Source organism: Pseudomonas sp. Pseusp9, assembly GCF_059491265.1.
This window is the reverse complement of sequence record NZ_CP168500.1, coordinates 6,277,016-6,390,726: the sequence shown is the minus strand read 5'-3', so window position 1 is coordinate 6,390,726 and position 113,711 is coordinate 6,277,016. Positions and strand designations below refer to the sequence as shown.

Genomic DNA, 113,711 nt, shown 5'->3' with positions numbered 1-113,711 from the left:
TCTAGCAGGTCGTGGGTACCACCGGCTCAAGGGAATTTCCAAGTGATAACAAAGATCCTGATCGCCAACCGTGGTGAGATTGCCGTACGAATCGTGCGTGCCTGCGCCGAAATGGGCATTCGCTCGGTCGCGATCTATTCCGACGCCGACCGTCATGCCTTGCATGTGAAGCGTGCGGACGAGGCCCACAGCATTGGTGCCGAGCCGCTGGCCGGCTATCTGAACCCGCGCAAGCTGGTGAACCTGGCCGTGGAAACCGGCTGCGATGCGCTGCACCCAGGCTACGGCTTCCTTTCGGAAAACGCCGAACTGGCGGAGATCTGCGCCGAGCGCGGAATCAAATTCATTGGTCCATCGGCTGAAGTCATTCGCCGCATGGGTGACAAGACCGAAGCACGCCGCAGCATGATCAAGGCTGGCGTGCCGGTGACTCCAGGCACCGAAGGCAACGTGTCGGGCATCGAAGAGGCCCTGACCGAAGGCGATCGCATCGGCTACCCGGTGATGCTCAAGGCTACTTCCGGTGGCGGCGGCCGCGGCATTCGTCGCTGCAACAGCCGCGAAGAACTCGAGCAGGCTTTCCCGCGGGTCATATCCGAAGCCACCAAGGCATTTGGTTCGGCGGAAGTGTTCCTGGAAAAATGCATCGTCAATCCGAAACACATCGAAGCGCAGATTCTCGGCGACAGCTTCGGCAACGTGGTGCACCTGTTCGAGCGTGACTGCTCGATCCAGCGTCGCAACCAGAAGCTGATCGAGATCGCCCCGAGCCCGCAACTGACCCCGGAACAGCGTGCCTACATCGGCGACCTGTCGGTGCGTGCGGCCAAGGCTGTGGGTTACGAGAACGCCGGCACCGTGGAGTTCCTGCTCGCCGAAGGCGAGGTGTACTTCATGGAGATGAACACCCGGGTGCAGGTGGAACACACCATCACCGAAGAAATCACCGGCATCGACATTGTCCGTGAGCAGATCCGCATCGCCTCCGGCCTGCCGCTTTCGGTGAAGCAGGAAGATATTCAGCACCGCGGTTTCGCGCTGCAATTCCGGATCAACGCCGAAGACCCGAAAAACAACTTCCTGCCGAGCTTCGGCAAGATCACCCGTTATTACGCGCCCGGCGGTCCTGGCGTGCGTACCGACACGGCGATCTACACCGGTTACACCATTCCACCGTTCTACGATTCCATGTGCCTGAAACTGGTGGTGTGGGCGCTGACCTGGGAAGAAGCGATGGACCGTGGTTTGCGCGCCCTCGACGACATGCGTCTGCAAGGGGTCAAGACCACCGCCGCGTACTACCAGGAAATCCTGCGCAATCCGGAATTCCGTAGCGGCCAGTTCAACACCAGCTTCGTTGAAAGCCACCCTGAACTGACCAACTACTCGATCAAGCGCAAACCCGAAGAGCTGGCCCTGGCCATCGCCGCCGCCATCGCCGCCCACGCAGGCCTGTGAGGAATAGAACAATGAGCAAGCAAATCCACGTTACCGACACGATCCTGCGCGACGCCCACCAATCGCTGCTCGCGACCCGCATGCGCACCGAAGACATGCTGCCGATCTGCGACAAGCTCGACAAAGTCGGCTACTGGTCGCTGGAGTGCTGGGGCGGCGCGACATTCGACGCCTGTGTACGTTTCCTGAAAGAAGACCCGTGGGAGCGTCTGCGCCAATTGCGCGCCGCGCTGCCTAACACCCGTCTGCAAATGCTCCTGCGTGGCCAGAACCTGCTGGGCTACCGCCATTACAGCGACGACGTGGTCAAGGCCTTCGTTGCCAAGGCTGCAGTCAACGGTATCGACGTGTTCCGCATTTTCGACGCCATGAACGACGTGCGTAACCTGCGCGTGGCCATCGAAGCGGTGAAAGCCGCTGGCAAGCACGCCCAGGGCACCATCGCCTACACCACCAGCCCGGTGCACACCATCGAGGCCTTCGTGAACCAGGCCAAGCAAATGGAAGCCATGGGTTGCGACTCGGTGGCAATCAAGGACATGGCCGGCCTGCTGACTCCGTACGCCACAGGCGAACTGGTCAAGGCACTGAAAGCCGAGCAGTCGCTGCCCGTGTTCATTCACTCGCACGACACCGCCGGCCTGGCTGCGATGTGCCAGATGAAGGCTATCGAAAACGGCGCCGACCATATCGACACCGCGATCTCCAGCTTCGCTTGGGGCACCAGCCACCCGGGCACCGAGTCGATGGTCGCCGCACTTAAAGGCAGCGAGTTCGACACCGGCCTGAACCTGGAGCTGCTGCAAGAGATCGGCCTGTACTTCTACGCCGTACGCAAGAAGTACCACCAGTTTGAAAGCGAATTCACCGCCGTCGACACCCGTGTTCAAGTCAACCAGGTGCCAGGCGGCATGATTTCCAACCTGGCTAACCAGTTGAAAGAGCAGGGCGCACTGAACCGCATGAGTGAAGTGCTGGCCGAAATCCCGCGTGTGCGCGAAGACCTTGGCTTTCCGCCGCTGGTGACCCCGACTTCGCAGATTGTCGGCACCCAGGCGTTCTTCAACGTGCTGGCCGGCGAGCGCTACAAGACCATCACCAACGAAGTGAAGCTCTACCTGCAGGGCGGCTACGGCAAGGCGCCAGGCACCGTGAATGAACAACTGCGTCGTCAGGCCATCGGCAGCGAAGAAGTGATCGACGTTCGCCCGGCTGACCTGCTCAAGCCGGAAATGGCCAAGCTGCGCGCCGATATCGGTGCACTGGCCAAGTCTGAAGAAGACGTGCTGACCTACGCCATGTTCCCGGACATCGGGCGCAAGTTCCTCGAAGAGCGTGCGGCTGGAACCCTGACCCCTGAAGTGCTGTTGCCGATTCCGGAAGCCGGCAAGGTGGCTTCGGCAGGTGGCGAAGGCGTGCCGACCGAGTTCGTGATCGACGTTCACGGCGAAACCTACCGCGTCGACATCACCGGTGTTGGCGTCAAGGCCGAAGGCAAGCGTCACTTCTACCTGTCCATCGACGGCATGCCGGAAGAAGTGGTGTTCGAACCGCTCAACGAGTTCGTCGGCGGCGGTAGCAGCAAGCGCAAGCAGGCCAGCGCACCGGGCCATGTCAGCACCACCATGCCGGGCAACATCGTCGATGTGCTGGTCAAGGAAGGCGACACCGTCAAGGCCGGCCAGGCCGTGCTGATCACCGAAGCGATGAAGATGGAAACCGAAGTCCAGGCCGCCATCGCCGGCAAAGTCACTGCCATTCACGTGGCCAAGGGCGACCGGGTGAATCCGGGCGAAATCCTGATCGAGATCGAAGGCTGAGTTAACAGCCTCGATTCAACGCTTTAAACCTCGGGGGGGCATGTGCTCCCCTTTTTTTATGCCTGCAAATCCTTTCCTGGAAGCGCGCATTTTTCTGAAGTCTTCCCGACAGCACCTGGGTGCCCCTATTAAAACTGCATTATTTTGCAGTTTTCGGCAAGGGACTACCTTTCGTATGCATTTTATTGCGTATGCCAATGCTGTTGATTTTTATCGGATGCATTATATTGCGTTTATACTGGGTGAAGCTCTTCAAGAAATGCATTTAAATGCAGGTGGAAAAGCATGTACAACCTGACATTGCAGATTTTTACGGCGGGTGAATGGTCCGACGCTATGGTCTTGAGCTTTGATAACCCTGAAAAGGGTTTCGAAAGCCGGTGCAATTTTGGTTACGAAACGGGTTATCTCGTCGATAACCATGAAGCCATCGGATCCCCGTTCTCCAAGGCTGTGAGTGCAAGATTCCCATTGGATTGGGAAGGTCGGCGATCCAACGCGCCAGCATTCGTGCATGACATTGCACCTGCCGGAGATGCAAAACGATTTCTTCTCGCACGCATAGGGCAAGACAAACCCGCTGATATCAGTGTCGACCTTTACCTGTTGGGCAGGAGTACTCCGGCACCTATCGGCAACATGCGAATCAAAGAATCTGCCGAGGCGGTTGATGAGCGTGAGCCTATTGGGTTTGAGCGTCAGGATGTCGTCAGTCGAGACAACCGTTTTCTCGAATACGCCTATGAGCTGGGCGCTGCGATTGGCGGTGCGACAGGCGCCGGAGGTGAGGCGCCGAAGCTTTTGTTGGCCGAAAACAAGACTGGCCTCTTGTATCCGGACGCAGTGCTGGAAGACCGGGATGTCACCCAACATTGGTTTGTGAAGTTTGCCCGCAATAAAGGTAACCAGACTGATCAAGATATCCTGCGAAGCGAATACCACTACTACAAAGCTCTCCAGGCGCTGGGTATCGAAACAGTCGCCGAGGAAGGATTGGCGTTAGAGGAAGCGACCAAACCCAGCTTGTGGATGCAGCGTTTTGATCGTCAGGTAACAGTCCAGGGTATAGAGCGTTTGGCGGTAGAGTCGATTTATTCGCTGGCGAATGTCACCAAGCCTGGAAGTGCGATGAACCACATGGAGGTTATCCGCATGCTTGCCGGGCTCTGGCGCGAAGTGGGGCAGGCGGATCGGATTCCGGATCTTGTTGCCGATTACCTGCGTCGGGATCTGCTCAACAAAATCCTCGGTAACTCGGATAACCATGGCCGCAACACCGCAATTATTCGGGATATGGACTCGTTTCGTTTGGCGCCGATTTATGATTTGGCGCCAATGGTGATGGATGACGAAGGTGTGACCCGCACGACCAAGTGGCCAAAAGAGTTGGAGAGGGCAGGCGATGTCGATTGGCGCGGAGTCTGTCGAGTATTGGCGGATATCGCTGATCCGGAAGATCCATTGGCAGCGTTGGCTGACGCGCCAGACTCTTTCGAGCGCTTGCGGGAGGATGCACAACGTTTGGTGGCACTTCCCGATATTTTGACCGCCAGTGGATTGCCCGCCACGACGATGAATCACCCGCGTATTGCATTGAAAAATCTGGAGCAACGTTTGAAAGAGTGGGATCTGAAATGAGCATGACCGTTGCCGAGCGCACGGTGCTCATAGAAAACATTCAAGAAGGACTCACCCAAGGCTCGATTGAAATAGGTGAAGCCGTCCGGCGCCTGCGAGTGGAAGTGACCGGCCTGCATCAGACTCAATTTGCCAAGATGTGCAAAATCTCGGTTCGCACCTTGGTGCATATCGAGCATGGGGAAGGAAATCAGACGCTGAAGTCACTTAATGCAGTATTCCGCCCGTTTGGATTGAAGATGGGAGTGGTACGCGTTCGACGTGATATCAGCTGAATCAGCACCGATCATTTGTAGGCGCCGGCCTGCCGGCACCTAAAGAGATCAGACGTTGCTGATCCTCAATTGATTAGCCGCGGCACTCTGAAAGCGTTTTTACCTGTCCCGAATCACTCTGGTTCTCATCGCTCAACCAGCGCTCAAACCCCGCACCAATCGTCGGCCATTCCGAGTCCAGGATCGAATACCAAGCCGTATCCCGATTCTGCCCCTTGACCACCATGTGCTGACGGAACACGCCCTCGAAACTGAAACCCAATCGTTCGGCTGCGTATTTGGAGCGGGCGTTGCCGTTGTTGCACTTCCATTCCAGGCGACGGTAGCCGAGGGCGAAGGATTCCCTTGCCAGCAGATATATCGCTTCGGTACTTCTTGGTGAACGCTGCATCGGCGCGCCGAAGGTGACGTGGCCGATTTCGATGCGGCCCTGGGACGGGACAATCGACATCAGGCTGAGGATGCCTTGCACTTCACCGCTGGTACGGTCGATCACGCTGAAGAAGTAGGGGTCGCTATTGGCCGCATGGTTATTCAGCCAATCATTGAACGCGCTACGCTCCGGAAACGGCCCGTAGGGCAAGTAGTCCCAAAGCTTCGGATCGGCGCCAGGACCTTGCAGGGCTTTGAACAAATCATCGCCATGGCGCGTCGGGTCGAGTTTTTCCAGGCGGATGAAACGCCCTTCGATGGTTTGCACCGTTGGGGCCGGGACGCCTTTCCAGTCAGCGAGTGAAGTCGACATGCTGTTCTCCTTGAACCTTAAATGGCTTTACGAAACTGGATGAAACCGGGACGTTCGGCGATGCGCTCGTAGAGCTGGATCGCGGTGGCGTTGGTTTCGTGGGTCAGCCAATGCACCTTGCAGCAACCATCGGCCTTGGCGGTGGTGTAGACGAACTCGATCAACTGGCGGCCGACGCCGGTGCCACGGGTTTCAGGTGCTACCAGCAAGTCTTGCAGGTAGCAGGAATTTTCGATGCTCCAGTTCGAACGATGGTAGATGAAGTGCACCATGCCCACCGCCTTGCCGTCGGCCCAGGCGAGTGCTGCATGAGTCGTCTCGCTCGGGTCGAGCATACGCTGCCAGGTACTTTGGGTGACCGCTTCAGGCAGTTCCGTGTTGTAGAAGTGCAGATAGGTCTGCCATAGCGGCAGCCATGCGGCGTAGTCGTCGGCGCTGACCTGGCGGATTTCGATCTGACTCATGTTCGTTCCTTATCGCATCAAGTGGGCGAGGGCCTGATCGTGCGCGTCAGGGCTGGCGGCCAGTCCTTCGCGCACACCGGCGATATCGGCGGGGTCACGGTTCTGGCTGAGCTTGCGCTTGCCTTCAAGGCGTTCGATCGGCACGGCAAAGCCGACGATGGCCTTGAGCATGCCGTCGATGTAGTCGGCGGGGGCGTCAGCGACTTTCCATGGCTGGGCGCGGCCGGCCTCATGGCGATCGGTGAGTGTGCTAACGATGTCGAGCAGCCGCCCGCCATCGCTGAAAGTTTCGGCGCGGCCATAGGCGTGGACGGCGACGTAGTTCCAGGTCGGCACGACTTTGCCGTGCTCGGCCTTGCTCGGATAAAAGCCAGGGCTGACGTAGGCATCGGCACCGGAGAAAATCAGCAGGGCTTCAGCACCGTCGCGCAGGTCTTTCCACTGCGGATTGGCCTTGGCCAGATGCCCGTATAGCGTGCCGTTCGGACCTTGTTCGCGATGGAGCAGCACCGGTACATGGCTGGCTTGCAAACCGTGCTCGCCGTGAGTCACCAATATGGCGAGGCGAGTGGCGAGGATCAATTCGTGTAATTGGGACAAGTCATCGATGGCAAAGGCGCGCGGCGTGTACATGGAGAAATTTTCCTTGGCGAATGCCTGCATCCTAGGCAGGCTATTGGTCTGTTGTAAGAGCCATTAATGGCCAATTTCATAGGTCCATTGCCATGTCGGATTCTCAGTCGCTGTCCTTGTCGTTCAATCCAGCAGGCATTGAACTCGATCGCCGTCAGGGGCTGAGCCGCCAGCTCTATCAGGCGCTGCGCATCCGCGTGCTCGACGGTCGGCTCGCCAGTGGCACGCGCCTGCCGGCCAGTCGTGACCTGGCGGCGGCATTGGCGATTTCCCGCAATAGTGTGGTCCGAGCCTACGATCAGCTGTATGCGGAAGGCTTCATCGAGGGACGGGTGGGTGACGGGACTTATGTCGCCCAATTGCCGCAAAGTGCATTGCCGGAAAAAAAACTATCCACAAAAGTATCCACAGGGTTGTCTACAGGCTTACCCACAGCCTTATCCACAAATTGGCTGGATTTACCTGTGGATTCATCCAGCAAAGTTATCCACAGCGGTGCGTTGGGGCGAGTTGAAAAGAACCATTTGGCACTGCCGCCGAGTGGTCCGCCCCGGGCATTTCGGGTCGGGGTCCCGGCCTTCGACCTGTTTCCGTTCGAGGTCTGGGCCAAGCTGAATGCGGCTTTCTGGCGCAAACCGGCTCTGCAGCAGCTGTGCTACGGCGATCCGGCGGGCGATGCGCGCCTGCGCGGGATGATCGCCGCGTATTTGCGCAGTTCACGGGGTATGCAATGCACGGCTGAGCAAATTGTGATCACCAGTGGCGCACAGCAAGGAATCAGCCTTTGTGCACAGTTGTTGGTGGAGCCTGGAGACGGGGTGGCGATTGAAAACCCGGGTTACCGCGCAGCGGGTCATGCATTCGCCGTGGCGGGGGCACGGCTGCACGGGGTGACGGTGGACAGCGAGGGCATCAATTGCAGCGAACTGTCAGCGCTCGATGATTGTCGGCTGACCTACGTCACGCCGTCACACCAGTATCCCACCGGCGTGGTCATGAGCCTGGCGCGACGCCTGGAGCTACTGGCCTGGGCCGAGCGCACCCAAGGCTGGATCGTCGAGGATGATTACGATGGCGAGTACCGCTACAGCGGCGCGCCATTGGCGCCTTTGGCAGCACTCGATCGTCACGGGCGAGTGTTGTATGTCGGCACGTTCGGCAAGGTCGCGTTTCCGGCGTTGCGTCTCGGTTATCTGGTGCTGCCGCCGGAGCTGGTGCAGGCCTTTGCACAGCGACGTGCGGTAGACGTGCGGCATTCCGAAGTCAGCACCCAGGCGGTGATGGCCGAGTTCATGGCGGCCGGGCATTTCCAGCGTCACATCCGGCGCATGCGGCGTGCGGCGCTGAGCCGGCGCAATGTCTTGCTCAATGGTTGGCTGCAGGATATTCCAGGCATCGGCAAGCTGCCCGCCGTCGCCGCGGGACTGCACATGACGGTGCCGGTCGACAGCGTGGCCCGTGAACACGAACTGATCGAGTTGGCGAGCAGTGTCAATGTCGAGGTCAATGGCTTGAGCAGTTATTGGCTGCCGGAGTCCGCAACCCCGATGGATCAACGCGCCGGTCTGGTGCTGGGTTTTGCCGCCGTGCCCGAAAAGGCGATCGAGGTGGCGCTGCAACGGTTGCGGACGGTGTGGCCTGCTGGCTGAAGCGTGGGCAAAAAAAAGACCTGCGCAAACGCAGGTCTCGATGACGACGGGAACGGGGCGGTTGTCAGGTTCCGGACTTGATCTTGGTCCAGGCCCGGGTCCGCGCGCGTTCAGCATCGCGCGGCAGCGGTTGCAGGGTGTAGAGCGTGCTCATTGCCGCTTCGGTCGGGTACAGGTTCGGGTTGGTGCGGATCGCCGGGTCGACCAGTTCCGTGGCGTCTTTGTTCGGGTTCGGGTAGCCGACGAAGTCACTGACCGGCGCAATCACCTGAGGTTGCAGCAAGTAGTTGATGAAGGTGTAGGCGTCTTCCGGGTTCTTCGCGCCCTTTGGTATGGAGAGCATGTCGAACCAGATCGGCGCCCCTTCCTTGGGCAGGCGCATGTCGACGACCACGCCGTTCTTGGCTTCCTTGGCGCGGTTGGCGGCCTGGGAGAAGCTGCCGGAGTAACCGACCGCCACGCAGATGTCACCGTTGGCGATGTCGGCCATGTACTTGGATGAGTGGAAGTAGGTGACGTACGGACGGATCTTCATCAACAGCGCTTCAGCCTTGTCATAGTCCGCAGGCTTTTTGCTGTTGGGGTCCAGGCCCAGGTGTTGCAGGGCCAGCGGCAGGATCTCCGACGGCGAGTCGAGCAGGGCGACGCCGCATTGCTTGAGCTTGCTGATGTTCTCTTCCTTGAAGATCAAGTCCCAGCTGTCCACCGGTGCATTGTCGCCGAGCACCGCCTTGATCTTGGCCGGGTTGAAGCCGATCAGGATGGTGCCGTACATGTAGGGCACGGCGAACTTGTTGCCCGGGTCGTTGGCCTCGATCAGCTTCATCAGTTTGGGATCGAGATGGTTCCAGTTCGGCAACTTGCTGCGATCCAGTGGCTGGAACACGCCGGCTTCGATCTGCTTGGCGAGGAACACGTTGGACGGCACCACCACGTCGTAACCGGAGTTGCCGGTGAGCAGCTTGGCTTCGAGGGCTTCGTTGGTGTCGAAGATGTCGTAGACCAGTTTGGTCTGGGCGTTCTGCGCCTTGAAATCTTCCAGGGCCTTGGGGGTGATGTAGTCGAACCAGTTGTAGACGCGTAGCGTGCGCTCTTCAGCGTGCACGGCACCACCGAGCAGCGTGGCGCACAGCGCGGGAGCGATAAAGCGCTTGAGTCTGTTCATTGTTGTTTTCCTCACTGAGCGCTTTCAAAGCCTTCAAGTACGTTCACGGCGTTGATGCCGATTTCTTCCACCGCATAACCGCCTTCCATCACGAACAGCGTCGGTTTACCGAGGGCCGCGATACGCTTGCCCATGGCCAGGTAGTCCGGGCTGTCGAGTTTGAATTGCGAGATCGGATCGTCCTTGAAGGTGTCGACGCCCAGGGACACGACGATGATGTCGGCACCGTAGTTGTCAATCTCTTTGCAGGCCTGCTCCAGCGCCGCACTCCAGGTGTCCCAGCCCGAGCCTGCGGCCAGCGGATAGTTGAAGTTGAAGCCTTCGCCGGCACCTTCGCCCAGCTCGTCTTCATAGCCGAGGAAGAACGGAAACTCGGCTTCCGGGTGACCGTGGATCGAGGTGAACAGCACATCGCTGCGCTCGTAGAAAATCGACTGGGTGCCGTTGCCGTGGTGATAGTCGACGTCGAGGATCGCGACCTTTTTGTGGCCCTGATCGAGGAACGCTTGTGCTGCGATGGCGGCGTTGTTGAGGTAGCAATAACCGCCCATCAAATCGCTGGCAGCGTGGTGTCCCGGCGGGCGGCACAGGGCGAAGGCACTGCGGGCGCCGCGCTGGATTTCCGCCTGGGCGGTCAGCGCCACCTGCGCTGCGCTGTAAGCCGCCTGCCAGGTACCAGCGGTGATCGGCGCGCCGCCATCGAAGCTGTAGTAACCGAGTTCGCCATGCAGACTGGTGGGCTTGACGCGGCGCAGGGTGCGGGCTGGCCAGGTGTAGGGCAGCAGGTCGCCGTCGGTGTTGAATTCGGTCCAGCGGGCCCAGGCACCCTTGAAGAACTCGAGGTAGTCGCGACCATGGATGCGCGCAATGGGCTCCAGGCCGAAATCCTTCGGTGCTTCGACGGGGCCCAGCTCCTGGTTCTTTACCCGTTGCAGGACGTGGTCGGCACGCGATGGCATCTCGAAGCAGGGCTTGAGTTGACCATCGATCAATTCACAACGGCCGTGGTGCAGGTGGTGATCATCCGAGTAGATCGTCAGCATTTCTTGTTCTCCGCAGGCTGATTCGGTTGAACACAGTCTTGCGGTGCGCAGGGTTTAGGAGAACGGCAGGAAAGGCCAAAAGGGGATCGATGTGGCCAAAACATTTGACCGAAATTCGCCCCTTATTGGCGCAAGGAGTGTCAATGCGGCCTGAACTGACTCGGTGCCACACCGCTCCAGCGCACAAAGGCATGGCGAAAACTGGCGGTCTCGCTGAAGCCCAGGGCCTCGGCGATTTGATAGATCGGCAGTTGATCTTCACACAGCATTTGCTTGGCCTGCTCAAAGCGCAGTTCGTCGAGCAGCTCCTGATAGCTGCAACCCATGTCCTTGAGATGCCGGCGCAAGGTCCGTGCCGAGCAATTCATCTGCTCGGCCAGGCCCTCCAGCCCCGGCGCCGCATTCAATTGCGCGCTGAGCAATTGGCGAATCCGCCCGAGCCAGGCCTGGCGCCCGGTGAACTCGATGTTCTGTTTGCGGCAGCGTTCGGCCATGGCCTGATGGGTGATCACATCGGCCAGCGGCAACGGCTGGTCGAGCCAGCGCTTGTCAAAGGCGAAGGCATTGTTGCGCGCGCCGAAGTGCAAAGGGCAATCGAAGTGTTCGGCGTAGCTCGTTTCGTAGTCGGGCGCGGCATGTTCGAAGCGTGCGCCGAGCAAGGGCAATGGATGGCCCAGCAAGTCGTCGCAGGTGACTTTCAGCGACACCAGGCAGAACTCGGCGTTGAACACCGCCATGGCCGGGCTCTCGCGGTAATCGGCGGCGGCGAACCAGACACGCTCGCCATCGTCCTCCAGGCTCAGCTCGAACAGTGTTCCCAGTAGCGCCGGATAACGCATCGCCAGACGCAAAGCGTCACCGAAGGTGGCACTGGTGAGCAGGGCGTAACCGAGTATGCCGTAGCAGGAAACGTGCATCCGCCGGCCCAGTTCCAGGCCGATGTCACGCTTGAGGGCGACGGCATTGGCACAGACCTGCATTTCCTGATTGGTGGTGATGCGCGTGTCTGCGCGGTTCAGATCCGCCGCACTGATGCCGCTTCCGGCCAGCAAGGCTTCGCTGGACAGACCTTTGTCCTTGAATGCGTTGAGCACCAGTGAAACGGCATTGAGCGTGGTGAGGTGGGAATGGAGCATGGCGGCTTCCAGCCTTGGGATAGCTGGAACATAGCAAGTTATATGCCGAGCGCTGGAAACTGTAGGAGCGAGCTTGCTCGCGAAAAACCTGAGAGCTCCGCGGGGTGCCAGGCTTCCAGCGTTATCGTTAACGCCCATCGCGAGCGGGCTCGCTCCTACAGGGATTTGTACTGTGTCAGCTCAATTCGCCGCAGAGGTCGAGTTCAACGAGACGGCGAACTTCAGCCGTTTCAAGACCCGCACCGAGCAAGCCATGCAACTTGCCAAACGCTGCCTCACGGGTCATGCCGCCACCGGATAGCACGCCAACGCCACGCAACCGGCTGCCGGCTTCATACACATCCAGCTCCACGCCGCCTTCATGGCATTGAGTAACGGCAACCACCACCACGCCGTTGTCCCGTGCACGGCCAAGGCTGGCGAGAAACCCGGGGTTGTCGCTCGGGCCGGTGCCGCTGCCGTAGCACTCCAGCACCAGACCCTGAATACCGCTGTCGAGCAAACCATCCAGCACCTCGGCGCCAATGCCGGGAAACAGCGGCAGCACCGCGACATTCGCCAATTGTCTGGGTTGGTTGTAATTCAACTGTGTCGGTAGCAAAGGCACTTTCACGCCACCGCCCTGACGTTCCAGTCGCTTGAACGGATGACGGCCAAAACTGCGTACCTTGGCGCAACGGGTCGGGTCCAGCAGTTCGCCATGGAAGTACAGGTGCACGCCCGGCGCGAGGCCCTGACCCAGTGCAACCAGCGCGCCGCCGAGGTTTTCCCAGGCGTCGCTATCGGTGACACCGGCCGGCAGCATGGAGCCGGTGAAGCACACACGGGCATGCAGGCCGAGCAACTGGAACCTCATGGCGGCTGCACTGTAGGCCAGCGTGTCGGTGCCATGCAGGATCAGTACGCTGTCGCAGCCCTGAGCATCCACTGCATCGACCACCGCTTCTCGCAACTGCTGCCAATACGTCGGGGTCATGTTGGCGCTGTCGATCAGCGGCGACATTTCGCGAAAGCGCCACTGTGGCACCACCAGATCGGGTTGGCTGTGCAGATACTCTCGCATCCGCGCTTCGAAACCGGATGCAGGGGCCAGGCCATGGGCGCTGGCCTGCATGCCGATGGTGCCGCCGGTATAGAGCACCATGACGTGCTGGGCAGCAGGGTAAGTCGAGGAATTCATGGAGACTCTCCGGGAGCGATGACGTCCCTTGTGGAAGCGAGCAGGCTCGCTCCCACAAGGAGTTTTGCGCACTTTAACCGATCAGCGTTGCGCTGCGGGTACACCTTGCGGCTCAGCTTCAGCCTTGGTGGCGACGGCTGGCGGGTTCGCCGGCCAGGCTTTCAGGTCCAGATCCAGATCCGGGAATTTGCTCGAATCGAATACCGGCGTGGTGATGCCCGCAGCGCGCTGGTCATCGTAGTCGCGCAGGATGCGCATGCCGACCTTGAACAGCAGGAACAGCGCGATCAGGTTGACGAACGCGAGCATGGTCATGGTGATGTCGGCGAAGGCGAACACCGTGCCGAGGTTTTCGATGGCACCCCAGAAAATCAGGACCAGTACCAGTGCGCGATAGCCCATCAGCGCCTTGCGGTTTTCACCGATCAAAAAGCGCAGGTTGCTCTCGCCCAGGTAGTAGTTGTAGAGGATCGAGGTGAACACGAACAACGCCAGGGCCACGGAGATGAACATCCGGCCCCAGTCACCGACCACGGCGGCCAGCGAGTTCTGGGTCAGGGCAATACCATCGCCTTCGAAGCCCGGGGTGTAGAAACCCGAGAGCAGGATCAGCAGCGCGGTACAGGTGCAGATCACGAAGGTGTCGAGGAACACGCTGAACGCCTGCACCACACCTTGTGCCACCGGGTGCTCGACCGACGCAACCGCCGCCACGTTCGGCGCGCTGCCAAGGCCTGCTTCGTTGGCGAACACGCCACGTTTCACGCCCATGATGATCGCGCTGCCGATCAGCCCGCCGAAGGCCTGGTCGAGGCCGAAGGCACTTTTGACGATGGTCATCAGCATGCCCGGCACCTGATCGAACTGCAGCACGATCACATAGATGGTTACGCCGATATAAACCAGGGTCTTCACGGGTACCAGCAGGTCAGCGACCTTGGCAATGCGCTTGATCCCGCCGATGAACACCAGGCCCAGCAGTACGGCTAGGCCGATGCCGGTGTAGGTCGTGTCCAGGCCGAACGCGTTGTTCAGCGAGTGCGTTACGGCATGGGATTGCAGGCCGTTGAACGCGAAGCCGAAGGTGATCAGCAGCAGGAACGCCATGATCATCCCCAACCAGCGTTTTTGCAGGCCGTGCTGGATGTAGTAGGACGGGCCGCCACGGAACGTGCCGTCCGAATCGGTGCGTTTGTAAAGCTGGCCGAGGGAACATTCGAAGAAGCTGCTGGACATGCCGACCAGCGCAGTCACCCACATCCAGAACACCGCCCCAGGCCCACCAAGGGTCACGGCGATACCGACACCGGCAATGTTGCCTGCACCAACACGACCGGCGAGGCTGAGCATCAGGGCCTGGAACGAACTGAGTTGTCCGGCGCTGCTTTTGAGGCTGTCACGGAATACCGCGAACATGTGGAAGAAGTGACGCAGTTGAACGAAACGCGAGCGGATCGTGAAGTAGCTACCGAGCCCGACAATGAGCACGATCAGTACTTTCCCTGAGAGGAAGTCGTTAATGACTTCGAGCATGGATTATTCCTCGCTGTTTTTTGTGTAGGCAAATGCTGACCAGGTAGAAACATCGAGTTACACCCCTTGGCGCGCGGCACTAAGGGCGGTTCGAAGTTCGTCCCGGTTTCATATCGCGGGTTTGTTATTAGTTCGGGTTTCGCATGGGTTGTGGTCTCGCTACCGACGACCGCTCACGCGAAGAGGGGCGGCACTATACCGATGCTTGTCTGTGGGAGCGAGCCTGCTCGCGAAAGCGGTGTAAATGACAGCATCGATGTTGGATGTGCTGGCCCCTTCGCGAGCAGGCTCGCTCCCACAGGTTTTGTTGTTGCGGATAAAAAAAAGGGCCTGGAGAGTGATCTCCAAGCCCTCAAAAGGTGAGAGGTGTCTAGTCCCTCGACCTGGTGAGCGGTGCTACAGGTAACGCGCCGGGGATTAAGCCTTCAGAGGCACCAGACGCGGAGCAATCATGTTTTCCGGGCGCAGGATGTCGGCGAGCATGGCTTCGTCGAGCAGACCTTCTTCGCGCACCAGTTCCAGCACGCCGCGACCGCTTTCAAGGGCGATACGGGCGATGCGGGTGGCGTTTTTGTAGCCGATGTACGGGTTCAGGGCGGTGACCAGGCCGATCGAGTGTTCGACCAGTTCACGGCAGCGTGCTTCGTTGGCGGTGATGCCGACGATGCAGTGCTCGCGCAGCATGTCCATGGCGCGTTGCAGCAGGCGGATCGAGTCGAGGATCTTGAAAGCGATCAGCGGCTCCATCACGTTCAGTTGCAGTTGGCCGCCTTCGGCTGCCATGGTCAGCGCCAGATCGTTACCGATGACCTGGAACGCAACCTGGTTCACGGCTTCCGGGATCACCGGGTTGACCTTGCCTGGCATGATCGAGCTGCCTGGCTGACGCGCTGGCAGATTGATTTCGTTGATGCCGGTGCGTGGGCCGCTGGACAGCAGGCGCAGGTCGTTGCAGATCTTCGACAGCTTGACCGCGGTGCGCTTGAGCATGCCGGAGAACAGCACGAAGGCGCCCATGTCGGAGGTGGCCTCGATCAGGTCGGCGGCTGGAACCAGCGGTTGACCGCTGATCAGGGCCAGACGTTGTACGGCCAGGGCCTGATAGCGCGGGTCGGCGTTGATGCCGGTGCCGATCGCGGTGCCGCCCAGGTTCACTTCGGTCAGCAGTTCCGGAGCCAGCGTCTTCAGACGGGCCAGGTCTTCGCCCATTGTGGTGGCGAAAGCGCGGAACTCTTGACCCAGGGTCATCGGCACGGCGTCTTGCAGCTGGGTACGACCCATTTTCAGGACGTGGTTGAACTCTTCACCCTTGGCCGCGAATGCCTGAATCAGGCTGTCGAGGCTGGCGAGCAGGGCGTCGTGACCCAGCAACAGACCCAGACGGATCGCCGTCGGGTAGGCGTCGTTGGTCGACTGCGCCATGTTCACGTCGTCGTTCGGGTGCAGGTACTGGTATTCGCCTTTCTGGTGACCCATGGCCTCCAGCGCGATGTTGGCGATCACTTCGTTGGCATTCATGTTGGTCGAAGTGCCAGCGCCGCCTTGAATCATGTCCACCACGAACTCTTCGTGGAAGTCGCCGCGGATCAGACGTGCACAGGCTTCGCTGATAGCAGCGTGCTTGGCTTCGCTCAGGTGACCCAGTTCGCGGTTAGCGTCAGCGGCGGCCTGTTTAACCATGGCCAGACCGACAACCAGTTTCGGGTAGTGCGAAATCGGAACGCCCGAAAGGCGGAAGTTATTCACCGCTCGCAGGGTCTGGATACCGTAATACGCTTGAGCCGGTACTTCGAGAGCGCCAAGCAGGTCATTTTCTGTGCGGAATGATGCAGCGGAGGACATGATAGAAATCATCTCAATATGAACCCGGTCTGTGCCGGAACGCTGTGAATGCTAGGCTTGTGCAAAATTTTGGGCCAATGCTGTTAAACACTAGCCTATGCACATTCGGCATAATGCCCGTGTGACGCCGTGTTGACGGCAAGCGTGTGACCTAAATTGGTGCGTGTCCGGGAGGGCGTGATGAATCTGGAAAGCAAATGGCTGGAGGACTTTAGTGCCCTGGCGGCCACCCGCAGTTTCTCCCAGGCAGCCGAGCGGCGTTTCGTGACGCAGCCAGCGTTCAGTCGGCGGATCCGCAGTCTTGAAGCCGCGCTGGGGCTGACCCTGGTCAACCGATCCCGCACGCCGATCGAGTTGACTGCGGCAGGGCAATTGTTTCTGGTCACTGCGCGAACCGTGGTCGAGCAATTGGGAGAAGTGCTGCGTCACCTGCATCACCTGGAAGGCGGGCAGGGCGAAGTCATGCAGGTGGCTGCCGCGCACTCCCTGGCGCTCGGTTTCTTTCCGCGCTGGATCGCGCAGTTGCGCAATGAAGGCTTGAACATCGCCACACGGTTGGTGGCGACCAACGTCGGCGACGCGGTGCATGCGTTGCGCGAAGGCGGCTGCGATCTGATGCTGGCGTTCTATGATCCGGACGCGGCGATGCAGATGGACCCGGAAATCTTCCCTTCACTGCACCTGGGGCACACCGAAATGCTGCCGGTGTGTGCGGCAGATGCCGATGGCAAGCCGTTGTTCGATCTGGAGGGCGAAGCCAGCGTGCCGCTGTTGGCCTACAGCGCCGGTGCATTCCTCGGTCGTTCGGTGAACATGCTGCTGCGCCAACGGGCGCTGCGATTCACCACCATTTACGAAACCGCCATGGCCGACAGCCTGAAAAGCATGGCATTGGAAGGTTTGGGCATTGCCTGGGTGCCGCAACTGAGCGTACGTGCCGAGTTGGCGCGCGGTGAGTTGGTGGTGTGCGGCGGTCCGCAATGGCACGTGCCGCTGGAGATTCGTTTGTACCGCTGTGCATTGGTGCGCAAGGCAAATGTGCGGTTGTTGTGGCGCAAGCTTGAAGGCGGGGCGGCGGGCTCGACGATTTGACGGACTGCAAAGAGTGAACGCCATTTCTGCTTTCAGTCTTTGCAGTCGCCTGGTTCAACGCGTTTCAACTGTGCTCCTCGAAACTTCATTCAGAGTCAGTCGTACTGCTTGAGGTAATTGCGAATGTTTTCCTCGTTTTTGTCGCTGAAGCGATGCGCTATGGTTCCATGTGAATACGGGGCCATCGTCGACTTGGCGGGGCCGAAGTAAGTGTCGACATTGCCTTCACTGTCCTCATGGCTCGCGTTGAACATATGCCCAATTTCGTGGGCAGCAACGAGAGCCATCCGGGTCGAGGCGATTCCCAGCATGCCGGGGGCGTAAGCAACTCCTAAGGTTTCGTCGTTGATATTGTCGCGTGTCAATAGCAGGAATTTGTGGATGCTGTTGTCGTAACTAGCATTTTGTGAGCTTTGCAAGTGAAGACTAAGTTGGTCACTTAGGTCAGCTAATAGCTTGCCTAAATCATTGGATTTATAGTTGAAGCTGCTCAAAAGTGGCGCATCTGCGGGGGCTACAAGGTTGGCAGTCGTGGTGCTGCCTGAAATTTTTGTAAGGGTGTCTACTATCCATTCAAAATGCCGGAGATAAAGATTATCTTCATTGTAACCCACCAGGTCTTCATGTATTAAAATTGTCAGTGTGATCGGGAGTTTAGACATAAATGTTCCTTTTTGGCATTTGGTTTGGCGTCGGCAGGATGTATCAGTACAAACTGTCGACATAGCCCTTGAGGCGGTTTCTGTTTTCGTCACTGAATACCAGGCAACTGGACCGGAGTGCCAATGGCGGAAACATGAAGGTTTCGCACCACCATCCGTCGCGGTAAAGAACTTCGCCTTGTTCGTGGTCAGCGTTGAAGGGGGGGCGCCAATAGTTAGACAGGCGAAAGCTTAGGCGTTTCATTTGACGTTTGTAGGGACAACGAAGTCAGATCATCAAGGTTTGCTAGCTAGATATTGTTTTATATTTTCTCGGTTGGCAGGGCTAAAGCTATAACAAATTGATCTGAGCGGGTTCCTTTGAGGGGTCATGTATGTTTCACATACCCAGCCGTTGAACTGGATTTCCGAGTCCTCATGCTTGGCACCCAGTAAGTGACCAATCTCATGGCCGACGGCCATGTAGCTGGTTAGTGGTGCGATTGCAACTTTTCCTGTTAAGGGTGGACGAAGAAGTGCAGCCCCTCCGGTTTTTTCATTCATATCATCTTTTGTGACTAAAATTACAAGGGTCAGCCCGCTCAAGTCGAAACCTTCCTTTTTTGCTTTATCCAAGTAGTTGAAGCTTAAATCCTCCCATTTTACAAGAGTGTTCAATACATCATCTCCTTTGTAGTTAAAGTTGCTATAGGGTGTGCCTCTACCCAAAACAACGTAAAATTTTCGTTCGGTGAAGCTTTCCAGTTCAGCAATAAAAGACTGAAAGTAATCGGCGTGAATCGTACTGTGTAGTGATGGCGGAACATCATCGTGAATAATGGCAAAAATAGTGACGGATTTTTTCTGTGGTTGTTCGTTGGTGGTTGTCATCCTTGACTCCTTTTTAACTATGTTTCTTTGGTCTAAAGATACTGGGTGGCACGAGTGATTTGTTTTGAAGGTGAAAAATCAAGTGGGTAAACTATATGCGATTAATTGATGTGGCGAGTGAGCCTATGTTGCCTTCTGTTGCATAGCGCAGTTAATCAAAATCGTGACAAATTTGAAGTGTATAAAATCGTTGGGTCGTGTTTTCGTTAGTCCGAGCGATCCTTCAGGTGGATGCGCGTTGACTGACTTTAAAGTCAGAAAGCTTTCCTTTTAGTCCAAGATGACAGATGGTCGCAGCGGGGGCTGTTTATCTGCCTCATTGAGGTATACTGCGCGGCCTTCGGCCGGTTACGACCGGCCATAATTCGTACATTCAAGCCACGCTTTTTGCGTGGCTTGTTGTTTTTTGACGCGCCTGCGGGCGCCCAGAGAGAAGAGGCACGACGATGAGTGCACTGGTTGGCGTGATCATGGGCTCCAAGTCCGATTGGTCCACCCTTAGCCACACCGCCGATATGCTGGAAAAGCTCGGCATCCCTTACGAGGTGAAAGTGGTCTCTGCCCACCGCACCCCGGACCTGCTGTTCCAGTACGCTGCAGAAGCCGAGGCGCGTGGCATCGAGGTGATCATTGCCGGTGCCGGTGGCGCGGCCCACTTGCCTGGCATGTGTGCGGCCAAGACCCACCTGCCGGTGCTGGGCGTGCCGGTGCAATCGTCGATGCTCTCGGGCGTCGACTCGCTGCTCTCCATCGTGCAGATGCCCGCAGGCATTCCGGTCGCCACCCTGGCCATCGGCAAGGCTGGCGCGATCAACGCAGCGCTGCTGTCGGCGAGTATCCTTGGGGCCAAGCACCCGCAGTTCCACGCGGTGTTGAAAACTTTCCGTGCTGAGCAGACAGAAAGCGTCCTGGAAAATTCAGACCCACGCATCGCCTGAGGTTGTTGACGATGAAGATCGGTGTAATCGGTGGCGGCCAGTTGGGTCGCATGTTGGCGCTGGCGGGCACTCCGCTGGGCATGAACTTCGCTTTTCTGGACCCTGCGCCGGATGCTTGCGCAGCCGCGTTGGGCGAACACCTGCGAGCCGATTACGGCGATCAGGATCACCTGCGTCAGCTGGCCGATGAAGTCGATCTGGTGACATTCGAGTTCGAAAGCGTCCCGGCGGAAACCGTCGCGTTCCTCTCGCAATTCGTCCCGGTCTACCCGAGCGCCGAAGCCCTGCGCATCGCCCGCGATCGCTGGTTCGAGAAGAGTATGTTCAAGGACCTGGGGATTCCAACCCCGGCGTTCGCCGACATCCAGTCCCAAGCCGACCTGGACGCTGCCGTGGCTTCCATCGGTCTGCCGGCGGTGCTCAAAACCCGTACCCTGGGTTACGACGGCAAGGGCCAGAAAGTCCTGCGCACTGCAGAAGATGTGGTCGGCACCTTCGCCGAGCTGGGCAGCGTAGCTTGCCTGCTGGAAGGCTTCGTGCCGTTCACCGGTGAAGTCTCGCTGATAGCCGTACGTGCCCGCGACGGTGAAACCCGCTTCTACCCGCTGGTACACAACACCCACGACAGCGGCATCCTCAAGCTGTCCGTAGCCAGCACCGATCACCCGCTGCAAGCCCTGGCCGAAGACTACTCCAGCCGAGTGCTCAAGCAGCTGGATTACGTCGGCGTGATGGCGTTCGAATTCTTTGAAGTCGACGGTGGCCTCAAGGCCAACGAAATTGCCCCGCGCGTGCACAACTCCGGGCATTGGACCACCGAAGGCGCCGAGTGCAGCCAGTTCGAAAACCACCTGCGGGCCGTTGCCGGTCTGCCGCTGGGTTCGACTGCCAAGGTCGGCGAAAGTGCGATGGTCAACTTCATCGGTAAAGTGCCTGAGACCGAAAGAGTCCTGGCTATCGCCGATTGCCATCTGCATCACTACGGCAAGGCATTCAAGGTCGGTCGCAAGGTCGGTCACGCCAACCTGCGTTGCGCAGATCGCGAGACGCTGGCCGCGCAGATCCTCAAGGTCGAGGCGCTGATCGCCGAATAGTTTCATGTGGCAGCGGTGGAACCATTGCGATTGCACCGTTCTCTCATGGCAGGATGCCAAAGTCTGACTAGGCTTTGGCATAACCACTCCATATTGAGGGAAATGCCATGGGAATTATCGGAACCATCTTTATCGGCTTGATCGTCGGTCTGCTGGCACGGTTTCTGAAACCGGGCGATGACAGCATGGGCTGGATCATGACGATCCTGCTCGGTATTGGCGGTTCGCTGGCGGCCACATACGGCGGCCAGGCTTTGGGCATCTACCAGGCTGGTCAAGGCGCAGGCTTCATCGGCGCGTTGGTAGGTGCGGTGGTGCTACTGGTGATCTACGGCCTCGTCAAAAAGAGCTGACTGAAGCGACAAAACCCTCTCTGCGTGGCGTGCGGAGAGGGCTAGAATGCTCGGCGTTTCCTGTTCCTTCCTTTACCGAGCACCTTCATGCGCCGTCTTTTGCTGACTCTTGTTTTATTGGGTTCGGGCCTTGCCCATGCCGGCGAATTGCCGGAAACCGACTGGCTCGAATTGATGCCAAAATCGGACCAGAAGGCCCTCGAGGCCATGCCTGAAATCGACCACAACTCCCCAGAAGCCAATGGCACTTTCACCGACAAGGGTGGAATGAAACAGGCCAAAGGCTTGCCGGCGGTGATGTACTCGACCAAGACCGTTGCGTCGATGAACGACAAGAACATCCGCATTGGCGGTTATCCAGTGCCACTGGAGTCTGATGCCAAGGGGCGCAGCACGTTGTTCTTCCTGGTGCCATACCCGGGCGCCTGCATCCATGTGCCACCGCCGCCGCCCAACCAACTGGTGCTGGTGCGTTATCCAAAGGGTCTGAAGCTGAATGACATCTACACGCCGTTGTGGGTGACCGGCACGCTGAGGGTCGAGAAGGTCAGCAATGACCTGGCCGATGCAGCGTATGCGCTGGATGCGGAGAAGGTCAGAGTGGTGAAAGAGTCGGATCTGTAGAAAATCAAAACTGTGGGAGCGAGCCTGCTCGCGAAGAGGTCACAACATCCAACATCAATGTTGACTGTTATGCCGCCTTCGCGAGCAGGCTCGCTCCCACATTGGTTTTAGGTGTTGCTTAGAGCGGGGCGCTGGCGATGCTCACACCCAAGGTGTGGCTCGCCCCTGGTTTCAGGTTCACCACATCACCCATCACGTTCGCCGTCTCGATGCACAGCATGCGCTGCCAGCCGTCGTCGGCCATGTCGCTGAACGCAGCGGCGCGGTCGACCCACGGGTTCCAGATCACCGCCGTACGCGATCCACTGCTGGTCAGTACGATGCGTCGCTCCCAGGTCGGATCGACGATGCTCAACTGCGGCGGGACGTCGAGGTAGATGCGGTCGGTCTCGCCGGCAAATCGCAGGTCGCCGGTCTGGGTAACGGTTTTCCAGTTGTCCAGGGTCTCGATGTAGTTGAGGCCGTCCACACCTTCGACATGCACATTGCGCACATCGCTGACGGCAAAGTAACTATGCAGCGCCTGGCTGATGCTGACGGTTTCAGCCCCTTGGTTGCGGCTGGTCAGATGGATGTGCAATTGCTCGTCGAGGCGAATGCTCAGCGTCAAGTCCACCTGGTGAGGCCAGCCGGGAAAGCCGCCTTCGGGGTAGGGCAGGAGGAACTCGACCTTCAGGCTTTCGCCTTCGGCTTCGATGCCGCCCAGTTCCCAATCCATCGCCCGCACGAAGCCGTGAGCCGTCGGTGCTTCCTTGCTGACACGCATCGCCTGAACGTTTTGCGGATTGCGGTCAAAGACGCCAAACCACGGCCAGCACACCGGCACGCCGGCACGGATGCTCTTGCCGGTCTTGAACACGGCCTCGTCGTTGAGCCAGATCAGCGGCGGCTGGCCAGCCAGTTGATAGCTGAGGATGTGCGCGCCTTGCTGGGCTACCAGTAATTCGGCTTGACCGTGGCGGATGCGCCAGCAGTTCAGTTCATCCAGCTTTACGGCTTCAACATTGGGCGTGCTCATGGGACAGCTCTCGATCAGTAACGTGGACGACTATCGACCGCAAAACGGCGACCAGGTTTAAAAGCGCTTATCGAGCCCTGGGCGGAACCGAACGGGTGCGACCGCTGCCGTCGATGGCAACGAACACAAACACCGCTTCGGTTACTTTACGCCACTCACTGGACAGTGGGTCGTCGCTCCAGACCTCGACCATCATCTTGATCGAGCTGCGGCCGATTTCCAGGGCCTGGGTATAGAAGGAAAGCTGCGCGCCCACCGCCACCGGAACCAGAAACGCCATGCGGTCGATCGCAACGGTGGCAACGCGCCCACCGGCGACCTTGCTGGCCATCGCGGTGCCTGCCAAATCCATCTGCGCCACCAGCCAGCCGCCGAAAATATCGCCAAAGCCGTTGGTTTCGCGAGGGAGCGCGGTGATTTGCAGGGCCAGGTCGCCTTGCGGGATCGGATCTTCTTGTTCGAGCTCTATCATGCCGGGGGTGCCTCTGACCCGTGACTCTTCGTTGGTATTGCTGGTGGTAGCCGTCTTCGGGAAAAACGATTCAGCACCGAACATACTACGTTCGTCACGTTTTCCATAAGGCGCCTAAAGGGAAACTCTGCGAAATCGCCTATGAACCTGACAGGCGTTTTCGCACAGCAACCCCTCAAAAACCGGAGTATGGCTGCGAGTATATCGGTCGGTAGACTCCACGACGACCGTCCGGTTCTCATTTTGACCGTCAAAAACGCACCTCTATGTGCTTTTTCGAACAATTTGCTATCGTGCCGGACCTGCCCAAACCTCCGCCAGCGTTGTCGAGGTTGCAGATCCGACTATAAGAGAAGCCCTTGCCATGACCACAGCGCCCTCGAGCATCGCGCAGCCAGACCAACCCGCACGTCCGCTGACCCGCAGCGACTACAAGACTCTATCGCTGTCTGCCCTGGGCGGTGCGCTGGAGTTCTACGACTTCATCATCTTCGTGTTCTTCGCCACGGTGGTGGGCAAGCTGTTCTTCCCGGCGGACATGCCCGAGTGGCTACGCCTGATGCAGACCTTCGGTATCTTCGCCGCCGGCTACCTTGCACGGCCGCTTGGCGGCATCGTGATGGCGCACTTCGGCGACCTGCTGGGCCGTAAGAAGATGTTCACCCTGAGCATTTTCATGATGGCCGTGCCGACGCTGATCATGGGCCTGCTGCCGACCTATGCGCAGATAGGCATGTGGGCACCGATCCTGTTGCTGTTGATGCGGGTGATTCAGGGCGCCGCCATTGGCGGCGAAGTGCCGGGGGCGTGGGTCTTCGTTTCCGAACACGTCCCGCAGCGGTATGTCGGCTACGCCTGTGGCACCCTGACCAGCGGTCTGACGGCGGGCATTTTGCTCGGCTCGCTGGTCGCCACGGCGATCAACAACCTCTATACCCCGGTGGAAGTGTCGGATTACGCCTGGCGGATTCCGTTCCTGCTTGGCGGCGTCTTCGGCCTGTTCTCGGTGTACCTGCGTCGCTGGCTGCACGAAACCCCGGTGTTCGCCGAGCTGCAATTGCGCAAAGCCCTGGCCGAAGAGGTGCCGTTGCGGGCGGTGCTGCGTGATCATCGTGGTGCCATCGCCATTTCGATGCTGCTGACCTGGCTGCTGTCTGCCGCCATCGTGGTGCTGATCCTGATGACCCCGACCGTGTTGCAAACGGTCTACCATTTCTCGGCTACCACCGCCCTGCAGGCCAATAGCGTGGCGATCGTGTTCCTGAGCTTTGGCTGCATCATCGCCGGCGCACTGGCGGATCGCTTCGGTGCGGGACGGATCTTTGTGTTCGGCTGTACCGCATTGCTGGCCAGCTCCTGGACCTTCTATCACAGCCTCGCCGATCATCCCGACTGGCTGTTCCCGATGTATGCCGTGACCGGTCTGCTGGTCGGCACCATCGGCGCGGTGCCGTATGTGATGGTCAAGGCGTTCCCGCCAGTGGTGCGTTTCAGTGGTCTGTCGTTCTCCTACAACGTCGCCTACGCGATTTTCGGCGGCCTGACGCCGATGATCGTCAGCCTGTTGCTCAAGGAGAGTGCAATGGGGCCTGCTTATTATGTGGCGGTGTTGTGCGGGGTCGGGATTCTGGTAGGTGCATATCTCTGGAAGAAGGGCCGCTGATAGCGAGCGATCACAGCACTTCTCACATCTACAGTTACAACTGAAAGGCCAGCCTTCCTGGTGGAGTGCTGGCCTTTCATCCAATTGTCATATTTCAGCCATAGAGTGTTCACACGGCCTGCTGATACTTGGCCCCGACTTAACACACCCTATCTGCTAGGAGTAAGGCATGAAACTGAAGCGTTTGATGGCGGCAATGACTTTTGTCGCTGCTGGCGTTGCGACTGCCAACGCGGTTGCCGCTGTTGACCCTGCTATCCCGAGCTACACCAAGACCACTGGTGTGTCGGGCAACCTGTCCAGCGTCGGCTCCGATACCCTGGCCAACCTCATGACCCTCTGGGCTGAGAACTACAAGAAAGAATACCCGAACGTAAACATCCAGATTCAGGCCGCTGGCTCCGCCACTGCGCCACCTGCGCTGACTGAAGGCACCTCTAACCTGGGCCCGATGAGCCGCAAGATGAAGGACACCGAACTGGCTGCCTTCGAGCAGAAGTACGGCTACAAGCCAACCGCTATCCCGGTTGCCGTGGACGCCCTGGCTGTTTTCGTACACAAGGACAACCCGATCCAGCACCTGACCATGGAACAGGTTGACGCGATCTTCTCGTCCACTCGTCTGTGCGGCGCTAAAACCGAAGTCAAAACCTGGGGCGACCTGGGCGTGACCGGCGACCTGGCCAACAAGCCGGTTCAACTGTTCGGTCGTAACTCGGTATCCGGCACCTACGGCTACTTCAAGGAAGAAGCCCTGTGCAAAGGCGACTACAAGCCTAACGTGAACGAGCAACCAGGTTCGGCTTCGGTCGTACAGTCGATCAGCTCCTCGCTGAACGGTATCGGTTACTCGGGCATCGGCTACAAGACCGCTAGCGTGAAAACTGTTGCCCTGTCCAAGAAAGGCAGCACCGAGTTCATCGAAGACACCGAAGAAAACGCCCTGAACGGCAAGTACCCGCTGTCCCGCTTCCTGTACGTCTACGTCAACAAAGCCCCGAACAAGCCTCTGGCTCCGCTGGAAGCCGAGTTCGTGAAACTGGTTCTGTCGAAACAGGGCCAGGAAGTTGTAGTGAAAGACGGTTACATCCCACTGCCGGCCAAAGTAGCTGCCAAAGCTCTGGCTGACCTGGGTCTGGCGGAAGGCGGCGCTGAAGTCGCAAAAAAGTAACAAATTGAGTCCGAGGTGAACCCCTCGGACTCACATGGGGGCGGCAGGAGCCGCCCCCATACACCTCAAATTCTCTATCCACTGCTGGTTACCGCTAGCGGCGGATTTGTTGCGTCACTGCATTGTCATCTTTCTGTCATACAGGATCGCTAGGGTGTGCGCATGAATGATCTGGCCAATTCCAACATGACTACTAATCCCCCCAAGCGAATTGACTTCAATACGCCTGAGCTGCAACGCAAGCGCCGCATTCGCGCGCTCAAAGATCGCCTGACCCGCTGGTACGTCCTCGTTGGCGGCCTCGCTGTACTGGGCGCGATCACATTGATCTTCTTCTTCCTTGCCTACGTCGTCGCGCCCCTGTTCCAGGGTGCCAGCCTGACTGCCAAGGACGCCATCACACCAGCCTGGATGCAAGACGCCGGCAAACCGCTGATGATCTCTCTGGAAGAGCAGAACCAGGTTGCCATGCGGGTTTCCGACAAGGGCCAGGCATTGTTCTTCGACATCGACAGTGGCGCCGAACTCAAGCGCGTCGATCTGCCGATTCCTGCCGGCACCACCGTGACCTCCATCGGCGAAGACCAGCCAGGTCATCCGCTGGTTGCCGTGGGTCTGTCCAACGGTCAGGCCCTGGTGTTCCGTCACACCTATAAGGTCAGCTACCCGGAAGGCAAGAAGACCATCTCGCCTGCGGTCGAATACCCGTACGGCGAAACGCCAATCGCGGTCAACGAAGCCGGCGGTGCGCTGGAGCACGTCAGCCTCAACGCCAACGATTCGACCCTGATGCTGGTTGGCGCCACCGGTTCGCAACTCAATGTTCTGTCGCTGACCAGCGAAGAGAACATGATGACGGGTGAAGTCACCAACGAGCAGAAACGCATCGACCTGCCGCAGATGAACGAGCCGGTGAAGAACATCTTCGTCGACCCGCGTCAGCAGTGGCTGTACGTGATAAACGGGCGTGCCCAGGCCGACGTGTTCAGTCTGCGCGACAAGAGTCTCAATGGTCGCTACAAGCTGCTTGAAGACGGTGAAGCGCAAGTCACCGCCAGCACCCAGCTTGTGGGCGGTATCTCGCTGATCGTCGGTGACTCCAAGGGCGGTCTGGCTCAGTGGTTCATGGCTCGCGATCCGGATGGCGAACAGCGCCTGAAGCAGATCCGCACCTTCCAGATGGGCACCACACCTATTGTTGAAATCACTGCCGAAGAGCGCCGCAAGGGCTTCGTTGCCCTCGACGCTTCCGGCAAGCTTGGCGTATTCCACAGCACTGCCCACCGCACCTTGCTGGTGGAGCCGGTTGCAGAAGGCCAGGGCATTTTCGGTCTGTCGCCACGGGCCAACCGCGTGATCGTCGAAGCCGGCGGCAAGTTGCAGCCGCTGCTGCTCGACAACCCGCACCCGGAAGTGTCGTGGAGCGCGCTGTGGAGCAAGGTCTGGTACGAAAACTACGACGAACCTAAATATGTCTGGCAATCGACCGCCGCCAACACCGACTTCGAACCCAAGCTGAGCCTGTCGCCGCTGACCTTCGGTACTCTGAAAGCCGCGTTCTACGCCATGCTGCTGGCCGCTCCACTGGCCGTTGCCGCTGCGATCTACACCGCGTACTTCATGGCCCCTGGCATGCGCCGCAAGGTCAAGCCGGTGATCGAATTGATGGAAGCGATGCCGACGGTGATCCTCGGCTTCTTCGCCGGTCTGTTCCTCGCGCCGTATGTGGAAGGGCATTTGCCGGGCATCTTCAGTCTGCTGATGCTGCTGCCGATCGGCATCCTGGTGGCCGGTTTCACCTTCAGCCGCCTGCCTGAGTCGATCCGCCTGAAAGTCCCGGATGGCTGGGAAAGCGCGCTGCTGATTCCGGTGATCCTGTTTGTGGGCTGGCTCTCGCTGTACATGAGCCCGTTCATGGAGAACTGGTTCTTCGGTGGCGACATGCGCATGTGGATTTCCCACGACCTGGGCATCACCTACGACCAGCGCAACGCCCTGGTGGTCGGTCTGGCCATGGGCTTCGCAGTTATTCCGAACATCTACTCCATCGCCGAAGACGCCGTGTTCAGTGTGCCTCGCGGCCTGACCCTGGGCTCCCTGGCCCTCGGTGCCACGCCGTGGCAGACCATGACCCGCGTGGTGATCCTCACCGCCAGCCCGGGCATCTTCTCGGCGCTGATGATCGGCATGGGCCGTGCGGTCGGTGAAACCATGATCGTGTTGATGGCCACCGGTAACACCCCGGTCATGGAAATGAACCTGTTCGAAGGCCTGCGCACCCTGGCCGCCAACGTCGCGGTGGAAATGCCCGAATCGGAAGTCGGCGGCAGCCACTACCGCGTGCTGTTCCTCTCGGCACTGGTGCTGCTGTTGTTCACCTTCGTCATGAACACCCTCGCAGAACTGATCCGTCAGCGTCTGCGCAAGAAATACTCGTCGCTTTAAGCAAAGGTAGAAGTCTGTGAAACAGAACTCCCTGAAAGGATGGTTCAAGAGCGGCGCCCCGGGCGTCTGGATCAGCGGCGGCGCGGTGTCCATCGCGGTCATCATGACCATTGGCCTGCTGGCGGTGATTGCCGTGCGCGGCCTGGGTCACTTCTGGCCGGCGGATCTGATCCACGCCAGCTACGACGTACCGGGCCAGGGCCAGCACCTGGTCATCGGTGAAGTGGTACAGAAGGAAGAAGTACCCCGTGCCCGCTTGAAGAGCGCCGGCTTGCCAGTGCCTGAGCAGGGCCCGGAGTTCATGACCCGCGAGCTGATCAAGGTCGGTAACCGTGACCTGAACGGCAACGACTTCACCTGGACCGTCGGCGAGTGGCTGACCAACCAGACGACACCACCAGAGCTGATGGCGATCGAACGTCGCGAGTGGGGCAACTTCTACGGTTACCTGGTCAACGTCAAACAGGATGGCAAGGTCATCGCTGAAGGCGAAGCTGCATGGCCTGAGCTGCAGGCCCGTGTCGACCGCGTGAACAAGCTGGCTGCACAGCTCAAGAGCCTGGAAAAAACCGACATCGGCGCGATCAACGCCGGTCTCGAGCGCATCCGCCTGCACGGTCGCAAGCTGGAGCTGGAAGGCAAGCTCGACGCCACCGCGCAAGCGGACATGGAATCGGAGCGCGCCGAGCTCAACGCTCGCTATCAGGACGTCGAAGCGCGTCTGGCTGATCTGCATGCGCAGTTCAACCGCGACAGCCTGACCGCCCGCGATGCAAACGGTAAGGAAATCGAAATCGGCATCGGCAAAGTGGTTCACGCCTACCAGCCGAACGCCATGAGCACGACCACCAAGGTCGGCTTCTACTTCAGCAAGGTCTGGGAGTTCCTGAGCGACGACCCGCGCGAAGCGAACACTGAAGGCGGGATCTTCCCGGCCATCTTCGGCACCGTGATGATGACCCTGATCATGGCGATGATCGTGACCCCGTTCGGCGTGCTGGCGGCGGTATACCTGCGTGAATACGCCAAGCAGAACGCGCTGACCCGGGTGATCCGCATCGCGGTGAACAACCTGGCAGGTGTTCCGGCCATCGTTTACGGCGTGTTCGGCCTGGGCTTCTTCGTCTACGTGCTGGGCGGCTCGCTCGACCGTCTGTTCTTCCCGGAAGCCTTGCCGGCGCCGACCTTCGGCACACCGGGCCTGCTCTGGGCCTCGCTGACCCTGGCGCTGCTGGCGGTGCCGGTAGTGATCGTGGCCACCGAAGAAGGTCTGGCGCGGATTCCTCGCACCGTGCGTGAAGGCTCGTTGGCCCTCGGCGCGACCAAGGCCGAAACCTTGTGGAAGATCGTGCTGCCGATGGCCAGCCCGGCGATGATGACCGGCATGATCCTCGCCGTGGCTCGCGCCGCGGGTGAAGTGGCGCCGCTGATGCTGGTGGGTGTGGTGAAACTGGCGCCGTCGCTGCCGGTGGACGGCAACTACCCGTACCTGCACCTGGACCAGAAGATCATGCACCTGGGCTTCCACATCTATGACGTCGGCTTCCAGAGCCCGAACGTCGAAGCCGCGCGGCCGCTGGTGTACGCCACGGCGCTGCTGCTGGTGCTGGTGATTGCCACGTTGAACCTGTCGGCCGTTTATATCCGTAACCACCTGCGCGAGAAGTACAAGGCGCTGGATAGTTAATCCCCTTGTAGGAGCGAGCTTGCTCGCGAAGACGGTACATCCGACACATTTTCTGTGCCTGAACGACCATCGCGAGCAAGCTCGCTCCTACAGAAAGAATTGTGTAACCGCAGGCCTTGGCCAGCGGCAACCGAACCGAATTTGTTAGCACAGGGAGCCTCCCATGCAGCACGAAGCACATACCCACGGCATCAACATGTCGGCCCTGGGTCGCGACAAACAGAGCCTGAACCTCGAGCAGGAAACCGTGGCCATCGAAGTGCCGGGCCTGAGCCTGTTCTACGGCGAAAAACAAGCGCTGTACGACGTCAGCATGAACATCCCGAAACAGCGCGTGACCGCCTTCATCGGCCCGTCCGGCTGTGGCAAGTCGACGCTGCTGCGTACCTTCAACCGCATGAACGACCTGGTTGACGGCTGCCGTGTCGAGGGCGCGATCAACCTGTACGGCAGCAACATCTACCGTAAGGGCGAAGACGTGGCCGAGCTGCGTCGTCGTGTCGGCATGGTGTTCCAGAAGCCGAACCCGTTTCCGAAAACCATCTACGAGAACGTGGTTTATGGCCTGCGCATCCAGGGCATCAACAAGAAGCGCGTCCTCGATGAAGCTGTCGAGTGGGCATTGAAAGGCGCGGCGCTGTGGGATGAGGTCAAGGACCGTCTGCACGAGTCGGCACTGGGCCTGTCCGGTGGTCAGCAGCAACGTCTGGTGATCGCCCGCACTATCGCCGTTGAACCGGAAGTGCTGCTGCTCGACGAACCGTGCTCGGCACTCGACCCGATCTCCACGCTGAAAGTCGAAGAGCTGATCTACGAACTGAAATCCAAGTTCACCATCGTGATCGTGACCCACAACATGCAACAGGCGGCGCGGGTTTCCGACTACACCGCGTTCATGTACATGGGCAAACTGGTGGAATTCGGCGACACCGATACCCTGTTCACCAACCCGGCGAAGAAGCAGACCGAAGACTACATCACCGGTCGCTACGGCTAGCCGTACAGCCGCATGCGCCAAGCTTCAAGCGGCAAACAAGAACAGTCCGGGTACGACACACATCAGCTTGCAGCTTGTAGCTTGCAGCTCACAGCTTTTGCGGAGCAGACAACATGATTTCTAAGGAAGGCCTTACACACCACATCTCCCAGCAGTTCAACGCCGAGCTTGAGGAAGTGCGCAGTCACCTCCTGGCCATGGGCGGGCTGGTCGAGAAGCAGGTCAACGACGCGGTGACCGCGCTGATCGAGGCCGACTCCGGCCTGGCCCAGCAGGTGCGCGAGATCGATGACCAGATCAATCAGATGGAACGCAACATCGACGAGGAATGCCTGCGCATTCTGGCCCGGCGTCAGCCAGCGGCGTCCGACTTGCGCCTGATCATCAGCATTTCCAAATCGGTGATCGACCTGGAGCGCATCGGTGACGAAGCGACCAAGATCGCCCGTCGCGCCATCCAGTTGTGCGAAGAAGGCGAAGCGCCTCGCGGTTATGTCGAAGTGCGCCACATCGGTGACCAGGTGCGCAACATGGTCCGCGACGCACTGGATGCCTTTGCCCGCTTCGACGCCGAGCTGGCCTTGTCGGTGGCGCAGTACGACAAGATCATCGACCGCGAATACAAGACCGCCCTGCGTGAGCTGGCGACCTACATGATGGAAGATCCGCGCTCTATCTCGCGGGTTCTGAGCATTATCTGGGTGCTGCGTTCGCTGGAACGTATCGGCGACCACGCGCGCAATATCTCTGAGCTGGTGATCTACCTGGTACGCGGCACCGACGTGCGGCACCTGGGCCTCAAGCGCATGAAGGAAGAAGTTGAAGGAACCAGTGGCGAAACCGCTAATGTTCCGGGCAAAACTGACGATAAGTAAGGTTGCCCAAGTAAAGCGCCCGGCCTGTTGGCCGGGCGTTTTTGTTTGTGGCACACGCATTCGAAAAGCAGCACCCGCGAACGAAAAGTCCGGCGTGACTGAAGGTTTTTGGCAAAGTGCCATCAGCAAGGCGGTATGCTGGCCAGGATTTTTAAAGGGGTGGTGGATGAGTAAGGTCAGTGTGTTGGTCGTGGACGACGCGTCGTTCATTCGTGATCTGGTGAAAAAGTGCCTGCGCAATTACTTTCCGGGCATGCGGATCGAAGACGCGATCAACGGCAGGAAGGCCCAGGCCATGTTGGCCAAGGAAGCATTCGACCTAGTCCTGTGCGACTGGGAAATGCCGGAAATGTCCGGTCTGGAACTGCTGACCTGGTGCCGCGAGCAAGACAACCTCAAAGCCATGCCCTTCGTGATGGTGACCAGCCGAGGCGACAAGGAGAACGTCGTCCAGGCGATCCAGGCCGGGGTATCCGGTTACGTCAGCAAGCCGTTCACCAACGAGCAATTGATCACCAAGGTCAAGCAGGCGTTGCACAAGGTCGGCAAGCTCGACGCCTTGGTCAACGTAGCCGCGACCAAAACCAGCCCTGCCTTCGCTAACGACTCCCTCGCCGCCTTGACCGCTGGCAAAACCCCGGTCGCCACGCCAACAGCGGCGCCGGCACCTGCACCGTCCAAAGGCTTGCTCAACAGTCCGCCGGTCAAGGCGCCTGTGGCCTCCTCGGCACCCACCAGTGGCCGTGGCCAGGGTCAACTGCGATTGCCGAACGGCATTGCGCAATGCGTGATCAAGGCCTTGAGCCTCAAGGAAGCCCTGTTGGTGGTCAAGCGCACCGAGAGCCTGCCGCAGATCCTCGACAGCGCCGTGCTGGACCTGGAGCAGGGCGACAGTGCCGAAATCGCCCGTCTCAATGGCTATCTGCATGCCGTCGTGGCCCACGAACCGAAGCCAGATAGCGACTGGCTCCAACTGACCTTCCGCTTTGTCGATCAGGATGCGCAGAAACTCGATTACATCTCCCGCCTGATTGCGCGCGGTACGGCGCAGAAGCACTTCATTCCTGGCGCTTGATACAGCGTCGCCTGTCAGTCCGTCTTCGCGAGCAGGCTCGCTCCCACAGGTTCTAGCCAGACCTGTGGCAGCGGGCTTGCTCGCGAAGGGGCCGTGACTGTTACCGTACATCTACTGAACACCCATTCTGAAACATCTGTCGACTACTCGGGTCCATTGCAGCTGCTAGGCTCAAGCCCAAATCTCCCTCAACAGAATTCTTGCCCATGTTCACGCGCCTGCTGTTTTTATGTGGCCTGTTCATGGTCGCCACCTCGGCCGTGGCCATGACCATCTACAAGTCCAAAGACGCCTATGGCGTGGTTTCCTACAGCGACCGCCCCAGCAAAGGCGCACATGTGTTCGTTTTTCGCGATGGCATGGTCGAGCACCTCGAGCGTCAGGTGCGCCTCGTCATCATGAAGAAGAACGGCGTGGACAGCGTGTACGTGCGCAATGACCTGTATGCGCCGGTAGAGGTCGAATTGAGTTTCACCGGGGTGAAGAATGCCAGCGGGGCACCGGTGCGAACGATTCGGCGAGTGATCCCGCTACGCTCCAGCGTTCGCCTGGCACAACTCAAGGCAACCAACGCTGGACGGCCACTCGCCTACGTTCCACAGTTCAAGTACTCCCTGGGCGACCCTTCAGGACCCACGGTGGGCTATCGGTACCCGTTGCCCTGGCGTGGCGGGCCGTTCCGGATCAGTCAGGGGGCCAACGGGCCCTACAGCCACTTCGGACCCAAGAGTCGATACGCCATAGACATTGCGATGCCCGAAGGCACGCCGATCATTGCAGCTCGAGATGGCGTGGTGGTGAAAACCGAAAATCGCCAGAGCGGTCGCGGCACCGATGCCTCCGGCAATTTCGTGCGGGTGCTGCACGATGACGGGACCATGGGTGTTTACCTGCACCTGAAGAAAGGTTCGGTCTGCGTTCGGGAAGGTCAGCGGGTAAAGGTAGGCAGTGCATTGGCATTGTCCGGCAACACCGGCAACAGCACCGGGCCGCATTTGCACTTCGTGGTCCAGCGCAATACCGGGCTGGGGCTGGTGTCGATTCCGTACCAGTTCAACCAGCCGGTAAGCGCGCTGCCCAACTTTGCGTTGGGCAAGCAGTGATGTGTTGCCTGTTTTGACGCCTTCGCGAGCAGGCTCGCTCCCACAAGGACGTGCGCAGTACCTGTGGGAGCGAGCCTGCTCGCGAAGGGATTGGCTCGAATCTGGATCAGTCCATCAATCGAGCATCAACACCTTGGCCAGAACGATCTTCGGCCCTTTCATCTTCTTGATGATGATCCTCAGGCCTTCGACTTCCAGCACTTCCTCCTCTTCCGGAACTCGCTTCAGGCTTTCATAGACCAGCCCGGCAAGGGTTTCGGCTTCGACGTGGTCGAGGTCGATACCCAGCAGCCTTTCAACCTTGAACAGCGGCGTATCGCCCCGCACCAGCAGCTTGCCCGGCTGATACGCGAGGATCCCGCGCTCGGCCTTGCGGTGTTCGTCCTGGATGTCGCCCACCAGCACTTCCAGCACGTCTTCCATGGTCAGGTAGCCGATGATGTTGCCATCGGCCTCTTCAACCACGGCGAAGTGCGAGCCGCCCTTGCGGAACTGCTCCAGCAACTGCGACAGCGGCATGTGCCGCGACACGCGTTCCAGCGGACGGGTCAGCTCGGCCAGGTTGAACGACTCGGGAATGTGGTCCAGTGCCGCCAGTTCCAGCAGCAGATCCTTGATGTGCAGCAGGCCGACGAACTCCTGGCGTTCGCTGTCGTACACCGGATAGCGGCTGAACTTGTGGCGGCGGAACAATGCCAGGATTTCCTTGAGCGGTGCGTTGAACTCAAGCGTGACCAGGTCCTCCCGGGAGTTGGCCCAGTCGACCACTTCCAGTTCGCCCATTTCCACCGCCGAGGCCAGTACGCGCATGCCTTGGTCGCTCGGGTCCTGGCCACGGCTGGAGTGCAGGATCAGTTTCAGTTCTTCACGGCTGTAATGGTGCTCGTGGTGCGGGCCGGGTTCACCTTGCCCGGCGATGCGCAGGATCTGGTTGGCGCTGGCGTTGAGCAGGTAGATGGCCGGGTACATGGCCCAGTAGAACAGGTACAGCGGCACCGCCGTCCATAGCGACAGCAACTCGGGTTTGCGGATGGCCCAGGATTTCGGGGCCAGCTCGCCGACCACGATGTGCAGGTACGAAATGATGAAGAACGCCGTGAAGAAGGAAACCGCCTTGACCACTTCAGCGGAATCTACGCCCACGGCACTCAGTACAGGCCCCAGCAGGTGGGCGAACGCCGGTTCACCGACCCAGCCCAGACCGAGAGAGGCGAGGGTGATACCCAATTGGCACGCCGACAGGTAAGCATCGAGCTGACTGTGCACGGTGCGCAGGATGTGCCCGCGCCAGCCGTGCTGTTCAGCGATGGCTTCGACCCGGGTCGAGCGCAGCTTGACCATGGCAAATTCTGCCGCAACGAAGAATCCGTTGAGCAATACCAGGATCAGAGCAAAAAGAATCATGCCGAAGTCGGCGAAAATTGTAGCGAGGGTCAAACCAGGGGAAGGGTCCATGATGGAGTTTTGCGGGTTCCGTGTATTCGAAAGGGAAGAAAAAATCGCGCCTGAAAAGGCAGGCACAAGTCAGCCAATGTAGCGGCTGACTGAGTGATTGCCTAGTGGGTATCAGTCGGCGGTGCTGATAACCCGTGATTTGGTGACCTGGGCCGGGGCAAAGTGACAGGTAAAGGCACTGCCGTGGCCTGGTACGCTGCTGATTTCCATTCGGGCCCGATGTCGTAACAAAACGTGTTTGACGATCGCCAGTCCAAGCCCAGTGCCACCGGTGTTGGAATTGCGGCTGGAGTCGACGCGATAGAAGCGTTCGGTCAGGCGCGGCAGGTGTTTGGCATCGATGCCGATCCCGGAGTCCTGCACGCTCAGGTGCGCCCCCTGGTCATCACCCCACCAGCGAATGCGGATGTTGCCTTCGGCCGGGGTGTATTTCACCGCGTTGAACACCAGGTTGGAAAACGCGCTACGCAACTCCGCCTCGCTGCCCTTGAGCAGAATCGTCGGGTCGGCTTCCAGGGTGATTTTCTGGTTTTTCTGCCCGGACAGCTGCTGCGCATCGCTCTTGATCGATTGCAACAGGCCGTCGATCGGCACTGGCTGGTTGTCCGACGGGTAATCGGTGGCTTCCAGCTTGGCCAGCAGCAACAGGTCGTTGAGCAAGGTCTGCATGCGTCCGCCTTGTTGCTGCATCTGCTGCAAGGCACGGCCCCAGCGCGGATTTACCTCGTCGACGTTATCGAGCAAGGTTTCCAGATAGCCGCAGATCACCGTCAACGGTGTGCGCAGTTCATGGGAAACGTTGGCGATGAAGTCTTTGCGCATCTGTTCCAGCTGATGGATGCGCGTCACATCGCGCACCAGCATCAGGTGCTCGTTGTTGCCATAACGGGTGATGTACAGCTGGATGCGTACACGGTCGTTGGTCGGCGAAGGGATTTCCAGCGGTTCGGAGTAGCTCTCTTGCTCGAAATATTCCTTGAAACGCGGATGACGCACCAGGTTGGTCACCGGTTGGCCGCTGTCCTGTGGTGTCTTGAGGCCCAACAGGGTTTCGGCGGCGCGGTTCCACCATTCCAGGTTGCCGTCGGTGTCGAGCATGATCACTGCGTCTTTCAGCGCGGCGGTGGATTCCTGAACCCGGTCGATCACCGCTTGCAGGCGTCCGCGTACCCGTTGGTCGCGGCGTTGCAAGTGGTAGATGCTGTCGAACACCTCGCCCCACAGGCCGTAGCCGTCGGGTGGTGCTTCATCGGGTTTGTGCAGGCGCAGCCACTCGTGCAATCGCAGCAACTGCTTGAGGGTCCAGGCCAGGTAAAGACCCAGGCCAGCAGCAAGGCTCCAGCCGTAATAGCCGGTGATCAGGCCGATCACCAGGCAGGCGGTGACCAGCAGCAGCATGTGGCGAATCAGGGTGCCATGCCAGTTTTGGTTCACTTGACGCGCGTCCTTGTCAGCTTGTCGGGCGGTAAAGGTCCGGGTCAGGCTTTGGTAGAAAAGCGGTAACCGGTGCCGCGCACGGTTTGTACCAGATTTTCATAAGCATCGCCGAGCGCTTTGCGCAGGCGTCGAATGTGCACGTCGACGGTACGCTCTTCGACATAGACGTTGCCGCCCCAGACCTGATCCAGCAACTGGCCGCGAGTGTAGGCGCGCTCCTGGTGGGTCATGAAGAATTGCAGCAGGCGGTATTCGGTCGGGCCCATCTCGGCAGGACGGCCGTCGATGGTCACGCGGTGGCTGATCGGGTCCAGCAGCAGGCCGCCGACTTCGATCGGTGCTTCGCCATCGGTAGGACCGGCACGACGCAGCACGGCCTTCAGGCGCGCAACCAGCTCACGGGGGGAAAACGGTTTGGTGATGTAGTCGTCAGCGCCGACTTCCAGGCCCTGGATCTTGTTGTCCTCTTCGCCCTTGGCGGTGAGCATGATGATCGGGATGTCCCCGGTCAGCTCATCACGCTTGAGACGACGGGCCAGCTCGATACCGGACGTGCCGGGCAGCATCCAGTCGAGCAGGATCAGGTCCGGTTTGCGGTCGACGATAATGGCGTGGGCCTGCTGGGAGTTTTCCGCCTCCAGGCAGTCATAGCCGGCCATTTCCAATGCAACGGCGATCATTTCGCGAATAGGCGCTTCGTCGTCGACGATCAGAATGCTCCTGCCAACCATGCCCTTAATCCTCTTGTCATTTAACTGTCTTGCGCCGCATTAGATAACGGAATTATTGCAGTCGTGTGACAGTATTTTAGTCGGCCGGCGATTGGCTGGATCCTGGGCTAAGCTGAAAGTCCGGATCCTGACAACCACAAGAGGAAGGTTTCCATGAAGCAATACTCGTATTCCTTTAAAGCCCTGCTGTTGGCGGCTGCGTGTTCCTTGCCGGTCATGGCCTTCGCGGCTGAGCCAGGCATGATGACAGGCGGCATGATGACCGACCATAAGGGCATGACCTTGTACACGTTCGACAAGGACACTGGCGGCAAGTCGGTGTGCACCGGTGAGTGTGCAAAACACTGGCCGCCGCTCAAGGCTGAAGCGGGTGCCAAGGCTGAAGGTAAATGGACAGTCGTCCCGCGTGACGATGGCTCGATGCAATGGGCCTTCGATGGCAAGCCACTGTACTACTACGACGACGACAAGAAACCCGGAGACAAGACGGGCGACATGAAGGGCAAAGTCTGGCACGTCGTTCACGAGCATATGTAACGGCTGTTGCCTTGTCGCAGGGGATCGCGACCTTCGTTGCTCTGCAGTAGCTGGCGAAGGCCGTGATCCTTTCAAATCTTCAACGCATTGCGTAATCCAAAACAATCCCGACGAAAATCGCCAACCCCGCCCAGTGATTGTGCAAAAACGCCTTGAAGCAGCGCATGCGGTCCCTGTCGCGGGTGTACCAGAACTCCCAGGCAAAACAGCCGGCGGCCACCAGCAAACCAAGGTGGAACCACATCCCCAACTCGAATTTCGACCCCGCCAGCAACAGGCAACCCAGCGCCAACCCTTGCAGGGTCAGGATGATCACGCGGTCGGCCTCGCCAAACAGGATTGCCGTGGATTTCACGCCGATCTTCAGGTCGTCATCGCGGTCAGTCATCGCGTAGTACGTGTCGTAACCAACGGTCCACATCAGGTTGGCGATCCACAGTAGCCAGGCGACAGCCGGCAGTTCACCGGTTTCTGCGGTGAACGCCATTGGCATCCCCCACGAAAACGCGGCACCCAGCACCACTTGCGGGTAATAGGTATAGCGCTTCATGAAGGGATAACTGAACGCCAGCGCCAAACCGCCCAACGACAGCCAGACCGTTGCGGCGTTGGTACACAGCACCAGCAGGAAACTCACGCCCATCAACAATGCGAAGAACACCAGCGCTTCTTTGGAGCTGATTCTGCCGCTGACCAGTGGCCGCTGCTCGGTACGCTTCACATGCCCGTCGACCTTGCGGTCCGCCCAGTCGTTGATCACGCAGCCGCCGGCGCGGGTCAGCACCACGCCAAGGACGAAGATCACGATATTGGCCAGGGACGGCGAACCCTTGCCGGCAATCCACAGCGCCCACAGCGTCGGCCACAGCAGCAGGTAAATGCCGATCGGCTTGTCCATGCGGGTCAGCTGAATGAAGTCCCAGGCCCGAGGGTTCAAGCGGTTCAATGACTTGAGCAGGCTCTGGTACATCAACGGTTCTCCGGTTGGGCGCGGGCGGCGTTCCACAGGCTCGGCAGGAAGATTTCGGCCACCAGTACGCTCAATGCGCCGCGGTCAAAGCGTGAGCGGCGGCCCCATAACTCGGGTGCCCGCACCTCGCTCGGCAGCCACGCTTGAGGGTAATGACAAACCTCGATGGCCCGGCGCGCAAAGGCCTGGTCACAAAACAGCAGTTCACCCAGCGAGCGGCTGCCCAATTCGTCCATGTGCAAGCCGTCACCCTGCAACGCGCTGCGGGCCGCGACGCTGCGGGCAAACACCAGGGCTTCTCCATGACCGCGCAAATACACCTCGCGAACCCAGCCTTCACTGCCTTCGGCCAGGTCCAGCGCTGCACATTCGTCGGCGCGCAAGGGCTGCCAGCCTTCGAACAGCGGCGTGACGCTGAAGGCATCATTCGTCAGGTGAATGAGGCGCCTGGTCAGCGAGCCATTATCGAACAACCAGTCGAGGACAGACGTGTCGGGGAGGGGCGTCAGTTGGTCTTGAGAGAGCCAGAGCGGGGCCATGCCGGGGGATTCTGTGTGATGCACAATGAGTCATTATTGGCAGCAAATGAGGCGGCGAGCTTAACATGTCAGCCACCGACATTGATCGAAATGGCCCACCGTTGCGCCGAACAGGCTTGCATCTGACGGTCCCGATCAGTACAAAACGCGCTGAGCTGGACGGCAGTGCTACAACCATCGACCGTCTGGCCAGCAAAACGCCTGAACCCTGAGGAAGTACCTGATGAAAAAGTGGCAATGTATCGTCTGCGGCCTGATCTACAACGAAGCCGACGGTTGGCCGGATGACGGCATTGCGCCGGGCACCCGTTGGGAAGACGTGCCAGCAGACTGGCTGTGCCCGGACTGCGGTGTGGGCAAAATGGATTTTGAAATGATCGAAATCGCTGCCTGAACAATTGAGGAGTAAGGAATGAACGCACCTGTAGTCATCGTGGGAACCGGCCTGGCTGGCTACAACGTCGCCCGCGAGTTTCGCAAACTCGACAGCGAAACCCCGCTGCTGCTGATTACCGCCGATGACGGGCGCTCCTACTCCAAGCCGATGCTCTCCACCGGTTTCGGCAAGAACAAGGATGCCGACGGCCTGAGCATGGCCGAACCCGGCGCCATGGCCGAGCAACTCAAGGCCGAAATACGTACCCACACGCGTATCAGCGGCATCGACCCGGGCCACAAACGCCTGTGGATCGGTGAAGAAGCGGTGATCTACCGCGACCTGATACTGGCCTGGGGTGCCGAAACCGTGCGTGTGCCGATTGAAGGCGACGCGGCGGATTGCGTATTCCCCATCAACGACCTGGAAGACTACGCACGCTTCCGTGCGGCGGCCGCAGGCAAGCGCCGTGTGCTGCTGCTCGGCGCCGGCCTGATTGGCTGCGAGTTCGCCAACGACCTGACCCTGGGCGGCTACGAAGTGCAGCTGGTTGCGCCGTGCGAACAAGTCATGCCGACCCTGTTGCACCCGGCGGCTGCGGCAGCGGTGCAGGCTGGCCTGGAAAGCCTCGGCGCACGCTTCCACCTGGGGCCGGTGCTCAACCGCCTGCAGCGCGTGGCGGATGGCCTGGAAGCGCACCTCTCCGATGGCCAGGTGATCCCCTGCGACGTGGTGGTTTCGGCCATTGGCCTGCGCCCACGGGTTGATCTGGCGGCGGCGGCCGGCCTGCAGGTCAACCGCGGCGTCATGGTCGACCGGCACCTGAAAACCTCCCACGCCAACATCTACGCCTTGGGCGACTGCGCCGAAGTCGACGGGTTGAATCTGCTGTACGTCATGCCCCTGATGAGCTGTGCGCGAGCGTTGGCGCAAACCCTGGCGGGCAACCCGACCGCGGTCACCTATGGTCCGATGCCGATCACCGTCAAAACGCCGGTGTGCCCATTGGTGGTTTCCCCGCCGCCACGGGGCGCCGAAGGCGTCTGGACCGTCGAAGGGCAGGGCGCCGACATCAAGGTTCTGTGCCGCGATGCCGCGGGCAAACTGCTCGGTTATGCCCTCACCGGTGCCGCCGTGATGGAAAAACTGGCCCTGAACAAAGAGCTTCCCGCCCTGCTGGCATAAATACCGGTCGTTCTGTCGGAATCACCCCCCTTTTGCCCTAACAAAGGCCGCGCCGATACTGGCGCGGGGCCTCACTGCGTGCCATCCTCACTCCCGTCTGCCGCAGAGTAGAGCATCTGCGGCGCTTTGGGCGCTGCTCCGCAGAGAGCAGCACGGACATAACAACAACAAACCGTCAAAGGGGCTTCACTCATATGCGTAAACCAGAACTCGCTGCAGCCATTGCTGAAAAAGCAGACCTCACCAAAGAACAAGCCAACCGCGTTCTCAACGCCGTTCTTGAAGAAATCACCGGTGCCCTGCACCGCAAAGACAGCGTGACGCTCGTGGGCTTCGGCACCTTCCTGCAACGCCATCGCGGTGCCCGCACCGGCAAAAACCCGCAAACCGGTGAACCCGTCAAAATCAAGGCCAGCAACACCGTTGCTTTCAAGCCTGGGAAATCGTTGAAAGATAGCGTTAATCCGTAATCCTTTCCCTAACCCGCGTAGCGGGGAGCGGAATAAAAATGGGCACGCCAACCAGGGTTGGGTGCCCATTTTTTGTGGGTGGCGAATCAGCCGGGCCCGCTTTGTTGCTTGGCGAGAATTGCCGCCATTTCCGGTTCATCCAGATAATCCAGCGCTCGCTCGACCAGCAAATGCACTCCATCGGCCATGCGACTGAGTGCCAAGGCTACGGAGCGACGGGAGCCTTCGACATCGTCGGCGAGGTCGGCGGCGATGGCGCTGATGGAGAGCAGGTCTTCGGAGGCGTTGGCCAGGAGGGCTTCGGTGTGGATGTCGGGGCAGACGCTGAAGAGTTGGCCGTGGCGTTTCGTTGGTGTTTGTTTTGGTGGGGCGAGATAGTGATCGAGGGCGCGTTCGGCGGCTTCGTGGAGTTTTTTGGAATCGAAGGATTCGTAGGGGGATGTGGCCGGATCTTCTGGCGGATTAGGTGTTGGCTTAATCATTGGTGTATCCCGATATGTGTAGGTAAGGGACTGACACCGTTTCGCTTGCATTCGAATGTTGGTGGCAGCCGTACGCAGGTGTGCAAGACCGGGCATATCGGACCCCGGCAGACCCCAAAGGGACCTCCCACGCACAGCCGCCATATAGCGATCCCAGGAGCATTTTTATGCTCAATGGTTTGCGAGGCAGTTGCGCGGCGATATGTACCGGACTTGCACGTCCGTGTCACCGTTTTTTGCGGTGGCTGGCAGAGGTTAGCTGCGGATGTGGAGGGTGCCTAGTTCATGGATGGCTCGACATTTCGAAGGAAAAGTCCGAGAAAGCTGAGGGGATTAGGTACGAAGCCTCGTTCGAAATAAACCTCCCGACTTAGCTGCAAAAAAATGCTGTCTTGTACCCAGAAGCTTTTCGTGTGTACTTCAAGCCACTGTGTAATATTTAGTCGAAGGGGAAGGAGACTAAAATGACAAGATGGATTCAAGAATACAGTCAGCATCCGTTAAAGAGCACGTGGTCAACGTTGTTAGAAAATGTTGAACCGCTTGATGTTGATGACCAAACAGTAACGACAACAGTGGAGGAGCTAGCGAGGCTGAAAAAGGTGCTCGCCTTCGTTGATCGCATAATCGTCAATGCGGATGCGGAACTCACCCCTAAATCAGTTTGGGGAAGTTGTCATAGTCAAGCTGAGGCATGTTTACAACAGGTTCGAGCCTACGCTGCGAATCGGAACGTGAGCCACCTTGTTCAAGCTAATGAGCACGCCGATAACATTTTGACGTACGTACGCCCATATATGGTCCCTCCTGAACAGGCTTTGGAAGCTTATGGGGCAGCAATGCGGGCATTTTCCGATCAAGTTTCGGATTACGTGGCGGCATTTCAGGAGAGAGCTTTAAGCGTTCAGTCGACCCTCACGACTGCGGTTAATGACGCTATCAGCCAAAAGAAAGAAATTGAAGCTATTGAACTGCGTGTAAAGCAGTTCGACCAGTACTTGTTCGACGGTATTGACGGAAACCAACCTGCTGAGAAGTACCTAAAGGAAATGGTTTCTAATGTGGAAACGAGCCATGACATGGTTGAGGTTTTGTGTCAAAAGCTCCTTGAAGGACCTGAATCAATATCCGTGAAGGTCACAGGTTATGAAAAGGATATTCACCAGATTCACGATACCCTCACTGACGTACTGGATTCAGCCACTTCCAGACACAAGGAACTAGATACCTTTTACATTCGAATTTTTGGGCCGCCGCTGGCTGATGACGACGAGATACAAGAAGGAGGATTGAAGCACGAGCTCGACGTTCGACTTGAGCAGCTTGGACGGCACGAAGAAGAGCAAAAGACGCGTCAACAAGCATTGTTCGAAAGCATCGAGTCATTATTGCCTGGCGCCACGAGCGCGGGATTGGCTTCATCCTATAAGGCACTTAAGGACTATTTTACATCCCCGATCACTAGATACACCCAGGCCTTTTACGTCTCTATGCTGGCTTTGTTGCTCGGCGGGCTGATACTGGTGATGGAGAGTTTCACCCTTTGGCCATTCCACATTGAATTCGTAAAGTCGAATGGTTGGGAGGAAATGGTCCGAACGCTCCTAACGCGGGTTCCGATTGTCCTCCCTGTGGTTTGGGTTGCAATTTTTTCAGCAACTCGTCGCAGCCAATATGAGAGATTGCAACAGGAATACGCCCATAAAGAGGCATTTGCTTCCTCGTACGAAAGCTACAAAAAACAGCTACAACAACTTCAAATAGATGCAGATGGCCTGCAAAAAGAGCTAATTGGAAAAGCAATAGAGGCTATTTCCTTCAATGCTTCCAAAACACTTGATGGCAATCACACGGAGAAACCTCCTGTGTATCAGTTGCTCGAAAAACTCAACGTTGAAGACTTAAAAAAGATATTGGATTTGGCAAAAGGGAAAGAATCGGGCTAGTGCTACGAAGCAGGCTCATTGATGTAGCTACTTTTGGATTCTGAGATGGGCAATATTTCGCCATCTCAGGCCATTTTTTTCTGAGTATGGGCATTGAAAGCGTTGTTGATGCCCGATGCAAATTTACTATCAGTATCAGTATCAGTATCAGTGAGCTCCGAATTCCTCAAGAGTAGAGCAATGGGTTTTCAGATAGTGATGGAGTCAGCTTGAGACCATGACTTGGTAGTCATCTGCGTCAAAAAATATCCCATCTTCTTCTAACACTACGCAACAGTGGCGTTCTCGTTCGAAGCCGTTAAACTGCCCCAGCCGTTCATTTTCCTTCTGAGGCTTGCGCATGAAATTTCGTTTTCTACTGTGGATGCTGGGTTTGTTGATGGGTAAGGCCAGTCGGACCAATCCGGCGTTTCAGCAGCAGTTGGGTGACAAGGACCTGGTGTTTCAGCTGCAGACCCTGGACGGGAAAGTGGCGCGGCATTTCCGCGTGAAGGACCAGCGCATCACCAGTCAATCGGGTGTGCATGCCGAGCCTGCGTTTGCCATTGCCTTTAAAGACGCTGCGTACGGCTTTGCCACGATGCAGGCGAAGAACAAGCAGCTGGCGTTCATGACGGGGATTCAGGACAAGTCGATTCAGATCAAGGGCAACCCGGCGCTGGTGATCTGGTTCCAGGGTCTGACGAAGTATTTGAAGCCGAAGAAGGCCACGCCTAAGGCTTGAGGTCTTTCAGTTAGACCGAGGTGTATTCATCGCGGGCAAGCCCGCTCCCACAGGATTTAGGTGATCCTTGTGGGAGCGGGCTTGCCCCGGGCGGCGTTCCGACGATGCTATTCAGCCCTGGCTGAACTGCGAAGCCAGTTCACGCAGCAATACTTCAGCCTCAAGCACTTTGCTGACGACGTCGTTGGCTTTTTCGCGGCTCAGGCCCAGGCGCTCAAGCAGGGCGTCGGGGATGTCCTCGTCGGGACCGGAGCCGATGCCACGGTTGCGCAGCAGGCGCACCGACAGGCAGACCAGGTTCGGGTATTCGGCATAGGCGCCGTCGTAGGCCGGGTCGTGCTGGAAGCGCAGGGCGGTGGCCAGCTCTTCGGGCATGTCCCAGTAGCGCATCAGCCACGAGCCGATCTGTTCGCGGCTGATGCCCAGCAGGTGTTGTTCCACGAAGCTGTGGCACAGATGCGGATTGACCTCCAGGTGGCGGCAGATCAGCGAGAAGTGCGGCGGGAACACGTGTGCCAGCAGCAGATAACCGAAGTTGTGCAGCAGGCCGGCCAGGTAGGTCAGGCCGGCTTCCGGGCGCTGGGTGCGCGGCATGGCGCGGGTCAGGCCTTCGATGACGGCGGCGGTGTAGATCGATTGCTGCCAGTACGGCGTGGAGTGTTGCGGGTGGTCCTTGGGCAGGCTTAGGGTTTTACCCAGGGCCAGGCCCAGCGCCAGGTTGATCACCAGGTCGAAGCCCAGCACGCGCACGATGGCGTCCTCCACCGAGCGGATCTTGCCCGGCGAAGCGTAGTACGGCGATGCCGCCCAGCTCACCACTTGTGCGGCCAGCGCCGGGTCGGTTTCGACCACGCCGGTGATGTCGTCGATGGTGGCGTTGGGGTCGACACGCAGTTTGATGATTTTTTGTGCGGTTTCGGCCAGCGGCGGAATCTCGATGGTCTCTTCCAGACGTTGCTGGATGCGCCGCGCGGTGAACGCCTGGACGGCCTGGGTGATTTCCTCGCGGTCGTCATCGGGGCGGTCGAGGTTGGGACGGATGCTGGTCAGGTTTTCGCCGAAGTTGGCGGCGCTGGCCTTGGCCAGCATGGTCGTCTTGAAGTCTTCGCTGGAGATTTCCAGCAGCACGCCCGGCTCGCCGGAGTTGATCAGCAACATCGGCTCGCGCAGCAGGCTTTCGTCGTACAGGCACGGTGAGCTGGTGAGCGCCGGCAGACCCGGCAGCAAGCTGAGGTTGTGCTTGCCGAGCATTTTTGTCAGGCGTTCGGTGGGGACGGCGGTGAGGCGGCGACCGGTGAGTTCGGTGAGGCGATTGAGATCCAGCAATTGGCTCTGTGGAAACAGCACCATCAACGCGCCGACGCTGTCATCCAGCAGAACGGCCTGCACTTTGCGCGCGGCATTCAGGCCGTGATGGTCCAGCACTTCTTCGTAGGCAATGCCCAGTTTGCCCAGCATCAGCCGAATAACCGACGGAGCGTGCGGGGTGTCGGGTGCGAAGGCAACTTCGGTCATGGTCTGTATCCGTACTAAAACAATTGCAGGAGTATAACCAGCTTGCCTGGGGCCACGCCTCAGAAACCGTGAAGGTTGTCACACCTGGCCGTATTGTTGGCCATGACGCAGCCATCGATCGAGTAGCGGGCTGACGTGGGTCGGCCAGCGCTCGAGCAATGCCTGGGCGGCATCCCGAACGGCGGGCAGCAAGTCGGCGTCACGCATCAGGTCGGCGACCTTGAATTGAAGCAGGCCAGTCTGGCGCGTGCCGAGCATTTCACCAGGGCCGCGCAGTTCGAGGTCTTTTTCGGCGATGACAAAGCCGTCGTTAGTTTCGCGCATGATACCCAGCCGTTGACGACCGATCTGCGACAGCGGCGGATGGTAGAGCAGCACGCAATGGCTGACCGCGCTGCCCCGGCCAACGCGGCCGCGTAGCTGGTGCAGTTGCGCCAGGCCCAGGCGCTCGGGGTTCTCGATGATCATCAGGCTGGCGTTGGGCACGTCGACGCCCACTTCGATCACTGTGGTCGCGACCAGCAGTTGCAGGTTGCCAGCCTTGAATTCGGCCATCACCGCGGCTTTTTCCGCAGGCTTCATGCGGCCGTGGATCAGCCCGACCTTCAACTCGCCGAGGGCGGCGGTGAGGTCCTCGAAGGTGGTTTCGGCGGCCTGGCAGGTCAACTCTTCCGACTCTTCGATCAAGGTGCAAACCCAATAGGCCTGACGACCTTCGGCGCAAGCGCTGCGTACCCGCTCGATGACTTCGACCCGCCGGGTGTCGGTGATCAGCACAGTGTTCACCGGCGTTCGGCCGGGGGGCAATTCGTCGAGGATCGAGGTGTCGAGATCGGCGTAGGCGCTCATGGCCAGCGTGCGCGGAATCGGCGTCGCGGTCATGATCAACTGGTGCGGGCACATGCGTCCGCCGACACCCTTCTGCCGCAAGGCCAGACGCTGCTGCACGCCGAAGCGGTGCTGTTCGTCGATGATCACCAGCGCCAGGTTCTGGAATTGCACTTCATCCTGGAACAGCGCGTGAGTGCCGACCACCATCGGCGTACCGTTGGCGATTTGCTCCAGCGCGGCCGTGCGGTTCTTGCCCTTGAGCTTGCCGGCGAGCCACGCGACTTCGATGCCCAGCGGTTCGAGCCAGCGCTTGAAGGTGATGAAGTGCTGCTCGGCGAGAATCTCGGTGGGCGCCATCAGGGCCACCTGATGCCCTGCCTCCAGCGCTTGCAGCGCGGCGAGTGCGGCAACCACGGTTTTGCCGGCGCCGACGTCACCCTGGATCAGTCGCAGCATCGGTTCGTGCTGGCTGAGGTCGTATGCGATTTCGTTGCCGACCCGTTGCTGGGCGCCGGTCGGGTTGAAGCCGAGGTTGGCCAGATACTTGGCTGGCAGCCTCGTTGCCTTGGGCATCGCTGGCGCACGCAGGGCGCGCATGCTTTCGCGCAGGCGCTGTTGCGACAGTTGATGAGTCAGCAGTTCTTCGAAGGCCAGGCGGTGTTGTGCCCAGTGGTGACCGAGGGCCAGTTCATCGACGTCGGCATCGGCGGGCGGGTTGTGCAGGTAGCGAATCGCATCGGCCAGCGGCGCCAGTTGGTAGTCCCGGGCCAGTTCGTTCGGCAGCCAGTCGGGCAGGCTGCTGGGGCCAAGCAGGGCGAGGGTCTGCATGCACAACTGACGCAAGCGCTGTTGGGTCAGGCCTTCGGTGAGCGGGTACACCGGGGTCAGGGTTTCATCCACGGGCGGCGGCTCGTCGCCGTTGATGGCGCGGTATTCCGGGTGGTAGATCTCCAGCCCCGAAGCACCGGGCCGCGCCTCGCCGTAACAGCGAATCCGCGTGCCGCGTTTAAGGCCTTCTTTCTGTGCGTTGCTGAAGTGGTAGAAGCGCAGGCTCAAGCCCCCGGTACCATCCTGCAAGCGAACCACGAGGCTGCGCCGCCGCCCCATGACCACATCAGCGCCGCTGACGGTGCCTTCGATGACCGCATCCTGACCGGGCCGCAACGCGCCGATCGGGACCACGCGGGTGCGATCCTGGTAACGCAGGGGCAGGTGGAACAGTACGTCCTGGAGGTTTTCCAGGCCGACCTTGGCCAGTTTCTCGGCCATGGCTTCACCGACACCCTTGAGTACCGTCACCGACACTTGCGACAACTCGCTCATGACCGTTGCTTAGCCCACAGCGGCTTGCGCTGCTGGCTTGGCCACCGAGCACAGGCGAATGGAGTCGGCGAGGATTTCAATCGCTTTCGGGCGCGGGAAGCTGGCGCGCCAGGCGATAGCCACGGTGCGGAACGGTACGGGCGCCGACAACGGACGCACTTCGATCACGCCAGGGGCGTAGTGATGGCTGTCGACCGCGGACAACGGCAGTATTGAAATACCCAGGCCGGACGCGACCATGTGGCGAATGGTTTCCAGGGAGCTGGATTCCACCGTGGTGTGCTTGGCGCCGTCGTTGCCTTTGGTCAGGGTCGGGCAGGCTTCCAGCACCTGGTCGCGGAAGCAGTGACCTTCGCCGAGCAGCAGCAGGCTCTTGTCGTTGAGCAGGCTGGCGTCGATGGATTCCTTTTGCGTCCACGGGTGCTGGGCCGGCATCAGCACGTAGAACGGCTCGTCGTAGAGTTGCAGGGTCAGCACGTCGGCTTCGCTGAACGGCAGGGCGATGATGATCGCATCGAGCTCGCCGTTGCGCAGTTTGTCGCGCAGCACGTGGGTGAAGTTTTCTTCGATGTACAGCGGCATCTGCGGGGCGACCCGGTGCAGCTGCGGAATCAGGTGCGGGAACAGGTATGGTCCGACGGTATAGATCGCGCCGACTTTCAGCGGGGCGGTCAGCTGGTTCTTGCCGGCCTGGGCGAGTTCGCGGATGCCTTGGGCTTGTTCCAGTACCTTTTGGGCCTGGGCCACGATGCCTTCGCCGACCGGCGTCAGGCGCACGGCGCTTTTGCTGCGCTCGAAAATCAGCACACCGAGTTCGTCTTCAAGCTTTTTCACGCCCACCGAAAGGGTCGGCTGGCTGACGTGGCAGCGCTCGGCCGCGTGGCCAAAATGCTGCTCTTGGGCGAGGGTAACGATGTAGCGTAATTCTGTGAGGGTCATAGCAAGCGTCCATGAAGTTGCGGGCCAAGCATACCGGCTGCAATCGATAGACGCACGTTATCAGACGTAGGAGCGAGCTTGCTCGCGAAAAACCTGAGACCGCAGTGGGGTGTCAGGCTCGCCGCGTTGTCGTTGACGACCATCGCGAGCGAGCTCGCTCCTACAGGGGAGGCGGCGGTGCTTTACCGCCGGCGTTTTTCCAGCGAATACACAAACGGTGCAACGATTTCGATGGAGCCATTGGTCAGCATGTCGGCCGGTGGCTTGGGCAGCGGTTGAGCGCGGCGGATCATTTCCAGGGTGGCCCGGTCCAGATCGGCAGTGCCCGAGGCGCCTACCAGCTCAAACGACAACACATTGCCTTCGGCATCCACGACGAAACGCAGGCGGTTCATCCCTTCCTTGCCCCGCGCCTGTGCACTGGCCGGGTACTTTTTGTATTTCTGCAAGTGCGCCAGCAGCGTGCCTTGCCAGCTGGCCTTGGCCGCCAGTTGAGCCGGCGACGGACCCGGGGCAGGCTGGGCGGATTTCTCCATTGGCGCCTGGGTCTGTTGCGTTTCGGCCGGTTTTTCTTCGGCCGGTTTTTCCTTCGGCGGTTCGGGTTTCTTCTCTACCGGCTTGGGCGGCTGCGGCTTCGGCTTTGGCTTGACGGGCTTGGGCACGGCAATTTCAGCTTTCGGCGCTTCAGCGAGCTTGGGGATCGGCAGTTCTTCAACCGGAGCCGGTGGCTGTGGAGGGGTGACGACCTTCGGCGGAGCAGGCGGTGGCGGGGCGGGAACCGGTGCCAGTTCGACCAGCATTGCCTGAGGGGGCAATTCGATGGGCGGACGGGCGGACCAGTTCAGCGCCAGCGCAATGGCCAGCGCGTGAACACCCAGCACCACGGCCAGGCTACCGCTGTAACGCGTCAGCTTATGGCGCGTCGTGATCATTTCTTGACTGCCGACTCGAGACCGACCAGGCCGACCTTCAGGTAACCCGCCGAACGCAGGTTATCCATCACGCTCATCAGGTCGCCGTAATCCACGCCTTTGTCGGCCTGGAAGAAGATCGTCGTGTCTTTCTTGCCCTGGGTCCTGGCGTCGAGCGTGGCGCCGAGTGCTTCGGCCTTCACTTCGTCTTCGCCGAGGAACAGGCGCTGGTCAGCCTTGACGCTGAGGAACACCGGTTTCTCTGGCCGCGGCGCCGGTTTGGCGGTGGAGGCGGGCAGGTCGACCTTGATGTCCACAGTGGCCAGCGGGGCCGCCACCATGAAGATGATCAGCAGCACCAGCATCACGTCGATGAACGGCGTGACGTTGATTTCGTGGTTTTCGGACAGATCGTCGTCTGTCCCTTCTTTCAAATGCAGGCCCATGGCTGATTACCCCACTTTCACCATGTGCGGTTGCGAGCTGCGCTCAGGCTGGTGATCGAGGTCGCGGCTGACCAGCAGCAGGACCTGGGCCGATGCGTCGGACACCTGCGCCTTGTAACCGGCGATGGAGCGGGCGAAGACGTTGTAGATCACCACCGCAGGAATCGCCGCGACCAGGCCCAGCGCGGTCGCCAGCAGGGCTTCGGCGATGCCGGGAGCCACGACGGCGAGGTTGGTGGTCTGGGTTTTGGCGATGCCGATGAAGCTGTTCATGATGCCCCACACGGTACCGAACAGGCCGACGAACGGCGCGGTGGAACCGATGGTCGCCAGTACGCCGGTGCCGCTGCTCATGTTGCGACCGCAGGCCGCGACCAGGCGCTCGAGACGGAAGCTGACGCGCTCCTTGATGCCTTCTTTCTCACGGCTGTTGACCGACAGGCGCATCTCTTCGAGAGCGTCATGGACCAACAGGTTGGCCAGGGTGCCTTCCTTCGCCGCAGTGGCGCTGGCTTCCCTGAGGGAGGCGGATTTTTTCAGCTGGGCGATTTCACCGCGCAGACGGCGCTTGGCGCCCATCAACTCAAGACCCTTGGCGATCCAGATGGTCCAGGTGATGATCGAGGCGATGGCCAGGCCGATCATCACGATTTTCACGATGATGTCGGCATTCTTGTACATGCCCCACGGCGACAGGTCATGGGCCATGCCCAGCGTGTTGTCGGCTTCGAGGACTTCAGGAACGTTTTCGCCAAGGGTGTCCGCAGCCTGTGCCGGGTCGGTGGCGGCAGGTGCCGCGGCCGGGGCGGCGTGATCGGCAGGAGCAGCGGCGGCGGCAGCTGGAGTAGCCGGCGCCTGGGCGTCAGCGTAAGCGGCAAACGGTGCCAGCATCAGGCTGAGGAGCAAGGCGGCCACCGCGCTCCAGGCGCGAGGTCGTTTGGTTGGCGAAGCGGAGAATTGATTGCGTGTCATGCTGGCCGGACCTGAGAGAATAAACGGGTGATGTTCTTCCAGGCCTCGAAAGGCCGAGAACAAAAGTGGGGCGCATTATTGCAAGTAATTCTTGTTAACAAAAGTAATAGAGTCTCTTTTTTTCCTGCATTGCTAGCCGCCTGTCTAATGCCGGCGCTAGTCTGTGGCTTTCCGATGGGAGTTTTCTGATGTCTGCGCCTACTGTTTTGATCGCCGGCTGCGGTGATGTCGGCGGCCGCCTGGCCACACAACTGCTGGCGGCAGGGTGGGAGGTTCATGGTCTGCGTCGCGACGTTTCACGTCTGCCCGATGGGGTCATTGGCGTTGCCGGTGACTTGTTCGACAAAGACTGCCCGGCCACTTGGCCAGTCGGCGCCGTGGATTACCTGGTGTATTGCGCGGCGGCCACCGATCACGATGAAGCCGGTTACCGTGCGGCTTATGTCCAGGGCCTGGAGCATGTGCTGGAGTGGCTGAACGACTACGGGCAGGTGCCCAATCGCCTGCTGTTCGTTTCCAGCAGCAGCGTTTACGGTCAGCAGGATGGCGAATGGGTCGACGAGGCTTCGCCGGCCGTGGCGGCGGGGTATTCCGGACGTGTGATGCTCGAAGCCGAGCAACTTGCCCTTGAAAGTGGCATTCCAGCCAGTATCGTGCGCTTGACCGGCATTTACGGCCCCGGCCGTGAATGGCTGCTGACGCAGGTGCGTCGGGGTTATCGCGTGGCGATCGAGCCACCGTTGTATGCCAACCGGATTCATGCGGACGATGCCGCAGGGTTGATGGCGTGCCTGCTTGAGGCGGATCGGCGTGGTGAGGCGCTGGATGATGTCTACATCGGCGTCGATGACGAGCCGGCAGCGCTGGCTGACGTAGTGAACTGGTTGCGCGGGTATCTGGGCGTGACCGAGTGGGATGATGACGCCAGCGTCCGTCGCACCGGCAGCAAGCGTTGCACCAATGCGCGGGCCAAAGCCTTGGGCTGGACGCCGAAGTATCCAAGCTTCCGCGAGGGTTATGCGGCGATTCTAGAAGGCCGCTGCTGACTTTCAGGCGTTCTGAAACAACTGTGGGAGCGAGCCTGCTCGCGAAGGGGTCGTAACATTCAACATTTCTGTCGGTTGTTACGCCGTCTTCGCGAGTAGGCTCGCTCCCACATGGGTTAAGCGTTGCTTACTGTTTTTCCAGCAACCACTTGCGCTCACCCGGGGTGAACGAGGGCATCTCGTCCGCCTGTGCGGTGTTCACGGTCTGGAAAATCTCCAGCTCTTTGCCCTTGCGTGCAAAGATCCAGGCGTTGCCCTGGCCATTGAGCTGCAGCCACATGTTGTCATGGCCGCCGCTCATGGATGCGCAATCGCCGGCCAGGCACAACGCGTAGCGATCGCTGCCTGGCAGGCCGCTCACCTGGCCGTCGGCCTGGAATTGAACCGTGCTGCCTTCGCCGGGGCCGCTGACGATTGTCCAGCCGCCGCCCATGTAGGCTGAATACAGTGCGCGCTCGAAACTGGCACCGATCGGCGCGCCGTCCGGTACCGGAATCTGGGCGCGATCGAAAACCTGCTCGGGCTCATTGTCACTGGCAGACTGGCTCAGTTGCTTGCCGTCACGCTTCAGTTCGCTGGCCGAACTGCCATAAAAGTCGACTTTCCAGGCGCCGGATTCTTCACCCAGCAGCTTGCCTTCGACGTTTTCAAAACCGTTGGTGTAGCGTGCCTGGCTGGCCTTGGTGTTGATGTCCCATTCCAGGTTCGGGCCATAGGCCTGGAGCGCTTCACGCAGGGGGACGCCTTTGGCAGCAGCATCGATCGCCACCTGGTTGATCCAGGTGCCGCTGATATCACGATCGGCAGGGTTGCTGGCACATCCGCCCAGGAACAGGGCGAGCAGCGAGAGAGCAAGCGCGTTGCGCATGGTGGAATCCTTTCAAGCTTTCTTTACAGCGGAGCAGTCGGCGCAGCCGGGGGGCTGCGCCGCACGGATTACTCGATGACCAGGATGGCATCCATTTCAACCTGCGAACCCTTTGGCAGGGCTGCTACGCCGATGGCGGCGCGGGCAGGATAAGGCTGGTCGAAGTACTTGCCCATGATCTCGTTGACCTTGGCGAAGTGGCTCAGGTCGGTGAGGAAAATGTTCAGCTTGACGATGTCCTTGAACGAACCGCCAGCGGCTTCAGCCACGGCCTTGAGGTTCTCGAACACCTGGACGGTCTGGGCTTCGAAGCCTTCAACCAGTTCCATGGTTTTTGGGTCCAGAGGAATCTGACCCGACATGTAAACGGTGTTGCCAGCCTTGATCGCCTGGGAGTAAGTACCGATGGCGGCCGGGGCCTTGTCGCTGGTGATAACAGTCTTGGTCATGAATGACTCCTTGTAATGGATGGATGGCTACGCACGCATGCGGGTGATGCGGATCACCCCGGTCAAGGCGCGCAGTTTCTTGATCACGCGGGCCAGGTGCACACGGTCGTGCACGCTGACCACCAACTGGACCACGCTGATGCGACCATCGCGTTCGTCCATGCTGATTTTCTCGATGTTGCCGTCGGCGGCGTTGACACTGCTGGCCAGCAGGGCAATCAGGCCGCGCTGGTGTTCCAGTTCGACGCGCAGTTCGACGTTGAATTCGCCGGTAACGTCCTTGGCCCACGAGAGCTGGATGCATTTTTCCGGGTTGTGGCGGATTTCGCTGATGTTGCGGCAGTTGTCCAGGTGCACGACCATGCCTTTGCCCGCAGACAGATGGCCGACAATCGGGTCGCCGGGGATCGGCGTGCAGCACTTGGCGTAGCTGAGTACCAGGCCTTCGGTACCGCGAATCGCCAGCGGGCCTTCCGGGCTTGGCAACTGTTCGCCTTCGCCCAGCAGCCGGCGGGCCACCACATACGCCATGCGATTGCCCAGGCCGATGTCTTCCAGCAAATCTTCGGTCAGTTCGAGGCGGTACTCGACGAGCATGGCCTTGACGCGTTCGGCCGGGATTTTCTCCAGCGCGCTGTCGAAACCGTTGAGAACCTTGTTCAGCAGGCGTTCGCCAAGGCTGATGGACTCGGAGCGACGTTGCAGTTTCAGTGCATGGCGAATGTGCGTACGCGCCTTGCCGGTGACCACGAAGTTGAGCCACGCCGGGTTCGGCCGCGCGCCGGGAGCACTGACGATCTCGACCGTGGAGCCGCTTTGCAGCGGTTCGGACAGCGGCGCGAGGCGACGATTGATCCGGCAGGCAATGCAGCTGTTGCCGACGTCGGTGTGCACCGCGTAAGCGAAGTCGACCGCTGTGGAGCCCTTGGGCAGCTCCATGATCCGGCCTTTGGGCGTGAACACGTAGACCTCGTCCGGGAACAGGTCGATCTTTACGCTCTCGATGAATTCCAGCGAGTTGCCGGCGCGTTGCTGCATTTCCAGCACGCCCTTGACCCACTGGCGGGCACGGGCATGGGTGCCTTTGGGCTGCTCGTCACCGCTGGATTTGTATAGCCAATGGGCGGCGATGCCGTTGTTGGCCATCTCTTCCATTTCGCGGGTGCGGATCTGGATCTCGATCGGTACGCCGTGCATGCCGAACAGCGTGGTGTGCAGCGACTGATAGCCGTTGGCCTTGGGGATCGCGATGTAATCCTTGAAGCGCCCAGGCAACGGCTTGTACAAATTATGTACAGCACCCAGCACGCGGTAGCAGGTATCGACCTTGTCGACGATGATCCGGAACGCATAGACGTCCATGATCTCGTTGAAGGCCCGACGCTTGCCGCGCATTTTCTTGTAGATGCCGTAGAGGTGTTTCTGGCGACCGCTGACCTCGCCCTGGATGCCATCGATGGCCAGGCAGTGGCTCAGGGATTCTTCGATCTTGTTGACGATTTCCTTGCGGTTGCCCCGGGCGCGTTTGACGGCCTGGTAGATCCGCGCGGAACGCATCGGGTGCATGGCCTTGAAACCGAGGTCTTCGAACTCTATGCGGATGGCGTGCATGCCCAGCCGGTTGGCGATGGGCGCATAGATTTCCAGGGTTTCCTTGGCGATGCGCCGGCGCTTTTCGCCGGACAGCACTTCCAGGGTGCGCATGTTGTGCAGGCGGTCGGCCAGCTTGACCAGGATCACGCGAATGTCGCGGGCCATGGCCATGGCCATTTTCTGGAAGTTTTCGGCCTGGGCTTCGGCCTTGGTCTCGAAGTTCATCTGGGTCAGCTTGCTGACCCCGTCGACCAGTTCAGCCACGGTTTCGCCGAATTGCGCTTGCAGCGCCTCTTTGGCAATACCGGTGTCTTCGATCACGTCATGCAGCATCGCCGCCATCAGGCTCTGATGGTCCATGTGCATGTCGGCAAGAATGTTCGCAACCGCGAGTGGGTGCGTGACGTACGCTTCGCCGCTACGGCGGCGTTGGCCGTCGTGGGCTTGTTCGGCGTAGAAGTACGCTCGGCGGACCAGGTTGACCTGGTCCTTGCCGAGGTAGGTCGATAAGCGATCGGCGAGGGCGTCTATGCTCGGCATGATGTCTCCTGCCAAAAGCTGTGATCCCGCGCCGTGCTACGTCGACCAGGCATAGGCTTAGACGGCCTCGTTGGACTCGTCCTCGAATGCAGCAAAAAGCGGTTCATCTTCAACGATTTCGGCTTCGGCGATAGCTGCGTAGTCGATCAGGCCTTCAGCGATTTCACGCAGGGCGACGACGGTAGGCTTGTCGTTTTCCCATGCTACTTTCGGCTCTTTGCCGCCGGTGGCCAGTTGACGGGCACGCTTGGTAGAGAGCATGACCAGCTCAAAGCGGTTATCCACGTGTTCTAGGCAGTCTTCAACGGTTACGCGGGCCATGGTCTTCCTCGTAGCAAATGCAATATGCGCGCTGCCCGGATGGGCGAGCGGACTCAACAGTTTAAAAAATCACCAGCGATTAGGGAAGCGCTGATTTTTTGACCAAGCCCTTCAACGCGCTGCAAGTGCCAATGTAAAGCCCTTGCAGCGGTTTTGGGAAGAGCTGATTAACCGAGCAATTCGGCCAGCAACTTGCCGAAACGCACCTGCTGGCGTTTCTGCTGCAGCTGATTGGCGCGGAAAATCGCCTTCAGATCGTCCAGCGCGTGGGCGAAATCGTCGTTGATGATCAGGTAGTCGTAGTCGACGTAATGGCTCATCTCGCTGACGGCTTCACGCATCCGGCCGTCGATGATCTCGTCGCTGTCCTGGCCGCGGTTGGTCAGGCGCTGGTGCAGGGCCTGGAGCGACGGCGGCAGAATGAAAATCGAGCGTGCCTGCGGCATCAGCTTGCGCACTTGCTCGGCGCCTTGCCAGTCGATTTCAAGGATCAGGTCGTGACCTTCGTCCAGTGTCTGCTGCAGGCGGCTTTGCGAGGTGCCGTAAAAGTTGCCGAAGACTTCGGCGCGTTCGAGGAAGTCGCCGTGCTCGCCCATCTTCACGAACTCTTCGCGGGACACGAAGTGATAGTTCACGCCGTCCACTTCACCCGGACGCATGGCACGGGTGGTGTGGGAAATCGATACGCGAATCTCCGGATTGGCGTCGGTCAGGGCCTTGACCAGGCTGCTCTTGCCCGCGCCCGATGGCGCGGAAATGATGTACAGGGTGCCGGTGCTGTGGGTCATGTCGGGGTAGCCTTACTCAATGTTCTGCACTTGTTCGCGCATCTGCTCGATCAACACCTTGAGGTTGACCGCAGCCTGGGTGCTGCGCGGGTCGAAGGCTTTGGAGCCCAGTGTGTTGGCTTCGCGGTTGAGTTCCTGCATCAGGAAGTCCAGACGCCGACCGGCAGCGCCGCCGGATTTGAGCACCCGGCGAACTTCGATGATGTGAGTGCTCAGGCGATCCAGTTCTTCGGCGACGTCGCTTTTTTGCGCGAGCATGACCATTTCCTGCTCCAGGCGCTGCGGGTCCATCTCGGCCTTCATGTCGGCGAAGCGGTCGAGGACTTTCTGGCGCTGGGTGGCGAGCATTTGCGGGACCAGTTCGCGCAAGGTCACCACGTCTTCTTCGATGGAGCTCAGGCGCTCGTTGATCAGTCGCGCCAGCTCCGCGCCTTCGCGCTCGCGGCCGGCCTTCAGTTCCTTGAGGCCCTGATTGAACAGTGCCAGCGCTTCGGCGTTCAAGGCTTGCGGGTCGGTGGCATCGCCTACCAGTACGCCGGGCCAGGCCAGGACTTCCAGCGGGTTCAATGCTGCCGGGTTGTTGATCAGGCTGGCGATGGTCTCGGCGGCGGCGACCAGTTGCGCGGCGCGCTCCTGATCGATTTGCAGTGCTTTGCCGGTATTTTCTTCGGTGAAGCGCAGGGTGCATTCGAGCTTGCCCCGCGATACGCCCTGGCGCAGGGCTTCACGAACAGCGCCCTCGAGGTCGCGAAAGGACTCCGGCAGACGCAGGTGGGGTTCCAGGTAGCGGCTGTTGACCGACCGCAGCTCCCAGCTCAGGGTGCCCTGGACGCCGGCTTTTTCGACGCGGGCGAAGGCGGTCATGCTGTGCACCATGGCGGTACCTCGCAATGCAGATCGGCACAGAACCGAGGTTCCGGGAATCCGATATCAATGAATTAAAGCCGACTGGCAGCAAAGGCGCAGGATTGTAGCGCAGTGGCGTGGATGCGCCCAAACACAGGGTGTGACAAAGAGCGGCAGGCCTTCGCCGACGCGCGGTACAGAGCCATCGGTCGTCGGCGGATTTTTTTAGAAGTGCCCAGTGGCGGCCGTCGGCTCTATAATGCTCCGCAGTTTTCCGTCCCCAGTACAGGTATTCCCTATGATACGTCCAAGTGGTCGCGCTGCCGATCAGCTCCGCTCGATCCGCATCACCCGCAACTACACCAAACACGCCGAGGGTTCTGTGCTGGTCGAGTTCGGTGATACCAAGGTCATCTGCACCGTCAGCGTTGAACCGGGCGTACCGCGTTTCCTGAAAGGCCAGGGCCAGGGTTGGCTGACTGCCGAGTACGGCATGCTGCCGCGTGCTACCGGCGAGCGTAACCAGCGTGAAGCCAGTCGTGGCAAGCAGGGCGGCCGCACCCTGGAAATCCAGCGTCTGATCGGTCGCTCACTGCGCGCCGCGCTGGACATGTCGAAACTGGGCGATGTCACCCTGTACGTCGACTGCGATGTGATCCAGGCCGATGGCGGCACCCGCACTGCTTCGATCACCGGCGCCATGGTTGCGCTGATCGATGCCTTGAAAGTCATCAAGAAACGTGGCGGCCTGAAGGGTGGCGACCCGGTCAAACAGATGATCGCCGCTGTTTCCGTGGGCATGTACAAGGGCGAGCCGGTGCTCGACCTCGACTACCTGGAAGACTCGGCCGCCGAGACGGACCTGAACGTGGTGATGACCAGCGCTGGCGGTTTCATCGAAGTCCAGGGCACTGCCGAAGGCGCGCCGTTCCAGCCTGAAGAGCTGAACGCCATGCTGGAGCTGGCCAAGAAAGGCATGAACGAGATTTTCGAACTGCAAAAGGCCGCATTGGCCGACTGACCGGCCCGCTCCAGGCAAGGAGGACACCATGAGTGACGAGCAACTACCGCTGCCCACGCCGAGCCAAGAGGTGCGTCAGTGGGCGATGTTTTGTCACTTGTCCGCCTTGCTGGGGATCTGGATTCCATTCGGGACGATCATCGGCCCGCTGATTCTGTGGCAGATGAAGCGCGAGATGGACCCGTTCATCGATGCCCAGGGCAAGGAAGCGTTGAATTTTCAGATATCCGTCGCGATCGCCTCGGCTATCTGCTTCTTGCTGATGGTGGTGATTATCGGGTTCTTCCTGTTTGGCCTGATCGCGATTGGTGCACTGGTGCTGACGATTATTGCCGGGGTGAAAGCCAATGATGGGTTGCCTTATCGGTACCCCTTCACCTGGCGGTTGATCAAGTAAGCCAGGACGCTGGCGCTGTTTCAAGCGTAGTTCAATACAAATGCCCCGACATGTCGGGGCATTTGTATTTTTGCAATCAGATTAATCTTTATTACTGCGTACTTTGTCGCTCGTTATTCAAATGAAGTTCATTCTTGTGCATGGTATTTCTTACACGTTTAGACACAAACTGCAAAGCTCAGTTTGGCTTGTATGCTTGGCAATGAGACTCGGCGGTTGATAAGGTTGCCCCAAGTAATATTCATCAAGAAATATTTCGATATATTCGGACCATTGACGGCCTCTGAATCCAATACCAACCAGTGTTGAGACAAATCAACCTGTTCAAGAGGCGTGTCCAGGTAAAGAGTTCGCCCCTGAATATATAAGCAAGAATATCCAGAATGCTTCAGCTCGATTTTTATGGAACACTTGTCGCCGCCTCTTTAGTATTTTTGCTGGGGCGCGCTCTTGTCACGCGTGTCGGTTTTTTACGTACTTATAATATCCCTGAACCTGTAGCGGGCGGCCTGGTGGTTGCCTTGGGTCTTCTGGCTTTGAGAACCCTCGATATTGAAGTCCGCTTTGATACCTCGCTGCAAACACCCTTGATGTTGGCGTTTTTTGCCACCATCGGCTTGAGTGCAGACTTCGCCAGCCTGAAGAAGGGCGGGCGTGTCGTGGGGATCTTTCTGTTGGCGGTTGTCGGACTTCTGGTGATCCAGAATGCCATGGGCATCGGGCTCGCAACGGCGTTGGGGCTCGATCCTTTGATGGGCTTGCTGACAGGTTCAATTACGTTGGCAGGCGGTCACGGTACAGGTGCTGCGTGGGGTGCGATGTTCAGTGAGAAGTTCGGTCTGGCTTCTGCCTCTGAACTTGCAATGGCCTCTGCGACGTTTGGCCTGGTGCTAGGCGGTTTGATTGGTGGTCCTGTTGCCCGCCTGCTCATCAGCCGTGTCCAGACCCCGGGCTGCGAGCAGGAAAAGCCACGGTTACCCAAGGGCTTTGAACAGCCGAACAAAGAGCGCTCGATCACGTCATTTTCGCTGGTCGAGACATTGGCTCTGATCGCTGTCAGTCTGCTGGCGGGCTCACTCCTGAATGGGTGGCTCCAGGGAACCGCATTTGAGTTGCCGACATTCGTTTGCGTGTTGTTCGTGGGCGTGGTTTTACGAAACGGGCTTTCGGCGCTTGGCGTGTATCAGGTGTTTGAGCGTGAAGTCTCAGTGCTGGGGAATGTCAGCTTGTCACTGTTTCTGGCGATCGCTCTGATGTCACTCAAACTCTGGGATCTGGCTGCATTGGCGTTGCCGATATTCATCATCCTGGCTGCGCAAACGTTGGTCATGGCCCTGTTTGCGATTTTTGTGACGTTCAGGATGATGGGCAGTAACTACGATGCGGCGGTACTGGCGGCAGGGCATTGCGGTTTTGGACTGGGCGCGACGCCAACAGCCATCGCCAACATGCAAGCGGTGACACAGCGCTACGGGCCTTCGCAGATAGCATTTTTGGTGGTGCCAATGGTGGGCGCGTTCTTTATCGACATTGTTAATGTCATCGTGATCAAGCTATACCTTGCACTGCCGTTTTTCGCCGTGGCTTGAAGTTTGGAGCGCATGAAAAATGCCCGTATCTTGCGATACGGGCATTTTTTTGACTGTCTGTCAGGCCGCGCAGTGAAAAATCACTTAGATGGTCAGCGTCCAGTCGTAGTCCACGATCAGCGGCGCGTGTTGCGAGAACCGCGGCTGGCGTGGCAAGCGTGCGCTGCGAACGAATCGGCGCAGGCCCGGGGTCAGCAGTTGATAGTCGAAGCGCCAACCGAGGTTGAGCATCTCCGCCTGTTCGTTGTCCGGCCACCAGCTGTACTGGTCGCCTTCACGGCTGACTTCCCGCAGGGCGTCGACATACCCCATGTTACCGACAATCTCGTCCATCCAGGCACGTTCAGGTGCCAGGAAGCCCGGAGATTGCTGGCTGTCACGCCAGTTCTTGATATCCAGCTTCTGTTGCGCCACGTACAGCGAGCCACAATAAATGTACTCGCGACGTTTGCGTCGCTGTTTATCCAGATAACGGGCGAAGTCGTCCATTAGCTTGAACTTCTGGTTCAAGTCTTCATCGCCGTTCTGCCCCGAAGGGAGCAGCAAGGTCGCGATGCTGACCTTATCGAAATCGGCTTGCAGGTAGCGCCCGTAGCGGTCGGCCGTCTCGAAACCGAGACCGCTGATGACAGCCTTCGGTTGCAACCGCGAATACAAAGCCACGCCGCCTTGGGCAGGGACTTCAGCATCGCAGGCATAAAGGAAGTAGCCATCCAGTTGGAAGGCTGGATCGTCCAGTTCAAAGGCGGAGGCGCGGGTGTCCTGCAGGCAGATGACGTCGGCATTCTGTGCTTGCAGCCAACTGAGCAAACCACGCTCGACTGCAGCCTGAATACCATTGACGTTCACACTGATGATCCGCATAAATGGCCCCAAAAATCGCGTGCGTGTATGATACACGGCGTCAAGCTAATTAGCTAAATCCGTGGTATTTGGGGTTTTTTCATGCAAGCGTATCAGCGCGATTTCATCCGTTTTGCCATCGATCGCGGCGTTTTGCGCTTCGGTGAGTTCACCCTGAAGTCCGGGCGCACCAGTCCTTACTTCTTCAACGCCGGCCTGTTCAACTCGGGTTCGGCCCTGGCGCAGCTGGGTCGTTTCTACGCCGCCGCCATTGCCGAGAGCGGCATTCCATTCGACGTGTTGTTTGGCCCGGCCTACAAAGGCATCCCGTTGGCGGCGACCACTGCTGTCGCGTTGGCCGAGCACCACAACCGTGACCTGCCATGGTGCTTCAACCGCAAAGAAGCCAAGGCCCACGGCGAAGGCGGCAGCCTGGTTGGCGCACCGCTGACCGGTGACGTGCTGATCATCGACGACGTGATCACTGCCGGCACCGCCATCCGTGAAGTGATGCAGATCATCGCTTCCCAGGACGGCGCCAAGGCAGCCGGCGTGCTGATCGCCCTGAACCGTCAGGAACGCGGCAACGGCGAGTTGTCGGCGATTCAGGAAGTCGAGCGTGACTTCGGCATCCCGGTCATCAGCATCGTTTCGCTGAACCAGGTGCTGGAGTTCCTGGCGGACGATCCGCAGCTCAAGCAGCACCTGCCAGCCGTGGAAGCCTACCGCGCCCAGTTCGGCGTTTAATACGCCGACCCTGTAGGAGCGAGCCTGCTCGCGATGGACGCCAGAACACCGCGGGACATCAGGCGCCCCGCGTTTTCGTTGACGTTTTTCGCGAGCAAGCTCGCTCCTACAGAGGATCGAGGTGAAAAAAAGACCCCGCTCAGCCAGGCTGAGCGGGGTCTTTTTATTTGCGCTTTCGCTTACGGACGCTTGCGATTGCTGATCAGGGTGCCCACGCCGGTATCGGTGAAGATTTCCAGCAGGATCGCGTTCGGCACGCGGCCGTCAATGATCAGCGAACTGCCCACACCGCCCTGGACCGCTTCCAGCGCGCAACGGATCTTCGGCAGCATGCCGCCGTAGATGGTGCCGTCGGCGATCAGTTCGTCGACCTGTGCAGTGCTCAGGCCGGTCAGGACCTTGCCTGACTTGTCCATCAGGCCGGCGATGTTGGTCAGCAGCATCAGCTTCTCGGCTTTCAGCGCTTCGGCGACTTTACCGGCCACCAGGTCTGCGTTGATGTTGTACGACTCGCCGTTGGCACCGACACCGATGGGCGCGATCACCGGAATGAAGTCGCCCTTGACCAGCAGGTTCAGCAGGTCGGTGTTGATCCCGACCACTTCGCCCACGTGGCCGATGTCGATGATTTCCGGGGTGGTCATCTCCGGGGTCTGACGGGTGACGGTGAGCTTCTTCGCACGAATCAGCTCGGCGTCTTTACCGGTCAGGCCGATGGCGCTGCCGCCATGACGGTTGATCAGGTTGACGATGTCCTTGTTGACCTGGCCGCCGAGGACCATTTCCACCACGTCCATGGTCGCGGCGTCGGTGACGCGCATGCCGTCGACAAAGTGACTCTCGATCGACAGGCGCTTGAGCAGGTCACCGATTTGCGGGCCACCGCCGTGAACCACCACCGGGTTGATGCCCACGGCCTTCATCAGCACGATGTCGCGGGCGAAGCCGGTTTTCAGCTCCTCGCTTTCCATCGCGTTGCCGCCGTATTTGATCACCAGTGTCTTGCCGACATAACGGCGGATGTAAGGCAACGCTTCGGACAGGACCTTGGCGGTGTTGGCGGCGGCTTCGCGTTCGAGGGTCATTCAGGGCTCCGGGTGAATCAGAACGGTAGTTGGAGATCAGGTGCAACGCGCTTGAGCTGGATGCGGAACACATCCTTGATGCGCTGCAGTTCAGCCTCGTCATCGGCCTCGAAACGCAGCACCAGCACCGGTGTGGTGTTGGATGCGCGTACCAGGCCCCAGCCTTTGGCGTAGTCGACTCGCACGCCGTCAATGGTGGTCAGGTCGGCGCCTGCGCCCCACTGTGCGTCGTGCAATGCATCAATGATGCTGAATTTGCTCTCTTCGGTCACATGGATATTGATTTCCGGCGTAGAAATATCGTTCGGGAAGGTCGCGAAGAGCTCTTCCGCCGAGGATTTTTCCTTGCTGAGGATCTCCAGTAACCGCGCGGCGCTGTAAATGCCGTCGTCGAAACCGAACCAGCGCTCCTTGAAGAAGATGTGCCCGCTCATTTCGCCGGCCAACAGGGCGCCGGATTGTTTCATTTTCTTTTTGATCAACGAGTGACCGGTCTTCCACATCAGCGACCGGCCGCCGTATTCCTTGATCAGCGGGATCAGGCGGCGGGTGCATTTGACGTCGAAGATAATCTCGGCGCCTGGGTTGCGCGCCACGACGTCACGGGCGAACAGCATCAGCAGGCGGTCCGGGTAGACGATGCTGCCGGTATTGGTCACCACGCCGACGCGGTCGCCATCGCCATCGAAGGCCAGGCCGATGTCAGCCTTGGTTTCCTTGACCTTGTTGATCAGGTCCACGAGGTTTTCAGGCTTGCCCGGGTCCGGGTGGTGGTTCGGGAAATTGCCATCCACTTCGCAGAACAGCGGGATGACTTCGCAATTCAGCGCTTCGATCAGTTGCGGGGCGATCACGCCGGCCGCGCCGTTGCCGCAGTCGACGACCACTTTCAGGCGCCGTGCCAGCTTGATGTCCTTGACGATTTCGGTGGTGTAGCGGTCGAGGATCTCGACCTGGGTGACGCTGCCCTGGCCGCTGCTCAGGTTGTTGGTCTTGAGGCGGTCGTGCAGGGCCTGGATCTGTTCGTTGGCCAGGGTGTCACCGGCAATGACGATCTTGAAGCCGTTGTAGTTCGACGGGTTGTGGCTGCCGGTGAGCATCACACCGGATTTGCCGGCGAGCACGTTGGCGGCGTAGTAGAGCGCCGGAGTCGGGACCAGGCCGACATCGCTGACGTGGCAGCCGCTGTCGGCGATGCCTTTGATCAGTTGCGCGACCAGCTCCGGGCCGGACAAGCGGCCATCTCGACCGACGGACACGTTCGGTTCGCCCTGGGCCAGGCTTTGCGAACCGACGGCGCGACCGATCCAGTAAGCGGTCTCGGCGTTCAGGAATTCCGGGACGGTGCCGCGAATGTCATAGGCGCGAAAGATGCTGTCAGGGAACTTGGGTGCAATATTGGCCGGGGTGTTCATCTGTGGAAATGCTCCATCTCGAAAGTGGCTGGACAGGACGCCGAGTCATTCGACGGCAGGTTCAAACTGAAGGGTATGACGGCGTTTTCCACAGAGAGTTCGTGGTGTGAAAGGGCCATGACGCCCCTGACGGCAAGGGTTCCGTCCGGTAATGCCTTGATTTTCGGTGCTAAACCTTGCAGATGACAATTTGAATTTTGTGGCGAGGGCGCTGGATCCCCCGCCACAGAAGAGCGTGACCGGATCAGCGGGTACCGGTATGACCGAAACCGCCAGTGCCGCGCTCGGTTTCAACAAACTCTTCAACCATCTCGAAGTGAGCCTGCACCACCGGCACCAGCACCAGTTGCGCCAGGCGCTCGCCGACCGGCATGGTGAATTCGGTCTGGCCACGGTTCCAGCAGGAGACCATCAATGGGCCCTGATAGTCGGAGTCGATCAGCCCCACCAGGTTACCCAGCACGATGCCGTGCTTATGGCCCATCCCCGAGCGCGGCAGAATCAGCGCTGCCAGGTTCGGATCGCCGATGTAGACCGACAGGCCGGTGGGGATCAGCACGGTTTCACCCGGCTTGATCACGGTGTCCTGCTCCAGCATGGCGCGCAGGTCGAGACCGGCGGAGCCCGGTGTGGCGTATTGCGGCAGCGGGAATTCGGTACCGATGCGGGGGTCGAGGATCTTGGCTTGCAAAGCGTGCATGTAAATTAAACCTGGTTCAGACGTTCGGCGATAAAAGTGATCAGCTGGCGAGCAATCTTGCTCTTGCTGGTCTGGGCGAAGAGTGTGGCGTGAAGCTCACGGTCGATGACGCTGCAGGCGTTTTCTTCGCTGTTGAAGCCAATGCTCGGGTTGGCGACGTCGTTGGCGACGATCAAATCGAGGTTCTTGTCTTTCAACTTGCGAGCAGCGTAATCGAGCAGGTGCTCGGTCTCGGCGGCGAAACCGACACTGAACGGGCGGTCGGGGCGGGTGGCGATGGTGGCCAGGATGTCCGGGTTGCGCACCATCTGCAGCAGCAAGCCGTCGCCGTTCGTAGGATCTTTCTTGAGTTTCTGTGGGGCGACGACTTCCGGGCGGTAATCCGCGACTGCTGCCGAGGCGATGAACAGGTCGCAAGGGATCGCGGCTTCGCAGGCGGCGAGCATGTCGCGGGCGCTGACCACGTCGATGCGGGTGACGCGATCCGGGGTCGGCAGGTGCACCGGGCCGGTGATCAGGGTCACGCGGGCGCCGGCTTCCACCGCGGCTTCGGCCAGGGCAAAGCCCATTTTCCCGGAGCTGTGGTTGGTGATGTAACGCACCGGATCGATGTTTTCCTGGGTCGGGCCGGCGGTGATCAGCACGTGTTTGCCGGTCAGTGCCTGACGCTGGAAGCAGTCGGCGGCACATTGGGCCAGTTCAAGGGCTTCGAGCATGCGCCCCAGGCCGACGTCGCCACAGGCCTGGCTGCCGGACGCCGGGCCGAAGACTTTGATGTCGCGGCTTTCGAGGGTTTGCAGATTGGCCTGGGTCGCCGGATCGCGCCACATCGCCTGGTTCATGGCTGGTGCAACGGCGACCACTGCGTCAGTGGCCAATACCAGCGTGGTCAGCAGGTCATCGGCAATACCCTGGGCCAGTCGGGCGATCAGGTCCGCCGTAGCGGGGGCGATCAGCACCAGGTCGGCCCATTTGGCCAGTTCGATGTGGCCCATGGCCGCTTCGGCCGCCGGGTCCAGCAGGTCCAGGTGGACCGGGTGCCCGGACAGGGCCTGCATGGTCAGCGGGGTGATGAACTCTGCGCCGCCTCGGGTCATGACCACGCGCACTTCGGCGCCCTGATCGATCAGGCGGCGAACCAGGTCGGCGCTCTTGTAGGCAGCGATGCCGCCGCCGACGCCCAGAACAATGCGTTTCCGATACAGCCGCTGCATAGGCCTGCCTTTCAATTCGTTGGTGACATACGTGGCGAAACCCCCTCCCCAGGGTGCATTCGCCCGCAAAAAAGATGGGCTACGATATCACAGCGACCGCTACGGAACAGCGGTGCCCACAGACAGGGAGGTGCTATGAGTATTCGCGATTGGCCGGCGGCGGAACGGCCGCGGGAGAGGTTGCTTGAACAGGGCTCGGGAAGTCTTTCGGATGCCGAGCTGCTGGCGATTTTTTTACGAACCGGCGTGGTGGGCAAAAGCGCAGTAGATCTGGCGCGGCACCTGTTGAGTCAGTTTGGCAGCCTGCGCTCGTTGCTTGAAGCCGATCAGGAAACGTTCAGCAAGCAACTGGGGCTTGGCCCGGCGAAATTTGCCCAACTGCAAGCTGCTCAAGAAATGAGCAGGCGTCATCTGGCCGAGCGTGCGCGTCAAAAATCGGCACTGGAGAATCCGCAGGCGGTTCGCGAGTACCTGAAATCGATGCTTCGCCACGAGCCACATGAGGTATTTGGTTGCCTGTTTCTCGATTCAAGGCATCAGGTACTGGCGTTTGAGACGCTGTTTCGCGGCTCCATCGACAACACCAGTGTGCATCCGCGAGAGGTGGTCAAGCGCGCCTTGGCCAACAACGCAGCGGCATTGATCCTCTGCCACAACCACCCGTCGGGTAACTCCGACCCCAGTCAGGCCGACCGAGTGCTCACCAAACGCCTGCAAAAGGCGCTGGAGCTGATTGACGTGCGGGTGCTGGATCACTTCATCATCGGTGATGGCGACCCGCTTTCGATGGCCGAGTACGGATGGATGTAGCACGCGATCATGTAGGAGCGAGCTCTGCTCGCGATGGTGGCAGGGGCGCCGCGTTCATCCTGGTGCCCCTCGTCATCGTTGACGTCCATCGCGAGCAGGCTCGCTCCTACAGGTTGTGATTTCGTTTATTTCAGGGTCACTTTGGAGTAATCCTGCCGACCGAACGGGCTGACCGAGTACCCCTCGACATCCTTGCGTGTCAGCGCGAAGGCCGTCGGGTGGGCCAGGGGTAGCCACAGGGCCTGCTGCTGGATCTGCGCCTGGGCCTGCTCGTAGAGTTTGCTGCGCACACCTTGCTCGCCGGTGGTCTTGCCGGCGCTTATCAGCTTGTCCAGATCCTGATTGCAGTAGCGGGCGAAGTTGGTGCCGGATTTGACCGCGGCGCAGGAAAACTGCGGCGTGAGGAAGTTGTCCGGGTCGCCGTTATCGCCAGCCCAGCCCATGAACAGCAGGTCATGTTCGCCGGCCTTGGCGCGGCGGATCAGTTCGCCCCATTCGATCACGCGGATCTCGGCCTGAATGCCGATTTCCGCGAGGTCAGACTGCAGCAGCTGGGCGCCGAGACTTGGGTTGGGGTTGAGCAGGCTGCCGGAAGGGCGGGTCCATATGGTGGTCTGGAAGCCATCCTTGAGCCCGGCCTTGGCCATCAGCGCCTTGGCCTTCGCCACGTCATGTGGATAGCCCGGCAGGCTTTTGGCATAGCTCCAGGTGTTCGGCGGGTACGGGCCGTTGGCGGGCTCTGCAGTATCTTCGAACACGGCTTTGACGTAATTGGCCTTGTCGAAGGCGAGGTTGATCGCCTGGCGTACTTCCGGTTTGTCCAACGGCGGATGTTGGCTGTTGATGCCGACGAATGCAGTCATGAACGCGTCAGTCTTTTCGACTTTCAGGGTCGGCTCTTTCAGCGCCTCCTGTACGTCCAGAGGTTTGGGTGACAGGGCGATCTGGCATTCGTTACGGCGCAATTTCTGCAGGCGCACGTTGGCGTCCGGGGTGATGGCAAAAATCAGCGGATCTACAGCGGGTTTGCCACCGAAGTAGTCCGGGTTGGCTTTGTAGCGAACCGAGGCGTCCTTCTGGAAACGGGTGAACACGAACGGCCCCGTGCCGATTGGCTGGCTGTTGAGCTTCTCGGGCGTGCCGGCCTTCATCAGTTTGTCGGCGTACTCGGCCGAATAGATCGAGGCGAAGCCCATGCTCAGGGTCGCCAGAAAGGTCGAGTCCGGATGGTCGAGGGTAAAACGTACAGTCTGCGGATCGAGGGCGTCGATCTTCTTGATCAGTGCAGGCAACTGCATCGATTGCGCATGCGGGAAGCCGCTCTGGGCGACCTTGTGCCACGCATTGGCCGGGTCGAGCATGCGGTCGAAGCTGAAAATCACGTCTTCGACATTCAGATCGCGCGTCGGGGTGAAATAATCGGTGCGATGGAATTTCACCTGCGGGTGCAACTTGAACACGTAGATCAGGCCGTCGGGGCTGACCTCCCAGCTGTCGGCGAGGCTGGCGACCACTTTGCCACTGGCCGTGTCGAAGTCCACCAGGCGATTCATCAACACATCGGCCGAAGCGTTGGTGGTGGTCAGCGAGTTGTACTGCACCACGTCGAACCCTTCGGGGCTGGCCTCGGTGCACACGCTCAGGGCGGCGGCAAAGGCCTGTGGGCTCAGCAGAAGCGGGGCGAGCAACAGCGGTAGGGCAGCGAGGCGCATGGTCGGTTCCTTTACAGATCGAAGGCCCATCTGCAAGTGCAGTCTGGAAAAGGCTTACCCTAGTGGGCTCTTTTGCAAATGACTATCCCCTTTTTCATTTTGAGGTGACTATAGGCGCCTGATTTTGCTGTGCCCGATTGGGAAACCGGTGATTGAGGTGTCTGGCAGATTTTCTGCGACGAGCGGTCGCAAGCGCCGACAGCCTTTATCCAAAGCGCTTGAGGCAGGAAAAAACGGGTTTTTATCAGTTCAAGGCACAGCGAATGTTGTTGCTCTCCAGTCTTTCTGGTATAAAGCAGCGCTCTTTTCTAGGGGCCCGGTTCCTTCACTGTAGGTGTAGCCGGTAAGACCTCTAAAGAATCGCGGCGCCTGGCGCCACAATGACTAGAGATTAAGCGGCCAACCCATGCCGGGTTGGGCATGTGGTTTTAGAGGGCTGAGGCATGTCTAGAGTATGTCAAGTTACCGGTAAGGGTCCGGTGACTGGGAATAACATTTCCCACGCAAACAACAAAACCCGTCGTCGTTTCCTGCCGAACCTGCAGCATCACCGCTTCTGGGTTGAAGAAGAGAAACGTTTTGTGCGTCTGCGCGTATCTGCCAAAGGCATGCGCATCATCGACAAGCGTGGCATCAGTGTCGTGCTGGCCGAACTTCGTCGCGATGGCAAGGTTTAAGGGAGCTAATCATGCGTGAATTGATTCGTTTGATTTCGAGCGCCGGTACTGGTCACTTCTACACTACCGACAAGAACAAGCGTACTACTCCGGACAAAATCGAGATCAAGAAATATGATCCGGTTGTTCGCAAGCACGTGATCTACAAGGAAGGCAAAATCAAGTAATTGATTTTTCCCTCTTACGAAAAAGGCCCGTATCGCGAGATACGGGCCTTTTTTGTTGCCTGTGGGTTATGTAGTGCCTGTCAGGGCCCCTTCGCGAGCAGGCTCGTTCCCACATTGTCCGATATCACCCGTGGGAGCGAGCCTGCTCGCGAAAGCGTCGGTCCAGGCAACGCAAATTGTCAGGCCTTCTGCTCAAACGCCACATAGATCTTGCGGCATGGCTCCAGCACTTCCCAGGTGCCGCGAAAGCCTGCCGGGATCACGAAGCGATCACCCACGCGCAGCGTCTTGGCATTGCCGTCGAGGTCACGTATCACGGAAACCCCCTGCACGATTTCGCAGTATTCGTGTTCGGTGAAGTTCACCGTCCACTGGCCGACAGCCCCTTCCCACACGCCGGCGTTCAATTGGCCGCAAGGGCTGTTGTAGTGGTTGTACACCACTTGCTCGGGATCACCCTTCAGTACTTTGGTTGGATCCGGGCGATAGCGCTCGGCGGCGGTGGTGGCCTGGCTGAAGTCGACGATCTTCTGGATGCTCATTGTTGTATTCCCCCGTGAATGCGACGCGAGTGGTTGATAGAGGCAAAGTCTATGTTTATTAAAATGAACATCGCAAGGCCGTTTGCCGGCGTTGTGTCAAATATATTGAAACTTCACCTGCCGCTGGTTTAGGGTGGTGGTTGCCTTGGGCCGACAAGCAGGCTGGCCGGGCAGAATTCCTGACAGCGCCCGCGAAGAACGCGGGTGTCGTATCAATAAGAGGAGGACACTCGCATGACCACCCTGACCCGTGCCGACTGGGAACAACGTGCCCGCGACCTGAAAATCGAAGGCCGTGCCTATATCAATGGCGAATACACCGCCGCCGTTTCCGGCGAGACCTTCGAGTGCATCAGCCCGGTCGATGGCCGTCTGCTGGGCAAGATTGCCAGCTGTGACGCCGCCGATGCCCAGCGCGCCGTGGAAAACGCCCGCACCACGTTCAATTCCGGTGTCTGGTCGCGCCTGGCGCCGACCAAGCGCAAATCCACCATGATCCGTTTCGCCGGCCTGCTCAAAAAGCACGCCGAAGAGCTGGCCCTGCTTGAAACCCTGGACATGGGCAAGCCGATCAGCGACTCCCTGTACATCGACGTTCCCGGCGCGGCGCAAGCCCTGAGCTGGAGCGGCGAAGCCATCGACAAGATCTACGACGAAGTCGCGGCCACCCCGCACGATCAGCTGGGCCTGGTGACCCGTGAACCGGTGGGCGTTGTTGGTGCCATCGTGCCGTGGAACTTCCCGCTGATGATGGCGTGCTGGAAACTGGGCCCGGCGCTGTCCACCGGTAACTCGGTGATCCTCAAGCCATCGGAAAAATCCCCGCTGACCGCCATCCGTATCGCTGAGCTGGCTGTCGAAGCCGGCATCCCGAAAGGCGTGCTCAACGTATTGCCAGGTTACGGTCACACCGTCGGCAAGGCCCTGGCCCTGCACATGGACGTCGACACCCTGGTATTCACCGGCTCGACCAAAATCGCCAAGCAACTGTTGATCTACTCCGGCGAGTCGAACATGAAGCGCGTCTGGCTCGAAGCCGGCGGCAAGAGCCCGAACATCGTGTTCGCCGATGCGCCGAACCTGCAGGAGGCTGCCGAAGCCGCTGCTGGTGCCATCGCCTTCAACCAGGGCGAAGTCTGCACCGCCGGTTCGCGCCTGCTGGTGGAGCGTTCGATCAAGGACACATTCCTGCCGCTGGTGATCGAGGCGCTGAAAACCTGGAAGCCGGGCAATCCGCTGGACCCGGCGACCAATGTTGGCGCGCTGGTCGACACCCAGCAGATGAACACCGTGCTGTCCTACATCGAGTCCGGTCATGCCGACGGCGCCAGGTTGGTGGCCGGTGGCAAGCGTACGCTGCAGGAAACTGGCGGCACTTACGTTGAGCCGACCATTTTCGACGGCGTGAGCAACGCGATGAAAATCGCCCAGGAAGAAATCTTCGGCCCGGTACTGTCGGTCATCGAATTCGACAGCGCCGAAGAAGCCATCGCGATCGCCAACGACACGCCGTACGGCCTGGCCGCCGCGGTCTGGACTGGCGACATTTCCAAGGCGCACCTCACCGCCCGCGCACTGCGTGCCGGTAGCGTGTGGGTCAACCAGTACGATGGCGGTGACATGACCGCTCCGTTCGGTGGCTTCAAGCAGTCCGGCAACGGTCGCGACAAGTCCCTGCACGCGTTCGACAAGTACACCGAGCTGAAGGCGACCTGGATCAAGTTGTAAGTCGTTAAGGGAGGTCTGTTGTAGAGCAGGCCTCCCGAACGACGCAGATCCCTTGTGGGAGCGGGCTTGCTCGCGATAGCGGTGTGACAGTCGACGAATATGTTGAATGTTGCTCCGTTATCGCGAGCAGGCTCGCTCCCACAATGTTTTGTGTTGTACATAAAAATATCCACAGGAGCGTGGAATATGCGTTGGGCGACTTATTTCGCCGTTTTGGCATCTGTCCTGAGTGTCGGCCTGGCCCTGGGTGTCAGCATGCCGCTGGTGTCGTTTCGCCTGGAGAGCTGGGGCTACGGCTCGTTTGCCATTGGCGTGATGGCGGCGATGCCGGCCATCGGCGTCCTGTTGGGGGCGAAAATCTCCAGTCATCTGGCGGCGCGATTCGGCACGGCCAATCTGATGCGCCTGTGCCTGTGGGGCGGGGCGGTTTCGATCGGTTTGCTCGCACTGTTGCCGAGCTATCCGGTCTGGTTGGTGCTGCGGCTGATGATCGGGGTGATCCTGACCCTTGTATTCATCATCGGTGAAAGCTGGATCAATCAACTGGTGGTCGAGCAATGGCGCGGGCGGCTGGTGGCGTTGTACGGCAGCAGCTACGCACTGAGTCAGCTGGCAGGGCCGGTATTGCTGGGCTTTCTCGGTACCGGACACGATTATGGCTTTTGGGTGGGTGTCGGTTTGTTGATGGCGGCTCCATTCCTGTTGCTGGGGCGCAGTGGGGCGCCGAGCAGTGAGGCCAGCAGCGTGACCTTGAGTGATTTGCTCACTTTCTGTCGTGGCTTGCCGGCGATTGCCTGGGCCGTGTCATTGTTCGCCGCGTTCGAGGCGATGATTCTGACGCTGTTGCCGGTCTATTGCCTGCGCCAGGGCTTCACCACGGAGATCGCTTTGGCGATGGTCAGTACGGTGGTGGTGGGCGATGCGGTGCTGCAATTGCCGATTGGTGCGTTGGCCGATCGCTTGTCGCGACGCGCGTTGTTCACCGGTTGTGCGGTGGTTTTGCTGATCTCGAGCCTGGCGATTCCGATGCTGATCGACACGCTGCTGATCTGGCCATTGTGGGTGCTGTTCGGCGCCAGCGCCGGCGGGTTGTTCACCTTGTCGCTGATCCTGATCGGCGAGCGTTATCGCGACGACGCACTGGTACGGGCCAACGCGCATATTGCCCAGCTGTGGGGGGTTGGTTGTCTGATCGGGCCATTGCTGGCGGGCGCCGGCAGCCAGTGGATCAGCGGCCATGCGTTGCCGTTGCTGATGGCGGTGGGGGCCTTGGGTGTGCTGATCGTGGTGTCGCGACAAGGGGCGTTTGGTGCGCTTGCCGAGCCGGCCTAGAGCATTTTCTCCAGGCCAACCGTGTTGCTCAGCCACGCATTGAAGTGCCGCCACCAACTCCCCGGCTCCTTGGTCAGGGTGTGTACTTTTCCGTCGTCTTCGGTGGTCCAGACGATCTGATCGTTTTTCAGCTCCACCTGGTAACTCAAGGCCGGTGCCATGCCCTGCAGTGCCAGTTCGCGGACCCCTGCGGCCAACTCCGGACTGTCCACCAGCACGCCGACTTCGGTGTTCCACAGCACCGAGCGCGGATCGAAATTGAACGAGCCGATAAAGGATTTCTGCTGGTCGAAGATCATCGCCTTGCTGTGCAGGCTGGAGTCGGAGCCGCGAAAGGAGCTACTGGAAAACAGACGCGGTCCGCTTCCGCCACCGCCTTCCTCGCCGGGTTGGCGGCGCAATTCGTAAAGCTTCACACCATGTTCCAGCAGCGCCCTGCGGTAGGGCGCGTAACCGCCGTGTACCGCGGGAACGTCCGTGGCTTCCAGTGAATTGGTGAGCAATCTCACCGAAACGCCGGCGTCGGCGCGCCCGGTCAGGTATACCAGGCCAGGCTGGCCGGGCACAAAGTAGGCCGAGATCATGATCAGCTCTTTGCTGACATGATCGAGTTCAGGGGCGAGATGCGTGGTCAGCAGCAACTGCGGATCGGGTTCGCCCTTGGCCAGTACCTTGCTCGGCGCATCCCACAAGGCCTGGTTCCAGGCCCAGATCAGCTCGCGGCGCCAGATGTCCAGGCGCGGGTGCGTGGTGAAGGTCATCAGGTGTTTGTAGAGCGCGTGGTCCTGTTTGCGCATTTGCGCCAGGGACTCTTCCAGTCGGGCGCGGGTGTTTTCCAGGTCCTTGGCGGTGGGTTTGCTCGACAGGAATTCGTCGATCGGCTTGCTCAGGGCGCTGTTCCAGTACTGGTCGAAACTGTGCCCGAGTTGCTCGGCAACCGGGCCGACGCTGAGCATGTCGATGTCAGTGAAGTTCATCTTGGGCTCGGCATCGTAATACTCGTCCCCCAGATTTCGCCCGCCGACGATGGCCATGCTGTTGTCCGCCAGCCACAACTTGTTATGCATGCGTCGATGCTGTTGTGACAGGTTGAACAGTCGGCCCACGTTACGCGTTACGCCGGTGCTGCGGCCAAGATTCAGTGGATTGAACACGCGGATCTGGATTTTCGGGTGCGCGGCGAGGGTGGCAATGACCCGGTCCAGGCCGTCGCTGGCGGTGTCGTCGAGCAGTATCCGCACCCTCACGCCCCGGTCGGCGGCCTTGAGCAATTCCTCGATCAGCATGCGCGTGCTGATGCCGTCGTGCACGATGTAGTACTGCAAGTCGAGACTGCTTTGCGCGTTGCGGATCAGTTCGGCACGGGCGGTGAAGGCCTCGGTACTGTCCGATAGCAGGCGAAAGCCCGATTGTCCCTTGTAAGGGGCGGCCTGCGCCTGGACCGAGCGGCCGAATGCGGAGTCTGAAGCCGGCAGTGCCTGGCTCGGTTCGCGTTGAACATCGAAGCTGGAGCAACCGCCCAGGAGCGTGGCGAGCAGCAGAAGAGCAAGCAGGGGCTGTCTGACTCTCACGTAGGATCGTTCCGTTTGGCTGCGCAGATAGGCATATGGACGCCGATTCCCGAGTAAAAGTCAGTCGTTGAGCTGATCGGATTCCGCCAGCAGTTTGATCGCTGTCGCGCCGACCTTGCGTACCGCGTCTTCGATTTGCGGTGTTGGCTTGGCAGCGTAGTTCATGCGCAGGCAATTGCGGTACTTGCCCGAGGCGGAAAAAATACTGCCCACGGCAATCTGTACGCCTTGGTCGTGCAGGGCGCGATTCAGTTTCAGGGTGTCGAAGCCTTCCGGCAGCTCGACCCACAGCATGAAGCTGCCTTGCGGGCGACTGGCGCGGGTGCCGGCCGGGAAGTAGCGGGTTACCCAATCGATCATCATGTCGCGATTGCGCTGGTATTGCGTGCGCATCCGCCGCAAATGCGGTTCGAAGTGGCCGCCTTTGAGGAATTCGGCAATGGCGATCTGCGGTTGTGGCGCGGTGGAGCCGGTGCTGATGTATTTCATGTGCAGCACCCGTTCCAGATAACGCCCCGGCGCGACCCAGCCGATGCGCAGGCCTGGCGCCAGGGTCTTGGAAAACGAACTGCACAGCAGGACGCGACCGTCCTCGTCGAAGGATTTGATCGTGCGTGGACGCGGATAGGTGTAGGCCAGTTCGCCATACACATCGTCCTCGATGATCGCCACGTCAAACCGCTGCGCAAGCGTCAACAACGCGCGTTTGCGCGACTCCGGCATGATGTAGCCCAGCGGGTTGTTGCAGTTGGGGGTCAACTGTATGACCTTGATCGGCCACTGCTCCAGGGCCAGTTCCAGCGCTTCGAGACTGATGCCGGTCAGCGGATCGGTGGGGATTTCCAGAGCTTTCATGCCCAGGCCCTTGAGGGTCTGCATGGCACCGTGGAAGCTTGGCGAGTCCACCGCCACAATGTCCCCCGGCTCGCAAATCGCGCGAACGCTGGTGGACAGCGCTTCATGGCATCCAGTGGTGACCACCAGATCGCTGGCGCCCAGTTGGCAGCCGGAATCGAGCATCAGGCGAGCGATCTGTTCGCGCAGTTCGAGGTTGCCGTGGATATTGTCGTAATACAGGCCGGGCATGTCCTGCCGCCGGCTGATCCGCGCCAGGTCGCGCAGCAGCGGCTTCATGGTCGGGCTGGTGATGTCCGGCATGCCGCGCCCCAATTGCACCACGTCTTTGCGCGGCACCGCGCGAATCAGTTCCAGTACCTGATCCCATTGAGAGATGTCCACCGGGCGCTGGGCCGGGCGACCGACCGCCGGTAAATCCGGCAGCTCGCGACTGGCGGGAACAAAGTACCCGGACTTGGGCCGTGGCGTAGCCAGCCCGCTGTCTTCCAGCACCCGATAGGCCTGCTGCACCGTGCTCAGGCTGACGCCGTGCTCGACGCTCAGCGCCCGTACCGAGGGCAGCCGGTCACCGGGGCGATAGAAGCCCTGTTCGATACGCGTGCCGAGCAACTCGGCGAGGTTGACGTAAAGGGTCATGGTGCAGCCTCGATAGGGATGATCCGGTAAACCAGTACAGATCGGGCAAAAAATCAGGATTCAGTCGCGGAATCGGCAAATCTGTATGGATTTAATACAGATGCTTTGAATCTGTAATGCTTTTTCGCGCCCACGCATCATGGAACCTCTGGCTACCCAAGTAAACAGGAGCATCCAAGATGAACGGTTTGAGCGATGTGCGGCTGACGTTACACAGTCAGGAACTGGCGACAGGGCAGAGCAACGGCACGCGGGAGGCAGGTATGTGTAATGCGCCGTCCGGCCAGGGTCGCTGGGACCGGTTCTGGCGTCGCCTGCACACGCGCAAGGCGTTGCTGTCGCTGACGGCCGACCAGCTCAAGGATGTCGGGCTGACGCGGGAGCAGGCGCGGGAGGAGGGGCTGAAGCCTTTCTGGCGGATCTGAAATCTTAGGCCCATTCGCGAGCAGGCTCGCTCCCACAGGGGATTTGTGTCGACCACAGATCTGATGTGGGAGCGAGCCTGCTCGCGATGAGGTCTGCAAGAACACAGAAATTGTCAGACCAACTCTTTAAACCGATGCCACAACATCCCCAGCGCCAGCAACGGTGAACGCAAATGCTTGCCGCCGGGGAAGGTGATGTGCGGCACCTTGGCAAACAGATCGAAGCCGCCGCTGTGCTGGCCGCTGATGGCTTCGGCCAGCAGCTTGCCGGCCAGGTGCGTGGCATTCACGCCATGACCGGAATAGGCCTGGGCGTAGTACACGTTCGGCTGGTCCTTGAGTCGCCCGATCTGCGGCAGGCGGTTGGCGCCGATGCCGATCATGCCACCCCACTGGTAATCGATCTTCACGGCGCTCAATTGCGGGAAGACATCCAGCATTTTCGGACGCATATACGCGGCGATGTCTTTCGGGTCGCGGCCCGAGTAATGGCAGGCGCCGCCAAACAGCAGGCGCCGGTCCGCCGAGAGCCGGTAGTAGTCCAGCGCCACTCGCTGGTCACAGACCGCCATGTTCTGCGGCAACAAGGCGTGGGCCTGTTCTTCGCTCAGTGGTTCGGTGGCGATGATGTAGCTGCCGGCGGGCAGGACTTTGCCGCTGAGTTCCGGGTTGAGGTTGTTGAGGTAGGCATTGCAGCCCAGTACCAGGGTTTTGGCGCGCACCGCTCCTTCGGCGGTATGGACTTTGACTTCGGGGCCATAGTCGATGCGAGTCACGGCCGACTGTTCGAACAGCTGGACCCCCAGTCGCTGTGCCGCTGCGGCCTCGCCGAGGGCCAGGTTCAGTGGATGCAGGTGTCCCGAACCCATGTCGATCAGGCCGCCGACATAACGCGTGGAGCCGACCACGGTGTGCATCTCGTGGGCTTGCAGCAAACGGGTCTCGTAGCGATAACCGAGGCTGCGCAGTTCTTCGGCATCCTCGGCGAAACCTTCCAGGTCACGGGGTTTGTTGGCGAGGTCGCAGTAACCCCAGGTCAGGTCACAGGGGATCTGGAAGCGCTCGACCCGTTGCCGGACGATTTCCACGGCTTCCAGGCCCATGAGTTTCATTTGCCGAACACCTTCGACACCGATGACGTTGGTGAACTGATCGAGGCCGTGGCCGACGCCGCGAATCAGCTGCCCGCCATTGCGTCCGCTGGCGCCCCAGCCGATTCGATGGGCTTCGAGCAATACCACGCTGAGGCCGCGCTCGGCCAGCTCAAGCGCCGTATTCAACCCGGAAAAACCTCCGCCAACCACGCAGACATCGGCCAGCACTTCGCCTTTGAGCGCCGCAAGCTCGGGCTGCGGCAGGCTGCTGGCGGCATAGTAGGAGGCGATGTGGTCGGGAGCAGGCTGTTGAGCACGGGCAGTCATGTGCGTGGTCCTGATTCTTGCGTTTAGAAAATTTGACGGAGCATAAGCCGGACCTTCCCGGAGGGGCAACATTGGTCGGCTGGTGCTGTCTGGATCGGGGCTTTTGCGTCAGAATCGCGCTCTATTCCGCTTTTGGTCACCGCTGCAATGAGCTGCAACAGCCAGACAATTCGCACATTGCGACAACAGATTCCCTCCTTCGAGTGCGTCCCCGGCTGCCATGACTGCTGCGGGCCGGTGACCACCTCGCCCGAAGAAATGTCGCGTCTGCCGCGCAAGACTCGCGCCGAACAGGAAGCCGCCATGGAAGAACTCAACTGTGTGCACCTGGGGCCCAATGGTTGCACGGTGTATGACGAGCGGCCGCTGATCTGCCGGTTGTTCGGCACCACCAAGACCTTGCCGTGCCCCAATGGGCGCGGGCCAGTGGAGTTGATTCATCCGCGGGTGGAGAAGCAGGTGTTCGAGTACATGGCATCGAACCGGCAGGTGTTGGTCTAGCTGGATCGAATTGCGGCCTTCGCGAGCAGGCTCGCTCCCACAGGGGAATTGTGCCGATCACAAATCCAAGGTGGGAGCGAGCCTGCTCGCGAAAGCGGCCGAATAGACACCGCAATACTCAATCCGGAATCGGCAACGTCAGGCTCTCTTTCACTTCTTCCATCACGATATAGCTCTTGGATTCGCGCACGTGAGGCAGCTTGAGCAGGATGTCGCCCAGCAATTTGCGGTACGAGGCCATCTCGGAAATCCGCGCTTTCACCAGATAGTCGAAATCCCCTGACACCAGATGACACTCCAGCACATGGGGCAATTTGAGCACCGCGCGTCTGAACTCTTCGAAAGTATCGCCGGATTTGTAATCCAGGCTGATCTCGACGAACACCAGCAGACTGCCCTTCAGGTGCTGCGGATTGAGCCTGGCGTTGTAGCCCATGATGATCCCTTCGCGCTCCAGACGCCGGACCCGCTCTGTACAGGGCGTGGTCGAGAGCCCGACCTTCTCCCCAAGCTCCGTAAAGGAAATCCGTCCGTCCGCTTGCAGGATCCGCAGGATGTTGCGGTCGATCTTGTCCAGCTCACGTTTGGTCTGAGTGTTGGTACGCATAGGGGATGCGCCTCCGTGAAAAGGGTTTTTGCCGAGAATTGTCGCCAAATATAGGCGCTTATATAGTGAAAAGCACTGGCAAATCTTTTTTACACTGCGCGCATCTGAAGCTCTGAATAACAAACGTCAGCGGTTAGCCGCGATGAGGGATATGAAAATGCGCGTCATGGTCTTGGGTAGCGGCGTCATCGGTACCACCAGTGCTTATTATCTGGCCCGTGCCGGGTTTGAAGTGGTGGTGGTGGACCGGCAGCCGGCTGCTGCCATGGAGACCAGTTTCGCCAACGCCGGCCAGGTCTCGCCGGGTTATGCCTCGCCGTGGGCAGCGCCGGGTGTGCCGCTCAAGGCCATCAAGTGGCTGTTGCAGCGCCACGCGCCCCTGGCAATCAAGGCCACCGCCGATATCGACCAGTACCTGTGGATGGCACAGATGCTGCGCAACTGCACCGCCAGCCGTTACGCGGTGAACAAGGAGCGCATGGTCCGTCTGTCCGAGTACAGCCGTGACTGTCTCGACGAACTGCGCGCCGAAACCGGCATTGCCTATGAAGGCCGCAGCCTCGGCACCACCCAACTGTTCCGCACCCAGGCCCAGCTCGACGGTGCCGCGAAAGACATCGCCGTGCTGAAAGAGTCTGGCGTGCCGTTCGAACTGCTCGACCGCGAAGGCATTGCCCGCGTCGAACCGGCGCTGGCCAACGTCACCGACATCCTCGCCGGTGCCTTGCGCCTGCCGAACGACCAGACTGGCGACTGCCAGATGTTCACCACCAAGCTCGCCGAGATGGCTGCGAACCTGGGTGTGCAATTCCGTTTCGACCAGGACATTCAGCGCCTCGACTTCGCCGGTGACCGCATCAACGGCGTGTGGATCGACGGCAAACTGGAAACCGCCGATCGCTACGTGCTGGCTCTCGGCAGCTACTCGCCGCAGTTGCTCAAGCCGCTGGGGATCAAGGCGCCGGTGTACCCGCTCAAGGGCTACTCCCTGACCGTGCCGATCACCAACCCGGCGATGGCCCCGACCTCGACCATTCTCGACGAGACCTACAAGGTCGCGATCACCCGTTTCGACAACCGCATCCGCGTCGGCGGCATGGCTGAAATTGCCGGTTTTGACCTGTCGCTGAACCCGCGTCGACGCGAAACCCTGGAGATGATCGTCAACGATCTTTATCCTCAGGGCGGCGATCTGGCCCAGGCCAGCTTCTGGACCGGCCTGCGTCCGACTACGCCGGATGGCACCCCGATTGTTGGTGCCACCCCGTTCAAGAACCTGTTCCTGAACACCGGTCACGGCACGCTGGGCTGGACCATGGCTTGTGGCTCCGGTCGCTTGCTGGCTGACCTGATGGCCAAGAAAAAGCCGCAGATCAGCGCCGAAGGCCTCGATATTTCCCGTTATGGCAACAAAACCCAGGAGTCTGCAAAGCATGTCAGTCCAGCGCCAGCTCACCAATGAGCGCATGAGTCAGATCGTCACCCATAACGGCACGGTATACCTGGCCGGACAGGTGGGCGATGAGATGAACGCCGGGATTGAACAGCAGACCCGTGAAACCCTCGCCAACATCGAGCGGTTGCTCGATCTGGCCGGCACCGACAAGCACAACCTGCTGTCGGTGACGATTTACCTGAAGGACATCGACGCGCATTTCGAAGGCATGAACGCGGTATGGGACAAGTGGCTGCCAAAAGGCGTCGCTCCCGCCCGTGCCACGGTTGAAGCGAAATTGTGCGAACCGGAAATCCTGGTCGAGCTGTCGGTTGTCGCCGCTCTGCCGTAAGCCTGTCAGAAAAGATCCCTCTCCCGGTGCTGTTGGCGGTTAACGCTGTCAGCCAGCACCGGTTTTTCTTCCCGATAACCCGACCAGAAGTCTGCCGCCATGCGTCCTGCCCGTGCCCTGATCGACCTTCAAGCCCTGCGTCACAACTACCGGATCGCTCGTGAACTCACGGGGGCCAAGGCCCTCGCGGTGATCAAGGCCGATGCCTATGGCCATGGCGCGGTACGTTGCGCCCAGACGCTGGAAGCCGAGGCGGACGGATTTGCCGTGGCCTGTATCGAAGAGGCGCTGGAGCTGCGGGCGGCGGGTATTCGTGCGCCGGTCCTGCTGCTGGAAGGCTTTTTCGAAGCCGATGAGCTGGCGCTGATCGTCGAGCATGACTTCTGGTGCGTGGTGCATTCGCTGTGGCAGCTCGAAGCCATCGAAAAAGCCGCATTGAGCAAGCCGATCACCGTGTGGCTGAAGCTCGATTCCGGCATGCATCGCGTGGGGCTGCACCCGGCGGATTATCAAGCGGCCTATCAACGGCTGCTGGCCAGCGGCAAAGTCGCGAAAGTGGTGCTGATGAGCCACTTTGCGCGTGCCGACGAGCTGCACGAACAGGCCAGCACCGAACAGGTGGCGGTATTCGAAGCGGCGCGCAAGGGCTTGTCCGCCGAGGTCAGCCTGCGTAACTCGCCGGCGGTGCTCGGTTGGCCGCAGATTCCGAGCGACTGGGTGCGCCCGGGCATCATGCTCTATGGCGCCACGCCGTTCGAAGAGGCCAACGAAGTGGCCGCACGCCTGCAGCCAGTGATGACCCTTGAGTCGAAAGTGATCAGTGTCCGCGAACTGCCAGCCGGCGAGCCAGTCGGTTACGGCGCCAGGTTCATCACGCCAAAACCGATGCGTATTGGTGTGGTGGCCATGGGTTACGCCGACGGCTACCCGCGTCTGGCGCCGACCGGCACCCCCGTGCTGGTTGCCGGGCAGCGCAGCCAATTGATCGGCCGGGTGTCGATGGACATGCTCTGCATCGACCTGACCGATGTGCCGCAGGCCGGTCTCGGTTCGACCGTCGAGTTGTGGGGCAAAAACATCCTCGCCAGTGATGTGGCCATGGCTGCCGGCACGATTCCCTACCAGATTTTCTGCAACCTGCGCCGAGTGCCACTGCTCTATTCCGGGGCTTAGTGCGCAAGGCTCCAGACCGGAAGTCGCCTCACTGAGCAGGATTCAGGTCAAGGTGTTGTAAATACTGAACGCTGTCGCCATGATAACGCTCACTATTCCAACATTCCTGAATCCTGGAGGCGCAAGCTTTGGACGTCGGTGAACGACTGCAATCCATCCGTAGGCTCAAAGGCCTTTCCCAGCGTGAGCTCGCCAAACGGGCGGGGGTCACCAATAGCACGATTTCGATGATCGAAAAGAACAGCGTGAGCCCTTCGATCAGTTCGCTGCGTAAAGTGCTGGGCGGGATTCCCATGTCCATGGTCGAGTTCTTTTCCGAAGAAATCCTGCAGGAAAAACCGACTCAGATCGTCTACAAGGCCAACGAGCTGATCGACATTTCCGATGGCGCCGTGACCATGAAACTGGTCGGTCGGGCGCATCCGAGCCGCGCTATCGCATTCCTCAATGAAATCTACCCGCCAGGCGCCGACACCGGTGACGAGATGCTTACCCATGAGGGTGAGGAAACCGGCATCCTGGTCGAAGGAAAACTGGAACTGGTGGTCGGTCTCGAAACTTTTGTGCTCGAAGCCGGCGATAGCTACTACTTTGAAAGTACCAAGCCACACCGTTTCCGAAATCCGTTCGATGCGCCTGCGCGACTAATCAGCGCAGCCACGCCGGCGAATTTCTAAGAAAAGAGGCGTCCTGCCAGCATCGCAGAGGCGCCCGGGCCGTTTTTCCGCCGCAGCCTAAGACCCTTGCGACTTTGGGGTTGTTTCAGTGCGACGGGCTTACCGCTATACTTGCGCCCGCCTGCGAACCGTGGCCGTAGGCGTGACTAGCCACCATTGAGGGTGAACGCGTGAACCTAATTATGAAAATGCTGGCTGCACCAGCAACCGTACTGGCCCTATGGGCTGTCAGTGTCAGCGCTCAAGCTGCGACCAACGACGATATTGCCAAACGCCTTGAACCGGTCGGTCAAGTCTGTGTTCAGGGTAAAGAATGCAAGGGCATGGAAGTGGCCACTGCTGGCGGCGGTGGTGGTGCGAAAACCCCGGATGAAGTGATTGCAAAACATTGCAACGCTTGCCACGGTTCCGGCTTGTTGGGCGCACCGAAAATCGGTGATGCCGCTGCCTGGAAAGACCGCGCCGATCACCAGGGCGGCCTCGACGGCATCCTGGCCAAAGCCATTACCGGCATCAACTCGATGCCGCCTAAAGGCACCTGCGCCGACTGCTCCGATGCCGAGCTCAAAGGCGCTATCCAGAAGATGTCCGGCCTGAAATAAGGCGCTGCATCGTTCGCAAAAAACCGTCCAAGGACGGTTTTTTTGTACCTGCAATTCCACGCTGACCCCTGTAGGAGCGAGCTTGCTCGCGAAGAACCTGAGAGCACCGCGGGGTGCCAGGTTTCCAGCGTTATCGTTGACGACCGTCGCGAGCGAGCTCGCTCCTACAGGGGGCCAGCGGCGGCTGATTGGTATTAACAGACTGTTCATTGCAGCAAAGACCCGGCAAGCTCGGTCCAGGCCCAAGTCATGGAAAGTGAGGGAGGATCCGATGGTTCAGCTGTGCTCTATCGAACAGGCAGTCGATGACGTCTTGGCACGGTTGCCGGCGCATATCCACATGGGCCTGCCTCTGGGGTTGGGCAAACCCAATCACTTCGTCAACGCGCTGTACCGGCGCATCGCACAGTTGCCCGAACGACAGCTGACGATTTACACCGCGTTGTGTCTCGGGCGCCCGCCCTTGGGTGATGGCTTGCAAAAAAGCTTCCTCGAGCCCTTTATCGAACGGGTATTCGGCGATTATCCGGAGCTGGAATTTCTCGCCGACCTGCGTCGTGATGGCCTGCCGGGCAATATCCACATCCAGCAGTTTTTCATGCAGCCCGGCAGTCTGCTCAACAGTGCCACGGCGCAACAGGATTACGTCAGCAGCAACTACAGCCATGCGGCCCGGGACATCAACGCCGCCGGGTTGAACCTGGTGGCGCAGCTGGTGGCCAGCCATGCCGAACATCCCGATCGCTTGAGCCTGAGCTGCAACCCGGACATCACCCTCGATCTGTTGCCGATGATCGCCAGGCGCCGCGCCGCCGGAGAAACCATTCTGATGGTCGGCCAGGTGCACAACGATCTGCCTTACATGCCTGGCGATGCGGAACTCGGCATCGAAACCTTCGACCTGCTGATCGACCAGAAGGACAACACCACGCTGTTTTCCACGCCGAACATGCCGGTGGGGTTTCAGGACCATTTCATCGGTTTGCACGCCAGCACCCTGGTGCGCGATGGCGGCACCTTGCAGATCGGCATCGGCTCCATGGGCGATGCGCTGACGGCGGCACTGCTGGCGCGGCAAGCCGATAACGACGCTTACAAGGCATTGTTGGCGGAGGTAAACCTCAGTCAGTGGGCACAACTGATCGAGCGCGAAGGCGGCATCGAACCGTTCGCCAAAGGCCTGTATGGCTGCAGCGAAATGTTCGTCAACGGATTACTGGTATTGGCGGATGCCGGAATCGTGCGGCGCAAGGTTTACCCGAACGTGGCGACCCAACTGCAGGCGAATGCCGGCACCCTGGATGAGGCTGCGCAAACCGATGGCATTTCTGTGCATGGCGGCTTCTTTCTCGGCCCGCGCACCTACTACGAACGCTTGCGCGAATTGCCGCAAAGCCAGCGGGCCGAATTCAACATGACCCGCATCAGCTACATCAACGAGCTCTACGGCCAGGAAGAACTCAAGCGCTTGCAGCGCCTGGATGCGCGGTTCATCAACACCGCGTTCACCGTGACCTTGCTCGGTGCCGCGGTGGCGGATCAGCTCGAAGATGGACGTGTGCTCAGCGGCGTAGGCGGGCAATACAACTTCGTGGTTCAGGGTCATGCGCTGCAAGGCGCGCGTTCGGTGTTGCTGCTGCGCAGCTGGCGCGAGTCTGGTGGCGACGTCAGTTCGAACATCGTCTGGGAGTATGGTCATTGCACCATTCCCCGGCATTTGCGGGACATCGTGGTCACCGAATACGGCATCGCCGATCTTCGCGGCAAAACCGATGCGGCAGTGATCGAAGCGCTGCTGAATATCAGTGACTCGCGTTTTCAGCCGGGATTGATCGAGCAGGCGCAGAAAATCGGCAAATTGCCCAAGGACTTCCGCCTCGATCCGCGCTATGCCGATAACAGTCCGCGCCGTTTGCAGGAGATTCAGGTGCGGCATCCGCAGCTGTTTCCGGAGTATCCGCTGGGCTGTGACTTCACCGAGGTCGAGCGCGATCTGTTGCGGGCACTGAACTGGCTCAAGAGCAAGTTCAAGCTCAGTGAGGTGCTGGAATTGGGCAAGGCAGCGCTGGATGCGCCGCAGGCTTCGGAGTTTCCCGAGCATCTGGAGCGGATGCAGCTGACCGATCCGCAAGGCCTGAAAGAAGACCTGTTTCAGCGTCTATTGCTCACCGGCCTGAAGGCCACCGCGCAATAACTGGCCACCCAAAAACAACTGTGGGAGCGAGCCTGCTCGCGAAAGCGGTGTGTCAGTCAATGTTGAAGTCGACTGACACTATGCATTTGCGAGCAGGCTCGCTCCCACAGGGGGAATTGCGGTGTGGCGTTATTCGATGAACGTCACAACGCCACCGGCCAGCGACTTCACACGAGCCAGCGATTCAACGCGATAACCCTGTGCATCCAGTTCCGCACGACCGCCCTGGAACGACTTCTCGATCACGATGCCCAGGCCCGCCACGGTGGCGCCGGCCTGTTTGATGATCGAAATCAGTGCCTGGGACGCCTTACCATTGGCCAGGAAGTCATCGATGATCAGCACGCGGTCGCTGCTGGTCAGGTGGCGCGGGGAGATGGCCACGGTGCTTTCGGTCTGCTTGGTGAACGAATAAACGGTCGCCGACAGCAGGTTTTCGGTCAGGGTCAGGGACTGGTGCTTGCGGGCGAAAATCACCGGCACGCCGAGGTTCAGGCCGGTCATGATCGCCGGGGCGATGCCCGAGGCTTCGATGGTGACGATCTTGGTGATGCCCGAATCCTTGAACAGCGTGGCGAATTCGTCGCCGATCAGCTTCATCAGGGCCGGGTCGATCTGGTGGTTCAGAAAGGCGTCGACCTTCAGGACCTGATCGGAAAGCACAATGCCTTGTTCGCGAATTTTCTGGTGCAGTGCTTCCATGAAGCTTTCCTCTGTTGGCGCCTTTTGCGCCGAAGTTCTATGTAAAAGTGGTCAATTCTAGCGCTTTAACATCGCGCGTATATCCGCCAATGCATTGTTGCCTCGCACGGCTTTGACTTCGGTCGGTGTGTCGTCGTTGCCTTCCCAGGCCAGATCGTCCGGCGGCAACTCATCGAGGAAGCGGCTCGGCGCGCAATCGATGATCTCGCCGTACTGCTTGCGCTTGGCGGCGAAGGTGAAGGCCAGGGTCTGGCGCGCGCGGGTAATGCCCACGTAGGCCAGGCGACGCTCCTCTTCGATGGTGTCGGCTTCGATGCTGGAACGGTGCGGGAGGATTTCCTCTTCCATGCCCATGATGAACACGTAGGGGAATTCCAGACCCTTGGATGCATGCAAAGTCATCATCTGCACGCCTTCGGCGCCGTCTTCCTCTTCCTGCTGACGTTCCAGCATGTCGCGCAGGACGAGTTTGCCAATGGCGTCCTCGACGGTCATTTCGCCGTCTTCGTCTTTTTCCAGGGTGTTCTTCAGCGCTTCGATCAGGAACCAGACGTTACCCATGCGGTAGTCGGCGGCCTTGTCGCTGGAGCTGTTGGTGCGCAACCAGTTCTCGTAGTCGATGTCCATGACCATGCTGCGCAGGGCCGAGATCGGGTCTTCGCCGGCGCACTGCTCGCGCACCCGGTCCATGAAGCGCTTGAAGCGCGACAGGCGATCGGTGAAGCGTGAGTCCAGATGCTCGCCCAGGCCGATCTCGTCGGTGGCGGCGTACATCGAGATCTTGCGTTCGGTGGCGTAGTTGCCCAGCTTCTCCAGCGTGGTCGAACCGATCTCGCGGCGTGGCACGTTGATCACCCGCAGGAAGGCGTTGTCGTCGTCCGGGTTCACGATCAGGCGGAAGTAGGCCATCAGGTCTTTCACTTCCTGACGTCCGAAAAAGCTGTTGCCGCCGGACAGGCGATACGGCACCTGGTGATGCTGCAATTTCAGCTCGATCAGCTTGGCCTGGTAGTTGCCGCGATAGAGGATCGCGAAATCGCTGTAAGGCCGGTCGGTACGCAAGTGCAGGCTGAGGATTTCCATGGCCACGCGCTCGGCTTCGGCGTCTTCGTTGCGGCAACGGATCACGCGGATCTCGTCACCGTGGCCCATTTCACTCCACAGCTGCTTTTCGAATTCGTGCGGGTTGTTCGAGATCAGCACGTTGGCGCAGCGCAGGATGCGGCTGGTGGAGCGGTAGTTCTGCTCCAGCATCACCACTTTCAAGGAAGGGTAGTCTTCCTTGAGCAGCATCAGGTTTTCCGGGCGGGCGCCGCGCCAGGCGTAGATCGACTGGTCGTCGTCGCCTACCACGGTGAACTGGTTGCGTTTGCCGATGAGCATTTTCACCAGCAAGTATTGGCTGGCGTTGGTGTCCTGGTATTCATCGACCAGCAGGTAGCGCACCTTGTTCTGCCATTTTTCCAGGATGTCGGCGTGCTCTTCGAACAGCTTCACCGGCAGCAGGATCAGGTCGTCGAAGTCCACCGCGTTGAACGCCTTGAGCGTGCGCTGATAGTGGGTGTAGACGATGGCGGCGGTCTGTTCCTTGGGGTTGCGCGCGTTTTCCAGGGCCTGGGCTGGCAGGATCAGGTCGTTTTTCCAGGCGCCGATCATGTTCTTGATCTCGTCGACGCCGTCGTCGCCCGAGTATTCCTTCTGCATGATGTCGGTCATCAGGGCCTTGACGTCGGTCTCGTCGAAGATCGAGAAGCCCGGTTTGTAGCCCAGCCGCACGTGCTCCTTGCGGATGATGTTCAGGCCCAGGTTGTGGAACGTGCAGACCGTCAGCCCGCGACCTTCACCGGCGCGCAACAGGGTGCCGACCCGCTCCTTCATCTCGCGGGCGGCCTTGTTGGTAAAGGTCATGGCGACGATGTACTGGGCGCGGATGCCGCAGTTCTGGATCAGGTGCGCGATTTTGCGCGTGATCACGCTGGTCTTGCCGGAGCCAGCGCCGGCGAGCACCAAAAGAGGGCCGCCGACGTAGCTCACGGCTTCTTGCTGCCGGGGATTGAGTCGGGACATAGGTAAATTCAGGAGTCAGTCACAAAATGGGCCGGCATTTTAACAGGCTCAGCGAATTGTGCTGCTCTGTCCGACTTGTGACGTACCACGCTATCTGTAATTGCCGGTTTTGTTACTTTCACGCAGGATGCGCAACGAATTTGCGGCTAATGTTCGTAATTCCAGATACAAAGGGCTCGTTTTGACAACTGATGTCATTGTCATTAGTTATCGGAACGGCATAATGCCCGTCGCCTACATCTTTGCAGAGTCTAGGGAGCTAGCTTGTCTACGCCTGTCGAACCCTTGCGTTTGCTGCTACTGGCCGAAGAGCCAGCGTGGGCAGCGTTGTTGCGCGAGTGTCTGGCTCCTATGGGGAGCTCGGTCGTGCTCATCAGCGCACCGAGTTGGGAGTCGGTCAGCAGCCTGTTTGATGACAACCGCAGCGCGGTGTTATTGACCATCCCGCAACTTCAACCGGCGCCGGGCCGTTGCAGCCTGCCGACGGTGTTGCTGCTCGACCATGAGCCGCTGATCCCGCCCGACGGTGTGAGTGATTGGCTGGTGCGCGACTTGCTCGATCCCGGCATGTTGCGCCGCTGCCTGCGCCATGTGCGCGAACGTGGCGTCCTGGAAAACACCCTGCAACGCCTGGCCGAGCAAGATCCGCTGACCGGCATCGCCAATCGCCAGGGTTTCCAGACGCTGCTGACAGCGCGGCTGGCCGAAGGCGACGGTCGTGGCCTGGCCCTCGGTCATCTCGACCTCGACAATTTCCGTTACGCCAACGACGCCCTCGGCCATCAGGCCGGTGACCGCCTGATCCTGCAAGTGGTGGCGCGGCTCAAGAGCCAGCTCGAGGTTGGCGATCAACTGGCACGCCTGGGCAGCGATGAATTCGCCCTGCTGATCGACACCCGTCGCGCTCCCCAGCGTGCCGAGTGGATGGCCGAGCGCATCAGCGAAGCGCTGGCCGAACCTTATTGGGTCGACGGCGAAAGCCTGTTGATCGGTTCCAGCCTGGGCATTGCCCACGCCCGCGCTCAGGCCGGCGCGGACCCGCTGATGTGGCACGCACATATCGCCATGCAGCAGGCCAAAAGTACCCAGGGCTGCACCTTTCACATTTTCAACGAACGCATCAACCGCAATGCCCGCAGCATCGCCGACCTCGAAACCGAGCTGCGCCGGGCGTTGCGCCGCGATGAGCTGGAATTGCATTACCAGCCACGCCTGAACCTCGAGGACGGGCAAATCGTCGGCCTCGAAGCCCTGGTGCGCTGGCGTCATGCCGAACGTGGTTTGTTGCCGCCGAGCGAGTTCGTGCCGCTGGCTGAGCAAAGCGGTCTGATCGTGCCGCTGGGCTACTGGGTGATTTCCCGGGCCTTGCGCGACATGCAGGCGCTGCTGGAGCTGGGTTTGCCGCCATTGCACATGGCGATCAACCTGTCGTTCCGGCAGTTTCAGGACAGCCAGTTGCTGTCGACCCTGAGCCGCCTGATTGCCGAGCGCGGCGTCGAGGCGCAGTGGCTGGAATTCGAACTGACCGAAACCGCCGTGATGCGCCGCAGCGATCTGGTCAAGCAGACCATGGACGCCCTCGGGCGCCTCGGTGTGCGCTTCTCCCTCGACGACTTCGGTACCGGGTTTTCTTCCTTCGTGCACCTCAACAGCCTGCCGATCACCTTGCTGAAGATCGACAAGAGCTTTGTCGGTGGCATGGAACAGCGTGAGGAAAACCGCAAACTGGTGCACGCGATGATCAATCTGGCGCACAACCTCAACCTTGAGGTGGTCGCCGAAGGTGTGGAGACACCGGAGCAATTGAAGCTGTTGCGCGGGTTTGCCTGTGATCAGGTGCAGGGATATCTGATCAGCAAGCCATTGCCGCTGGCCGAGCTGGTGGAGTATCTGACGTTTGGCTCCAGTCAGCAGTTGCCGCTGGAAATCGTGGGCTGAGGCCGCCACGCAACCCTGTAGGAGCGAGCTCGCTCGCGATAAACCCGAGAACGCCGCGGGGTACCTGCCAACCAGCGTTATCGTTGACGATCATCGCGAGCGAGCTCGCTCCTACAGGGGACTCAGTCAGGCTGAACGACTTCGAAGCGCTGCTCGGATGTCGTGTCGCGCTTGATCATCCGCTTCATCTTCCACTCAAACCCCAGCGTCAGGCTCACCGCCGCACACGCCAGGCCCAATGCCAGGCCCCACCAGACGCCCGTTGGCCCCCACTGCAAGTGGAGCGCCATCCACCATGCGGCCGGAGCGCCAATCAACCAATAGCAACCCAGACCGACGAGGAACGTGGTCTTGGCATCCTTGAGCCCGCGAATGCAGCCCATGGCAATGGTTTGCACGCCGTCGAACAACTCGAACCAGGCCGCCACCGCCAGCAGGCTCACGGCGAGGTTGATGACATCGGCAAACGCCGGGTCGTTGTGGTCGAGGAACAGGCCGACCAACTGGTTTGGCAGCAGCCAGAAGACCATGGCGAAACACAGCATCGCCGCCGCCCCGAAGGCAATGCCAACCCGCCCGGCCAGCCGTGCGTCCAGCAGTTGCCCGGCGCCGTAGTGCTGGCCGATGCGCATGGTGATGGCATAGGAAATACCCGCCGGGACCATGAATGCCACCGAAACGATTTGCAGGGCGATCTGGTGTGCACCCAACTGCGTGCTGCCCATGGTGCCCATGCACAGCGCGGCGAAGGCAAACAACCCGACTTCCACCGCGTAGGTGCCGCCAATCGGCAGGCCCAGACGCCACAGTTCCTTCAGGTACTGCCGGTTCAGCCGCGACAGGCCCTGACGCAGCGGATAGGCCTCATAAGCCGGATGCCGGCGAATGTGCCACGCCAGCGCAAGCGCCATGAGGTTGGCGACAATCGCCGTGACCAGCCCGATGCCCATCAGCCCAAGTTTCGGCAGGCCGAACATCCCGGTAATCAGTGCATAGTTGAGCAGGAAGTTGGCCACGGTTCCGCCCAAGCTGATGACCATCACTGGCGTCGCACGGCCAATGGCGCTGGTGAAGCCGCGCAGGGCCATGAAGCTCAGGTAGCCGGGCAGGGCGAACGGCAGGAAGATCAAGAACTGCCCGGCCATCTGCACGTTGCTTTCGGTCTGGCCGAACAGCAGCAGTACCGGTTTGAGGTTCCAAAGCAGCAACCCGGCGACCAGCGCCATCAGCCATGCCAGCCATAACCCGGCCTGGGTCAGCCGGGTGGCCCCGACAATATCGCCGGCACCCTGACGGATCGCCACCAGTGTGCCGACTGCCGCGATCACGCCGATGCAGAAAATCGACACGAACGAATAGGTTGCCGCGCCGAGCCCGCCACCGGCCAGCGCCTCGGGACTCAGGCGCGCCATCATCAGGGTGTCGGTGAGGACCATCAGCATGTGCGCCAACTGCGAGGCAATCAGCGGCCCCGCCAGCCGCAGGATGGCCCGGAGTTCAGTACGTGCTGGATGCTGCATGGTCATCACGCTCGATTATCAAAGGAAACAGGAAAGCGTCGATTCTCGGCGCTCCGGGGGGATTGCACAAAGGGATAAAAAGGATGGGTAGCATGAGTCAGACTCATGCTAGGGAGTTTCTGGTACGGTAGCCGGATTACGCTATAGGAGCTTTCCTCATGTCTCGTCGTCTTCCTCCCTTATATGCCTTGCGCGCATTTGAAGCGGCGGCGCGGCATAGCTCGTTTACCCGCGCCGCCGAAGAGCTGTCGATCACTCAGAGCGCCGTCAGTCGACACATTCGCACGCTCGAAGAGCATTTTGCCTGTCGGTTGTTTCACCGCAGCGGGCGCAACTTGCAACTCACTGAGTCGGCGCGGTTGATCCTGCCGGGTATTCGCGACGGTTTCACCGCGCTTGAGCGCGCCTGCAATACCTTGCGCGCCGAAGACGACATCCTGCGCATGAAAGCCCCGTCGACCCTGACCATGCGCTGGTTGCTGGCGCGGCTCAGCCGTTTTCGGCACCTTCAACCGGGCAATGAAGTGCAGCTGACCAGCGCCTGGATGGACATCGACTCGGTGGACTTCAATCAGGAGCCGTTCGATTGCGCCGTGATCCTCAGCAACGGGCATTTCCCGCCGGACTGGGAGGCTACTTTGTTATTTCCAGAGGAACTGATTCCGGTGGGCGCGCCGAATCTTCTGAACGATCAGCCTTGGGACGTCGCACGCCTGGCCAGCACCGAACTGCTCCACCCAACGCCCGACCGTCGCGACTGGCGCAGTTGGCTGGAACGCATGGGCCTGACCGGTCAAGTCTCACTCAAGGGTGGTCAGGTGTTCGACACGCTGGAGCTGGGGATGATCGCCGCCGCCCGAGGCTATGGCGTGTCCATGGGCGATTTGTTGATGGTGGCTGAGGATGTTGCGCAGGGACGTCTGAGTTTGCCGTGGCCGACAGCAGTCGCCAGCGGTGAGAATTATTACCTGGTCTGGCCGAAAACCCGTCCTGGAGGTGAGCGTTTGCGCCGTCTCAGCGTTTTCCTCTTGGGTGAGGTTCGGGCCATGGAATTACCGGCGGTCGAGCACTTGAGCTGAGTCGAAATAGCCTTGTGCCGTGATGTTGACCCGTTTCGTTGAGGCGCCACTGAGATAGCCATCGCGAGCAGGCTCGCGAATGGGCTCATCTCAATTCAGCATCTTTCCCAAGCTAATCACACTTGGCATTGCTGGATACTTCCCTGCTCGCCTGTTTCAACAGATTACCCAACTCAGCCGCATTGGTGCTGTTGTAAACCCGGCCGCCGGTGTTTTCAGCGATACAGCGTGATGTGCCGCCAACACCGATTTTCACCACGTTGACCCGCAGGCGCGGTTGTTCCCTGGCGATTCGACGGGATACCGCGCAAACGTCCTGCCCGCAACCGTCTTCACCGTCGACGAACATCACGATAACCGCATCGTTATTGCGCCCGTCGACGGTACTCGCCGCGTGGGCCAGGCTGTCGGCCAGCGGTGTTCCGTCGTCGGGAACCAGGCCTCGAATTCCGTTGATCAGCCGCGGGCGGTCGCCGAACTTGAACAGACCCTGGTCCGGTGTTCTTTCGCAGCCGGCGAAGGTGATCAGGCGTGTGTCGATCTTCGGGTCCAGCCCGTTGATCATGCCGGCCAGCGAGTCCTTGGCGATGTCCATGCGGCTGGGTCTGGCGGTAAGCCGCATGGTGCGGTTCGGGTCCAGGAGCTTGTTGATGTCAGGACCGTAGAACCAGTCCTCGTCGGCTTTCACTGACTTGATGTTCAAATCCATGGAGCCCGAAGTGTCGAGCACCACCACGAACTGCGGAACCTCTGACTTCGGCGCTGTTTTGCGGCATGCGAAGTTGTCCAATGTCGGAGGTGGTGGCGGGGCAGCCACTACCGGTTTTGGTGGTGGAACCGGTTTGGGTGGCGGGACCGGCTTGGGTTCCGGTGCCGGTGCCGGTTTTGGTGGCGGGACGGGCTTGGGTTCCGGTACCGGTTCTGGCTTGGGTTCTGGTGCCGGAACAGGTTTCGGTTCCGGTTCCACGACAGGCTCGGGGACAGGCTCAACCGGTTTCTCAACCGGCGTCACCACCGGTGCCACAGGCGCTACAGGTGGAACCACGACAACCGGCTCACGGTGCAGGAACCACCAGAGCCAGAGTGCCAGAAGCAGCAACAGCAGCGCGAGCAAGGCCGCCGCGATCCACCAGCCACGACGCGACGGCGGCAGGACGGGCACGGCCGGCACCACCGGCGGCACGATCGGTTTGGGCGGGCGCTGGTTCCAGCGCACCACCAATGGCTCACCATTGAGGCTGTAGAGTTTGTCCAGCTCAGGCGTGCCGAGCAGGCTGCGCAGGTCATCCGCTACCGTCGGTTGACCGCGTTTTTGCAGTTCATCCGCCAGCAGTCCGAGGGACGTCTGACGTACTTCATAGGTTTCCAGCAAACGTCGTTGCGCGTCCTTGTTGAGGTCGGCATAGGGCGTGGGTTGGCCGCCCAGTTCGGTCCACCATTCCAGCACGTCGCCGCTGCCCATCCGCGGGATAGCAAACAGACTGGCGACGGTCGGCGGAAAGTGTTTCTGGATGAGGGCGACTTTGGCTTGCAGCGCACTCATCCCCTCCGATGTGGCTTGCGCATCCCTGATGACCCGCTGCATGACGACGATTCCTGAAAAAGTGCAGGCATCCATCGGGATGCTTGCGGGGTGAAAAGTTACTCTTCGTAGCCGAGGCTGAATTGCAGCTGATTGACCTTCTTCTGCAACACTTTCAGCTCTTGCTGCTTGGCCGCCAGCGTCGCTGGCGTTGATTTGGCCGTTGGCGCCGCTTGCGAAGCCTTGAGCTGCTTCTCGAGGTCGGCAATCTGCTTCTGCACCTGGGCTTCATTGCCACGCCGGGCCTTGAGCGAGGTCAGCAGTTTCGCCAGCGACTGATTCAGCGCCGCCTGGGCTTTCTGCTGGCTGGCCAGATCGGCCTTGGTGCTGAGTTGCTGGGCCTGAATGTTCTCGTACACCTGACGGAACATTGCGTTTTGCTGCCGGGACTCGCTCAGGGCCAGTTCCTTCTGCTTGACCTGATCGCTGTAACCACCGGAGTAGTCGCAGTTCATCTTGGTCAGCATGCTGCTGTCGCGATTGGTCGCATCGCATTCGCCGGGCTGGCTCGCGCAACCGCTCAGGGCCAGGACGGCAGTGATGACTATCAGTTGTCTTGGCGTCATAGGCTTAACCCAGGGTGATTGCGGAGCGTTGGCTGTACAGAGCGTCGACTTCCTTCTGCAGGCTGACGACTTTCTGGTTCATTCTCTGAATGTTCATCTCCACTTGCCTGATCTCGGCGCTGGAGCCTTGTGAACGCTCGGCGTCTGCCACTTTGCTGTACTCGGTGACTTTGGTACGCATGTTGGCAAGGTCTTTGCGCAGGCGCGCGATGTCCGAGTCGATTCCGGCGATTTGCGCCTGAGCCCTGTTCCTGTCGACTTTCTTGTTGGCAATGTCCTTTTTGATCTGGGCAATTTGCGCATGGTCATCATTGATCACTTGCTGAGCGGTCGCAGTCCGGGCGATCACGTTCTGCGTGTCTTGCTGGACGTCGCTGTTCATCTTCGCCAAACGGGTGCTGGTGTCGGCGTATTCGGCGCGACGTTGATCCAGGTAATAGTTCGCGCCCATGGCCACGCCACACGCGGTAATACCGGCGGCGATGACGCATACGGTTTTGTTGTTGCTGTTGGACAGCGCGCAAGCGAGGATGCCGACACCGGCGCCGACGGCGCAGGCCTGGTATCCGGACTTGCTGAAGAACTCTGCGTCATTGCCCTGGGTCAGGCGCGGGTCGGCACCGCCGCCTTCGCCTTCGCCCAGCATGGAGCTGCCGGTGTTGGCGCAACCGCTCATCAGCAGGCTGCCGGCGACTACGAAAGCGATCTGTAGCTTGAAGCGAGTCCAAAGGCTGCGCGACATGGTGAAACTCCTGGGTAACGGTGTTGATGCATTGTTATTGAGTGACGGTCTTGCAGCTGGTCAGCCAGGCTTCAGTGTCGATTTTCTGCTTTTGCAGGAACGCCTTCTGATTGGCCCAGTGGGTGCGCAAGTAAGGTTTGAGGTCTTGCAGCTGTTTGTTGCGGGTGATGATTTCTTCCATCACCGGGACTTGCGTTTCAAGCAGTGGCTGGCCGTACAAGGTAGCCGATTCCACCAGGCTGCTGGCGTAGTAACGGCTGAGTTTGTGCAGGCGATCCTTTTGCTCCTCGAGCTTGCCTTTACGCATGTCGCAACTGGCATCTTTGTCTGCGCTTTCGCAATTGAGCTTGTAGTTCTTTTGCAGGAAGTCCACGTACTGGCCGTCGTCGAGCATCTTGGTGCACAGGAACGCACCCAGGTTGAGGCTGGCGCGGATCGCCTGGTCGCGGGTTTCTTCCTGTTGCTGGTTGCTGGCGCGCAGCTGGTTCTCCAGGGCCTGGAGCTTTTCCTTGAGCGCTTTGTCTTCGACGCCCGAGGCGAGGTTGTTCAGCGATTGCACGGTGCCTTTGTCGGCGGATTCGGTTTCTTTGCTGCCGGTGCCGAGTTTCTTCCAGCTGCTTTCGATGCTGGCGACCCGTTCGCGAGAGGTGAGGGTCGGGGAGACCAGCACCAGTCGCAGGCCGGTGGTCTTGTTTTTCACCTGGCCTTCGGCGTTGTAATACGGCTCTTCCTTACGCAATGCCGTACGCAGGTCGGCCTGCGCGGTCAGGTAGTTTCCGCCACGGACGACGTAGCCGCCGGCCTGACCGTGCTGGCGGTCGAGTTTGTTCAGGCGAAACGGCTCGAAGATCATTTCGTCGACGTTACCGAGCATGTCATGCAGACCCAGCGGGTTGGGCTTTTGCAGACCGGTCAATTGCACTTTGCCGTTGGACGATTGCGCCCCGGCGAACCACTCGTAGGCGTTGATGCCGTCTGGCATCGGGTAGTGCGTGTCGCGGAATTCAGCGGCACCGACTTCCAGCCCGCCGCGCGCGGCGAACTCCCATTCGACTTCGGTCGGCAGGCGCAGGAAACCCTGGGCACCGTCTTCCTTGGGCAGCTTGCCGGCGGCGTTTTTGCGCAGCCACAGGTTGTATTTGTCGGCGGCCTCGATGGCTTGCACCCAGCTCACCGCCGTTTGCGGCAAGCGCATGTTGGTGGCGGCGGTGGGGCAGGTTGCTTCGGTCAGCGCGGCGTATTGCAACTGACTCATCTCGTACTTGGCCATCAGGTAATAGCGGGACTTGTCGTTCTTGGCCCCGGTAAAACTGCCGGCGATAAAGGTCGGACGGGTCTGTTCGACATAGCCGTATTCCGCACCGTCCTGACCGATGTTGATCGGGTAGTCATCCAGCGGACCTGCGACCGGAATGAACACCTTGCGAAACACCATCGAGCCTTCGCAAGGCATCGGCAGCACGACGTCGCCAGCCTCGGGCATCGGGTTGTAATACTTCTCTTCCCAGCCTGCCGCCGAGGCGTCGAGCAAGTAGCCGAGGCTCAGGGGTAACAGCAAGCCAAAACGTTTATAGCTCACGCAGACTCTCCGCAGGTTGGATGTTGATGGCTCGCAGGGCGCCGATCATGGCCACCAATGCAGCGACCAGAAAGGTCAGGAGCAGGGCGGCCAGGCCATGCCAGACAGTGATGTGGCAAACGAAGGTGCCGGTGGCCTGGCTGCTGCCGAGCAGGTAGTCGAACAAATGACTGCCCACGGCATAAAACCCCAGCCCGCCCACGTAGCCGGCCAGACTCAGCAACAGCGCTTGCAGGACCACGAAACCGCCGACAGCCCTGCGTTTGAAGCCCAGCAGACGCAGGACCGCCAGGCTTTTGCGTTTACGGTCGATGTTGGCCAGGAACGCGCCGACCATCGACGCCACGCAGCCGATCAGTGCCGCCACGGCGATCACACCGAAGATCAGTCCCAGCACATGGTTGATGGCTTTGACGTTGTCGATGTCGGCCAGTCGGCTCGACGTTTCGATGTGTTGTTCGTTGAGCCAGTGTTCCAGCGGAGCGACCTGATCGATGTCGCGTGCGTACACACGGGCGCGGGCATACAGCGGTTGTAGATTACCCTGAGGCTTGCCGGTGGTCACACCGAACTCACTGACCTGATAACCGTCGCGAAAGCGCTCCAGATCCAGCAACAGCGGCGGGGCGACAAACCCGGCAGCGCGACCGAAGCGGGCACCGTCGAGCACGGCCAGTACCGTCAGCGTCATCTCGCCGCGTTCATTGGCACCTTCCAGGCGGCGCAAGGCCCGCAGTTGCACGCTGTCGCCGGCCTTGGCCTGCAAGCGTTGCGCGGCGCTGGCGCTGAGGATCACCTGATTGCCGACGGGGTTGAGTGACGCCAGGTTCAGTTGTGGGTCGCCGGGCTCGGTGGCGATGATTTCCGCGCCTTCGACAAACCGTTGCATGCCGATCAGCAGGTCAGCCTGGGTATTGAGCGAGCGGGTCTGGCCGAGGGCAAAACCGGTCTCGGGACGCAGGCGTAAACGCTCGATCCAGGCCGTGTCGTAGTTGCCGTTGCTGAGCATCTTCACTTCAAGGTTGCGCGGGTCGCGCAGCAGTTCGTCCTGCAGCTGACTGACCACCCCATGTTTGAGCCCGAACAGCAGCAACAACGGCGCGATCACCGCCACCAGGGAGGCGGCGATACACAGCGAGACCTTGCGGTCGTGCCAGAGGTCTTGCAGTGCCAGTGAGCCCAGCAGGCGCAAGCGATCAGTCCATCGGTTCAAACAGAGTCTCTCCCTGATGGCTGATAGCGCCGAGTCGCGGCAAGCCGAAATCCTTCAGCAAGGCCCAGTCATGAGATACGACGAGTGCACTCAGGCCCATGCTCGACACCAGGCTCAGGAGCAACTCGAACAAACGCCGGGCGCTGTGAGGGTCGAGCGCGGCGGTCGGCTCGTCGGCCAACAGCAGCAGCGGCTCATGGGCAATTGCCCGAACGCAGGCAACGCGCTGGCGTTCGCCAATCGACAAGGCCTGAGGCTGTTTATCCAGCAACCCTTGCAGGCGCAACACGTCAACGGCGTGGTCGATGTGATCGCTTTTTGTGTGCATCCCGAGCAAACGGCGCGGCAGGCTGATGTTGTCCCGCACGCTCAGGAACGGCAGCAAGCCGCCGCTCTGCAAAATGAATCCCAAATGCCTTGAACGCACCGCTGCAAGAGCAGGCTGGTCGTCAGTGTTCAGCAGTTGGGCGATATCCTGAGCGTGCGTCGGGCCCAGCCGGAAGCGCTCGAGTTCCACCGGCGCGAGCAACAGGCCGATGGCTTCGAGCAACGTGCTTTTGCCGCTGCCGCTCTCGCCGGTGATGGCGAGGATTTCCCCGGCGCCGACCTGCAAGTGCGGCAGTCGCACGTGATGGGCCTGTGCGCCTTCACCACGGCGCACCAACAGGTTCTTGATATCGAGCATGGACGTCTCGTTAAGGCATCATTTCCAGAGGCACGGGGTAGACGTTGTCCCGCGCATCGCTGTCTTTGGCTAAAGCTACCCAACGGTCGACATCAGCGTTGTAACGCTGGTAATGCCGCAGTTTGGTGTTCAGCGTGCGGATGAATTTTTCTTGTGCCAGACCATCCCAGCTCTTCCAGGTCTCTTCATCCAGGTTCAGCACTTCACTCTGATAGGGCAGGTCTTCGAGGTATTCACCTAGGACGCCCATGTCCGCCAGCTTGGCGTTGCTATTCTGTTTGAGCTGATTGGGATCGGCGCCCATGGTCGCCGCTACCGAGCGCAGGCGATTGAACATGTCCGTCGGCGAAATCAGGCCTTCGTTGGCGGCATCGAGAATCTGCTTCATCACGTCGCTCAAGTCGCTGAGCTGTGACTTGGTCAGCAGCACCCGCACGTCGGTGGTCGGGACGTTCTGCTTGATCAGGTCGCGGTCGGTGATCCATGCCTTGAACACTGGCGGGGCTTTGCTGTTGGTCTTCTCGCCGAGATAGGCGAGTTGCATGGCGTGGCCGATCAGCGCCGCGTCTTCGAGCATTTTTTTCTCGGCCGGGTCCTGCTTGGCGTTCGCCGCACTGCCAATGGCGTCTTCGCCCATGTAGGCGGCTTTGACTTGTGTAGTGATCGCCCCGGCCAGTGCGTCGACCTTGCGCCCGAATTCCTGCACATCGCCAGCGTTCACCGGGTAGTACAGCGAAGTGTTGGTGCCCGGGTAGGTCGACAGGTTCTGGTACTGCGCCTCGGCCTTGGCGTGGTCCTTGGCTCCGGCCGGGGTTTTCAGGTGCAGGGTGTAAATCGCCACGCCCGGGTTGGCGGCTTCGATACGCACCTGTGCAGCGCTCAAACCGGTCTTCGACAGCTTGTCTTCGCCTTCGATGGCGCCCGCATCGGTGATCAGCACCACGTAGCGTGCACCGAACTGGCTCCAGTCGACCTTGTCGATGCTCTCCATGACGCCGGCAAACGAGTCTTCATCGAAGCTGCTGCTCGACACGGTGGCCTGCTTGAGGTCTTTGATCCTGGCGAAAAAGTCGGCGCTGTCTTTCACCTTCGTCGGGTCGGCGTACATCCTGGTGGTGTATTCCAGCCCCGGCACCGCCTGGGTGTTGGAGCGGAAGGCCACCAGGCCGAACTTGACCTGCTTGCCGAGATTCTGCGCTTCGATCTTCTGGTAAACCTTGCGGATCGCCTCGCGGGTGCGGTCGATGTAGGGGTCCATCGAGATCGTCGAGTCGATGACAAATACCACGGCCGCACTGAATTCCTTCAGCTGGTTGGCCTTTTTCTCTTCGGCTTCCTTGCTGCTGGCGGCGCTGTTTGCAGCACCGCCCTTGGCGTTCTTGTCATCCGGCTTGCTGACGGAGGCGACGTTGAGCAGGCGCGTGCGGAAACCGCTTTCGGTCATGACTTCTTCGCCACTGAGCACCGGCAGCAGGTAGAACTGCTTTTGCAGGTCGACGAAGTATTCAGGTTCTTCAGCCAGTACGCCCGGTGCCTGCTGGCCCTTTTTCAGCGTGGCCCGCAGTGGTGCGACTTTGCTGACCGGGTCCGGTGCATCAAGGATGCCTTCGACGGTGGCGCGGTCCTTGAAGAACAGCAGCCGGTCGCGGTTGGCCGGGTTGGTGAAGGCCAGCGTCAGCTGCATCTTCCAGTCGGTGGTGCAACTGGCAGGCAGCCAGCCAATGGTTTTACCGTAACTGTCGGGGCCGACTTTCAGCCACTCGGCGTTGTTCGCTTGGGCGCGCTCGTACACATAAAAGCGGCTGAAGACTGGTTGTGCGTCGCCTGCCACACCGCCCGCCGTCGGGCTGACTGTGCAGCCTGGCGTGGTCAGCACGCGTTGGAACAGGGTCTTTTTACCGGCCTGGATCAGCGGTTTGTCATCGGCCTGGGACAGCGGGCTGATGCACAGCGCCAGTAATGCGGCACCGCTCAGCAGGAATCGACTCATAGGCGAACGCATCACTTCTGCAACTCCTCGAAACGCTGCTTGGCTTCGGCGTTGTTCGGATCCTGGGTGAGGATGGTTTCATACCAGTAGGCGGCGGTGGCGTTGTCCGCGGCGGGGAAGCACTCGCTGGCCTTCAGGTATTTAGGGTCGTATTCGCGGGCATAGGCGTTGGCGATCAGCGCGTCACCGGCCTGGGCACGGTTGGCGTACAGGCGCTGGGCGACGCCGCAGTGCTTGCCGGCCTTGGCCTGGTTGATGATCTCCAGCAACCTGGCACTGTCGGGTGCCGCTTTGATGCAGGTCTGGACGAAGGTCAACTCGGGCAGGCTGTTCATGCTGTCGAGGGTGCAGGCTTGAGCGTCGGCGCCGGCAGGTACGGCGGCAGTGGCTGCAACTGCAGGGGCCGGGGGACGTTTGTAGAACCAGAATCCTGCGCCCGCCGCCAGCAGCAACACCACAATCAACAGACCGATCAGGCCTTTGTTGCTTTTCTTCACCGGTGCGGGAGGCGGCGTATAGGCGGGCTCGGTGAGTACCGATTCCAACTCCACTTCTGGCTCGAGGGTGGACAGGGTCAGTTCAGGCAGCTCCGGGATCTCAGGGATCTCCGGTGCCGGTGCGCTCGGCGCCGTCAGTTCGGCACCGCCGTAAGTCGAGCGCGTCTGGCCGCCGGCCGTGGACGGCAGCAGGCCGACGCCTGGCCGAACCACGCCTTTGTCGGCGTGACCTTGGCTCTGTTCGCGCAGTTCGATCTGGAATTGCGAGTTGGCGCCGCCTTCCAGCAGCGGGTCGACCACGTCCGGTCCGACCTGCGTTTCCAAAGCGTCGCCGTTGTCCGTGAGGATGAAGCGCGAGACCTTGAACCAGAATGGATTGTTGCTCCAGGCCTTGTGGTCCTGAAGGTAAAAACCGTCCTGGTTGCGCTGAATGGAAAACTCCAGCTGTTGCTCGCCACCCTGCCATTTCTTCACAGTGAGGCGGGCCTGGCCAGGCATATTGGGCTCTAACGCGAGCAGGTCGACACGAATTGGCATTGCTTATCTCGCTGCGAAGGCTGCGAGCACTTGGCCCAGCCGTTCGTTCTGTTCAGGGGTGATTTCACGTCCGGCACCATGGCCGGCATTGTCCTGCGTGATGTAGGCCAGGCCCGAGAGCCAGTCGCCCAGGTACCGTTGCGCCTGATTGGACGGTTGCGCCGGCAGTACGGGCACTTGTCCCGGGCCAATGTCGGTGTAGAACGAAAACAAAGGCGCTTTGGCACCGGCGCGGCTGTTCGGCCGCTCGCTCACCGGCTTCTGGAGGTAGCCGAACCAGGACACGAAATCGCGCAGCACACGTTGCACTTCCAATACCTGGCGTTCGACCAGTTGATCGCGCCGCGCACCACTTTGTGCACGCTTGAGGACGGCGCGGCTCAGTTGTCCCGGCAAATCCTGGCGATAGCCGGCGGTGATCAGTTCATCGACCACCGCTTCCAGCAAGGCCTTTTCCAGCCCCAGCAGGTTGAGCAGGCTTTGCCGGGTGGTCAGTTCACGCAGGTGCGCGATCCAGGCCTTGAAGGCCGCTTTGGCAAAGCGGTGCTCGTTACTTTGCAGTTCAGGCGCCGGGGTGCCGGTTTTGCTGCTGACTGGCACGTCGTGGCTCAGGTCGTCGCTGAAATCGAAATCGAAACCGGCGTCGTTGCCGTACAGGCTCTGGCTCGGTGTCGGGGTGGCCGGTTCGTCGTTCACGGCCGGCTCGTCATCGGTTTCGTACACGCCGCTGAGGTACAGGTCGCGCACCTCTTCGCTCGGCATGTCGAGTTGATCGATCAATTCGCCAAGCACCGCCGGGCGACGGCCCAGACCCGTCAGAATCATTTGTGCCTTGGCTTTCTTGGCGGCTGCAGCGCCGTCGCCGTCAGCGTGGTACCAGGTGCTCAGGCCATGAGTGGTCAGGCCTTCGAGGCACTCGCTCAATTGCTCGCGGATGCGCTGCAATTTGAATTCGATATTGGCCACGCCTTTGAAACTGTCGCTGAAGTGGCTGATACCACCGTCATCGTTGCGCAGCATTTCTGTCCAGGCGTTGACCGGGTTCTTGATGTGTTTGCACACCAGAGCGTTGCTGGCGAAGCTGGTGCCCAGCGCACTGACACGTTCCTGATAGATGGCATTGAGACCGGTTTCCGCACCGGTCGCGTCTTGCCCGATGAAGGCTGCGTCCATACGAGGTTTGCGCACCAGGTAGGTGTTCTGGAACGGTGTGCCGGCCCAGTCGTTCATCCAGCTCAGGCTGCCGAAACGCTCCAGCATGGTCAGCTTGACCATGCCGTTCCAGCTCTCGTCGTACTGATCAGGCGTCAGGCTCAGGGAGTTGGTGATGCGCAGGTCGAGCATGGTCAGCGCCCAGATCAGGCCGGTATCGCGCTTGCTGCGAGCGGCCGAGTCGGCGCCCTGGGTTTTTTCGATCCAGCGGGTCAGCACCGGGCCCACGTCGTTGACGTCGCTCTGCTTGGTCGAACTGGTGCAGACCACCAGTGCGTTCATTTCCTGGTTGTCGGTATAGCGTTCGAACAGGTAGGCGACCTTGCCGCGCAGGATCAGCTGGGAAACGGAGTTGTCCTTGGCGGTCGATTGCGGGTCGTTGGAATCGGCGATCTCGTGCAGCTTCTGGCGCCCGCGATAACCTGGGAAGTCCAGCAGGTCGACCTGATTGACGATGTCATCCACCGGCGCTTCGATCAGGCGGAAGGTCATTTCGGCGGTCAGTGCCGCCAGTTGCGCGACCGCAATTGCCTGACTGTTTTGCAGGCGATCGCCCACCAGCGGTCGAACATCGATCGGCAAGTCCAGCGGGCTGCCGAAGCGTTCGAGGATGTCGACGTTCATGATGCTGTCGCGCTGGCTGTAGGTGTCGTTGTCGAAATTCACCAAGGCCTTCAGCGGTGCGAACACGGTCTCGGGCAGACCCAGCTTGTGCAGCGCGCCGGCCAGTTGCTGGTACACGCGCGTCAACTCGCTTTGCTCGCCCCAGAGAATCGAAAACAGCTCGGCCCGTTCCTGGAAATTCAGGCGTGGCGCCAGTTGCAACGCTTTCGGCCAGTACAGGTGCTCAAGCTTCTTCACCGAATTGCGGAAGTTGTCGCGCAGGTAATCCCACAGCGACACCAGATCGTCAGCATTGACCCCGGTTTGCAGCGGCCCGGTTTCACGGCCTTCGAACGGTTTGAGCACGCGCTGGATGCGCTCTTCGTCGATCTCGTAGGAAATCCGTTCAAGGTCGAAATCCTTGAACCAGGCGTTGGCGAGAATCTTCGCCAGCTCGATTTCCTTGAACAGAGTGAGTTCTACCGGGAAGTCATTGTCCTGACTTACCTTCGCCCGACGGCTGAAGCGGGTTACCAGGCCGGTGGCTTCCTTGCCGCCACCCACCGGGTTGATGTGCTTGATGAAGTCCAGGCGATGGTCACCGAACTCGGTTTCCAGCTTGCCGTTCTGACCGGCGGCGAGGGCCGAAATCAGGTAGGACTTGCCGGCCTGGGACAAGCCGAAAAAGCCAATGGTCATCGGCGTGCAGGCCACGCGACCGAGGCTTTTGGCCAGGTTGCGGGCGCGGTGCAGGCGGATGTTCAGGTTGTCGGCTTCGCTGTCCAGGCGCGGCGCATTGCCGCGCGTCTGGCCTATCCAGTCCAGCGCCTGACCGGCGCCTTCATAAACAGCGGCCCAACTGGCAGAGAGCTGAGTTTGATCGGGGGTCAGGTCATTCATTTGCGTTTCACACTTCCACTGTCGAGCCAGTACTTGGTCTCGCTCAGGCCGGCGTCGAGCATGGTGTTGAGTTCCAGCTCGAGGTCGCTGCGCGGGTTGAAGTTGACGTTGTTGCTGTTGGATTCGATGTCGCGAACCGAGAGGCGGTCGCTGACCAGATCCTGCTTGCGCGTGTATTTGTCCGCCGGTTTGACCTCGAACCGCACCTTGAGCAGCGGCGCGCTGCCGTTTTCACCGATTGCCCGGGAAAACTTCTCCCGACCCGCCTTGGTGAACCGCAAGGTGTACAGCGGCGAGGCGGCCCAGCGGTCGGCGGCCAACTGGCGGAAACCGAGGCGCAGATCGCCGCGCATTTCCAGCTGTGGCGTGTCGGCGGCGTCGCCCGTGCCGATTTCCGGCAGCTTGATTTTGTAGTCTTCGGACTGGATGTCGCGGTACAGCACGTCGGCATCCTTGATCACGTTGTTCAGGTCGATGACGCCGATGTGCTTGACCGTCGAATACGGCTTGAGCGCCGATGCCCGGAAGTAGAAGTTCGGCACGCTGTGGTTGGCGCACAACAGGCAGAGCATGGCGCCGACCGAGGCGGTGCTTTTCGGGTCGTCGATCCGGCCGTTCCTGTGAAACGGATACCAACCGCCGGTGCGGTAATTCTGCAGCGCCAGAATGCGCCCCGGTGGCAGTGGCAACACCTTGCGAATGAACGCCTGGATGCCGGGCAGGCGCGAAGGGCGGCCGGTCAGCAACAAGACATCACACGGGTAATGCGCGACCACTTCACACAGCGCACCAAGGATCTTGGTGATGTTGATCTGGTCGTTGAGGAACGCGGCATGGAGCTTTTGCAGGTCGAAGCTGATCGGCGCGGCATACAGGTCGAAACCGCTCTGAACGCCGACATCGCGACGCACGGCGGCATTGACGTAGTCGAGCACGGTCTGGCTGATTGCGTTGTCACCGAGCAATTGGCGGTAGCTTTGCGGGATGACTTCTTGCGGGACCTGCGGATCGTAATGCTCGTACGCCTTGAGTAGCGCCAGGCCCAGCGGGGCGAACACCTGGAGGTTCAATTGCTGGCGCAGGATCATGTCCTGGGCACTGACCGACTCATCGCCACACAGCCGTGACATCAGTGAGCTCGGGGCTTTCACGCCGGCGTTCTGCAAGGCTTTTTCGAAACTCGGCAGGATGAAGTCCTGAATCACATCCAGCAGGATGTCGTCGCCGGCCACTTTGAAGCCATCGCGAAAACGCTGTTCGGGCACGATGTGTACGTTGCTGCCGCTTCCGGTATTGCCCGCGCGGTCGAGGCGATAGTCGGTGATCACCAGGTCGGTGGTGCCACCGCCGATGTCGATGGTCGCGAGGGTGATGCGTTGGCGGTCGGCCTTGTCCGGCCGGGCGATGGTGTCAAAAAACTCTTCCGGGTGACCGGCGAAGTTCTCGTTGACCTCGGTGTACAGGTACACCAACTGGCCGCAGGACGCTTCGTCCCATTCCACGCGGATACTCGGGATCGGCGTGCGCGGGCTGACGGCCTGATCCTGGTGTGGATCTTCCTCGCCGGAATGCCAGCCGAGGCTTTTCCATACCAGGCCGATGGCTTGCAGCATGCGTTCGTTGAGGATGCTGCGCTCGGCCTGAGGCATGCCCGGCGGCACGGTCAGGGTAATGCTGTTGAGCTGGCGCGGCACGCGGGTGTGACCCTGGCGCGAGCGCTGGGCCGGGCTGTTGATTTGCGACAGCGCCTGGGCCAGCACTTCGGCGAGCATGAAGGTCATCAGCGAGCTGCGTGAATAACGCGGCATGAACACCGGCAGACGATCGTCTTCTTCGAGGCTGTATAGCGCCTCGCCGGTTTCGTTGATCAGGTGCGAGAACGGTGCGGCGGTGGCGTACGGCTCGTTGTCGGTCTTGATGTACGAGCAGTTGAAACGCCAGCCGTGGCCATAGGCGTTTTCGTCCCACAGATAGCGTTTCGGGCTGGACAGGCCGGTGGAGCCTTCGGTGCCGCGACGACGACTGGCCAGACGACTGGCCTCATTGCCGACGCGGGCAATCGTCGCCCATTGGAACGCATCGTGACGGCCGCTCTTGACCGAGCAGTGGTCCTTGCCGAAGTACGCCTGGGCGAACTCCACGCGGCTTTCAAACGGCAGGTTATAGGTGTGTTCGGGGGTGATCAGGTCGCGCAGTTCCAGCACGTAGTTCTGTTTCAGTCCGGAGCCGGCCTGACCGTGGTTTTCGATCAGGATGCCGCAAGTGCGCGAGTTGCCGACGTCCAGCACCAGGTCCACCGGAATCGGTTTGACCAGGCCGTTGCTGTCGTTGGCGACCACTTTCAGCTCGGGGATTTCAACTTTCGCCCGGGCCTTCGACTGTTGGGCGGCTGACGGTTTGCTCAACAGGCTGAGCAAGTTGAGATAGTGCGCCAGGTGATGGTTGGCGCGGATGTCGATGTCCAGCTCTGCGCGCGAACGGTGGGCATTGCCCTCATTGAACACTTCCAGCAACCACTCGTTGACCCACGGCTGCGCCAGAAACCAGCGGGTTTCGCTAGCCTTGGTCGCCAATTTGAAGGACACGCCGGAGCTGATGTCTTCTTCGTTTGGCGCCAGATATGCAGTGCCGTCACGCTTGGGCATCACACGGCTGTCGAACGCCATCGTCAGGCGGTGGGTGTTGCCGTCGATGTCGGGAGTCGCCAGTTTCACCAGGCGCATGCGCGACCAGTTGGTCGGACCTTCGTCGAAGCGATACGGCGGCATGAAGCGGAAAAACGGGGTCGGCAGCCAGATACCGTCGAGCAAATCGAGGCTGCTTTTCATGTCGACGCTGAACGCAGGTTTGGCTTTTTCGACCTTTTCCGGCTCGGGCTCGTAGAAAAAGAAGTCTTTCTCTTCGTTGTACGCCAGGCGGCAGATCAGCCCGCTGATCATCGGTGCGAACTCGCCCGCCGGTTCCTTGCGGGGATCCAGGCGCAGGGCGAAATCCATGAACTGGATGCCGGTGTCGCTGACCAGCGTGACGGTGTCTTCGAATTGAGTGACTTCAGGCAACATGTCAGGTTATTCCGTTTTTATTCCGCCACTTGCCGCATGGACATGGGGAATTGTTCTTTTCCGTAACCGCCGGTGCAGTCCGCGACCGTGGTCGCCCCTTTGCGGCAGTTGACCTTGGGCATGTCGTAAGTGCTGCCATCGCCGCATACGGCCTGGCCCTGGCTGTCGATGGCCAGGCTGCCACCCTTCATAGTAGCGCTCACCGGCCCACTGCATTTCGAACCGTCGGCCTGGTGCACGGTGACTTGGCCCTTACCGTCCTTGAGCTGGTATTCCAGACGCAGCGGTTTGCCGGTTCGGCGATCCTGAATACCAGCTCCTGCGCTGTACTGACCATCGAGAAACCTGGCGGCACCGTCGGCGGCGTCTGGCGGGATGCTCAGGGGAGGGCCGGGTTTTGTGGCGGCGGATTTTTCTGCCTCGGGCGGTGTGACATCCGGCGGCGCGGTTTTGTTTTCGGGGGGCGCGGTTGGGGATTCGGCTGCCGGGTTTTTGGCTGAGTCTTTGGCTGGGTCTTCGGCCAAGTCGGCCGGTGCTGCGTCTGCCTCGTTGCCTTCGACTGCCGGCGCCTCCACGTCATGGGCTCCGGTCACGGCGGTACCGGTTCCAGTGCCGGAGCCTACAACGGTGCCTGTCACCGGGACGCCATTCAGCGTCGTGACATTGCCGGTCAGTGGCGGCTCTTCCAGTTGTTTTTCTACCGGCACAACGCCATCAGGCAGCAAATCTACCGCCACCAACGGAATCGGGACGCACCCTCGCAGACCGAGCAACAGCCACAAAAGCAGCAGAAGCGGCAGCAGCAACAGCCACCACCAGCGACGCCACCATGGACGAGCAACCACCGGCGCGACGGGCGCAACAACAGGCGCTTCGACCACGGGTGGCGGCGTGAACGCAGGCGGGACCTGATAAAGGCAGTGCAGGGGATCGCCATTGCCGGTTCCGGCATGCTCGAAACCCCAGAAGGTCAGCACTGGTTTGCCTTGCACCAGATAGACGAAGTTTTCGTCCGGGAAATGAATCACGCGCTTGAGCAGCTTGCCGAACACGGCTTTGTCGCCTTGCTGCTGTTCAGCGGAGTCTGTACCCAGGAAACGCTGGCTCAATTCTTCGAGCGCGGTCTTCAGAGCTTCAAGCTGGCGGCGGGCAGGGGCGCGTTCTTCTTCGGTCGCGCTGCTCCACGGAATCACATCGCCGTCGAGGGCGCTGTACCAATCGATCTGGTTGCCGAGTTCATCGCTCTGAGGGATGGCCAGATGATCGACCAAATCGGGGTTCTTGCGGCGAATGGCTTCGCGCAATTGCAGGGCCGCCCGGTAGACCGGCTGACCTGTTTCGCCGAGGGCCGTGAATGACCCGCTCTTACCGCTGCGTAATAGTGCCCCGCGCATTCAAACTCCATACGATCCGTTGCGCAAAAATGACAGACAAATGTGTCTGTACTTGCTCCTGCATTTAGCGGGCGACCTTAATATCATAATGATATCGCCGCCAAACTGCCGGAGGTTCAAACCTTATGAGACTAACGTAAGCGTGCGGAGGTTGCATAAAGTCAATTTTAATTGGCTTGAGAAGGCTCGGGTGTGGGCTTCCAAAGGTGATCTGTCGGACTGGCAAACCTGCCGCGCGCCGACCAAGGACTATGACGAGACGGTTTACAACGTGGTGCCGTATGCCGATGCCAAGGGCTATGTCACGGGGCTGGAGCCGGGAACGAGCTGTTCCTGCAACCGCCGGTATCAGCGGCCATTGAACCTGGTGCCGACGATTGGGCCGAAGGAACACAAGCAGTTCCGCATCAGTTACGGCTTGCTGGCGGATAAGGCCGCTGTGGATAAGGCCTTCAGACAGGTGTGCGAGATTCAGGGTGGGCGGGAGACGGAGGTGCGGCAGACGCCGTTGGTTGACCTCACCAAGGGGGGCGCTGACTAGAGTGTTGTCGGCCGATATTGCAGCGCCTCGGCCAAATGTTCGCGTCTGATCCCGTCGACTTGTTCAAGGTCTGCCAGTGTGCGCGCGACCTTGAGCAGTCGATGGGCTGCTCGCAACGACAGAGTTAAACGCTCGCAGGCGGATTCCAGCCAGTTTTCATCGGCTGTGGATAACTTACAGTGCCGGCGTAGGCCTGGCAGGTCGAGGAAGGCATTCGCGCAACCTTGGCGTTTGTTTTGCCGCTCTCTTGCATTGGCAACCAGCTCGGCGGCGGTAGCTGTATCGTCGCCGGGTTTTAACGCAGGATTCAGCGCCGTGGCTTCGCGTGCAACCGTCAGGTGCAGATCGATGCGGTCCAGCAGCGGCCCCGACAGCTTGTTGCGATAGCGTTGAACCATGTCCGGCGTGCAGGAACAGCGGCCGCTCGGTTCGCCGAGATATCCACAGGGGCAAGGATTCATCGCCGCGACCAGTTGAAAGCGTGCCGGGAAGCGTACGCGGTCCTTGGCGCGGGAAATCACGATGTGGCCGGATTCCAGTGGCTCTCTCAACACCTCCAATACCTTGCGATCAAATTCCGGGAGTTCATCGAGGAACAGTACACCGTGGTGGGCGAGGGTGATTTCGCCCGGTTGTGGTTTCGAGCCGCCACCCACCAGCGCCGGGCCGGAGGCAGAGTGATGGGGTTGGCGAAACGGCCGCTGCGGCCAATGGCTCAACGGCGAACAACTGACGACCGACTGAATCGCCGCCACTTCCAGCGCTTCACTTTCGGCCAGCGGCGGCAACAATCCCGGCAAACGGCTCGCCAACAGGGTTTTCCCCGTTCCCGGCGGTCCGTTGAACAACAGGTTGTGAGCACCAGCGGCAGCGATCAGCAACGCTCGCTTGGCTGCGAGTTGTCCCTGCACCTCATTCAAGTCGGGATAAGGTTTGCTGGCGTAGAGCAGGCCATTGGAGACATAAGGCTCAATCGGCGTATGCCCATTGAAATGCGCAACGGCCTCAAGCAAATGATCCACCGCAATCACTTTCAGTCCCGAGGCCAGGCACGCCTCTTCAGCGTTAGCTCGCGGCACCATCAACCAGCGCCCGGCCTTGCGTGCCGCCAGCGCCGCGGGCAAAACCCCTCGAACCGCCCGCACGGCACCTGACAGCGCCAACTCCCCAAGGCATTCCGCATCATCGAGCGTCAGCGTAGGCACCTGCACACTGGCCGAGAGAATCCCCAGGGCAATCGCCAGATCGAACCGCCCTCCATCCTTGGGTAAATCCGCCGGTGCCAGATTCAACGTGATCCGCCGCGCCGGAAATTGCAGCCCCGAATTGATGATCGCGCTGCGCACCCGATCCTTGCTTTCCTTCACCGCCGTCTCCGGCAGGCCGACCATCGTCAGCGATGGCAAACCATTGGCCAAGTGGACTTCAACGGTGACAGCGGGGGCATCCACGCCAATCTGGGCGCGGCTGTGGACGATGGAGAGGGACATGGTCGTTCCTTGAGATGACGGAGAGCCGCTTCCTGCGGGCTTTTGAAGGGTAGTCGGGGGAGACGAATCCGGTGGGGTGGGTGAGGGGGCAAACTTTCGCAGGATGTTGCCGAGACGGAGTGACCCGGGCAAATGCCACATGTAGGAGCGAGCTTGCTCGCGAAAAACCCAAATGCGCCGCTCGTCATCTGGCTTTACGCATTATCGTTCACGACTTTCGCGAGCAAGCTCGCTCCCGCAGTGGATTGGGTTCCACAGTGAGCACTTGCGGTGTTATTCGGTTGGTGGGTTCAGCTTCGCTTCCATTTCGGCGACTTTCGTTTCGAGGCTTTCGAGGCGGGCGCGGGTGCGAGCCAGCACGACCATCTGACTGTCGAATTCTTCGCGACTCACCAAGTCCAGTTTGCTGAAGGCGCTTTGC

101 protein-coding genes and 2 pseudogenes (1 of these 103 cut by a window edge) are annotated in these 113,711 nt (G+C 60.0%); 45 read left to right on the top strand and 58 right to left on the bottom strand.

The features are described from left to right. Positions 1-42 precede the first annotated feature (42 nt). The 4 genes from ACEN8E_RS29220 (at position 43) to ACEN8E_RS29205 (ending at position 5,191) form a co-directional block, all read left to right on the top strand. Positions 43-1,458, top strand: a complete 1,416-nt coding sequence (locus tag ACEN8E_RS29220) for an acetyl-CoA carboxylase biotin carboxylase subunit (RefSeq protein WP_007971702.1) — start codon at positions 43-45, stop codon at positions 1,456-1,458. Positions 1,459-1,469: 11 nt separating this feature from the next. After that, the gene (gene oadA, locus ACEN8E_RS29215) at positions 1,470-3,278 is read left to right on the top strand and encodes a sodium-extruding oxaloacetate decarboxylase subunit alpha (protein ID WP_495590810.1); all 1,809 of its coding nucleotides are present in this window, start codon (positions 1,470-1,472) and stop codon (positions 3,276-3,278) included. 285 nt (positions 3,279-3,563) lie between these two features. Further along, the gene (locus tag ACEN8E_RS29210) at positions 3,564-4,916 is read left to right on the top strand and encodes a HipA domain-containing protein (protein WP_495590809.1); all 1,353 of its coding nucleotides are present in this window, start codon (positions 3,564-3,566) and stop codon (positions 4,914-4,916) included. Next, positions 4,913-5,191 (top strand): helix-turn-helix domain-containing protein, encoded by a 279-nt coding sequence (locus ACEN8E_RS29205; protein WP_085716166.1) that lies wholly within the window; start codon positions 4,913-4,915, stop codon positions 5,189-5,191. Before ACEN8E_RS29210 ends, ACEN8E_RS29205 begins: the two co-directional genes overlap by 4 nt. Before the next feature lie 73 nt (positions 5,192-5,264). On the opposite strand, the gene ACEN8E_RS29200 is transcribed toward ACEN8E_RS29205, so the two are convergent. From ACEN8E_RS29200 to ACEN8E_RS29190, 3 genes are read right to left on the bottom strand one after another with little or no spacing between them, the layout of a single operon-like run. Continuing rightward, positions 5,265-5,936, bottom strand: coding sequence for a GNAT family N-acetyltransferase (locus tag ACEN8E_RS29200; protein ID WP_495590808.1), 672 nt, complete (start codon positions 5,934-5,936; stop codon positions 5,265-5,267). A gap of 17 nt (positions 5,937-5,953) precedes the next feature. After that, positions 5,954-6,400 (bottom strand): GNAT family N-acetyltransferase, encoded by a 447-nt coding sequence (locus ACEN8E_RS29195; RefSeq protein ID WP_495590807.1) that lies wholly within the window; start codon positions 6,398-6,400, stop codon positions 5,954-5,956. A gap of 9 nt (positions 6,401-6,409) precedes the next feature. Then, positions 6,410-7,033 (bottom strand): FMN-binding negative transcriptional regulator, encoded by a 624-nt coding sequence (locus ACEN8E_RS29190; protein WP_495590806.1) that lies wholly within the window; start codon positions 7,031-7,033, stop codon positions 6,410-6,412. Positions 7,034-7,125: 92 nt separating this feature from the next. Between ACEN8E_RS29190 and pdxR the strand changes: the two genes are divergently transcribed. Beyond that, on the top strand, positions 7,126-8,682 hold the full coding sequence (gene pdxR / locus ACEN8E_RS29185; RefSeq protein WP_495590805.1) for a MocR-like pyridoxine biosynthesis transcription factor PdxR: 1,557 nt from the start codon (positions 7,126-7,128) through the stop codon (positions 8,680-8,682). Between the two features lie 64 nt (positions 8,683-8,746). Here the strand turns inward: pdxR and ACEN8E_RS29180 are convergent, their stop codons facing one another. The 6 genes from ACEN8E_RS29180 to aspA all read right to left on the bottom strand — a co-directional run bounded on the left by ACEN8E_RS29180 (position 8,747) and on the right by aspA (position 16,581). Next, on the bottom strand, positions 8,747-9,847 hold the full coding sequence (locus ACEN8E_RS29180; RefSeq protein WP_495590804.1) for a polyamine ABC transporter substrate-binding protein: 1,101 nt from the start codon (positions 9,845-9,847) through the stop codon (positions 8,747-8,749). Between the two features lie 11 nt (positions 9,848-9,858). Then, positions 9,859-10,890, bottom strand: a complete 1,032-nt coding sequence (locus ACEN8E_RS29175) for a histone deacetylase family protein (RefSeq protein ID WP_495590803.1) — start codon at positions 10,888-10,890, stop codon at positions 9,859-9,861. A gap of 140 nt (positions 10,891-11,030) precedes the next feature. Beyond that, complete coding sequence (locus ACEN8E_RS29170) at positions 11,031-12,026, bottom strand: AraC family transcriptional regulator (RefSeq protein ID WP_495590802.1); 996 nt, start codon at positions 12,024-12,026, stop codon at positions 11,031-11,033. A gap of 175 nt (positions 12,027-12,201) precedes the next feature. Then, positions 12,202-13,206 (bottom strand): asparaginase, encoded by a 1,005-nt coding sequence (locus tag ACEN8E_RS29165; protein ID WP_495590801.1) that lies wholly within the window; start codon positions 13,204-13,206, stop codon positions 12,202-12,204. A gap of 81 nt (positions 13,207-13,287) precedes the next feature. Further along, positions 13,288-14,739, bottom strand: coding sequence for an alanine/glycine:cation symporter family protein (locus tag ACEN8E_RS29160; RefSeq protein WP_495590800.1), 1,452 nt, complete (start codon positions 14,737-14,739; stop codon positions 13,288-13,290). 417 nt (positions 14,740-15,156) lie between these two features. Further along, entirely contained in the window at positions 15,157-16,581 is a 1,425-nt protein-coding gene (gene aspA / locus ACEN8E_RS29155; RefSeq protein ID WP_003229645.1) for an aspartate ammonia-lyase, read from the bottom strand. A gap of 180 nt (positions 16,582-16,761) precedes the next feature. Between aspA and ACEN8E_RS29150 the strand changes: the two genes are divergently transcribed. After that, on the top strand, positions 16,762-17,673 hold the full coding sequence (locus tag ACEN8E_RS29150; RefSeq protein WP_495590799.1) for a LysR substrate-binding domain-containing protein: 912 nt from the start codon (positions 16,762-16,764) through the stop codon (positions 17,671-17,673). A 95-nt stretch (positions 17,674-17,768) separates the two neighbouring features. On the opposite strand, the gene ACEN8E_RS29145 is transcribed toward ACEN8E_RS29150, so the two are convergent. Both ACEN8E_RS29145 and ACEN8E_RS29140 read right to left on the bottom strand, forming a co-directional pair. Beyond that, a complete protein-coding gene (locus tag ACEN8E_RS29145; RefSeq protein ID WP_495590798.1) occupies positions 17,769-18,335 on the bottom strand; it encodes a zinc metalloprotease in 567 nt (188 codons plus the stop codon). A gap of 276 nt (positions 18,336-18,611) precedes the next feature. Continuing rightward, positions 18,612-19,205, bottom strand: a complete 594-nt coding sequence (locus ACEN8E_RS29140; RefSeq protein WP_495590797.1) for a hypothetical protein — start codon at positions 19,203-19,205, stop codon at positions 18,612-18,614. Positions 19,206-19,651: 446 nt separating this feature from the next. Between ACEN8E_RS29140 and purE the strand changes: the two genes are divergently transcribed. From purE to ACEN8E_RS29120, 4 genes are all read left to right on the top strand, one after another. Then, on the top strand, positions 19,652-20,143 hold the full coding sequence (gene purE, locus ACEN8E_RS29135) for a 5-(carboxyamino)imidazole ribonucleotide mutase (RefSeq protein WP_495590796.1): 492 nt from the start codon (positions 19,652-19,654) through the stop codon (positions 20,141-20,143). A gap of 11 nt (positions 20,144-20,154) precedes the next feature. Beyond that, positions 20,155-21,237 (top strand): 5-(carboxyamino)imidazole ribonucleotide synthase, encoded by a 1,083-nt coding sequence (locus ACEN8E_RS29130; RefSeq protein ID WP_495590795.1) that lies wholly within the window; start codon positions 20,155-20,157, stop codon positions 21,235-21,237. A gap of 107 nt (positions 21,238-21,344) precedes the next feature. After that, on the top strand, positions 21,345-21,590 hold the full coding sequence (locus ACEN8E_RS29125) for a GlsB/YeaQ/YmgE family stress response membrane protein (protein WP_007971735.1): 246 nt from the start codon (positions 21,345-21,347) through the stop codon (positions 21,588-21,590). An 87-nt stretch (positions 21,591-21,677) separates the two neighbouring features. After that, on the top strand, positions 21,678-22,214 hold the full coding sequence (locus ACEN8E_RS29120) for a DUF3299 domain-containing protein (RefSeq protein ID WP_495590794.1): 537 nt from the start codon (positions 21,678-21,680) through the stop codon (positions 22,212-22,214). A 118-nt stretch (positions 22,215-22,332) separates the two neighbouring features. Here the strand turns inward: ACEN8E_RS29120 and ACEN8E_RS29115 are convergent, their stop codons facing one another. Continuing rightward, the gene (locus ACEN8E_RS29115) at positions 22,333-23,232 is read right to left on the bottom strand and encodes a D-hexose-6-phosphate mutarotase (RefSeq protein WP_495590793.1); all 900 of its coding nucleotides are present in this window, start codon (positions 23,230-23,232) and stop codon (positions 22,333-22,335) included. Positions 23,233-23,299: 67 nt separating this feature from the next. Then, complete coding sequence (locus ACEN8E_RS29110) at positions 23,300-23,704, bottom strand: acyl-CoA thioesterase (RefSeq protein WP_007942704.1); 405 nt, start codon at positions 23,702-23,704, stop codon at positions 23,300-23,302. Positions 23,705-24,068: 364 nt separating this feature from the next. On the opposite strand from ACEN8E_RS29110, the gene ACEN8E_RS29105 reads away from it, so the two are divergent. The 8 genes from ACEN8E_RS29105 (at position 24,069) to ACEN8E_RS29070 (ending at position 34,720) form a co-directional block, all read left to right on the top strand. After that, positions 24,069-25,367: an MFS transporter gene (locus ACEN8E_RS29105; RefSeq protein ID WP_495590792.1), complete on the top strand. Its 1,299-nt coding sequence runs from the start codon at positions 24,069-24,071 to the stop codon at positions 25,365-25,367. Between the two features lie 169 nt (positions 25,368-25,536). Then, positions 25,537-26,538, top strand: a complete 1,002-nt coding sequence (locus ACEN8E_RS29100; RefSeq protein WP_007992839.1) for a phosphate ABC transporter substrate-binding protein PstS — start codon at positions 25,537-25,539, stop codon at positions 26,536-26,538. Between the two features lie 411 nt (positions 26,539-26,949). Then, positions 26,950-28,983 (top strand): ABC transporter permease subunit, encoded by a 2,034-nt coding sequence (locus ACEN8E_RS29095; RefSeq protein WP_495593408.1) that lies wholly within the window; start codon positions 26,950-26,952, stop codon positions 28,981-28,983. Positions 28,984-28,999: 16 nt separating this feature from the next. Beyond that, positions 29,000-30,670 (top strand): phosphate ABC transporter permease PstA, encoded by a 1,671-nt coding sequence (pstA, locus tag ACEN8E_RS29090; RefSeq protein WP_495590791.1) that lies wholly within the window; start codon positions 29,000-29,002, stop codon positions 30,668-30,670. A 163-nt stretch (positions 30,671-30,833) separates the two neighbouring features. Further along, a complete protein-coding gene (gene pstB, locus ACEN8E_RS29085) occupies positions 30,834-31,667 on the top strand; it encodes a phosphate ABC transporter ATP-binding protein PstB (RefSeq protein ID WP_008018291.1) in 834 nt (277 codons plus the stop codon). Positions 31,668-31,780: 113 nt separating this feature from the next. After that, entirely contained in the window at positions 31,781-32,542 is a 762-nt protein-coding gene (phoU, locus tag ACEN8E_RS29080) for a phosphate signaling complex protein PhoU (protein WP_007992846.1), read from the top strand. A gap of 166 nt (positions 32,543-32,708) precedes the next feature. Next, a complete protein-coding gene (locus tag ACEN8E_RS29075) occupies positions 32,709-33,617 on the top strand; it encodes a response regulator (protein ID WP_495590790.1) in 909 nt (302 codons plus the stop codon). 206 nt (positions 33,618-33,823) lie between these two features. Beyond that, positions 33,824-34,720: a peptidoglycan DD-metalloendopeptidase family protein gene (locus ACEN8E_RS29070; protein ID WP_495590789.1), complete on the top strand. Its 897-nt coding sequence runs from the start codon at positions 33,824-33,826 to the stop codon at positions 34,718-34,720. A gap of 114 nt (positions 34,721-34,834) precedes the next feature. Here ACEN8E_RS29070 and ACEN8E_RS29065 read toward each other — a convergent pair whose 3' ends face one another. The 3 genes from ACEN8E_RS29065 to phoB form a co-directional block, all read right to left on the bottom strand. Next, positions 34,835-36,175, bottom strand: coding sequence for a hemolysin family protein (locus tag ACEN8E_RS29065; protein WP_495590788.1), 1,341 nt, complete (start codon positions 36,173-36,175; stop codon positions 34,835-34,837). A 111-nt stretch (positions 36,176-36,286) separates the two neighbouring features. Beyond that, positions 36,287-37,573 (bottom strand): phosphate regulon sensor histidine kinase PhoR, encoded by a 1,287-nt coding sequence (phoR, locus tag ACEN8E_RS29060; RefSeq protein ID WP_495593407.1) that lies wholly within the window; start codon positions 37,571-37,573, stop codon positions 36,287-36,289. 80 nt (positions 37,574-37,653) lie between these two features. Beyond that, complete coding sequence (gene phoB / locus ACEN8E_RS29055) at positions 37,654-38,343, bottom strand: phosphate regulon transcriptional regulator PhoB (RefSeq protein ID WP_003229608.1); 690 nt, start codon at positions 38,341-38,343, stop codon at positions 37,654-37,656. A gap of 153 nt (positions 38,344-38,496) precedes the next feature. Between phoB and ACEN8E_RS29050 the strand changes: the two genes are divergently transcribed. Next, the gene (locus ACEN8E_RS29050; protein ID WP_495590787.1) at positions 38,497-38,880 is read left to right on the top strand and encodes a COG4315 family predicted lipoprotein; all 384 of its coding nucleotides are present in this window, start codon (positions 38,497-38,499) and stop codon (positions 38,878-38,880) included. Between the two features lie 79 nt (positions 38,881-38,959). On the opposite strand, the gene ubiA is transcribed toward ACEN8E_RS29050, so the two are convergent. Both ubiA and ACEN8E_RS29040 read right to left on the bottom strand, forming a co-directional pair. Beyond that, complete coding sequence (gene ubiA, locus ACEN8E_RS29045) at positions 38,960-39,850, bottom strand: 4-hydroxybenzoate octaprenyltransferase (RefSeq protein ID WP_495590786.1); 891 nt, start codon at positions 39,848-39,850, stop codon at positions 38,960-38,962. Beyond that, the gene (locus ACEN8E_RS29040; RefSeq protein WP_495590785.1) at positions 39,850-40,389 is read right to left on the bottom strand and encodes a chorismate--pyruvate lyase family protein; all 540 of its coding nucleotides are present in this window, start codon (positions 40,387-40,389) and stop codon (positions 39,850-39,852) included. The genes ubiA and ACEN8E_RS29040 overlap by 1 nt, the downstream gene beginning before the upstream one ends. Before the next feature lie 223 nt (positions 40,390-40,612). On the opposite strand from ACEN8E_RS29040, the gene ACEN8E_RS29035 reads away from it, so the two are divergent. The 3 genes from ACEN8E_RS29035 (at position 40,613) to ACEN8E_RS29025 (ending at position 42,420) form a co-directional block, all read left to right on the top strand. Next, positions 40,613-40,783 carry a rubredoxin gene (locus ACEN8E_RS29035; RefSeq protein ID WP_007995385.1) on the top strand — a complete coding sequence of 57 codons (171 nt, stop codon included), beginning with the start codon at positions 40,613-40,615 and terminating at the stop codon, positions 40,781-40,783. An 18-nt stretch (positions 40,784-40,801) separates the two neighbouring features. Next, entirely contained in the window at positions 40,802-41,950 is a 1,149-nt protein-coding gene (locus tag ACEN8E_RS29030; RefSeq protein WP_429367572.1) for an NAD(P)/FAD-dependent oxidoreductase, read from the top strand. Between the two features lie 194 nt (positions 41,951-42,144). After that, positions 42,145-42,420, top strand: a complete 276-nt coding sequence (locus tag ACEN8E_RS29025; protein ID WP_003213368.1) for an HU family DNA-binding protein — start codon at positions 42,145-42,147, stop codon at positions 42,418-42,420. Between the two features lie 86 nt (positions 42,421-42,506). Here ACEN8E_RS29025 and ACEN8E_RS29020 read toward each other — a convergent pair whose 3' ends face one another. After that, complete coding sequence (locus ACEN8E_RS29020) at positions 42,507-42,902, bottom strand: DUF6124 family protein (protein WP_495590784.1); 396 nt, start codon at positions 42,900-42,902, stop codon at positions 42,507-42,509. Between the two features lie 464 nt (positions 42,903-43,366). Here ACEN8E_RS29020 and ACEN8E_RS29015 point away from each other — a divergent pair, with 464 nt between their 5' ends. Together ACEN8E_RS29015 and ACEN8E_RS29010 are read left to right on the top strand one after the other, a co-directional pair. After that, positions 43,367-44,848 (top strand): hypothetical protein, encoded by a 1,482-nt coding sequence (locus tag ACEN8E_RS29015; protein WP_495590783.1) that lies wholly within the window; start codon positions 43,367-43,369, stop codon positions 44,846-44,848. A gap of 340 nt (positions 44,849-45,188) precedes the next feature. After that, positions 45,189-45,572 carry a helicase gene (locus ACEN8E_RS29010; RefSeq protein ID WP_495590782.1) on the top strand — a complete coding sequence of 128 codons (384 nt, stop codon included), beginning with the start codon at positions 45,189-45,191 and terminating at the stop codon, positions 45,570-45,572. 111 nt (positions 45,573-45,683) lie between these two features. Here the strand turns inward: ACEN8E_RS29010 and ACEN8E_RS29005 are convergent, their stop codons facing one another. The 6 genes from ACEN8E_RS29005 to exbB all read right to left on the bottom strand — a co-directional run bounded on the left by ACEN8E_RS29005 (position 45,684) and on the right by exbB (position 52,509). Further along, positions 45,684-47,087, bottom strand: coding sequence for an aminoacyl-tRNA deacylase and HDOD domain-containing protein (locus ACEN8E_RS29005; protein ID WP_495590781.1), 1,404 nt, complete (start codon positions 47,085-47,087; stop codon positions 45,684-45,686). A gap of 78 nt (positions 47,088-47,165) precedes the next feature. Then, complete coding sequence (gene recG, locus ACEN8E_RS29000; RefSeq protein ID WP_495590780.1) at positions 47,166-49,241, bottom strand: ATP-dependent DNA helicase RecG; 2,076 nt, start codon at positions 49,239-49,241, stop codon at positions 47,166-47,168. Positions 49,242-49,250: 9 nt separating this feature from the next. Next, positions 49,251-50,180, bottom strand: a complete 930-nt coding sequence (locus ACEN8E_RS28995; RefSeq protein ID WP_111283035.1) for a hydrogen peroxide-inducible genes activator — start codon at positions 50,178-50,180, stop codon at positions 49,251-49,253. A 182-nt stretch (positions 50,181-50,362) separates the two neighbouring features. Further along, entirely contained in the window at positions 50,363-51,112 is a 750-nt protein-coding gene (locus ACEN8E_RS28990; protein ID WP_495590779.1) for an energy transducer TonB family protein, read from the bottom strand. Continuing rightward, positions 51,109-51,537: a TonB system transport protein ExbD gene (gene exbD / locus ACEN8E_RS28985; RefSeq protein WP_495590778.1), complete on the bottom strand. Its 429-nt coding sequence runs from the start codon at positions 51,535-51,537 to the stop codon at positions 51,109-51,111. The genes ACEN8E_RS28990 and exbD overlap by 4 nt, the downstream gene beginning before the upstream one ends. Before the next feature lie 6 nt (positions 51,538-51,543). Beyond that, entirely contained in the window at positions 51,544-52,509 is a 966-nt protein-coding gene (gene exbB / locus ACEN8E_RS28980) for a tonB-system energizer ExbB (RefSeq protein ID WP_495590777.1), read from the bottom strand. Between the two features lie 188 nt (positions 52,510-52,697). On the opposite strand from exbB, the gene ACEN8E_RS28975 reads away from it, so the two are divergent. Beyond that, a complete protein-coding gene (locus ACEN8E_RS28975) occupies positions 52,698-53,555 on the top strand; it encodes an SDR family oxidoreductase (RefSeq protein WP_495590776.1) in 858 nt (285 codons plus the stop codon). Between the two features lie 127 nt (positions 53,556-53,682). Here ACEN8E_RS28975 and ACEN8E_RS28970 read toward each other — a convergent pair whose 3' ends face one another. The 6 genes from ACEN8E_RS28970 to ACEN8E_RS28945 form a co-directional block, all read right to left on the bottom strand. Then, the gene (locus tag ACEN8E_RS28970; protein ID WP_495590775.1) at positions 53,683-54,423 is read right to left on the bottom strand and encodes a hypothetical protein; all 741 of its coding nucleotides are present in this window, start codon (positions 54,421-54,423) and stop codon (positions 53,683-53,685) included. A gap of 68 nt (positions 54,424-54,491) precedes the next feature. Further along, positions 54,492-54,872, bottom strand: a complete 381-nt coding sequence (locus tag ACEN8E_RS28965) for a RidA family protein (protein WP_003229509.1) — start codon at positions 54,870-54,872, stop codon at positions 54,492-54,494. Between the two features lie 27 nt (positions 54,873-54,899). Continuing rightward, positions 54,900-57,005, bottom strand: coding sequence for a bifunctional GTP diphosphokinase/guanosine-3',5'-bis pyrophosphate 3'-pyrophosphohydrolase (gene spoT, locus ACEN8E_RS28960; protein ID WP_495590774.1), 2,106 nt, complete (start codon positions 57,003-57,005; stop codon positions 54,900-54,902). A gap of 57 nt (positions 57,006-57,062) precedes the next feature. After that, a complete protein-coding gene (gene rpoZ / locus ACEN8E_RS28955) occupies positions 57,063-57,326 on the bottom strand; it encodes a DNA-directed RNA polymerase subunit omega (RefSeq protein ID WP_007921129.1) in 264 nt (87 codons plus the stop codon). Positions 57,327-57,493: 167 nt separating this feature from the next. Further along, positions 57,494-58,114 carry a guanylate kinase gene (gene gmk, locus ACEN8E_RS28950; protein WP_495590773.1) on the bottom strand — a complete coding sequence of 207 codons (621 nt, stop codon included), beginning with the start codon at positions 58,112-58,114 and terminating at the stop codon, positions 57,494-57,496. A 12-nt stretch (positions 58,115-58,126) separates the two neighbouring features. Further along, on the bottom strand, positions 58,127-58,990 hold the full coding sequence (locus tag ACEN8E_RS28945; RefSeq protein ID WP_495590772.1) for a YicC/YloC family endoribonuclease: 864 nt from the start codon (positions 58,988-58,990) through the stop codon (positions 58,127-58,129). 268 nt (positions 58,991-59,258) lie between these two features. Between ACEN8E_RS28945 and rph the strand changes: the two genes are divergently transcribed. From rph to gltS, 3 genes are all read left to right on the top strand, one after another. Then, on the top strand, positions 59,259-59,981 hold the full coding sequence (rph, locus tag ACEN8E_RS28940) for a ribonuclease PH (RefSeq protein WP_223460458.1): 723 nt from the start codon (positions 59,259-59,261) through the stop codon (positions 59,979-59,981). A gap of 28 nt (positions 59,982-60,009) precedes the next feature. Further along, a complete protein-coding gene (locus ACEN8E_RS28935) occupies positions 60,010-60,378 on the top strand; it encodes a DUF4870 domain-containing protein (RefSeq protein ID WP_495590771.1) in 369 nt (122 codons plus the stop codon). 383 nt (positions 60,379-60,761) lie between these two features. Beyond that, positions 60,762-61,967, top strand: coding sequence for a sodium/glutamate symporter (gene gltS, locus ACEN8E_RS28930; RefSeq protein WP_495590770.1), 1,206 nt, complete (start codon positions 60,762-60,764; stop codon positions 61,965-61,967). Positions 61,968-62,051: 84 nt separating this feature from the next. Here the strand turns inward: gltS and crc are convergent, their stop codons facing one another. Further along, positions 62,052-62,831, bottom strand: a complete 780-nt coding sequence (gene crc, locus ACEN8E_RS28925; protein ID WP_003176915.1) for a catabolite repression control protein Crc — start codon at positions 62,829-62,831, stop codon at positions 62,052-62,054. A gap of 81 nt (positions 62,832-62,912) precedes the next feature. Between crc and pyrE the strand changes: the two genes are divergently transcribed. Then, positions 62,913-63,557: an orotate phosphoribosyltransferase gene (gene pyrE / locus ACEN8E_RS28920; protein ID WP_011336558.1), complete on the top strand. Its 645-nt coding sequence runs from the start codon at positions 62,913-62,915 to the stop codon at positions 63,555-63,557. Positions 63,558-63,736: 179 nt separating this feature from the next. Here the strand turns inward: pyrE and argB are convergent, their stop codons facing one another. The 4 genes and pseudogenes from argB to coaBC form a co-directional block, all read right to left on the bottom strand. Continuing rightward, positions 63,737-64,642 carry an acetylglutamate kinase gene (gene argB, locus ACEN8E_RS28915; protein WP_007989569.1) on the bottom strand — a complete coding sequence of 302 codons (906 nt, stop codon included), beginning with the start codon at positions 64,640-64,642 and terminating at the stop codon, positions 63,737-63,739. A 17-nt stretch (positions 64,643-64,659) separates the two neighbouring features. Continuing rightward, positions 64,660-66,036 (bottom strand): annotated as a pseudogene (locus ACEN8E_RS28910) (phosphomannomutase/phosphoglucomutase); the annotation flags it as partial. Positions 66,037-66,301: 265 nt separating this feature from the next. Continuing rightward, entirely contained in the window at positions 66,302-66,757 is a 456-nt protein-coding gene (gene dut, locus ACEN8E_RS28905; RefSeq protein WP_007975171.1) for a dUTP diphosphatase, read from the bottom strand. Between the two features lie 5 nt (positions 66,758-66,762). Further along, positions 66,763-67,971 carry a bifunctional phosphopantothenoylcysteine decarboxylase/phosphopantothenate--cysteine ligase CoaBC gene (gene coaBC, locus ACEN8E_RS28900; protein WP_102700099.1) on the bottom strand — a complete coding sequence of 403 codons (1,209 nt, stop codon included), beginning with the start codon at positions 67,969-67,971 and terminating at the stop codon, positions 66,763-66,765. Positions 67,972-68,106: 135 nt separating this feature from the next. On the opposite strand from coaBC, the gene radC reads away from it, so the two are divergent. Then, positions 68,107-68,781: a RadC family protein gene (radC, locus tag ACEN8E_RS28895; RefSeq protein ID WP_495590769.1), complete on the top strand. Its 675-nt coding sequence runs from the start codon at positions 68,107-68,109 to the stop codon at positions 68,779-68,781. Positions 68,782-68,906: 125 nt separating this feature from the next. Here the strand turns inward: radC and ACEN8E_RS28890 are convergent, their stop codons facing one another. Continuing rightward, positions 68,907-70,493 carry an ABC transporter substrate-binding protein gene (locus ACEN8E_RS28890; protein ID WP_495590768.1) on the bottom strand — a complete coding sequence of 529 codons (1,587 nt, stop codon included), beginning with the start codon at positions 70,491-70,493 and terminating at the stop codon, positions 68,907-68,909. Between the two features lie 443 nt (positions 70,494-70,936). Here ACEN8E_RS28890 and rpmB point away from each other — a divergent pair, with 443 nt between their 5' ends. Continuing rightward, positions 70,937-71,170 carry a 50S ribosomal protein L28 gene (gene rpmB, locus ACEN8E_RS28885; RefSeq protein WP_003177273.1) on the top strand — a complete coding sequence of 78 codons (234 nt, stop codon included), beginning with the start codon at positions 70,937-70,939 and terminating at the stop codon, positions 71,168-71,170. A gap of 11 nt (positions 71,171-71,181) precedes the next feature. Next, positions 71,182-71,337: a 50S ribosomal protein L33 gene (gene rpmG, locus ACEN8E_RS28880; RefSeq protein WP_003177274.1), complete on the top strand. Its 156-nt coding sequence runs from the start codon at positions 71,182-71,184 to the stop codon at positions 71,335-71,337. A 179-nt stretch (positions 71,338-71,516) separates the two neighbouring features. Here the strand turns inward: rpmG and ACEN8E_RS28875 are convergent, their stop codons facing one another. Next, the gene (locus tag ACEN8E_RS28875) at positions 71,517-71,879 is read right to left on the bottom strand and encodes a cupin domain-containing protein (protein ID WP_495590767.1); all 363 of its coding nucleotides are present in this window, start codon (positions 71,877-71,879) and stop codon (positions 71,517-71,519) included. Between the two features lie 234 nt (positions 71,880-72,113). Between ACEN8E_RS28875 and ACEN8E_RS28870 the strand changes: the two genes are divergently transcribed. Next, on the top strand, positions 72,114-73,607 hold the full coding sequence (locus ACEN8E_RS28870) for an aldehyde dehydrogenase (RefSeq protein ID WP_495590766.1): 1,494 nt from the start codon (positions 72,114-72,116) through the stop codon (positions 73,605-73,607). 186 nt (positions 73,608-73,793) lie between these two features. Then, on the top strand, positions 73,794-74,939 hold the full coding sequence (locus tag ACEN8E_RS28865; RefSeq protein ID WP_495590765.1) for an MFS transporter: 1,146 nt from the start codon (positions 73,794-73,796) through the stop codon (positions 74,937-74,939). On the opposite strand, the gene ACEN8E_RS28860 is transcribed toward ACEN8E_RS28865, so the two are convergent. Both ACEN8E_RS28860 and ACEN8E_RS28855 read right to left on the bottom strand, forming a co-directional pair. After that, the gene (locus tag ACEN8E_RS28860) at positions 74,936-76,510 is read right to left on the bottom strand and encodes a phospholipase D family protein (RefSeq protein WP_495590764.1); all 1,575 of its coding nucleotides are present in this window, start codon (positions 76,508-76,510) and stop codon (positions 74,936-74,938) included. The two genes, ACEN8E_RS28865 and ACEN8E_RS28860, sit on opposite strands and share 4 nt — an antisense overlap. Before the next feature lie 60 nt (positions 76,511-76,570). Next, the gene (locus ACEN8E_RS28855) at positions 76,571-78,004 is read right to left on the bottom strand and encodes an aminotransferase-like domain-containing protein (RefSeq protein ID WP_495590763.1); all 1,434 of its coding nucleotides are present in this window, start codon (positions 78,002-78,004) and stop codon (positions 76,571-76,573) included. A gap of 179 nt (positions 78,005-78,183) precedes the next feature. Between ACEN8E_RS28855 and ACEN8E_RS28850 the strand changes: the two genes are divergently transcribed. Then, on the top strand, positions 78,184-78,429 hold the full coding sequence (locus ACEN8E_RS28850; protein WP_495590762.1) for a DUF1127 domain-containing protein: 246 nt from the start codon (positions 78,184-78,186) through the stop codon (positions 78,427-78,429). 113 nt (positions 78,430-78,542) lie between these two features. On the opposite strand, the gene ACEN8E_RS28845 is transcribed toward ACEN8E_RS28850, so the two are convergent. Next, entirely contained in the window at positions 78,543-79,850 is a 1,308-nt protein-coding gene (locus ACEN8E_RS28845; protein WP_495590761.1) for an NAD(P)/FAD-dependent oxidoreductase, read from the bottom strand. A gap of 147 nt (positions 79,851-79,997) precedes the next feature. On the opposite strand from ACEN8E_RS28845, the gene ACEN8E_RS28840 reads away from it, so the two are divergent. Further along, the gene (locus tag ACEN8E_RS28840) at positions 79,998-80,351 is read left to right on the top strand and encodes a YkgJ family cysteine cluster protein (RefSeq protein WP_150753852.1); all 354 of its coding nucleotides are present in this window, start codon (positions 79,998-80,000) and stop codon (positions 80,349-80,351) included. A 118-nt stretch (positions 80,352-80,469) separates the two neighbouring features. On the opposite strand, the gene ACEN8E_RS28835 is transcribed toward ACEN8E_RS28840, so the two are convergent. Continuing rightward, entirely contained in the window at positions 80,470-80,958 is a 489-nt protein-coding gene (locus ACEN8E_RS28835; protein WP_007975155.1) for an Lrp/AsnC ligand binding domain-containing protein, read from the bottom strand. 157 nt (positions 80,959-81,115) lie between these two features. Here ACEN8E_RS28835 and dadA point away from each other — a divergent pair, with 157 nt between their 5' ends. The 6 genes from dadA to ACEN8E_RS28805 all read left to right on the top strand — a co-directional run bounded on the left by dadA (position 81,116) and on the right by ACEN8E_RS28805 (position 87,391). After that, positions 81,116-82,420 carry a D-amino acid dehydrogenase gene (dadA, locus tag ACEN8E_RS28830; protein ID WP_495590760.1) on the top strand — a complete coding sequence of 435 codons (1,305 nt, stop codon included), beginning with the start codon at positions 81,116-81,118 and terminating at the stop codon, positions 82,418-82,420. Further along, positions 82,392-82,745: a RidA family protein gene (locus ACEN8E_RS28825; protein WP_223500510.1), complete on the top strand. Its 354-nt coding sequence runs from the start codon at positions 82,392-82,394 to the stop codon at positions 82,743-82,745. The genes dadA and ACEN8E_RS28825 overlap by 29 nt, the downstream gene beginning before the upstream one ends. A 99-nt stretch (positions 82,746-82,844) precedes the next feature. Then, positions 82,845-83,918: an alanine racemase gene (alr, locus tag ACEN8E_RS28820; RefSeq protein ID WP_495590759.1), complete on the top strand. Its 1,074-nt coding sequence runs from the start codon at positions 82,845-82,847 to the stop codon at positions 83,916-83,918. 128 nt (positions 83,919-84,046) lie between these two features. Continuing rightward, complete coding sequence (locus ACEN8E_RS28815) at positions 84,047-84,595, top strand: cupin domain-containing protein (RefSeq protein ID WP_007975150.1); 549 nt, start codon at positions 84,047-84,049, stop codon at positions 84,593-84,595. A gap of 182 nt (positions 84,596-84,777) precedes the next feature. Continuing rightward, positions 84,778-85,197, top strand: coding sequence for a c-type cytochrome (locus ACEN8E_RS28810; protein WP_495593406.1), 420 nt, complete (start codon positions 84,778-84,780; stop codon positions 85,195-85,197). A gap of 271 nt (positions 85,198-85,468) precedes the next feature. Further along, positions 85,469-87,391, top strand: coding sequence for an acetyl-CoA hydrolase/transferase C-terminal domain-containing protein (locus tag ACEN8E_RS28805; RefSeq protein WP_495590758.1), 1,923 nt, complete (start codon positions 85,469-85,471; stop codon positions 87,389-87,391). A gap of 129 nt (positions 87,392-87,520) precedes the next feature. Here the strand turns inward: ACEN8E_RS28805 and ACEN8E_RS28800 are convergent, their stop codons facing one another. After that, positions 87,521-88,093, bottom strand: a complete 573-nt coding sequence (locus tag ACEN8E_RS28800; protein ID WP_090326577.1) for a xanthine phosphoribosyltransferase — start codon at positions 88,091-88,093, stop codon at positions 87,521-87,523. A 57-nt stretch (positions 88,094-88,150) separates the two neighbouring features. Next, positions 88,151-90,160 carry a DNA helicase Rep gene (gene rep / locus ACEN8E_RS28795; RefSeq protein WP_085716217.1) on the bottom strand — a complete coding sequence of 670 codons (2,010 nt, stop codon included), beginning with the start codon at positions 90,158-90,160 and terminating at the stop codon, positions 88,151-88,153. Between the two features lie 264 nt (positions 90,161-90,424). Between rep and ACEN8E_RS28790 the strand changes: the two genes are divergently transcribed. Further along, positions 90,425-92,098: a putative bifunctional diguanylate cyclase/phosphodiesterase gene (locus ACEN8E_RS28790; protein ID WP_495590757.1), complete on the top strand. Its 1,674-nt coding sequence runs from the start codon at positions 90,425-90,427 to the stop codon at positions 92,096-92,098. Between the two features lie 122 nt (positions 92,099-92,220). Here the strand turns inward: ACEN8E_RS28790 and ACEN8E_RS28785 are convergent, their stop codons facing one another. Next, entirely contained in the window at positions 92,221-93,618 is a 1,398-nt protein-coding gene (locus ACEN8E_RS28785; RefSeq protein WP_495590756.1) for a NorM family multidrug efflux MATE transporter, read from the bottom strand. A 158-nt stretch (positions 93,619-93,776) separates the two neighbouring features. Here ACEN8E_RS28785 and ACEN8E_RS28780 point away from each other — a divergent pair, with 158 nt between their 5' ends. Further along, positions 93,777-94,697 carry a LysR substrate-binding domain-containing protein gene (locus ACEN8E_RS28780; protein ID WP_495590755.1) on the top strand — a complete coding sequence of 307 codons (921 nt, stop codon included), beginning with the start codon at positions 93,777-93,779 and terminating at the stop codon, positions 94,695-94,697. A 112-nt stretch (positions 94,698-94,809) separates the two neighbouring features. On the opposite strand, the gene ACEN8E_RS28775 is transcribed toward ACEN8E_RS28780, so the two are convergent. Genes ACEN8E_RS28775 through ACEN8E_RS28725 form a run of 11 tightly spaced genes read right to left on the bottom strand, consistent with a single transcriptional unit; the run spans position 94,810 to position 111,259 of the window. Beyond that, a complete protein-coding gene (locus ACEN8E_RS28775; protein ID WP_495590754.1) occupies positions 94,810-96,282 on the bottom strand; it encodes a vWA domain-containing protein in 1,473 nt (490 codons plus the stop codon). Between the two features lie 56 nt (positions 96,283-96,338). Next, on the bottom strand, positions 96,339-96,845 hold the full coding sequence (locus ACEN8E_RS28770; protein ID WP_495590753.1) for a hypothetical protein: 507 nt from the start codon (positions 96,843-96,845) through the stop codon (positions 96,339-96,341). A gap of 4 nt (positions 96,846-96,849) precedes the next feature. Further along, positions 96,850-97,587 carry an OmpA family protein gene (locus tag ACEN8E_RS28765; protein WP_495590752.1) on the bottom strand — a complete coding sequence of 246 codons (738 nt, stop codon included), beginning with the start codon at positions 97,585-97,587 and terminating at the stop codon, positions 96,850-96,852. Positions 97,588-97,621: 34 nt separating this feature from the next. After that, a complete protein-coding gene (locus tag ACEN8E_RS28760) occupies positions 97,622-99,166 on the bottom strand; it encodes an SUMF1/EgtB/PvdO family nonheme iron enzyme (protein WP_495590751.1) in 1,545 nt (514 codons plus the stop codon). After that, complete coding sequence (locus ACEN8E_RS28755; RefSeq protein WP_495590750.1) at positions 99,156-100,379, bottom strand: ABC transporter permease; 1,224 nt, start codon at positions 100,377-100,379, stop codon at positions 99,156-99,158. The genes ACEN8E_RS28760 and ACEN8E_RS28755 overlap by 11 nt, the downstream gene beginning before the upstream one ends. Further along, the gene (locus tag ACEN8E_RS28750; protein WP_495590749.1) at positions 100,363-101,064 is read right to left on the bottom strand and encodes an ABC transporter ATP-binding protein; all 702 of its coding nucleotides are present in this window, start codon (positions 101,062-101,064) and stop codon (positions 100,363-100,365) included. Before ACEN8E_RS28750 ends, ACEN8E_RS28755 begins: the two co-directional genes overlap by 17 nt. A 10-nt stretch (positions 101,065-101,074) precedes the next feature. Then, a complete protein-coding gene (locus ACEN8E_RS28745) occupies positions 101,075-103,054 on the bottom strand; it encodes a vWA domain-containing protein (RefSeq protein WP_495593405.1) in 1,980 nt (659 codons plus the stop codon). An 11-nt stretch (positions 103,055-103,065) separates the two neighbouring features. Beyond that, complete coding sequence (locus ACEN8E_RS28740; RefSeq protein WP_495590748.1) at positions 103,066-104,088, bottom strand: hypothetical protein; 1,023 nt, start codon at positions 104,086-104,088, stop codon at positions 103,066-103,068. A 3-nt stretch (positions 104,089-104,091) separates the two neighbouring features. Next, positions 104,092-106,803 (bottom strand): putative virulence factor, encoded by a 2,712-nt coding sequence (locus ACEN8E_RS28735; RefSeq protein WP_495590747.1) that lies wholly within the window; start codon positions 106,801-106,803, stop codon positions 104,092-104,094. Then, positions 106,800-109,865: a virulence factor SrfB gene (locus ACEN8E_RS28730; RefSeq protein ID WP_495590746.1), complete on the bottom strand. Its 3,066-nt coding sequence runs from the start codon at positions 109,863-109,865 to the stop codon at positions 106,800-106,802. Before ACEN8E_RS28730 ends, ACEN8E_RS28735 begins: the two co-directional genes overlap by 4 nt. A gap of 17 nt (positions 109,866-109,882) precedes the next feature. After that, positions 109,883-111,259, bottom strand: coding sequence for an SrfA family protein (locus tag ACEN8E_RS28725; RefSeq protein WP_495590745.1), 1,377 nt, complete (start codon positions 111,257-111,259; stop codon positions 109,883-109,885). Between the two features lie 199 nt (positions 111,260-111,458). Here ACEN8E_RS28725 and ACEN8E_RS28720 point away from each other — a divergent pair. Further along, positions 111,459-111,800, top strand: a pseudogene (locus tag ACEN8E_RS28720) (DUF4432 family protein); the annotation flags it as partial. On the opposite strand, the gene ACEN8E_RS28715 reads toward ACEN8E_RS28720, so the two are convergent. Then, positions 111,797-113,290 carry a YifB family Mg chelatase-like AAA ATPase gene (locus ACEN8E_RS28715; protein WP_495590744.1) on the bottom strand — a complete coding sequence of 498 codons (1,494 nt, stop codon included), beginning with the start codon at positions 113,288-113,290 and terminating at the stop codon, positions 111,797-111,799. The pseudogene ACEN8E_RS28720 and the gene ACEN8E_RS28715 sit on opposite strands and share 4 nt — an antisense overlap. Positions 113,291-113,563: 273 nt before the next feature. Beyond that, positions 113,564-113,711: the 3' portion of an accessory factor UbiK family protein gene (locus ACEN8E_RS28710; protein WP_495590743.1), read on the bottom strand. 113 nt of this gene lie beyond the right edge of the window; 148 of the gene's 261 nt are visible here — the last part of the coding sequence; its start codon lies beyond the right edge, outside the window — the gene reads right to left on this strand; its stop codon occupies positions 113,564-113,566.

Bases quoted from the DNA above. Each gene is read 5' to 3' on its own strand.
- rpmG (WP_003177274.1), top strand. From the start codon at position 71,182: ATGCGTGAATTGATTCGTTTGATTTCGAGCGCCGGTACTGGTCACTTC.
- dadA (WP_495590760.1), top strand. From the start codon at position 81,116: ATGCGCGTCATGGTCTTGGGTAGCGGCGTCATCGGTACCACCAGTGCT.
- ACEN8E_RS29125 (WP_007971735.1), top strand. From the start codon at position 21,345: ATGGGAATTATCGGAACCATCTTTATCGGCTTGATCGTCGGTCTGCTG.
- radC (WP_495590769.1), top strand. From the start codon at position 68,107: ATGAGTATTCGCGATTGGCCGGCGGCGGAACGGCCGCGGGAGAGGTTG.
- ACEN8E_RS29100 (WP_007992839.1), top strand. From the start codon at position 25,537: ATGAAACTGAAGCGTTTGATGGCGGCAATGACTTTTGTCGCTGCTGGC.
- ACEN8E_RS29025 (WP_003213368.1), top strand. From the start codon at position 42,145: ATGCGTAAACCAGAACTCGCTGCAGCCATTGCTGAAAAAGCAGACCTC.
- ACEN8E_RS29040 (WP_495590785.1), bottom strand. From the start codon at position 40,389: ATGGCCCCGCTCTGGCTCTCTCAAGACCAACTGACGCCCCTCCCCGAC.
- ACEN8E_RS28875 (WP_495590767.1), bottom strand. From the start codon at position 71,879: ATGAGCATCCAGAAGATCGTCGACTTCAGCCAGGCCACCACCGCCGCC.
- ACEN8E_RS29030 (WP_429367572.1), top strand. From the start codon at position 40,802: ATGAACGCACCTGTAGTCATCGTGGGAACCGGCCTGGCTGGCTACAAC.
- ACEN8E_RS28715 (WP_495590744.1), bottom strand. From the start codon at position 113,290: ATGTCCCTCTCCATCGTCCACAGCCGCGCCCAGATTGGCGTGGATGCC.
- ACEN8E_RS29105 (WP_495590792.1), top strand. From the start codon at position 24,069: ATGACCACAGCGCCCTCGAGCATCGCGCAGCCAGACCAACCCGCACGT.
- ACEN8E_RS28810 (WP_495593406.1), top strand. From the start codon at position 84,778: ATGAAAATGCTGGCTGCACCAGCAACCGTACTGGCCCTATGGGCTGTC.
- gmk (WP_495590773.1), bottom strand. From the start codon at position 58,114: ATGACCCACAGCACCGGCACCCTGTACATCATTTCCGCGCCATCGGGC.
- ACEN8E_RS29170 (WP_495590802.1), bottom strand. From the start codon at position 12,026: ATGCTCCATTCCCACCTCACCACGCTCAATGCCGTTTCACTGGTGCTC.
- rpmB (WP_003177273.1), top strand. From the start codon at position 70,937: ATGTCTAGAGTATGTCAAGTTACCGGTAAGGGTCCGGTGACTGGGAAT.
- ACEN8E_RS28870 (WP_495590766.1), top strand. From the start codon at position 72,114: ATGACCACCCTGACCCGTGCCGACTGGGAACAACGTGCCCGCGACCTG.
- exbB (WP_495590777.1), bottom strand. From the start codon at position 52,509: ATGACACGCAATCAATTCTCCGCTTCGCCAACCAAACGACCTCGCGCC.
- dut (WP_007975171.1), bottom strand. From the start codon at position 66,757: ATGCACGCTTTGCAAGCCAAGATCCTCGACCCCCGCATCGGTACCGAA.
- ACEN8E_RS28965 (WP_003229509.1), bottom strand. From the start codon at position 54,872: ATGACCAAGACTGTTATCACCAGCGACAAGGCCCCGGCCGCCATCGGT.
- ACEN8E_RS28990 (WP_495590779.1), bottom strand. From the start codon at position 51,112: ATGATCACGACGCGCCATAAGCTGACGCGTTACAGCGGTAGCCTGGCC.
- ACEN8E_RS29070 (WP_495590789.1), top strand. From the start codon at position 33,824: ATGTTCACGCGCCTGCTGTTTTTATGTGGCCTGTTCATGGTCGCCACC.
- ACEN8E_RS29165 (WP_495590801.1), bottom strand. From the start codon at position 13,206: ATGAATTCCTCGACTTACCCTGCTGCCCAGCACGTCATGGTGCTCTAT.
- ACEN8E_RS28845 (WP_495590761.1), bottom strand. From the start codon at position 79,850: ATGACTGCCCGTGCTCAACAGCCTGCTCCCGACCACATCGCCTCCTAC.
- recG (WP_495590780.1), bottom strand. From the start codon at position 49,241: ATGAGCGAGTTGTCGCAAGTGTCGGTGACGGTACTCAAGGGTGTCGGT.
- ACEN8E_RS29035 (WP_007995385.1), top strand. From the start codon at position 40,613: ATGAAAAAGTGGCAATGTATCGTCTGCGGCCTGATCTACAACGAAGCC.
- ACEN8E_RS29205 (WP_085716166.1), top strand. From the start codon at position 4,913: ATGAGCATGACCGTTGCCGAGCGCACGGTGCTCATAGAAAACATTCAA.
- ACEN8E_RS29210 (WP_495590809.1), top strand. From the start codon at position 3,564: ATGTACAACCTGACATTGCAGATTTTTACGGCGGGTGAATGGTCCGAC.
- ACEN8E_RS28740 (WP_495590748.1), bottom strand. From the start codon at position 104,088: ATGCCAATTCGTGTCGACCTGCTCGCGTTAGAGCCCAATATGCCTGGC.
- purE (WP_495590796.1), top strand. From the start codon at position 19,652: ATGAGTGCACTGGTTGGCGTGATCATGGGCTCCAAGTCCGATTGGTCC.
- ACEN8E_RS28840 (WP_150753852.1), top strand. From the start codon at position 79,998: ATGAGCTGCAACAGCCAGACAATTCGCACATTGCGACAACAGATTCCC.
- crc (WP_003176915.1), bottom strand. From the start codon at position 62,831: ATGCGGATCATCAGTGTGAACGTCAATGGTATTCAGGCTGCAGTCGAG.
- ACEN8E_RS28975 (WP_495590776.1), top strand. From the start codon at position 52,698: ATGTCTGCGCCTACTGTTTTGATCGCCGGCTGCGGTGATGTCGGCGGC.
- ACEN8E_RS29200 (WP_495590808.1), bottom strand. From the start codon at position 5,936: ATGTCGACTTCACTCGCTGACTGGAAAGGCGTCCCGGCCCCAACGGTG.
- ACEN8E_RS28780 (WP_495590755.1), top strand. From the start codon at position 93,777: ATGTCTCGTCGTCTTCCTCCCTTATATGCCTTGCGCGCATTTGAAGCG.
- argB (WP_007989569.1), bottom strand. From the start codon at position 64,642: ATGACCCTCGAACGCGAAGCCGCCGCCAACACCGCCAAGGTCCTGTCC.
- ACEN8E_RS29160 (WP_495590800.1), bottom strand. From the start codon at position 14,739: ATGCTCGAAGTCATTAACGACTTCCTCTCAGGGAAAGTACTGATCGTG.
- ACEN8E_RS28775 (WP_495590754.1), bottom strand. From the start codon at position 96,282: ATGCAGCGGGTCATCAGGGATGCGCAAGCCACATCGGAGGGGATGAGT.
- ACEN8E_RS29050 (WP_495590787.1), top strand. From the start codon at position 38,497: ATGAAGCAATACTCGTATTCCTTTAAAGCCCTGCTGTTGGCGGCTGCG.
- ACEN8E_RS29010 (WP_495590782.1), top strand. From the start codon at position 45,189: ATGAAATTTCGTTTTCTACTGTGGATGCTGGGTTTGTTGATGGGTAAG.
- ACEN8E_RS28750 (WP_495590749.1), bottom strand. From the start codon at position 101,064: ATGCTCGATATCAAGAACCTGTTGGTGCGCCGTGGTGAAGGCGCACAG.
- ACEN8E_RS28765 (WP_495590752.1), bottom strand. From the start codon at position 97,587: ATGTCGCGCAGCCTTTGGACTCGCTTCAAGCTACAGATCGCTTTCGTA.
- ACEN8E_RS29120 (WP_495590794.1), top strand. From the start codon at position 21,678: ATGCGCCGTCTTTTGCTGACTCTTGTTTTATTGGGTTCGGGCCTTGCC.
- ACEN8E_RS29005 (WP_495590781.1), bottom strand. From the start codon at position 47,087: ATGACCGAAGTTGCCTTCGCACCCGACACCCCGCACGCTCCGTCGGTT.
- ACEN8E_RS28725 (WP_495590745.1), bottom strand. From the start codon at position 111,259: ATGCGCGGGGCACTATTACGCAGCGGTAAGAGCGGGTCATTCACGGCC.
- ACEN8E_RS29175 (WP_495590803.1), bottom strand. From the start codon at position 10,890: ATGCTGACGATCTACTCGGATGATCACCACCTGCACCACGGCCGTTGT.
- rph (WP_223460458.1), top strand. From the start codon at position 59,259: ATGATACGTCCAAGTGGTCGCGCTGCCGATCAGCTCCGCTCGATCCGC.
- ACEN8E_RS29065 (WP_495590788.1), bottom strand. From the start codon at position 36,175: ATGGACCCTTCCCCTGGTTTGACCCTCGCTACAATTTTCGCCGACTTC.
- ACEN8E_RS28800 (WP_090326577.1), bottom strand. From the start codon at position 88,093: ATGGAAGCACTGCACCAGAAAATTCGCGAACAAGGCATTGTGCTTTCC.
- ACEN8E_RS28805 (WP_495590758.1), top strand. From the start codon at position 85,469: ATGGTTCAGCTGTGCTCTATCGAACAGGCAGTCGATGACGTCTTGGCA.
- ACEN8E_RS28850 (WP_495590762.1), top strand. From the start codon at position 78,184: ATGAACGGTTTGAGCGATGTGCGGCTGACGTTACACAGTCAGGAACTG.
- ACEN8E_RS28785 (WP_495590756.1), bottom strand. From the start codon at position 93,618: ATGCAGCATCCAGCACGTACTGAACTCCGGGCCATCCTGCGGCTGGCG.
- ACEN8E_RS29110 (WP_007942704.1), bottom strand. From the start codon at position 23,704: ATGATAGAGCTCGAACAAGAAGATCCGATCCCGCAAGGCGACCTGGCC.
- ubiA (WP_495590786.1), bottom strand. From the start codon at position 39,850: ATGTACCAGAGCCTGCTCAAGTCATTGAACCGCTTGAACCCTCGGGCC.
- ACEN8E_RS28745 (WP_495593405.1), bottom strand. From the start codon at position 103,054: ATGAGTCGATTCCTGCTGAGCGGTGCCGCATTACTGGCGCTGTGCATC.
- exbD (WP_495590778.1), bottom strand. From the start codon at position 51,537: ATGGGCCTGCATTTGAAAGAAGGGACAGACGACGATCTGTCCGAAAAC.
- ACEN8E_RS29130 (WP_495590795.1), top strand. From the start codon at position 20,155: ATGAAGATCGGTGTAATCGGTGGCGGCCAGTTGGGTCGCATGTTGGCG.
- spoT (WP_495590774.1), bottom strand. From the start codon at position 57,005: ATGCCGAGCATAGACGCCCTCGCCGATCGCTTATCGACCTACCTCGGC.
- ACEN8E_RS28890 (WP_495590768.1), bottom strand. From the start codon at position 70,493: ATGCGCCTCGCTGCCCTACCGCTGTTGCTCGCCCCGCTTCTGCTGAGC.
- pyrE (WP_011336558.1), top strand. From the start codon at position 62,913: ATGCAAGCGTATCAGCGCGATTTCATCCGTTTTGCCATCGATCGCGGC.
- ACEN8E_RS29150 (WP_495590799.1), top strand. From the start codon at position 16,762: ATGAATCTGGAAAGCAAATGGCTGGAGGACTTTAGTGCCCTGGCGGCC.
- pstB (WP_008018291.1), top strand. From the start codon at position 30,834: ATGCAGCACGAAGCACATACCCACGGCATCAACATGTCGGCCCTGGGT.
- pdxR (WP_495590805.1), top strand. From the start codon at position 7,126: ATGTCGGATTCTCAGTCGCTGTCCTTGTCGTTCAATCCAGCAGGCATT.
- ACEN8E_RS28770 (WP_495590753.1), bottom strand. From the start codon at position 96,845: ATGACGCCAAGACAACTGATAGTCATCACTGCCGTCCTGGCCCTGAGC.
- alr (WP_495590759.1), top strand. From the start codon at position 82,845: ATGCGTCCTGCCCGTGCCCTGATCGACCTTCAAGCCCTGCGTCACAAC.
- ACEN8E_RS28825 (WP_223500510.1), top strand. From the start codon at position 82,392: ATGTCAGTCCAGCGCCAGCTCACCAATGAGCGCATGAGTCAGATCGTC.
- oadA (WP_495590810.1), top strand. From the start codon at position 1,470: ATGAGCAAGCAAATCCACGTTACCGACACGATCCTGCGCGACGCCCAC.
- phoR (WP_495593407.1), bottom strand. From the start codon at position 37,573: ATGCTGCTGCTGGTCACCGCCTGCCTGGTGATCGGCCTGATCACCGGC.
- ACEN8E_RS28935 (WP_495590771.1), top strand. From the start codon at position 60,010: ATGAGTGACGAGCAACTACCGCTGCCCACGCCGAGCCAAGAGGTGCGT.
- ACEN8E_RS28835 (WP_007975155.1), bottom strand. From the start codon at position 80,958: ATGCGTACCAACACTCAGACCAAACGTGAGCTGGACAAGATCGACCGC.
- rpoZ (WP_007921129.1), bottom strand. From the start codon at position 57,326: ATGGCCCGCGTAACCGTTGAAGACTGCCTAGAACACGTGGATAACCGC.
- ACEN8E_RS29020 (WP_495590784.1), bottom strand. From the start codon at position 42,902: ATGATTAAGCCAACACCTAATCCGCCAGAAGATCCGGCCACATCCCCC.
- ACEN8E_RS28735 (WP_495590747.1), bottom strand. From the start codon at position 106,803: ATGAATGACCTGACCCCCGATCAAACTCAGCTCTCTGCCAGTTGGGCC.
- phoB (WP_003229608.1), bottom strand. From the start codon at position 38,343: ATGGTTGGCAGGAGCATTCTGATCGTCGACGACGAAGCGCCTATTCGC.
- ACEN8E_RS29195 (WP_495590807.1), bottom strand. From the start codon at position 6,400: ATGAGTCAGATCGAAATCCGCCAGGTCAGCGCCGACGACTACGCCGCA.
- ACEN8E_RS29190 (WP_495590806.1), bottom strand. From the start codon at position 7,033: ATGTACACGCCGCGCGCCTTTGCCATCGATGACTTGTCCCAATTACAC.
- ACEN8E_RS28855 (WP_495590763.1), bottom strand. From the start codon at position 78,004: ATGACCCTTTACGTCAACCTCGCCGAGTTGCTCGGCACGCGTATCGAA.
- ACEN8E_RS28865 (WP_495590765.1), top strand. From the start codon at position 73,794: ATGCGTTGGGCGACTTATTTCGCCGTTTTGGCATCTGTCCTGAGTGTC.
- ACEN8E_RS29140 (WP_495590797.1), bottom strand. From the start codon at position 19,205: ATGACAACCACCAACGAACAACCACAGAAAAAATCCGTCACTATTTTT.
- ACEN8E_RS28970 (WP_495590775.1), bottom strand. From the start codon at position 54,423: ATGCGCAACGCGCTTGCTCTCTCGCTGCTCGCCCTGTTCCTGGGCGGA.
- coaBC (WP_102700099.1), bottom strand. From the start codon at position 67,971: ATGCAGCGGCTGTATCGGAAACGCATTGTTCTGGGCGTCGGCGGCGGC.
- phoU (WP_007992846.1), top strand. From the start codon at position 31,781: ATGATTTCTAAGGAAGGCCTTACACACCACATCTCCCAGCAGTTCAAC.
- gltS (WP_495590770.1), top strand. From the start codon at position 60,762: ATGCTTCAGCTCGATTTTTATGGAACACTTGTCGCCGCCTCTTTAGTA.
- ACEN8E_RS29015 (WP_495590783.1), top strand. From the start codon at position 43,367: ATGACAAGATGGATTCAAGAATACAGTCAGCATCCGTTAAAGAGCACG.
- ACEN8E_RS28995 (WP_111283035.1), bottom strand. From the start codon at position 50,180: ATGACCCTCACAGAATTACGCTACATCGTTACCCTCGCCCAAGAGCAG.
- ACEN8E_RS28945 (WP_495590772.1), bottom strand. From the start codon at position 58,990: ATGGTGCACAGCATGACCGCCTTCGCCCGCGTCGAAAAAGCCGGCGTC.
- ACEN8E_RS29180 (WP_495590804.1), bottom strand. From the start codon at position 9,847: ATGAACAGACTCAAGCGCTTTATCGCTCCCGCGCTGTGCGCCACGCTG.
- ACEN8E_RS29115 (WP_495590793.1), bottom strand. From the start codon at position 23,232: ATGAGCACGCCCAATGTTGAAGCCGTAAAGCTGGATGAACTGAACTGC.
- rep (WP_085716217.1), bottom strand. From the start codon at position 90,160: ATGTCCCGACTCAATCCCCGGCAGCAAGAAGCCGTGAGCTACGTCGGC.
- ACEN8E_RS28730 (WP_495590746.1), bottom strand. From the start codon at position 109,865: ATGTTGCCTGAAGTCACTCAATTCGAAGACACCGTCACGCTGGTCAGC.
- ACEN8E_RS29145 (WP_495590798.1), bottom strand. From the start codon at position 18,335: ATGTCTAAACTCCCGATCACACTGACAATTTTAATACATGAAGACCTG.
- ACEN8E_RS29095 (WP_495593408.1), top strand. From the start codon at position 26,950: ATGCAAGACGCCGGCAAACCGCTGATGATCTCTCTGGAAGAGCAGAAC.
- ACEN8E_RS29075 (WP_495590790.1), top strand. From the start codon at position 32,709: ATGAGTAAGGTCAGTGTGTTGGTCGTGGACGACGCGTCGTTCATTCGT.
- aspA (WP_003229645.1), bottom strand. From the start codon at position 16,581: ATGTCCTCCGCTGCATCATTCCGCACAGAAAATGACCTGCTTGGCGCT.